The sequence below is a fragment of the Bombilactobacillus bombi genome (genome assembly GCF_003522965.1).
Lineage (GTDB): Bacteria > Bacillota > Bacilli > Lactobacillales > Lactobacillaceae > Bombilactobacillus > Bombilactobacillus bombi.
In genome coordinates, this window is record NZ_CP031513.1 from 692,057 (window position 1) to 807,399 (window position 115,343).

120 protein-coding genes, 2 tRNA genes and 1 other annotated feature (2 of these 123 running past the window's edge) are annotated in these 115,343 nt (G+C 34.8%); of the genes, 28 read left to right on the forward strand and 94 right to left on the reverse strand.

Annotation, left to right across the window (positions count from 1 at the left end):
- From DS830_RS03580 to DS830_RS03590, 3 genes are all read left to right on the forward strand, one after another.
- A protein-coding gene (locus tag DS830_RS03580) for a PTS fructose transporter subunit IIABC (RefSeq protein ID WP_118908279.1) crosses the window boundary here: on the forward strand, nt 1–81 show its 3' end. The gene continues 1,854 nt to the left of window position 1, outside the view; 81 of the gene's 1,935 nt are visible here — the last part of the coding sequence; its start codon lies beyond the left edge, outside the window; it ends in the stop codon at nt 79–81.
- 121 nt (nt 82–202) lie between these two features.
- Nucleotides 203–817 carry a copper homeostasis protein CutC gene (locus DS830_RS03585; RefSeq protein WP_118908280.1) on the forward strand — a complete coding sequence of 205 codons (615 nt, stop codon included), beginning with the start codon at nt 203–205 and terminating at the stop codon, nt 815–817.
- A gap of 68 nt (nt 818–885) precedes the next feature.
- Nucleotides 886–2,040, forward strand: a complete 1,155-nt coding sequence (locus DS830_RS03590; protein ID WP_118908281.1) for a glycosyltransferase family protein — start codon at nt 886–888, stop codon at nt 2,038–2,040.
- Nucleotides 2,041–2,103: 63 nt separating this feature from the next.
- Here the strand turns inward: DS830_RS03590 and uvrC are convergent, their stop codons facing one another.
- Nucleotides 2,104–3,915 carry an excinuclease ABC subunit UvrC gene (gene uvrC / locus DS830_RS03595; protein ID WP_118908282.1) on the reverse strand — a complete coding sequence of 604 codons (1,812 nt, stop codon included), beginning with the start codon at nt 3,913–3,915 and terminating at the stop codon, nt 2,104–2,106.
- Nucleotides 3,916–4,027: 112 nt separating this feature from the next.
- Between uvrC and DS830_RS08855 the strand changes: the two genes are divergently transcribed.
- Nucleotides 4,028–4,180, forward strand: a complete 153-nt coding sequence (locus DS830_RS08855; protein WP_162887500.1) for an SPJ_0845 family protein — start codon at nt 4,028–4,030, stop codon at nt 4,178–4,180.
- Between the two features lie 43 nt (nt 4,181–4,223).
- Here DS830_RS08855 and dhaM read toward each other — a convergent pair whose 3' ends face one another.
- The 5 genes from dhaM to clpX form a co-directional block, all read right to left on the reverse strand.
- Nucleotides 4,224–4,595, reverse strand: a complete 372-nt coding sequence (gene dhaM / locus DS830_RS03600; RefSeq protein ID WP_118901968.1) for a dihydroxyacetone kinase phosphoryl donor subunit DhaM — start codon at nt 4,593–4,595, stop codon at nt 4,224–4,226.
- An 8-nt stretch (nt 4,596–4,603) separates the two neighbouring features.
- Entirely contained in the window at nt 4,604–5,191 is a 588-nt protein-coding gene (gene dhaL, locus DS830_RS03605; protein WP_118908283.1) for a dihydroxyacetone kinase subunit DhaL, read from the reverse strand.
- A gap of 3 nt (nt 5,192–5,194) precedes the next feature.
- The gene (gene dhaK / locus DS830_RS03610) at nt 5,195–6,184 is read right to left on the reverse strand and encodes a dihydroxyacetone kinase subunit DhaK (protein WP_118901974.1); all 990 of its coding nucleotides are present in this window, start codon (nt 6,182–6,184) and stop codon (nt 5,195–5,197) included.
- Nucleotides 6,185–6,374: 190 nt separating this feature from the next.
- On the reverse strand, nt 6,375–6,956 hold the full coding sequence (gene yihA, locus DS830_RS03615; protein ID WP_118908284.1) for a ribosome biogenesis GTP-binding protein YihA/YsxC: 582 nt from the start codon (nt 6,954–6,956) through the stop codon (nt 6,375–6,377).
- 4 nt (nt 6,957–6,960) lie between these two features.
- Nucleotides 6,961–8,220: an ATP-dependent Clp protease ATP-binding subunit ClpX gene (gene clpX, locus DS830_RS03620; RefSeq protein WP_118908285.1), complete on the reverse strand. Its 1,260-nt coding sequence runs from the start codon at nt 8,218–8,220 to the stop codon at nt 6,961–6,963.
- Between the two features lie 121 nt (nt 8,221–8,341).
- On the opposite strand from clpX, the gene DS830_RS03625 reads away from it, so the two are divergent.
- Nucleotides 8,342–9,262: a lactate/malate family dehydrogenase gene (locus tag DS830_RS03625; RefSeq protein ID WP_118908286.1), complete on the forward strand. Its 921-nt coding sequence runs from the start codon at nt 8,342–8,344 to the stop codon at nt 9,260–9,262.
- A gap of 71 nt (nt 9,263–9,333) precedes the next feature.
- Here DS830_RS03625 and tig read toward each other — a convergent pair whose 3' ends face one another.
- The 5 genes from tig to rpsO form a co-directional block, all read right to left on the reverse strand.
- The gene (gene tig / locus DS830_RS03630; RefSeq protein ID WP_118908287.1) at nt 9,334–10,623 is read right to left on the reverse strand and encodes a trigger factor; all 1,290 of its coding nucleotides are present in this window, start codon (nt 10,621–10,623) and stop codon (nt 9,334–9,336) included.
- A 154-nt stretch (nt 10,624–10,777) separates the two neighbouring features.
- Nucleotides 10,778–11,968: an elongation factor Tu gene (tuf, locus tag DS830_RS03635; protein WP_118901988.1), complete on the reverse strand. Its 1,191-nt coding sequence runs from the start codon at nt 11,966–11,968 to the stop codon at nt 10,778–10,780.
- A gap of 202 nt (nt 11,969–12,170) precedes the next feature.
- Nucleotides 12,171–13,097 carry a hypothetical protein gene (locus tag DS830_RS03640; protein ID WP_118908288.1) on the reverse strand — a complete coding sequence of 309 codons (927 nt, stop codon included), beginning with the start codon at nt 13,095–13,097 and terminating at the stop codon, nt 12,171–12,173.
- Between the two features lie 75 nt (nt 13,098–13,172).
- Nucleotides 13,173–14,861 (reverse strand): ribonuclease J, encoded by a 1,689-nt coding sequence (locus tag DS830_RS03645; protein WP_162887501.1) that lies wholly within the window; start codon nt 14,859–14,861, stop codon nt 13,173–13,175.
- A 173-nt stretch (nt 14,862–15,034) separates the two neighbouring features.
- Nucleotides 15,035–15,304: a 30S ribosomal protein S15 gene (gene rpsO / locus DS830_RS03650; RefSeq protein WP_118901994.1), complete on the reverse strand. Its 270-nt coding sequence runs from the start codon at nt 15,302–15,304 to the stop codon at nt 15,035–15,037.
- A 189-nt stretch (nt 15,305–15,493) separates the two neighbouring features.
- Between rpsO and rpsT the strand changes: the two genes are divergently transcribed.
- Complete coding sequence (rpsT, locus tag DS830_RS03655) at nt 15,494–15,748, forward strand: 30S ribosomal protein S20 (RefSeq protein ID WP_118901997.1); 255 nt, start codon at nt 15,494–15,496, stop codon at nt 15,746–15,748.
- Nucleotides 15,749–15,798: 50 nt separating this feature from the next.
- Here the strand turns inward: rpsT and holA are convergent, their stop codons facing one another.
- From holA to DS830_RS03725, 14 genes are all read right to left on the reverse strand, one after another.
- Nucleotides 15,799–16,821, reverse strand: coding sequence for a DNA polymerase III subunit delta (gene holA / locus DS830_RS03660; RefSeq protein WP_118908289.1), 1,023 nt, complete (start codon nt 16,819–16,821; stop codon nt 15,799–15,801).
- A complete protein-coding gene (locus tag DS830_RS03665) occupies nt 16,818–19,046 on the reverse strand; it encodes a DNA internalization-related competence protein ComEC/Rec2 (protein ID WP_118908290.1) in 2,229 nt (742 codons plus the stop codon). Before DS830_RS03665 ends, holA begins: the two co-directional genes overlap by 4 nt.
- Nucleotides 19,015–19,641 (reverse strand): helix-hairpin-helix domain-containing protein, encoded by a 627-nt coding sequence (locus DS830_RS03670; RefSeq protein WP_162887502.1) that lies wholly within the window; start codon nt 19,639–19,641, stop codon nt 19,015–19,017. Before DS830_RS03670 ends, DS830_RS03665 begins: the two co-directional genes overlap by 32 nt.
- 40 nt (nt 19,642–19,681) lie before the next feature.
- Nucleotides 19,682–20,716 carry a SepM family pheromone-processing serine protease gene (locus tag DS830_RS03675; protein ID WP_118908292.1) on the reverse strand — a complete coding sequence of 345 codons (1,035 nt, stop codon included), beginning with the start codon at nt 20,714–20,716 and terminating at the stop codon, nt 19,682–19,684.
- Complete coding sequence (gene coaD / locus DS830_RS03680; protein ID WP_118908293.1) at nt 20,713–21,210, reverse strand: pantetheine-phosphate adenylyltransferase; 498 nt, start codon at nt 21,208–21,210, stop codon at nt 20,713–20,715. The genes DS830_RS03675 and coaD overlap by 4 nt, the downstream gene beginning before the upstream one ends.
- On the reverse strand, nt 21,211–21,768 hold the full coding sequence (gene rsmD, locus DS830_RS03685) for a 16S rRNA (guanine(966)-N(2))-methyltransferase RsmD (protein WP_118908294.1): 558 nt from the start codon (nt 21,766–21,768) through the stop codon (nt 21,211–21,213).
- Nucleotides 21,768–22,046, reverse strand: coding sequence for a YlbG family protein (locus DS830_RS03690; protein WP_118902018.1), 279 nt, complete (start codon nt 22,044–22,046; stop codon nt 21,768–21,770). Before DS830_RS03690 ends, rsmD begins: the two co-directional genes overlap by 1 nt.
- Before the next feature lie 19 nt (nt 22,047–22,065).
- Complete coding sequence (locus DS830_RS03695; protein ID WP_118908295.1) at nt 22,066–23,244, reverse strand: FtsW/RodA/SpoVE family cell cycle protein; 1,179 nt, start codon at nt 23,242–23,244, stop codon at nt 22,066–22,068.
- 120 nt (nt 23,245–23,364) lie between these two features.
- Nucleotides 23,365–25,209 (reverse strand): translational GTPase TypA, encoded by a 1,845-nt coding sequence (gene typA / locus DS830_RS03700; protein WP_118902023.1) that lies wholly within the window; start codon nt 25,207–25,209, stop codon nt 23,365–23,367.
- Between the two features lie 75 nt (nt 25,210–25,284).
- Nucleotides 25,285–26,058, reverse strand: coding sequence for an inositol monophosphatase family protein (locus DS830_RS03705; protein ID WP_118908296.1), 774 nt, complete (start codon nt 26,056–26,058; stop codon nt 25,285–25,287).
- Nucleotides 26,059–26,157: 99 nt separating this feature from the next.
- Nucleotides 26,158–27,582, reverse strand: a complete 1,425-nt coding sequence (gene lpdA, locus DS830_RS03710) for a dihydrolipoyl dehydrogenase (RefSeq protein WP_118909097.1) — start codon at nt 27,580–27,582, stop codon at nt 26,158–26,160.
- 6 nt (nt 27,583–27,588) lie between these two features.
- Complete coding sequence (locus DS830_RS03715) at nt 27,589–28,869, reverse strand: 2-oxo acid dehydrogenase subunit E2 (protein WP_118908297.1); 1,281 nt, start codon at nt 28,867–28,869, stop codon at nt 27,589–27,591.
- Between the two features lie 22 nt (nt 28,870–28,891).
- Entirely contained in the window at nt 28,892–29,869 is a 978-nt protein-coding gene (locus DS830_RS03720; RefSeq protein WP_118902032.1) for an alpha-ketoacid dehydrogenase subunit beta, read from the reverse strand.
- 1 nt (nt 29,870) lies between these two features.
- Nucleotides 29,871–30,971: a thiamine pyrophosphate-dependent dehydrogenase E1 component subunit alpha gene (locus DS830_RS03725; RefSeq protein ID WP_118908298.1), complete on the reverse strand. Its 1,101-nt coding sequence runs from the start codon at nt 30,969–30,971 to the stop codon at nt 29,871–29,873.
- Nucleotides 30,972–31,210: 239 nt separating this feature from the next.
- On the opposite strand from DS830_RS03725, the gene def reads away from it, so the two are divergent.
- The 4 genes from def to DS830_RS03745 all read left to right on the forward strand — a co-directional run bounded on the left by def (nt 31,211) and on the right by DS830_RS03745 (nt 34,958).
- Complete coding sequence (gene def, locus DS830_RS03730) at nt 31,211–31,783, forward strand: peptide deformylase (protein WP_118908299.1); 573 nt, start codon at nt 31,211–31,213, stop codon at nt 31,781–31,783.
- A 116-nt stretch (nt 31,784–31,899) separates the two neighbouring features.
- Nucleotides 31,900–32,121, forward strand: a complete 222-nt coding sequence (locus tag DS830_RS03735; protein WP_118902041.1) for a DNA-directed RNA polymerase subunit epsilon — start codon at nt 31,900–31,902, stop codon at nt 32,119–32,121.
- Between the two features lie 3 nt (nt 32,122–32,124).
- Entirely contained in the window at nt 32,125–33,828 is a 1,704-nt protein-coding gene (gene rnjA, locus DS830_RS03740) for a ribonuclease J1 (RefSeq protein ID WP_118902043.1), read from the forward strand.
- 194 nt (nt 33,829–34,022) lie between these two features.
- On the forward strand, nt 34,023–34,958 hold the full coding sequence (locus DS830_RS03745; RefSeq protein WP_162887503.1) for a diacylglycerol/lipid kinase family protein: 936 nt from the start codon (nt 34,023–34,025) through the stop codon (nt 34,956–34,958).
- Here the strand turns inward: DS830_RS03745 and recD2 are convergent.
- The 9 genes from recD2 to DS830_RS03785 all read right to left on the reverse strand — a co-directional run bounded on the left by recD2 (nt 34,955) and on the right by DS830_RS03785 (nt 42,884).
- The gene (gene recD2, locus DS830_RS03750; protein WP_118908301.1) at nt 34,955–37,351 is read right to left on the reverse strand and encodes an SF1B family DNA helicase RecD2; all 2,397 of its coding nucleotides are present in this window, start codon (nt 37,349–37,351) and stop codon (nt 34,955–34,957) included. The genes DS830_RS03745 and recD2 overlap by 4 nt on opposite strands.
- On the reverse strand, nt 37,352–38,017 hold the full coding sequence (locus DS830_RS03755; protein ID WP_118908302.1) for a tetratricopeptide repeat protein: 666 nt from the start codon (nt 38,015–38,017) through the stop codon (nt 37,352–37,354).
- 13 nt (nt 38,018–38,030) lie between these two features.
- The gene (locus DS830_RS03760) at nt 38,031–38,693 is read right to left on the reverse strand and encodes a histidine phosphatase family protein (RefSeq protein WP_118902054.1); all 663 of its coding nucleotides are present in this window, start codon (nt 38,691–38,693) and stop codon (nt 38,031–38,033) included.
- Nucleotides 38,694–38,822: 129 nt separating this feature from the next.
- A complete protein-coding gene (mnmA, locus tag DS830_RS03765; RefSeq protein ID WP_338024778.1) occupies nt 38,823–39,947 on the reverse strand; it encodes a tRNA 2-thiouridine(34) synthase MnmA in 1,125 nt (374 codons plus the stop codon).
- 7 nt (nt 39,948–39,954) lie between these two features.
- A complete protein-coding gene (locus DS830_RS03770; RefSeq protein ID WP_118908303.1) occupies nt 39,955–40,290 on the reverse strand; it encodes a cysteine desulfurase in 336 nt (111 codons plus the stop codon).
- A gap of 16 nt (nt 40,291–40,306) precedes the next feature.
- On the reverse strand, nt 40,307–41,446 hold the full coding sequence (locus DS830_RS03775) for a cysteine desulfurase family protein (RefSeq protein ID WP_118908304.1): 1,140 nt from the start codon (nt 41,444–41,446) through the stop codon (nt 40,307–40,309).
- Nucleotides 41,447–41,470: 24 nt separating this feature from the next.
- Nucleotides 41,471–42,160 (reverse strand): 5'-methylthioadenosine/adenosylhomocysteine nucleosidase, encoded by a 690-nt coding sequence (locus DS830_RS03780; RefSeq protein ID WP_118908305.1) that lies wholly within the window; start codon nt 42,158–42,160, stop codon nt 41,471–41,473.
- A gap of 12 nt (nt 42,161–42,172) precedes the next feature.
- Complete coding sequence (locus DS830_RS08860) at nt 42,173–42,334, reverse strand: hypothetical protein (RefSeq protein WP_162887504.1); 162 nt, start codon at nt 42,332–42,334, stop codon at nt 42,173–42,175.
- Nucleotides 42,327–42,884 carry an NUDIX hydrolase gene (locus DS830_RS03785; RefSeq protein ID WP_118908306.1) on the reverse strand — a complete coding sequence of 186 codons (558 nt, stop codon included), beginning with the start codon at nt 42,882–42,884 and terminating at the stop codon, nt 42,327–42,329. Before DS830_RS03785 ends, DS830_RS08860 begins: the two co-directional genes overlap by 8 nt.
- A gap of 84 nt (nt 42,885–42,968) precedes the next feature.
- On the opposite strand from DS830_RS03785, the gene DS830_RS03790 reads away from it, so the two are divergent.
- Together DS830_RS03790 and DS830_RS03795 are read left to right on the forward strand one after the other, a co-directional pair.
- On the forward strand, nt 42,969–43,415 hold the full coding sequence (locus tag DS830_RS03790) for a DUF3290 domain-containing protein (protein ID WP_118908307.1): 447 nt from the start codon (nt 42,969–42,971) through the stop codon (nt 43,413–43,415).
- Between the two features lie 9 nt (nt 43,416–43,424).
- Nucleotides 43,425–44,063 (forward strand): DUF421 domain-containing protein, encoded by a 639-nt coding sequence (locus tag DS830_RS03795; RefSeq protein WP_118902072.1) that lies wholly within the window; start codon nt 43,425–43,427, stop codon nt 44,061–44,063.
- Nucleotides 44,064–44,122: 59 nt separating this feature from the next.
- Here the strand turns inward: DS830_RS03795 and DS830_RS03800 are convergent, their stop codons facing one another.
- The 16 genes from DS830_RS03800 to mraZ form a co-directional block, all read right to left on the reverse strand.
- Nucleotides 44,123–44,329: a cold-shock protein gene (locus tag DS830_RS03800; RefSeq protein WP_118908308.1), complete on the reverse strand. Its 207-nt coding sequence runs from the start codon at nt 44,327–44,329 to the stop codon at nt 44,123–44,125.
- Nucleotides 44,330–44,338: 9 nt separating this feature from the next.
- Entirely contained in the window at nt 44,339–47,116 is a 2,778-nt protein-coding gene (ileS, locus tag DS830_RS03805; protein ID WP_118908309.1) for an isoleucine--tRNA ligase, read from the reverse strand.
- A 175-nt stretch (nt 47,117–47,291) separates the two neighbouring features.
- On the reverse strand, nt 47,292–47,975 hold the full coding sequence (locus tag DS830_RS03810; protein ID WP_162887505.1) for a DivIVA domain-containing protein: 684 nt from the start codon (nt 47,973–47,975) through the stop codon (nt 47,292–47,294).
- A gap of 14 nt (nt 47,976–47,989) precedes the next feature.
- Nucleotides 47,990–48,757: a YlmH family RNA-binding protein gene (locus tag DS830_RS03815; RefSeq protein ID WP_118902084.1), complete on the reverse strand. Its 768-nt coding sequence runs from the start codon at nt 48,755–48,757 to the stop codon at nt 47,990–47,992.
- A gap of 14 nt (nt 48,758–48,771) precedes the next feature.
- Nucleotides 48,772–49,035, reverse strand: coding sequence for a YggT family protein (locus tag DS830_RS03820; protein ID WP_240366833.1), 264 nt, complete (start codon nt 49,033–49,035; stop codon nt 48,772–48,774).
- 16 nt (nt 49,036–49,051) lie between these two features.
- Entirely contained in the window at nt 49,052–49,435 is a 384-nt protein-coding gene (locus DS830_RS03825; protein ID WP_118902087.1) for a cell division protein SepF, read from the reverse strand.
- 12 nt (nt 49,436–49,447) lie between these two features.
- Entirely contained in the window at nt 49,448–50,632 is a 1,185-nt protein-coding gene (gene ftsZ / locus DS830_RS03830) for a cell division protein FtsZ (RefSeq protein WP_118908310.1), read from the reverse strand.
- Nucleotides 50,633–50,670: 38 nt separating this feature from the next.
- Nucleotides 50,671–51,978, reverse strand: coding sequence for a cell division protein FtsA (gene ftsA / locus DS830_RS03835; protein WP_118908311.1), 1,308 nt, complete (start codon nt 51,976–51,978; stop codon nt 50,671–50,673).
- A 91-nt stretch (nt 51,979–52,069) separates the two neighbouring features.
- Complete coding sequence (locus DS830_RS03840) at nt 52,070–52,855, reverse strand: cell division protein FtsQ/DivIB (RefSeq protein ID WP_118908312.1); 786 nt, start codon at nt 52,853–52,855, stop codon at nt 52,070–52,072.
- Nucleotides 52,856–52,860: 5 nt separating this feature from the next.
- The gene (murG, locus tag DS830_RS03845; protein ID WP_118902097.1) at nt 52,861–53,964 is read right to left on the reverse strand and encodes an undecaprenyldiphospho-muramoylpentapeptide beta-N-acetylglucosaminyltransferase; all 1,104 of its coding nucleotides are present in this window, start codon (nt 53,962–53,964) and stop codon (nt 52,861–52,863) included.
- Between the two features lie 2 nt (nt 53,965–53,966).
- Nucleotides 53,967–55,331 (reverse strand): UDP-N-acetylmuramoyl-L-alanine--D-glutamate ligase, encoded by a 1,365-nt coding sequence (gene murD / locus DS830_RS03850; protein WP_118908313.1) that lies wholly within the window; start codon nt 55,329–55,331, stop codon nt 53,967–53,969.
- Nucleotides 55,332–55,345: 14 nt separating this feature from the next.
- Nucleotides 55,346–56,314 (reverse strand): phospho-N-acetylmuramoyl-pentapeptide-transferase, encoded by a 969-nt coding sequence (gene mraY, locus DS830_RS03855; RefSeq protein WP_118902103.1) that lies wholly within the window; start codon nt 56,312–56,314, stop codon nt 55,346–55,348.
- A 20-nt stretch (nt 56,315–56,334) separates the two neighbouring features.
- Nucleotides 56,335–58,485, reverse strand: a complete 2,151-nt coding sequence (locus DS830_RS03860; protein ID WP_118908314.1) for a penicillin-binding protein — start codon at nt 58,483–58,485, stop codon at nt 56,335–56,337.
- A complete protein-coding gene (gene ftsL / locus DS830_RS03865) occupies nt 58,482–58,865 on the reverse strand; it encodes a cell division protein FtsL (RefSeq protein ID WP_118902109.1) in 384 nt (127 codons plus the stop codon). The genes DS830_RS03860 and ftsL overlap by 4 nt, the downstream gene beginning before the upstream one ends.
- An 18-nt stretch (nt 58,866–58,883) precedes the next feature.
- Nucleotides 58,884–59,828 carry a 16S rRNA (cytosine(1402)-N(4))-methyltransferase RsmH gene (gene rsmH / locus DS830_RS03870; RefSeq protein ID WP_420836986.1) on the reverse strand — a complete coding sequence of 315 codons (945 nt, stop codon included), beginning with the start codon at nt 59,826–59,828 and terminating at the stop codon, nt 58,884–58,886.
- Between the two features lie 18 nt (nt 59,829–59,846).
- Nucleotides 59,847–60,287 (reverse strand): division/cell wall cluster transcriptional repressor MraZ, encoded by a 441-nt coding sequence (mraZ, locus tag DS830_RS03875; protein ID WP_118908316.1) that lies wholly within the window; start codon nt 60,285–60,287, stop codon nt 59,847–59,849.
- Nucleotides 60,288–60,517: 230 nt separating this feature from the next.
- Between mraZ and DS830_RS03880 the strand changes: the two genes are divergently transcribed.
- Nucleotides 60,518–60,628 (forward strand): DUF4044 domain-containing protein, encoded by a 111-nt coding sequence (locus tag DS830_RS03880; protein WP_162887506.1) that lies wholly within the window; start codon nt 60,518–60,520, stop codon nt 60,626–60,628.
- A gap of 46 nt (nt 60,629–60,674) precedes the next feature.
- On the opposite strand, the gene DS830_RS03885 is transcribed toward DS830_RS03880, so the two are convergent.
- The 14 genes from DS830_RS03885 to DS830_RS03950 all read right to left on the reverse strand — a co-directional run bounded on the left by DS830_RS03885 (nt 60,675) and on the right by DS830_RS03950 (nt 76,244).
- Nucleotides 60,675–61,466, reverse strand: a complete 792-nt coding sequence (locus DS830_RS03885) for an amino acid ABC transporter substrate-binding protein (RefSeq protein ID WP_118908317.1) — start codon at nt 61,464–61,466, stop codon at nt 60,675–60,677.
- Nucleotides 61,463–62,092, reverse strand: coding sequence for an amino acid ABC transporter ATP-binding protein (locus DS830_RS03890; RefSeq protein ID WP_118909098.1), 630 nt, complete (start codon nt 62,090–62,092; stop codon nt 61,463–61,465). Before DS830_RS03890 ends, DS830_RS03885 begins: the two co-directional genes overlap by 4 nt.
- Nucleotides 62,093–62,102: 10 nt before the next feature.
- Nucleotides 62,103–62,744 (reverse strand): amino acid ABC transporter permease, encoded by a 642-nt coding sequence (locus tag DS830_RS03895; RefSeq protein WP_118902124.1) that lies wholly within the window; start codon nt 62,742–62,744, stop codon nt 62,103–62,105.
- Between the two features lie 51 nt (nt 62,745–62,795).
- Nucleotides 62,796–63,010, reverse strand: a binding site (T-box leader).
- A gap of 6 nt (nt 63,011–63,016) precedes the next feature.
- Nucleotides 63,017–63,826: a septum site-determining protein MinD gene (gene minD, locus DS830_RS03900; RefSeq protein WP_118908318.1), complete on the reverse strand. Its 810-nt coding sequence runs from the start codon at nt 63,824–63,826 to the stop codon at nt 63,017–63,019.
- A gap of 10 nt (nt 63,827–63,836) precedes the next feature.
- The gene (locus tag DS830_RS03905) at nt 63,837–64,502 is read right to left on the reverse strand and encodes a septum site-determining protein MinC (RefSeq protein WP_162887508.1); all 666 of its coding nucleotides are present in this window, start codon (nt 64,500–64,502) and stop codon (nt 63,837–63,839) included.
- Nucleotides 64,503–64,518: 16 nt separating this feature from the next.
- Entirely contained in the window at nt 64,519–65,049 is a 531-nt protein-coding gene (gene mreD / locus DS830_RS03910) for a rod shape-determining protein MreD (protein WP_162887509.1), read from the reverse strand.
- On the reverse strand, nt 65,042–65,902 hold the full coding sequence (gene mreC / locus DS830_RS03915; RefSeq protein ID WP_118902135.1) for a rod shape-determining protein MreC: 861 nt from the start codon (nt 65,900–65,902) through the stop codon (nt 65,042–65,044). The genes mreD and mreC overlap by 8 nt, the downstream gene beginning before the upstream one ends.
- Nucleotides 65,903–65,946: 44 nt before the next feature.
- Nucleotides 65,947–66,951, reverse strand: coding sequence for a rod shape-determining protein (locus tag DS830_RS03920; RefSeq protein WP_118902137.1), 1,005 nt, complete (start codon nt 66,949–66,951; stop codon nt 65,947–65,949).
- Nucleotides 66,952–67,031: 80 nt separating this feature from the next.
- Nucleotides 67,032–67,682: a RadC family protein gene (gene radC, locus DS830_RS03925; RefSeq protein ID WP_118908320.1), complete on the reverse strand. Its 651-nt coding sequence runs from the start codon at nt 67,680–67,682 to the stop codon at nt 67,032–67,034.
- Nucleotides 67,683–67,732: 50 nt separating this feature from the next.
- The gene (locus DS830_RS03930) at nt 67,733–69,037 is read right to left on the reverse strand and encodes a bifunctional folylpolyglutamate synthase/dihydrofolate synthase (RefSeq protein WP_118908321.1); all 1,305 of its coding nucleotides are present in this window, start codon (nt 69,035–69,037) and stop codon (nt 67,733–67,735) included.
- An 86-nt stretch (nt 69,038–69,123) separates the two neighbouring features.
- Nucleotides 69,124–71,769, reverse strand: a complete 2,646-nt coding sequence (locus tag DS830_RS03935; RefSeq protein WP_118908322.1) for a valine--tRNA ligase — start codon at nt 71,767–71,769, stop codon at nt 69,124–69,126.
- A gap of 298 nt (nt 71,770–72,067) precedes the next feature.
- The gene (gene thiI / locus DS830_RS03940) at nt 72,068–73,285 is read right to left on the reverse strand and encodes a tRNA uracil 4-sulfurtransferase ThiI (RefSeq protein ID WP_118908323.1); all 1,218 of its coding nucleotides are present in this window, start codon (nt 73,283–73,285) and stop codon (nt 72,068–72,070) included.
- Between the two features lie 14 nt (nt 73,286–73,299).
- Nucleotides 73,300–74,445 (reverse strand): cysteine desulfurase family protein, encoded by a 1,146-nt coding sequence (locus tag DS830_RS03945; RefSeq protein WP_118908324.1) that lies wholly within the window; start codon nt 74,443–74,445, stop codon nt 73,300–73,302.
- A gap of 86 nt (nt 74,446–74,531) precedes the next feature.
- On the reverse strand, nt 74,532–76,244 hold the full coding sequence (locus DS830_RS03950) for a septation ring formation regulator EzrA (RefSeq protein WP_162887510.1): 1,713 nt from the start codon (nt 76,242–76,244) through the stop codon (nt 74,532–74,534).
- A gap of 308 nt (nt 76,245–76,552) precedes the next feature.
- Here DS830_RS03950 and rpsD point away from each other — a divergent pair, with 308 nt between their 5' ends.
- The 4 genes from rpsD (at nt 76,553) to DS830_RS03970 (ending at nt 79,368) form a co-directional block, all read left to right on the forward strand.
- Nucleotides 76,553–77,164, forward strand: coding sequence for a 30S ribosomal protein S4 (rpsD, locus tag DS830_RS03955; protein WP_118902157.1), 612 nt, complete (start codon nt 76,553–76,555; stop codon nt 77,162–77,164).
- Nucleotides 77,165–77,260: 96 nt separating this feature from the next.
- Nucleotides 77,261–78,556 (forward strand): replication-associated recombination protein A, encoded by a 1,296-nt coding sequence (locus DS830_RS03960; RefSeq protein WP_118908326.1) that lies wholly within the window; start codon nt 77,261–77,263, stop codon nt 78,554–78,556.
- Nucleotides 78,546–78,824 (forward strand): hypothetical protein, encoded by a 279-nt coding sequence (locus DS830_RS03965; protein WP_147369736.1) that lies wholly within the window; start codon nt 78,546–78,548, stop codon nt 78,822–78,824. The genes DS830_RS03960 and DS830_RS03965 overlap by 11 nt, the downstream gene beginning before the upstream one ends.
- A gap of 70 nt (nt 78,825–78,894) precedes the next feature.
- Nucleotides 78,895–79,368 carry a universal stress protein gene (locus tag DS830_RS03970; RefSeq protein WP_118908328.1) on the forward strand — a complete coding sequence of 158 codons (474 nt, stop codon included), beginning with the start codon at nt 78,895–78,897 and terminating at the stop codon, nt 79,366–79,368.
- 160 nt (nt 79,369–79,528) lie between these two features.
- Here DS830_RS03970 and DS830_RS03975 read toward each other — a convergent pair whose 3' ends face one another.
- From DS830_RS03975 to DS830_RS04065, 19 genes are all read right to left on the reverse strand, one after another.
- The gene (locus DS830_RS03975; protein WP_118908329.1) at nt 79,529–80,737 is read right to left on the reverse strand and encodes an FtsW/RodA/SpoVE family cell cycle protein; all 1,209 of its coding nucleotides are present in this window, start codon (nt 80,735–80,737) and stop codon (nt 79,529–79,531) included.
- An 8-nt stretch (nt 80,738–80,745) separates the two neighbouring features.
- Nucleotides 80,746–80,982, reverse strand: a complete 237-nt coding sequence (locus DS830_RS03980) for a DUF2969 family protein (protein WP_162887511.1) — start codon at nt 80,980–80,982, stop codon at nt 80,746–80,748.
- Entirely contained in the window at nt 80,975–81,286 is a 312-nt protein-coding gene (yidD, locus tag DS830_RS03985; RefSeq protein WP_118902174.1) for a membrane protein insertion efficiency factor YidD, read from the reverse strand. Before yidD ends, DS830_RS03980 begins: the two co-directional genes overlap by 8 nt.
- 5 nt (nt 81,287–81,291) lie before the next feature.
- A complete protein-coding gene (locus tag DS830_RS03990) occupies nt 81,292–81,462 on the reverse strand; it encodes a DNA-directed RNA polymerase subunit beta (protein ID WP_118902177.1) in 171 nt (56 codons plus the stop codon).
- A gap of 11 nt (nt 81,463–81,473) precedes the next feature.
- Nucleotides 81,474–82,463, reverse strand: coding sequence for a rod shape-determining protein (gene mreB / locus DS830_RS03995; RefSeq protein WP_118908330.1), 990 nt, complete (start codon nt 82,461–82,463; stop codon nt 81,474–81,476).
- A 69-nt stretch (nt 82,464–82,532) separates the two neighbouring features.
- Nucleotides 82,533–82,766: a DUF1146 family protein gene (locus DS830_RS04000; protein WP_118902183.1), complete on the reverse strand. Its 234-nt coding sequence runs from the start codon at nt 82,764–82,766 to the stop codon at nt 82,533–82,535.
- A gap of 144 nt (nt 82,767–82,910) precedes the next feature.
- Nucleotides 82,911–83,339, reverse strand: a complete 429-nt coding sequence (locus DS830_RS04005) for a F0F1 ATP synthase subunit epsilon (protein WP_118908331.1) — start codon at nt 83,337–83,339, stop codon at nt 82,911–82,913.
- Nucleotides 83,340–83,353: 14 nt separating this feature from the next.
- Nucleotides 83,354–84,811, reverse strand: a complete 1,458-nt coding sequence (gene atpD, locus DS830_RS04010) for a F0F1 ATP synthase subunit beta (protein WP_118902188.1) — start codon at nt 84,809–84,811, stop codon at nt 83,354–83,356.
- A 16-nt stretch (nt 84,812–84,827) separates the two neighbouring features.
- Nucleotides 84,828–85,757, reverse strand: coding sequence for a F0F1 ATP synthase subunit gamma (locus DS830_RS04015; protein WP_118908332.1), 930 nt, complete (start codon nt 85,755–85,757; stop codon nt 84,828–84,830).
- 16 nt (nt 85,758–85,773) lie between these two features.
- The gene (gene atpA, locus DS830_RS04020; RefSeq protein WP_118908333.1) at nt 85,774–87,306 is read right to left on the reverse strand and encodes a F0F1 ATP synthase subunit alpha; all 1,533 of its coding nucleotides are present in this window, start codon (nt 87,304–87,306) and stop codon (nt 85,774–85,776) included.
- A 23-nt stretch (nt 87,307–87,329) separates the two neighbouring features.
- Entirely contained in the window at nt 87,330–87,884 is a 555-nt protein-coding gene (atpH, locus tag DS830_RS04025) for an ATP synthase F1 subunit delta (RefSeq protein ID WP_118908334.1), read from the reverse strand.
- Complete coding sequence (atpF, locus tag DS830_RS04030) at nt 87,862–88,383, reverse strand: F0F1 ATP synthase subunit B (protein ID WP_118908335.1); 522 nt, start codon at nt 88,381–88,383, stop codon at nt 87,862–87,864. Before atpF ends, atpH begins: the two co-directional genes overlap by 23 nt.
- A 42-nt stretch (nt 88,384–88,425) precedes the next feature.
- Complete coding sequence (atpE, locus tag DS830_RS04035; RefSeq protein ID WP_118902201.1) at nt 88,426–88,635, reverse strand: F0F1 ATP synthase subunit C; 210 nt, start codon at nt 88,633–88,635, stop codon at nt 88,426–88,428.
- A gap of 18 nt (nt 88,636–88,653) precedes the next feature.
- Nucleotides 88,654–89,367 (reverse strand): F0F1 ATP synthase subunit A, encoded by a 714-nt coding sequence (gene atpB, locus DS830_RS04040; protein ID WP_118902204.1) that lies wholly within the window; start codon nt 89,365–89,367, stop codon nt 88,654–88,656.
- A gap of 118 nt (nt 89,368–89,485) precedes the next feature.
- A complete protein-coding gene (gene upp / locus DS830_RS04045; RefSeq protein WP_118908336.1) occupies nt 89,486–90,115 on the reverse strand; it encodes a uracil phosphoribosyltransferase in 630 nt (209 codons plus the stop codon).
- 2 nt (nt 90,116–90,117) lie between these two features.
- On the reverse strand, nt 90,118–91,146 hold the full coding sequence (locus DS830_RS04050; protein WP_118908337.1) for an L-threonylcarbamoyladenylate synthase: 1,029 nt from the start codon (nt 91,144–91,146) through the stop codon (nt 90,118–90,120).
- Nucleotides 91,147–91,995, reverse strand: coding sequence for a peptide chain release factor N(5)-glutamine methyltransferase (gene prmC, locus DS830_RS04055; RefSeq protein ID WP_162887513.1), 849 nt, complete (start codon nt 91,993–91,995; stop codon nt 91,147–91,149). It abuts the gene before it with no gap.
- Entirely contained in the window at nt 91,973–93,070 is a 1,098-nt protein-coding gene (gene prfA / locus DS830_RS04060; RefSeq protein WP_118908339.1) for a peptide chain release factor 1, read from the reverse strand. Before prfA ends, prmC begins: the two co-directional genes overlap by 23 nt.
- A 15-nt stretch (nt 93,071–93,085) precedes the next feature.
- A complete protein-coding gene (locus DS830_RS04065; protein WP_118908340.1) occupies nt 93,086–93,664 on the reverse strand; it encodes a thymidine kinase in 579 nt (192 codons plus the stop codon).
- Between the two features lie 139 nt (nt 93,665–93,803).
- Between DS830_RS04065 and DS830_RS04070 the strand changes: the two genes are divergently transcribed.
- Nucleotides 93,804–95,153: a Mur ligase family protein gene (locus DS830_RS04070; RefSeq protein WP_118908341.1), complete on the forward strand. Its 1,350-nt coding sequence runs from the start codon at nt 93,804–93,806 to the stop codon at nt 95,151–95,153.
- A gap of 49 nt (nt 95,154–95,202) precedes the next feature.
- Here DS830_RS04070 and DS830_RS04075 read toward each other — a convergent pair whose 3' ends face one another.
- The 3 genes from DS830_RS04075 to DS830_RS04085 are packed head-to-tail and all read right to left on the reverse strand — an operon-like array spanning nt 95,203 to nt 98,445.
- Complete coding sequence (locus DS830_RS04075) at nt 95,203–96,366, reverse strand: ABC transporter permease (protein ID WP_118908342.1); 1,164 nt, start codon at nt 96,364–96,366, stop codon at nt 95,203–95,205.
- Nucleotides 96,353–97,498 (reverse strand): ABC transporter permease, encoded by a 1,146-nt coding sequence (locus DS830_RS04080; RefSeq protein ID WP_118908343.1) that lies wholly within the window; start codon nt 97,496–97,498, stop codon nt 96,353–96,355. The genes DS830_RS04075 and DS830_RS04080 overlap by 14 nt, the downstream gene beginning before the upstream one ends.
- Nucleotides 97,499–97,512: 14 nt before the next feature.
- A complete protein-coding gene (locus tag DS830_RS04085; RefSeq protein WP_118908344.1) occupies nt 97,513–98,445 on the reverse strand; it encodes an ABC transporter ATP-binding protein in 933 nt (310 codons plus the stop codon).
- A 116-nt stretch (nt 98,446–98,561) separates the two neighbouring features.
- Between DS830_RS04085 and DS830_RS04090 the strand changes: the two genes are divergently transcribed.
- Both DS830_RS04090 and DS830_RS04095 read left to right on the forward strand, forming a co-directional pair.
- The gene (locus tag DS830_RS04090) at nt 98,562–99,638 is read left to right on the forward strand and encodes a sensor histidine kinase (RefSeq protein WP_118908345.1); all 1,077 of its coding nucleotides are present in this window, start codon (nt 98,562–98,564) and stop codon (nt 99,636–99,638) included.
- A complete protein-coding gene (locus DS830_RS04095; RefSeq protein ID WP_118902237.1) occupies nt 99,631–100,254 on the forward strand; it encodes a response regulator transcription factor in 624 nt (207 codons plus the stop codon). Before DS830_RS04090 ends, DS830_RS04095 begins: the two co-directional genes overlap by 8 nt.
- Nucleotides 100,255–100,311: 57 nt before the next feature.
- Here DS830_RS04095 and DS830_RS04100 read toward each other — a convergent pair whose 3' ends face one another.
- Genes DS830_RS04100 through DS830_RS04110 form a run of 3 tightly spaced genes read right to left on the reverse strand, consistent with a single transcriptional unit; the run spans nt 100,312 to nt 104,874 of the window.
- Nucleotides 100,312–101,298 (reverse strand): serine hydrolase domain-containing protein, encoded by a 987-nt coding sequence (locus DS830_RS04100; protein WP_118908346.1) that lies wholly within the window; start codon nt 101,296–101,298, stop codon nt 100,312–100,314.
- 8 nt (nt 101,299–101,306) lie between these two features.
- Nucleotides 101,307–103,151, reverse strand: a complete 1,845-nt coding sequence (locus DS830_RS04105) for an ABC transporter ATP-binding protein (RefSeq protein ID WP_118908347.1) — start codon at nt 103,149–103,151, stop codon at nt 101,307–101,309.
- On the reverse strand, nt 103,144–104,874 hold the full coding sequence (locus DS830_RS04110; protein WP_118908348.1) for an ABC transporter ATP-binding protein: 1,731 nt from the start codon (nt 104,872–104,874) through the stop codon (nt 103,144–103,146). Before DS830_RS04110 ends, DS830_RS04105 begins: the two co-directional genes overlap by 8 nt.
- Before the next feature lie 32 nt (nt 104,875–104,906).
- Here DS830_RS04110 and DS830_RS04115 point away from each other — a divergent pair, with 32 nt between their 5' ends.
- Together DS830_RS04115 and DS830_RS04120 are read left to right on the forward strand one after the other, a co-directional pair.
- Entirely contained in the window at nt 104,907–105,554 is a 648-nt protein-coding gene (locus DS830_RS04115) for a CPBP family intramembrane glutamic endopeptidase (protein ID WP_118908349.1), read from the forward strand.
- Nucleotides 105,555–105,710: 156 nt separating this feature from the next.
- A tRNA-Glu gene (locus DS830_RS04120) sits at nt 105,711–105,782 on the forward strand.
- Between the two features lie 130 nt (nt 105,783–105,912).
- On the opposite strand, the gene DS830_RS04125 is transcribed toward DS830_RS04120, so the two are convergent.
- Complete coding sequence (locus tag DS830_RS04125) at nt 105,913–106,206, reverse strand: hypothetical protein (RefSeq protein WP_118908350.1); 294 nt, start codon at nt 106,204–106,206, stop codon at nt 105,913–105,915.
- Between the two features lie 233 nt (nt 106,207–106,439).
- Here DS830_RS04125 and DS830_RS04130 point away from each other — a divergent pair, with 233 nt between their 5' ends.
- Nucleotides 106,440–107,081, forward strand: coding sequence for a helix-turn-helix domain-containing protein (locus tag DS830_RS04130; RefSeq protein WP_118908351.1), 642 nt, complete (start codon nt 106,440–106,442; stop codon nt 107,079–107,081).
- Nucleotides 107,082–107,144: 63 nt separating this feature from the next.
- Here DS830_RS04130 and yjeM read toward each other — a convergent pair whose 3' ends face one another.
- On the reverse strand, nt 107,145–108,647 hold the full coding sequence (gene yjeM, locus DS830_RS04135; protein ID WP_118908352.1) for a glutamate/gamma-aminobutyrate family transporter YjeM: 1,503 nt from the start codon (nt 108,645–108,647) through the stop codon (nt 107,145–107,147).
- A gap of 18 nt (nt 108,648–108,665) precedes the next feature.
- The gene (locus tag DS830_RS04140; protein WP_118908353.1) at nt 108,666–110,087 is read right to left on the reverse strand and encodes a C69 family dipeptidase; all 1,422 of its coding nucleotides are present in this window, start codon (nt 110,085–110,087) and stop codon (nt 108,666–108,668) included.
- A gap of 155 nt (nt 110,088–110,242) precedes the next feature.
- Here DS830_RS04140 and DS830_RS04145 point away from each other — a divergent pair.
- Nucleotides 110,243–110,315, forward strand: a tRNA-Gln gene (locus DS830_RS04145).
- A 452-nt stretch (nt 110,316–110,767) separates the two neighbouring features.
- Here the strand turns inward: DS830_RS04145 and DS830_RS04150 are convergent.
- Complete coding sequence (locus DS830_RS04150) at nt 110,768–110,965, reverse strand: PspC domain-containing protein (RefSeq protein ID WP_118902270.1); 198 nt, start codon at nt 110,963–110,965, stop codon at nt 110,768–110,770.
- Nucleotides 110,966–111,140: 175 nt separating this feature from the next.
- Here DS830_RS04150 and DS830_RS04155 point away from each other — a divergent pair, with 175 nt between their 5' ends.
- From DS830_RS04155 to DS830_RS04170, 4 genes are all read left to right on the forward strand, one after another.
- Nucleotides 111,141–111,863 carry an MgtC/SapB family protein gene (locus DS830_RS04155; RefSeq protein WP_118908354.1) on the forward strand — a complete coding sequence of 241 codons (723 nt, stop codon included), beginning with the start codon at nt 111,141–111,143 and terminating at the stop codon, nt 111,861–111,863.
- 299 nt (nt 111,864–112,162) lie between these two features.
- Nucleotides 112,163–113,206 carry a PTS sugar transporter subunit IIC gene (locus DS830_RS04160; protein ID WP_118908355.1) on the forward strand — a complete coding sequence of 348 codons (1,044 nt, stop codon included), beginning with the start codon at nt 112,163–112,165 and terminating at the stop codon, nt 113,204–113,206.
- 78 nt (nt 113,207–113,284) lie between these two features.
- Nucleotides 113,285–113,842 carry a TetR/AcrR family transcriptional regulator gene (locus tag DS830_RS04165; protein ID WP_118908356.1) on the forward strand — a complete coding sequence of 186 codons (558 nt, stop codon included), beginning with the start codon at nt 113,285–113,287 and terminating at the stop codon, nt 113,840–113,842.
- A 2-nt stretch (nt 113,843–113,844) separates the two neighbouring features.
- Entirely contained in the window at nt 113,845–114,441 is a 597-nt protein-coding gene (locus DS830_RS04170; RefSeq protein WP_118908357.1) for an NAD(P)H-dependent oxidoreductase, read from the forward strand.
- Nucleotides 114,442–114,483: 42 nt separating this feature from the next.
- Here the strand turns inward: DS830_RS04170 and DS830_RS04175 are convergent, their stop codons facing one another.
- A protein-coding gene (locus DS830_RS04175) for an aspartate-semialdehyde dehydrogenase (protein WP_118908358.1) crosses the window boundary here: on the reverse strand, nt 114,484–115,343 show its 3' portion. The gene runs 199 nt beyond the window's last position; 860 of the gene's 1,059 nt are visible here — the last part of the coding sequence; its start codon lies off the right edge, out of view; the stop codon is at nt 114,484–114,486.

Sequence of the window (115,343 nt, forward strand, 5' to 3'; positions counted from 1 at the left end):
TTATCAGTTATTTTAGGTGCTATTATTGCCGGTGTCATTTATGGTATTTGGAAGCCAGCTCCTAAAACTGAAGCAAAATAATTGAATTTAAAAACTGTAAACTTCAATTGGGAGTTTACAGTTTTTTTGGTGGACAAAAATTAAAATTATCTTGGTTTAACTTAATTATTTCAGTTATATTAATATGAGGAGGTGTAACTATATGATTAAAGAAGTTTGTGTTGGCGATTATCGATCAGCGCTACGAGCTTTAAAGCATGGAGCTAATCGTCTAGAATTAAATGCAGATTTAGCTCAAGGTGGGATTACTCCCAGTATAGGTGTAATTCAGCAAACAACCCAATTAGCTCATCAATATAATGTCCCCGTAATAGTGATGGTCAGACCACGTGGTGGTAATTTTATTTATTCAAACGATGAAATAGAAATCATGCGCTTAGATGCTCAAAAAATTGCCCAAGTTGGTGCAGATGGAATAGCAATTGGAATTTTAACATCTCATCGGCAAATTCAAACTGAGCAATTGTTATATGTCATTAAAGATTTAAATATAGAACTAGTCTTCCATATGGCTTTTGATGAAATTAGTAATCAAAAATTGGCATTACAATGGCTTATCGAGCATAATTTTCAAAGAATACTAACTCATGGCGGTCCCTTAGAGCAGCCACTCAATATTAAACACTTGCAAGAATTAATTGAGCAAGCAAATAATCAAATTCAAATTCTACCTGGTGGTGGTGTTACAAAGAAAAATGTGGCTGATATTATCCGTGTTTTAGATGTTAATCAAGCTCATGGAACTAAAATAGTATAAATTCCCTTTTTACTTACAGGAGTGTTAGTCTAAAACTAGATATATTAAGTTTGTAGGAGGCAAATAATTTGGTAAAACCATTAAAAACTAAAGTTGCGTCCGTACAAGAAGGCAGTATCCATGATTATGATGATATTCTGAGATATTTTAATAATAAGAAAGCTCAGCAAGATTTAAAAAGTCGTTATCATTCTCTAACCTTTGTCACGACTGGTATTGAAGCTTATAATGGCGGTCAAACAACCATGTTGCATTTGGGAACTTTATTAGCTCATTCAGGATATGACGTCTATTATCAAAGTTATGTTCCACAAAGCCAAGCTAGCCTTCAAAATAACGCTAAGTTTAATTATCCTAATTATCAAGGTACTTGTTTAGCAATGGATCAATTATCTCAGCACCAATCTGATATTTGGATTGCCACTTTATGGGAATCTGCTTATATTATCAAAAACCTTCCTGGATACAAATTATACTTTATTCAAGACTATGAGCCTTACTTTTACCCGTTTGGTGATCGTTCTCAATTAGCTCAAAAAACTTATGAACTGGGATTGCACATGATTTCTTTAGGGCCCTGGTGTCAAAAGATGATTCAAGCAAATTGTCAAATAAATAGTCCCCTCGAACAAATTAACTTTCCAGTAGATTTAGATCGATATCCATATTCACAACGTGAATTTAATAGTTATTCTCATAAAAAATGTTTCACATTAGCTGTATATACAAAATTTAATAGCCCGAGACGAGCTCCCATTAATCTAGAGTTACTTCTAAATAACTGTACTAAAATTCTTAATAACAAAGGTTATCAGTTAGAAATCAACTACTTTGGTACAGATAAATCGAAAACTTTCATCAATGGGCATAATCTAGGTAAATTAACACAGCCTCAAATGGTGAGTTTATATCAACAGAGTGATTTTGGGATTGCGCCATCAATGACCAATTTTTCTTTAGTTCCTTTTGAAATGATGAGTACTGGTTTGCCATTTATTGATTTTCAAGAAGGTACGGGCAAATATTTCATTCCTAATAAATGTTGTTTTTACACTCATTTTGATGAAAATGAGTTAGCCGATTTGCTGATAAAACTCAGCAAAAATACTAATAGCCTGCAGCAAGCAACCAATAATGCACGCCAACATTTATATTCAATTACCTGGGAACACACTCTTCGAGATATTTTAAATATTTTAACTAATTTACCCAGAAAAAATTAATTTAGCTTATGTGTTCAACAATAAAAGAGGCTAGAACAATTATGTTCTAACCTCTTTTTATTTCTACGAACCTATTTTTCGAATTGGGGTTGTAGATAGGGATAATTTAATAGTTTGGGCTACTGTTTGTGAAATTCCTAATTTCATAATATCTTCTAATGGAGCTTCTTTAATCTTTTTGACAGAGCCATAATTTTTTAATAATTTAATTCGAGTTTTCGGACCAACCCCTTTGATACTTTCCAATTGTGAAGATAAAGCATTTTTACTGTGAGTTTTGCGATGGTAACTAATGACAAAGCGGTGAACCTCATCTTGAATTCTCTGTAATAAATAAAAACCCTCACTTTTTGGATCTAACGGCACGGCAACCCCTTTTTCACCAGTTATTAAGTGCGCTGTATTATGATGATTATCCTTAACCATCCCTGCAACTGGAATATGAATTCCTAATTCATTATGCAAAACATCCAGCACTACGCGTAATTCAATAATTCCACCATCCATCAAGATTAAATCAGGAAGCGGCTTTTTTTCTTTTAATAACCTTGAATAACGTCGATAAATAACTTCCCGTGTATTTGCTGATTCATCTGCACCACTATGCTCTTCTAACTCATTTTTAATTTTATATTTACGATAATTTGCTTTTTGCGGTTTGCCATCCACAAAACTAACCATGGCAGAAACAGCATCCATACCTTGAATATGAGAATGATCAAACGATTCAATCACATGTCCATAAGGCAAACCTAAAGCAGTAAAAATTTGTTCCTGCGCTTCAACAGTTTGTCGATTATCTAATTCCATAAGGCGAAATTTCTCTAGTAAAACCAATTTAGCATTATCATGGGCCATTTCTAATAAATCACGTTTTTGACCACGTTGTGGTGTTCGGAATGGCACTTGCAAAATTTGTTCTAAAGTTGCAGAGTCTATTGTTGAAGGTACTAAAATTTCTCGAGGCAAGACATTGTTTTTGCGATTATAAAACTGCAAGATGAAAGTTGCTAATTCTTCTTCAGGTGTATTAATACAAGGAAAAATACGTTTTTCTCGTTTCATTAAACGTGCTTGTCTAATAAAGAATACCTGAATAGAAATCCAGCCTTTATCAACGTAACAATTAAATAAGTCTCGTGGAGTATGGTCGTTAGAAATAATTTTCTGTTTTTCAACGGTTTGTTCGATATAGCGAATTTGATCTCGTAACTCAGCTGCACGTTCAAATTTTAAATTCTTGGCGGCTGTTTCCATTTTTTGTTGTAAAGTTTTTTTGATAGTACTGACATTACCATTCAAAAAACTTTTAATTTTGGTAATTTGTTGTTGATATTTTTCTATGGGAACTTCTTTAAAGCAAGCTCCTAAACATTGCCCCATATGATAATATAAACAAGGGCGTCCTAAATGTCCTGTGCAACGTCGTAAAGGATAAACTTTCTGTAAAAAATGCAGCGTTTCTTCAGCTGCATAAACATTGGGATAAGGTCCAAAATAATAGCCGCCATCATTTTTGACTTGTCCAGTAATTATCATTTGGGGATTACGCTCTTTGGTGATTTTAATGTATGGATACCCAGTCCCTTTTTTCAACTTAATATTAAAATATGGTTGATGCTTTTGAATTAATGTAATTTCTAGTAAAAAGGCTTCTTTATCAGTAGATGTGACAATTGTTTCAAAATCTCTAATCTCACTAACTAATTTGGCTGTTTTGCCTTCATGTGAACTCTTGAAATAAGAGCGAACTCGATTTTTTAAGTTTTTAGCTTTGCCGACATAGATAATCTTAGAATTAATATCTTTCATTAAGTAGCATCCAGGACGATCCGGCAATAAAGCTAACTTATGTTCCAAATATTCTGTAGCCATCGGCAGTCTCCTTTATTTATCGGAGAATATTTTACTATTTTTTGATAAAAATACCAACATTTTTGCAATCGTTGTAGTAATTATATATAATTACCCTAAAGGAGCGGTGATAATGGGATTAACTGTTAAACGTGAAAATGATTTTGGAAGTTTGTTCGATAAATTTGCCTCTTTACCAGACGATATCAAACAGGATATTGATACTCTTGATAAGACTGCTAAAAAAAATAAAGATACTGATGCTAAGAAAAAAGAAAGCAAATAAAAATAACGACACAAGACGGAATTATCTTGTGTCGTTATTTTTATTATTTTTCTAAATGTAATTTATCCAAATTGCTAACAATTGTTGTAAAATCAACATTAACTTGTGCCAAAGTTGCTGCCGTATAAGCACCTTCAACTAGGGCAACATCAAATTGGTGAATAGGTTTAGTACTCATTTCACGAGCCATTTCTAAATTCATTTTTGCACTGCCTAAATCATAAAAGGCTAAAATTTCATCGCCTTGATTATCACTAATCGCCTTTTGAATCATATTTAAGGAAGAACCAATTTGGCCTTCATCGGTGCCGCCAGCAAAAGTTATGGAAACATCCGGTGCTGCTTGAAGTGCTAACTTGGCTACTCCCTGAGCAATTTCTGGTACATGAGATACTACTAAAATTCCATATTTCATAATTTTCCTCATTTATTTAGCACTTGCAATAAGCAATCAAATAATAATTCACTACTTTTTGCTCCGGGATCTAAATGACCAACAGAACGTTCTCCTAAATAACTAGCACGTCCTTTTTTAGCTTCTAAATCTGCAGTTGCTTGCAAGTGCTGATCTAAATTACTTGAACTAAATTGATTATTTGCTAAATCATCAGCTACAGGCTGCCAAACATCTAACATTGTTTTGTCACCTACTTGTGATTGTCCACGCCGTTTAATACCAGCTGCACCACTAGCAATTAGATTTGAAAGTTGAGAATCATGCTCTTGAACATACTTAGACATATCTAATAAAGCGGTACCATATAATGGTCCAGAAGCCCCACCTACTTTACTAATTAACGCAAATGCTACTTGTTTGAGTAAATCACTTAAATTCGCAGTTGCTTGTTGTTGTAAAACCGTTTGCACTTGTTCTACGCCTCGTAGCATATTAGTTCCATGATCACCGTCACCAATTGCAGTGTCTAATTCATTTAATTGATCTTTGTGCTCTTGAATACTTTGAACATAAAGTTCAAACCACTTAGTTGCTAATTCTGTTGTTAATTCCATTTTCTACCATCCTAAAGTTGTAACATTTTGTGTTAAGTAATCTTGCCAGCCATTATCTAATTTTACTAAAGTTAAAGATAAACCACTCATATCAATGGAGGTCACTAGATTACCTACTTTAGTAAAAGTTACTTTAATGCCTTGTTTTTGTAATTCTTCTAAGACGTTATTTAGAAAAATATATTGTTCCATTAGGGGAGTTGCTCCCATACCATTAACTAAAACCGCAAATTCATCATTCTTGTTAGCATCAAACTCTGCCAAGATTTTGGTAAGTAATTCTTGTGCTAATTTTTGAGCTGATTGTAATTTTTCTGTAGAATAACCACGTTCATTATGAATTCCTACACCATATTCAATTTCATCGTTAGCTAATTCAAATCCTGGATGGCCAACAGCTGGTACCGTTGCTGCTTGTAAGGCAATACCCAGAGTTTTAGTATTGTCAATCACTTGCTGACCTAATTGCTGTAATTGCTCTAAAGTGCACCCTTGACGAGCTGCTGCACCTAATATTTTTTCAACTAAAACTGTTCCTGCAACACCACGCCGACCTTGTTGACTATCAGGAATTGAAATATCATCGTCCACAATAATGCTCTCAACTTTTATATTGTCAGCTTGAGCCATTTCTTTTGCCATATCAAAATTCATGACATCCCCAGAGTAATTCTTGACGATTAATAGTACTCCTTGTCCCTGATCAGCTTCTTTGATGGCAGCCAAAATTTGATCAGGTGTGGGAGAAGTGAAAATCTCGCCACAAACTGCTGCAGTCAACATGCCTTCACCTACAAAGCCTGCATGTAAGGGTTCATGACCACTGCCGCCACCTGAAACCAAACCAACTTGGATTTTTGTTTGAAACTGTTCATCATTTCTAATAACCACTTGTGTATCTGGTAACTGTCGTAATAGCCCATTACTAGCTTGAACTATGCCTTGCACCATCTCTGGTACAATTTCACTAACCTGATTGATGATTTTTTTCAATTACTATTCCCCCTTTAGATTCTTTCTAAACTGATAATAATTTTATTATATGCTAGTACATCTATTTAAAATAGTAAAACAACTTAATTATAATTTTAATAATAAACTTTATATTTACTCTAATATAAAAAATAACCCCCCATATTGGAGTTCATCCAATATTAGGAGGTTATTGTAAAAGCTTTTTTAATTAAATTTGGCTTTCAATCCACTGCCAAACTTCTGCTTGGCCTGACTTAGTTTGTGAACTAAACAGTTGCAACTGATCGGTTTGATTAAGATTCAAAGTCTTATTGACAGCACTGATAGTTTTATTCCATTGGTTACCCTTGACTTTATCCATTTTGGTAGCGACCACCAAAGTGGGTAAATGATAATAACTAACAAATTGATACATTGAAATATCGTCTGCAGTTGGTGCTCGACGCCCATCAACTAAAATAATAACTCCTTTAAGTGGTTGGCGTGTAGTTAAATATTCTTCTATCATTACCCCAAATTCTGCGCGTTGCTTTTTAGATACTTTGGCGTAACCATAACCTGGAACATCCACTAAATAAAAAGCTTCATTTATCTGATAAAAATTTAATGTGCGTGTTTTTCCGGGTGTACTTGAAGTTCGCGCAAATTTTTTGCGTTGTACTAAGGTATTAATTAATGAAGATTTACCTACATTAGATCTTCCTAAAAGGGCAATTTCTGGATAACCTTCCGTAGGATACTGCGTAGCACTAACAGCACTTAAATCCATTTTTAAAGTTTTAATTTGCATACTATTAAGCAACCTTACCATCATCAGAATATAGGGTTGGTTGTTGCTGCCCTTCTACAGACTTTTTAGTCACCACTACTCTTTTGATATCATCACGACTAGGCACTTCATACATCACATCCATTAAAGTCGCCTCAATAATTGAGCGTAATCCTCGTGCTCCTGTGTTACGTTTAATGGCTAAGTCAGCCATTGCTTCTAAGGCATTTTTATTAAATTCTAGTTTAACCTTGTTCAAAGCAAATAATTGCTGATATTGTTTCACTAAAGCATTTTTAGGCTGTGTCAAAATCGCAACTAAATCTTCTTGAGTTAGTTGATTAAGCGTAGTAATGACTGGAATTCTACCAATAAATTCAGGAATAATCCCAAATTGCATCAAATCTTCGGGTATGACTTGTTGCATAAGAGCATCATGATTATTAAATTCAACCGCGTCAGAATCATCAGTTCCAAAGCCAATTGTCTTCTCACCTAAACGAGTTTTAATGATTTCTTCAAGTCCATCAAAAGCTCCTCCAACAATAAACAAAATATTAGTTGTATCTAATTGAATCATTTCTTGTTGAGGGTGCTTGCGACCTCCTTGTGGTGGAATGTTAGCAATCGTACCTTCCAGAATTTTCAATAATGCTTGTTGAACACCTTCGCCCGAAACATCACGTGTAATAGAAACATTTTCACTTTTTTTAGAAATTTTATCAATTTCATCAATGTAAATAATTCCGTGTTGCGCTTTCTCAACATCAAAATCGGCATTTTGTAATAATTTTAATAAAATATTTTCAACATCTTCACCAACATAACCTGCTTCAGTAAGTGTAGTGGCGTCCGCAATTGCAAAAGGCACTTTTAAAATTTTTGCTAATGTCTGGGCTAAATAAGTTTTACCTGATCCAGTCGGGCCGATTAGAGCAATGTTACTCTTTTGCATTTCGACTTTCTGATTGTCTTTATCATTAAGTTGATTATTAATTCTTAAATAATGATTATAAACTGCCACTGATAAATTCTTTTTGGCTTGTTTTTGGCCAATGACATATTGATCTAAAGTTTTCATAATTTCAGCCGGTGCTGGCAGTTTATTAATAGCAAAATTTTCTGCCTGTTTTTTACCTGCGTCAGAAATAATCTGTTGACATAAATCGACACACTCATTACAGATGTATACTCCAGGACCAGCAACTATTTGTTTTACTTGATCTTGAGATTTACCACAAAAGGAACATACAATTGCTCCACTATCATTTGTATTATCGAACATATTTTTTCCTCCAAAATTGGATCTTTGCTACCAATTTAGCACTAAAAAGGTTAGCATATAGTTATAGAAAAGTAAAATTTTTTAACTTTTCTTAATAGTATACGAAAGGATGGATATATTAATGAATAAAGTTGGAATTATTGGATTAGGACACGTCGGTGCAACCACTGCTTTAATCATGGCACAACGTGGCAAAGTAGGTAAAATTGTCCTTGTTGACAAAAATTTTGACAAGGCACGTGCTGAACAAGTTGATTTGCAAGATCAAATTTCCTTGTTAGACACGGATACTGAAGTAGTTTTACAAGATTACACTGCTCAAAATTGGGAAGAACTAAAAGACTTAGATGTCCTTGTTTTCTGTGCTGGGAAAATCGCTCTACTCAAAGAGCATGGTGGGCAACGTGATTTTGAATTGCAAATGACCAGCAAAATTGTTGCTGAAGTAGCTCCAAAAATTAAAGCATCTGGATTTAATGGCGTAATCATTAATATAACTAATCCTTGTGACGTCATCGCACGTCTACTACAAGAACAAACAGGTTTGCCCAAACAACAAGTATTGGGAACTGGAACTGGTCTGGAAACGGCTCGTATGCATCATGCAGTGGGTGAAGCAACAGGTCACAATTATCATGATGTCACTGGATATGTCTTTGGTGAACACGGTGATACAATGTTTCCAGTTTGGTCTACAGTTCGGGTTGCCGGAAAACCAATTAGTGAATGGAAATTAGACTTAAAACAGTTAACACAACAAATTGTCACTGGTGGTTATACTATCTTTTCAGGTAAAGAATATACTAACAATGGTATCGCTACTTGGGTTAATCTTATCACAGAAGCAGTTTTAAGTAATGCCAAGCGCGCATTGCCAGTAACAGTCTATGATAGCCAGTTAAACTTGTATATTGGCCAACTAGCTGTTATAGGAGAAAATGGAGTTCAAAAAGTTGTAGATTTGCCATTAACAAGTGAAGAACAAAAACAATATCAAGCTTCAGCACAAGCAATATTGCAAAATTATCAAAAAGTTAAATAACAAAAAAATAAGCCTGCTTTGCCAAAACTACATGACTTCAATCGTGTGGCTTTAGCCTCAGCAAGGCTTATTTATTTTTGAACTACACTATCAGTAATCATTTCTACAGCTTTTTTAACAGCAATATCGTGATCTAACATCTCATCAGTTAACGCGCCTCGAACAGCATCTTCTTCCATGCCATATTCAGAAGCCAAATCTTTAACTTCTTGATCACGCTCTTCTTTGGTAGCCTTGATATTTTCTTGTTTAACAATTGCTTCGAGCAATAAATTAGTTTTAACACGTTGCTCAGAATCTTTAGCAAAACGTTGTTTAACGTCTTCTTCAGTTGTACCGGTCATTTGATAGTACATTTGTGGATTGATACCTTGACGTTGCATTGTACCCAAGAATTGATCTACTTGATTTTGAACATCTTGGTCAATCATCGCTTGCGGAATTTTTTCAAAAGTTGCATTTTCAATAGCTTTATTGACTGCTTCTTCTTCAATCTTATCTTCAGCTTGTTGCTTGCGTTGTTTTTCTAAACGTTCACGGATTTTTGTCTTCAACTCATCTAAAGTATCGACATTTTCATCAATATCTTTAGCGAAATCATCATCCAATTTTGGTAATTCTTTAGTTTTGATTTCATGGATAGTTGTTTGGAAATGAGCTTCCTTACCAGCTAAATCTTTGCTTTGATAATCTTTAGGGAAAGTAACTTTTACATCTACTTCATCCCCACTTTCATGATCAATTAATTGATCTTCAAAGCCTGGAATAAAGGAATTGGAACCTAATTCTAGTGAGTAATTGTCGGCACTACCGCCATCAAAAGCTTCACCATCAATAGTTCCTTTATAATCAATAACAACGGTGTCACCTTTTTCAGATTTGCCGGCTTCTTTTAAGACTAATTCTGCTTGTTGCTTTTGTAATCTTTCCAACTCAGCTGTAACGTCATCATCACTTACAGTAGTATCTTGTTTTTCAACTTCTAGTTTTTGGAATTGGCCTAACGTAACTTCAGGCTCTACTGCTACTGTTGCTTTGATTTTCCATGGTTGATCTTGATCCATGCTTTCAACACTAATTTGTGGTTGACCCACTGGTTTGATATCTGCTTGTTCAACAGCTGCAGAATATGATTCTGGTAAAACATCATTCAAAGCATCTTGATATAAGGCTGTTTCACCATACATTTGGTCAAACACCACGCGTGGCACTTTGCCCTTCCGAAATCCTGGTACATTTATGCTTTTTCTAACACGCCGAAAAGCAGAGTCTAAACCTTTTTTAATAGTTTCTTGATCAATTTCAAAAGTCAATTCACCATCTTGATCTTTTTTCTTCGTCCATTTAGCTTTCGAAGCCATATTATCCCTCCGGTACTCTTTATCTACATACTCATTAATATTACCTTAAATAAAATTGCTTGTAAATGTTATAGAGCCTATTATACCATTTTTTCTCTCATATTTTCCCAAAAAAAAAGCCTGACCAAAGTCAGGCATCATGAAATCACTAAAATTAATCCAAAATTTCAGTAACAACACCGGCACCAACAGTACGTCCGCCTTCACGAACAGTAAACTTGGTTCCTTTTTCAATCGCAACTGGTGAGATTAAGTCTACTTCAAATGTAACATTATCACCAGGCATAACCATTTCAACACCATCTGGCAATTCAATAACACCAGTAACATCTGTTGTATGGAAGTAGAATTGTGGGCGATAGTTAGAGAAGAATGGAGTATGACGTCCACCTTCTTCTTTATTCAAGATATAAACTTCACCTTTGAACTTGTTGTGAGTTTGAATAGAACCTGGCTTAGCCAAAACTTGTCCACGTTCGATTTGATCACGGTTAACACCACGAAGAAGTACACCAACGTTATCGCCGGCTTCACCTAAATCAAGTGTCTTGTGGAACATTTCCAAACCAGTAACTGTTGAATGTTCAACATCATCTTTCAAACCAACAATATCAACTTCGTCGCCGACTTTAACTTGTCCACGGTCAATACGTCCGGAAGCAACAGTACCACGACCAGTAATTGTGAAGACATCTTCAACAGGCATCAAGAAAGGCTTGTCAGTATCACGTACTGGTGTTGGAATATATTCATCAACAGTATCCATTAATTTTTCGATAACTTTGGTTTGTTCTGGATCGCCTTCCAAAGCCTTCAAAGCGGAACCGCGGATAACTGGAATATCATCCCCAGGATAACCGTATTCTGTTAATAAGTCACGAACTTCCATTTCAACTAAGTCAATTAATTCATCATCATCAACTAAGTCTGTCTTGTTCAAGAAGACTACGATGTAATCAACACCAACTTGCTTAGCTAACAAAATATGTTCACGAGTTTGTGGCATTGGACCATCAGTAGCAGCAACAACCAAAATAGCACCATCCATTTGGGCAGCACCAGTGATCATGTTCTTAATGTAGTCAGCATGTCCTGGAGCATCCATATGAGCATAATGACGCTTTTCAGTTTCGTATTCAACGTGAGCTGTGTTGATAGTAATCCCACGTTCCTTTTCTTCTGGTGCCTTATCAATATCAGCATAGTCTTCAGCTTTAGCTAAACCTTTGTCTGCTAAAACCTTAGTAATTGCTGCTGTCAATGTGGTTTTACCATGATCAACGTGACCAATAGTACCAATATTTACATGGGGCTTAGTTCTTTCATAATGTTCTTTTTCTGCCATTAAAAGAAACCTCCTAGTTGTCATTGTGAATGAGACGCAAATGCAAAAAAATATAAAGAGCTTTGCAAAAACGACTCTTTATGCAGAAATTATACTACTTTTGGGGACAAAAAACAAAGTTATACTCACCAAAAATATCTACCTTGGTAGTATATAAATCCTTTTGGAAAATGTAAATAGATTTTCCAGAATTGATTTAAATTTAATTGAATAAACTTAATAATTCTCCAAGCTTACTCAACCACATATCTACTTTACCAGCTTTTGCGTCTTTTTCAAGAGTTTGAACTGTTTTTTCAAAGCCAAAATGTTGTAAAGTTAAATCTACCCATAATTGTGGCTCTAAAATGATGTCATCAGTATAAGGATACAGCATTGCTGCATATAAATTTAACTCGCCGCTAATTGCTTGTTTGTTATCTTCAGAAAGATGCTGATAATTTGTTAAAAGAGCTTGCATATTTTTTACTGCATTTAAATCTGCAATTAATGGGTAACGCTGTGGTTCAAAATGGCTTATCTTACCATAAAAATTAATTTCCATCTTAGTAGAAATTTTTAATTTCACTAAATCTTCTGTCACCCCTGCTTTAATCAAAGGATGCAAATACGGATTAGTGAGTAGTAATTTGCTCATACGCAAAAATTCTTGCAAAGACAGCTGATGCAATTGAGCAATCAAATCAACTTGTTCGTCTAAAGATAATGTCAAAACGCTTAAAACTTGGTTTTGTAACTCGTGTTGGTACTTTACATTAGTTCGAGCAAAGGCTAATTGTCTTGTATTAATTAATTGACGAAATTTAACTTTTTGAGGTGGGTTGTGCCAATTAATCTGTAATAAAACTTGATAAGCAGCTATAAAATCATGTTTAGCTATTAAACCTTCCAATAAGAGCTTCGTATCGGCAGGTTTATTTAAATATTGTGGCCATGAGTTTTTTAAGACAGTTAAAATTTTTTGATTATGATGTGCCAAATGTAGTGCTTGGACCCACTGTCGCTCCATTTCAAAAGTTGGTTCTTGTAAATATATTTGTTCATAAAGATCTGCAGCTGCTAGGTATTGCTTTTTTGCAAGTAGCTGTTGTGCTTGCTTTAGTAATTTTTGAATGTGTGTGTTTGCCATATTTTACCTAAAATAATAAAAAGGCTGGTAGAAAAACACTTAATTAGTTTTCTTCCAGACTTTTAAATTTTAATATTATTTGTGACTATTACGATGCCGATTTTGGTTAACTTCCATAACTACTGGTAAAATCATTGGATGTCTTTTAGTTTTATTCCAAAGAAAATGATTGAGATCCTCACGAATATCTTGCTTCAGATGCGTCCAATCAAATTCTTTATTATCGAGATTATTCTGCACAGCTTTTACTACTACTTCTGAACTTTCTGTGAGTAACTGTCGATTTTCACGTAAATAAACAAATCCACGAGCTGTAACTTTAGGTGGAGCAACGATTTTTTTCTTTTTGCGATCAATAGTAACTACTGCTACAAATACACCATCGTCAGACAATAATTTTCGATCACGCAGCACAATCGTCCCAATATCACCGATACCAATACCATCAATCATGGTATCACCTGCCGTAACTGCTGGTGCTAAATGAAATTTATTTTGTTCATAACTTAAAACATCACCGTTTTGTAATAGAAAAATATTATTTTTATCTAATCCGGTTTCTGCTGCAATTTTAGAATGGGCGTTTAATAAGCGATATTCACCTTGCACAGGAATAACATTTTGCGGATGTAATAAATTAATCATTAATTGTAAGTCACTCTTAGATGCATGCCCTGAAGTATATAATCCAGAATCTGATAAGGATTTAATCTCAGCACCTGCACGGAAAATTAAATCACGTGTCTTGGCCACATTAGTTTCCATTGCATGAGATGGGGTTGTGGCAATAAAAACAAAATCGCCTGGCTCAATATGATAAAAGTGATGGCGACTAGTTGCCATTTTTTGTAAAATTTTAATCGGCTCGCCCATTCTACCAGTTTCAATTATTAAGATTTTATCTTTTGGCATTTTTTCAGCTTCACGCGCGCTCACTAATAAATCGTCATCCACATTCAGATAACCCAGTTTAATTACTGTGCGAACAATTTTAGAAGCATCTTGTCCTGTTAAAACCACTTTTCGATTTAATTTTTGGGCAGCATCAAAAATTTGCTGCATACGTAAAATATTAGATGCAACTGAAGCGACAACAATTCTTCCCTGCTGATATTCAAATGTTTCCCAAATATAAGTATAAATATCACGTTCATCTGCAGCAGGGTAAGGAGACTCCGCATTAGCTGAATCACTGAGGAGCGCTACAACTTTATTTTTACCGATATCTGCCAACCGTTGATAATCTGTTTTATACATAGCTATGGCTGATTGATCAAACTTGAAATCACCTGTATAAACAACCTGGCCTACCGGTGTCTTAATAACAATCCCTAATGAATCAGGAATTGAATGTGTTGTTTTAAAGAACGAGACACTAATATTCTCAAAATCAATTGCAGTTTGGGCATCAATAATTTGAAAATTACGAAAATGGCGGCTATGTTTATCATTACCGACATTAATTTTGGTAAGCTCAATGGTTAATTTAGAACCAAAAACAGGAATATCATGGTCTCCTACTAAATAAGGTACAGCCCCAATGGCATCAGCATGTCCATGTGTTAAAAATATTCCCACTATTTTATCAATATTTTCTTCTATATATGTTAAATCAGGAATTACTACATCAATTCCAAATAATTCATTTTCAGGATATTGCAATCCGCAATCTAAAATTACAATTTCTTCACCATACTCAACAGCATACATATTTTTGCCGTTTTCGCGTAACCCACCCAAGGGCACAATATTTAAATTTGCCAACAAATTCACCTTTCTCAAATTAAAATTCATCATTAATAATAACAATTCAGAAAAACTTTACTGTCATCAATGACAACTAGAAGATATTTGTTTTATTGTAGCACATTTAAAATAAATTTCCTATGAGCAAGATAAAAGCAAATAAAAAATCCCTCAAAATGAGGGATTTAAAATTAACGACGCAAACCTAAACTCTTAATCAATTCACGATAACGATTAATATCACTATTACGAAGATACGCTAACAAATTACGACGATGACCAATTTTCTTTAAAAGTCCAACATAAGAATGATGGTCCTTTTTATTAGTCTTTAAATGATCGTTCAAATTATTAATTTCGTTAGTTAAAATTGCAATTTGAACCTCAGGAGAACCAGTATCTCCTGGTTTACGTCCATACTTACTAATTAATTCTTGTTTTTGTTCCTTAGTAATTGCCATTATTTCCACCTTTTCTCTATTTATTCAGCAAGACAAGGCAGGCGCTGGTGATGCAACCAACTTTGCCAAGCTACGAACAACCTCTAATATACCGAATTTTAATCAATAAATCAAGCATGAGTATGTTGCAAATCATGTAATCTTCGAGTATAATTTTGAAGTATTGAGTAAAGGTACGGAGGTGATAAGATGCCACAAATTAAATCTGCTATGAAGCGCGTACGTCAATCTGAAAAAATTAACGAACGTAAATCTGCACAAAGAAGTGCAATGCGATCCGCAATTAAAAAGTTTGAAAAAGCAGCTGCAAACAATGACCCACAAACTCAAGATTTATACAAACAAGCTACTCGCGCAATTGATATGGGTAAGACCAAGGGTTTAATCAAGCAAAATAAGGCTGCTCGTGATAAATCACGTTTAGCTTCTAAAATTAGCAAATAATTAAATTATTAAAGGCGTTGAAACAATTGTTTCAACGCCTTTTGTCATTCTCATTTGTAAGTTTGGGTGAAATTAATCATAAATAGTTCAAACAAATACTCTTTATTACCCTGACCTGTTTTCATATAGTAATCCATCTCAATTAAATCATACAGGGCCTTTTTTAATTTAAATAAAGAATATCGCGATTCTTGTTGTAAAGCCAACTTAATCCGATAAGGATGTATTTGAAGATAATTAGCTAACTTACCAGATGACATTCCCCGCTTATTTAAAATTTTTACTTGTAATAATAAGCGAATCTGACTTATGGCCAACGCCACCAAGGCAATCGGATCATTTTTTAACAATAATAATTGCTGATAGCACAATTTGGCTTGTGCTAAATTATTGTGTAATAAAGCATCTAGTAAATCAAAAACATTATTATCTAAAGTTTGTGGAACTAATGCTTTGACAGCGTTAATAGTAATTTTATGGGTCTTAGCTGCATAAGTATATAACTTAATTAATTCGGAATTAGCTAATGAATAATCACTATTACTTCTTTGAATTAACTGCGTTAAAGCTTCATCTTCAATTTGAAAACCAGCAGTAACTATTTGTTGTTTTAAAACAGTTGTTAATTCATTAGAATTAAGCTTACCAGCATCTACTAACTCTGAGTTTTTTTGTAATAATTTAGTTAATTTTTTGCGTTTATCAATTTTTTCATAAGGGGCAAAAATTACTAAAGTTGTAGTTGGCTGAGGATGTTTTAAATACTCTGAAAATAATGTTAAATCCTGTTCAACAACAGTAGTGTTTTTGCCACCTTGCAAAAATTCAGGATTAATTACAAAAATTAAGCGACGCTCACCTAAAAAGGGCATTGAATTGGCTTCACCCACCACCTCTTCAAGGTTTTCTTCTTCTAAATCAAATTCAGCAAAATTTATTTCTAATTCCTCAGGGGGTAATAATTGTAAGAAAATTTGCCGTGCTTGATCTTGTAGTTGTGATTCTGATCCCAACACTAAATAAATGGGAGCAATTTGTTTTTTGAAGGAATTACTTAACTCTTTAACTTTCATTTGATGTTTTCCTTTGAAAATACTTTCCAAGTTTGTTGGTGCCAATAACTATAATTCCAAATAATCATTCCGTGGTCCGCAGTATTTAAAGCTGGAATTTTTAATTTTTTTAAATTAGCCATGGTTTCAGGATGAGGATGACCATAGCGATTATGTCTCCCCGCTGAAATAAGCACTAGTTGAGGATTAATCTTTTTTAAAAATTGCGGATCACTCGCAGTTTTACTACCATGGTGACCTGCCTTTAAATAATCAATATGGTAGTTGGATTTAAATAATTTCAACTCATTGGCACGATTTAAATCACCTGTAAACAACCAGCGTTTATTTTGAATTGCAGCTATTAAACTTAAAGAATCTTCATTAATTCCCTTGGATAAGTGATTAGGCCAAACGACTTTTAAATGTAATTCTGGTGCTACTGCAACTGTATCACCTAAATGCATTTTTATAAACTGTACTTGCTGCTGGAATGGTCTTAATTGTCTTGCTACAGCTCGGTTATTTTGCATTCCATCTGCAAAACAAACGCGTCTTACTGGAAATTTTTGTAATAAAACATGTAAATCTCCGATATGATCAGCATCTTGATGTGATAAGAAAACATAATCTAAATGTGTAATACCTTGATATTTTAAATATGGAATAGTTATTTGTTCAACGCGATTATTAGTATTTTTATGGTGACCAAATGCTAATTTTCCTCCAGTATCAATTAAACAAGTTTTGCGAAAGATAGGAGTTGTTAACAAAATACTGTCTCCTTGTCCAATATCAATAATTGTTACTTGTCCGCTTAAAGGAAAATGATTATATAAAATACAACCACAATAGACTACTATCAATATTTTTACCCAATGGCTATGAAATTCAGATAACCATATCAAAGTAAGGCCTAATAAAATAACAGTCACAATGATGTCTAAATGTCCTATTGTAATTTGCGTCCAATTAGCATTGGCTAAAGCTGTCACAGGTGTATAAATCAGTGCAAATAGTCTTTCTAGTATCTCCAATAATAACTTAAATTTTTGAATAAATAAACTAAAAATAGTTATGGGAATAATTAAACTTTCAAAAACTGGAGTTAAAAGGATGTTGGCCAAAAAAGTTAACCAACTAAAACTATAACTATGAAAAATAATTAGCGGCAAACTTAAAAAGTTAATCAAAATCGAACGTTGCCAAGTTTTAGGAGCTTGAATAACAATTAGTCCATATGACAATAAATAACTTAACTGTCCTGCTAATGAAAACAATACATAAGGCGTAAAGACTGTTTGACCTAATAATACGATAGCAAAACAATCATGCTTGGATATTTTCCAATTTAGATGTTTTTGAATTATTTGAATAATTTGTAATCCACTAGCACGCCAAACCCCGACTCCTGACCCTGCTATTACTGCAAAAATTGGCAATATAAATAATAAAGCAATTTCTACACGTTCACGCGGAATCCGAAGAATTGAAGTTATCTTAATTAAAATGTCAATCAATAAATAAACATGTAATCCAGAAATACTAAAAATATGAATGATTCCTAGATTAGTTAGACCTTGCCGCAAAGAAGTCTCATTAGAATCAAAATCACCTAATAATAAACTTCTAGCGTTAACATTCAGCCAATGAGGTAGCTTTTTTAAAGACTGCAAACAAAAAAATCGAAAAGAATGAATTCTTGATAGGAAATTATTATTTGGAGATACTTTTATAATTTTAATATGTGTAGCTACGCCACGATAATAAATTTTTTGATACTGATAATATTTTTGAAAATCAAATTCACCTTTATTAGTCGCTGGTGCAATAGTTTGCCATTGAAAGTCTCCCTGAAGACATAATGTTGAGTTTGGTAAACGTGTATTGGCTTTAATTTTACTGCCAAAACTTACTTTTTGTCCATCAGCTAATTGACCAACTCCTGACAACCAATCATTTTTCAACTTTAGTTGATCCGGATTAACGATTATTTGATTAATATGAGGTGCTTTTAAATTTGGATGTTGAGTTAAACAGACACCTAATCCAATCATAAAAAATATTTCCAGTAATAATCCATAACGTTGATTCCTAAATACTGTATAACTTAACATTAATAATAATAATATCCATAAAATTATAGTTTTAGTAGTTACAATTGCAATTGTTAATTCTAAAGCCAAAACTGGGAAGATATACCAGCCACGATTATCAAATTGTAATTTGAGATTTAATTTTTTCAAGTGTTTTTTCTCCGATTCCTTGAATGTTAGTTAAATCTTCAATCTTACTAAAATTTCCCTTTTCTTGACGATATTTGATAATTAGTTCAGCCTTTTTAGGACCAATACCATCTAAACTTTGTAATTGCTCTATAGTTGCAGTATTTAGATTCACTTGTTTTTCTATTCCAGCATTACTATTAGCTGAATTGACGTCCCCACTACTGGCAACTCTAGCTGCATTATTATTTTTATCTGGTACAAAAATTTGACTTTGATCATGTATTTTTTGAGCTTGATTAATTGCCTGCAAATCTGCTTGCTCAGTCACTCCACCAGCATGCTGAATGGCATCATAAACTCGAGCAGTTGGTAACAGGTGGTATACTCCAGGTTTATTAACTGCGCCTTCAACGTCAACAATGATCCATTTGCTAGTTTTGGTTGTTGCCTCCTTATTTGCCAGTTTTTTAGTAGCTTTTGGTTGATCAAAATTAACATCATTATTATTAACTTTAACTGTTGGCCAAAATTGCCAAATTAAAATTATTAAGGTCAACACTAACATACCTACTAATTTTAAATGGTTTTTCACCCATATTACGTATTTATCCAATCTCATCACCCAATTTATAATTACAAAAAAACACATCGTTTTACCGATGTGTTTTTAAATAATTGTAAGCATCATCTAAATTTTTTACAGGAACTATCTTCATTTTTGTTTTTAATCTAGCGGCTGCTTTTTTCGCAATTGTATAATTATTTTGATAATGAGGATCGATTTTTAAGATTTTTTTAGTCACGGGATCATTCGGGGCAAAAAATATTTGTGCGTGTTCACGATTAGCGGCGTAAACTTTTTTATCAATTCCACCAATCGCACCTACTTTGCCTTTGGCATCAATAGTACCAGTACCTGCTATAATACGATTTTTAGTTAAATTTTGTTGAGTTAATTGCGAATAAACCTGCAAACTAAACATTAATCCTGCTGAAGGACCACCAACGTCGCCAGCATTAATCTTCACTTTAGGTTGTGTATGAATTTTAACATGATCAACTAAACTAATTCCTAAGCCAGGACGTTGCTTTTTATTCATAGATATTAATCTTTGACGAGTATGATATGTCTTACCGTGACGTTGATATTGAACTGTCACGCGTTGATTAACTTTTTGCGATTTGACATATTTAATAAATGCTTTTGAACTTAAAAATCGATGACCATCAATTTTAGAGACAATATCTCCTACTTGAAGATGATTTTTAAAGTTTGACTTGGGCAATAGTGACATGACATAAATACCCTTATAATCCTTCTGGTATTTGCGATGGGCTTTTTTAAATGCAGCTTCTACCGCATTGTTACTGGCATTTTCCATAAAATAACTTTGCATCTGCAAATATTCTTTGGTGTTGTCACCTGCCATTATTTCTTGACGTGACTCAACTTCTCGAAATGGATCAAAAGCTGCTATAACCATTGATAATGGTGTTGCACTTGTCAATTCCACTGTTGTAAATAAAAACTTGCCACTATGACGATCATGGCGCTGATTTACAGAGATAACATCTGCAGTAGGCTGAGCTGACCCTGGAGACTCAACAAAAAAAGGCAGTGGCAAAAACACCAAAAGTAGAAGTAAAACAACACTAGTAATAACAATTAATTTACGATGTTTTTTCATGATTGTGTTCCTAACTTTTGGTGTAATGCCAGAGCTACTGGTTCAGGCACCCAATCTGTAACACGACCACCATAGCTAGCTACCTCTTTAATCATGCTGGAAGCTACATACATATATTGCGGCTGTGATACTAAATACATTGTTTCTAGTTTATTATTTTGAAGATGATTAATTTGCTGCATCGAAATTTCATAGTTCAAATCCGCTGCAGTGCGTAATCCACGAACTAAAAATTGTGCCCCAAGTTCATGAGCTACTTGTGCTACTAATTGATTAGCCGCAGTTTTAACCTCCACATTGGAGCAATTTAAAGGTAGCAATGATTTTTTTAATAATTCCTGCTTCTCAGCAAAAGTAAATGTGTATTTCTTACTTGTATTATTCATAATAACAACGTACAGTTGATCAAAAAGTTTACTAGCACGTTGGATAATATCCAAATGTCCGTTTGTCACAGGATCAAAACTACCTGCATAAACACCAATTTTTGCCATTTATTTCCCCTTATATTGCCAAATTTCAACAAAAGTCTGTCCATACTGTTTAGCAGCAATTACAGAACAATCACTTCTATGCCGATCTTGTAAATCATAATCTGTTTCTAATAAAATTATTGCTTGTGCATTTAATAATTTATTCTCAATAAAAGTTGCAACAATGTCTGGATTAACATGTTGAACATAAGGTGGATCTAAGATTAAAAGGTCAAATTTCAATTGCTTTTGAATAAACTGTTGCGTGGCTTGCTGAGCTGATATTGGTAAAATTTTAAACCTGTCATCTAAATGTGTTTTAGATACATTGGCTTTAATTGCTTTAATTGCAGCATGACTCTTATCAACTAAATACATCTGGGCGATACCATGGGAAATTGCTTCAATTCCTAATGCTCCACTTCCAGCAAATAAGTCTACTCCGATAGTTTTCGAAGTTAAATAAGGATTTAAAATATTAAACATTGCTTCTTTAACTTTAGCCCCCGTAGGACGTGTACTACGGCCGCTAACTGTTGTTAAGGATAATCCTCCTAGTTCTCCAGCAATTACCCGCATTAATTTTCCTCCATTTGCTTAATATCAGTTGGTTCATAAGCATTATCTTCATGATAATCAGTTTTTAAATCCTGACGTGGTGAAATCTCTACTTTTTTCACAAAAGAAAGTTTGGAAATCTGGGTAATTTTTTCTGTCAACTGATCACTATTTACATACATAATCAGATACTTCATCTTAAAGGAAACATAAATTACTGTACCAAAGCGCCGTAGTTTTTTACTTAAATGACCATTCGATAACCAAACTATAATTTCTTGGCGTGATGTGATGTCCATATAAATCGCTCTTTCATAGTTAATTTAAATTTTTTTGCTGACGCAAATTAATAGAAACATTTAACATAATCCCCATACAACATGATAAAACTAACATACTGGATCCACCATAACTAATAAATGGCAAGGTTACACCAGTAATCGGCAAAACACCCAGCAAACCACCAACATTAAATACCGTTTGAACAAAGAGAATTGTTGCAATTCCATAACTCAATAATGACAAATAAACCTCATCAGCACGCAAGCCTAAATAAACAATGCGCGCAATTAAAATAAATAATAGGCCTAAAATTATAATTACACCTACAACACCTAATTCTTCGCTGGTAATAGATAAAATAAAATCCGTATAAGGCTCTGGCAAATATCCTAATTTTTGTATACTATTACCCAATCCACGTCCCCATAGACCGCCGTTATTAATTGCATAATAAGAATTTACTAATTGCGAGCCACCAGCTTTTTCTAACTGAAAAGGATGATAAAAAGACAATAAACGCTGTATTTGATATGAAGAAGCGGAACTGCCATTTAAAACTTGTTGTTTTAGCCAAAAATAACCAAACCCAAACGCAGTAGTCAAAACTACAACAATTCCCAGTACATATTTTAAATCCATTCCAGAGGCAAATGACATCAACAACATAATGGCTGCTAATGCAGCGGCACCACCTAAATCTGGTTGTTTCAGAGTTAAATAAATAATAATACTTGTTAAGAATAACGGCGGTAAAATTTCTTTCATCATTTTTTGAAATGGTAGTTGTCTGATACGCAACATGCGCGAACTATAAATTTTTGCTAAATAAAGCACTAGAGACAACTTTGCTAATTCCAAAGGTTGAACATTAATAGGACCCAAATGGATCCAAGCGGCAGCACCATTGACTGCAACTGATGGTTTAAAATGCTTCAAGATTAGTAAAAATATTAATAAACCCACAACAAATAGAAAAAAATCTGGAACGAAGAATTTAGAACGCAACATATTAATTTTTAATAAATAAAAAAAAGCACATAAAAATAAACCAATTATGACAAATATAATTTGTCGTTTAAGATAAGTAGTGCTTTGTAACCCTTGCAAAGTGGCTGCACTAGAACTAGCAGAATAGACCATAACAATCCCAATTGCAGCTAACAATAAAAATGGAATTAAAATCCAATAATCAATATTTTTAAATTTGATTTTCAATACTAATTCCCCAATCGTTCTAATGAAGTTTATTATAACATTGAATTATTGAGTTAACTTAAAAACAGATATAATACTATTAAAAAAACTTGAACAGACTGTAATGTCCGCTCAAGTTTTCTATTCTTGCTTACCCATTTTACGTTTTTTATCAGCTTTTCGCCGTTCATTTGTATTTAAAATCTTTTTACGCAAACGGACACTTTTTGGTGTAACTTCACAATATTCAGTTTCATTCAAAAACTCAATTGATTGTTCTAGTGACATAGTCTTTGGAGTTCTAATTGCTGCCGCATGATCTTTACCAGAAGCACGTGTGTTAGTTAAATTCTTACCTTTGGTAACATTTACAGCAATATCTTGGTCACGGCTGCTTTCGCCAACAATCATTCCTTCGTAAACATCAACACCAGCACCAATAAATAGCTGTCCACGGTCTTCTACTGATTGCAGACTATAAGTAGTCGAAGCTCCTTGATTAATTGATACAAGCGCTCCAGAACGTCTTCCTGGTTCCCAATTCTTAATTACAGGTAAATATTGCTCAAAAGTATGGTTCATAATGCCATAACCACCAGTTTGGGACATAAATTCAGATGAATAACCAATTAAACCACGTGAAGGTGTTAAAAATACCAAACGAGTTTGTCCGTTACCGGTACTTTCCATGTTTTTCATTTCACCCTTACGTTGTGCCATAGAGTCAATAATTGATCCAACGTATTCATCAGGAGTATCAATTTGAACTGATTCAAAAGGTTCGCAAACCTTACCATCAATTTCTTGATAGATAACCTCTGGGCGTGATAATTGGAGTTCAAATCCTTCACGGCGCATTTCTTCAACTAAAATTGATAAATGCAACTCGCCACGGCCAGAAACGATCCACGCACCAGCCATCCCGGCATCTTCAACTCGTAAAGAAACATCAGTTTGTAATTGTTGCTCTAGCCGATCTTGAATTTTGCGAGCTGTAACTTTATCGCCTTCTCTACCAGCAAAAGGAGAATCATTTTGTAAGAAAGTCATTCTTAAGGTTGGTGGATCAATACGCAAGATTGGTAATGCTTCTGGATGATCTACAGGTGCTACAGTTTCTCCGACAAATATATCTTCCATGCCAGAAAGCCCAATTAGGTCCCCAGCTTTAGCTTCTTGAATTTCTACTCGCTTCAAACCGAAGAAACCAAACATTTTAGTAACCCGAAAGTTTTGCTTAGAACCATCCAATTTTAAAACGGAAACTTGATCGCCAATTTTAATTTTGCCACGAAAAATACGGCCAATTCCAACACGACCAACATAATCATTGTAATCTAGCATCGCTACTTGAAATTGTAAAGGTTCATCACTATTATCAATTGGTGCAGGAATAGTTTTTACAATTGTATCAAAAATGGGATCCATTGTATGCTCTTGAGTAGCAGGATCTGCATCATAGCTGGAAGTTCCATTCACAGCAGAAGCAAAAACAACTGGAAAATCTAGTTGATCTTCATCTGCACCTAAATCAATAAATAGATTTAAGACTTCATCTACTACTTCTGCAGGACGTGCCCCATCTCGGTCAATTTTATTAATTACGACAATTGGTGTTAAATGTTGATCTAAAGCCTTCTTTAATACAAAACGAGTCTGTGGCATAGTACCTTCATAGGCGTCAACAACTAACAAAACGCCATCAACCATCTTCATGATTCTTTCTACTTCGCCACCAAAATCGGCATGTCCTGGTGTGTCTAAAATATTAATTTTAGTTCCTTTATAATCCACAGCAGTATTCTTAGATAAAATAGTAATACCACGTTCTTTTTCAATCGCATTTGAATCAAGCGCACGATCACCAATTTCCATATGTTCAGGAAGAGTATCAGACTGTTTTAAAAGTTCATTGACTAAGGTTGTTTTACCATGGTCAACGTGGGCTATGATAGCGATGTTACGAATATCTTCTCTTATTTTCAATATTTTGCTTCCTTCCGTGCAATCTTTCTCGGATTTGTGTATAAAAAAGCTGTGATTGGTTGCAATCACAGCCTATTAAACTCTGGAAATCACATCCAGTGCTTGTTGTGTAGCGCACCTAGTTCCGACAATTACAAGTTGTGATTTTATCATATTTATAGGCTTTTCGTCAATAGTAGTTGCATTAATTCCTATGGCTTGACCAATTGCTAAACCAGCCGCCAAATCCCATGGCTTAAATTTCCCTATATAAAGGTATTCTTTGCCCAATAATAAACGTGTAAAAACTATTCCTGCACTGCCAAAAATTCTTAATCCACTACTCTTGGCTACTAACTTTTGATATTTGGGCATTTCACTTTGTAATAAATGGTTACTAACCGTAATCAAAACCTCGTTTAGTGGCGGATCTGCTAAAATAGGAATTTTTTGATTATTAACGAATGCACCAATGCTAGGGCCACCATAATAAATTTGATCTTGTATTACGTCAAGAATGGCTCCAAACAATGGTTGCCCATTATTATAAACTCCAATCATTGAAGCAAATTGATCATGTGATTTCACAAAATTCATAGTTCCATCAATAGGGTCAACAAAAAAGACTAATCCAGATAAATCTAATGGATGGTTACCAAATCCTTCTTCACTAATTATTTTAGCATTTGGAAATTTTTCATTTAAATATGCCACAATTTCTTTTTCAATTTGAATATCTCGATTAGTGACAAGATCATTTTGATTAGATTTAGTTTTAACACTATCAAAATGTGGATTAGTCCTTAATTGCATCTTCACTTTTTCTAGTATGGTAAGCACGTTATTTTGAATTGTTATAATATCTGTCATTGTTAAACCTTCACTCTTTAATAATTCTCATTATAACGTGTCCACTTCTGATAATACAAAAAAATCGGCGGTTTTCCGCCGATTTTTCAAGATGTTTCTTTAAATATTCGTTGGATAACCAATCAAAATGTCTGCTGCTTCTTGAATTGGTTCACCTAAAGTTGGATGTGGATGAATTGTCAATGCAAGATCTTCTTCATTAAGTTGGCAATTTACAGCCACACTCAATTCAGAAATTAAATCGCTGGCATTAGGACCAACCACTTGTCCTCCTAAAATAGTACCTGTCTTCTTATCAGAAATTAATTTCACAAAACCATCTGTACTATCAACAGAAACTGCCCGCGCATTACCAGCAAATGGGAACTTGCCAACCTTAATATCCAATTTTTTCTCTTTAGCTTCGGCTTCGGTCAAGCCAACACTAGCCATTTCAGGATCGTTAAAACATACTGATGGTACACCAATATAATCATTAGCAGTTTTTTTACCAGAAATTGCACCAGCTGCAGTTTTTGCTTGGAAGAAAGCTTTATGAGCTAAAGCTGGACCAGAGGTAATATCACCAACAGCAAAGATATTATCAACTGAAGTACGTCCTTGTTCATCTGTTTCAACTAATCCACGATCAGTTAACTTAACATCTGTCATTTCTAGACCAAAATTATCTGTATTAGGTTTACGACCAACAGACACCATTACATAATCAGTCTTAATAACTTCAGCCTTACCATCTACCTCATAAGTTACTTCAACATTATCGCCATTGTCTTTGGCATTTTTGGCCATTGCATTTGTAACAATCTTGATGCCCTTTTCTTTTAAATGCTTTTCAACTATAGAAACCATACTGCGTTCAAAATTAGGGATGATTTGAGATGTTCCTTCTAAGATAGTGACATTAGAACCCAAATCAGCAAAAGCACCAGCCAACTCAGTTCCAATATAGCCGCCACCAACAATAACTAAGTCTTTTGGTAATTCTTTAATATTTAAAAGACCTGTAGAATCAATAATTCGACCACCAAATTTAAAGCCCTTGATTTCGATTGGACGACTTCCAGTAGCTAAGATTAAATTATTAAATTTAATCGTGTGTCCACCACCATTATCCATAAATTGACGTGGGCCAGGATCCATTACACGTAGTTGATTATTATTATCTAAGAAAGCTTCACCATAAATAACTTCAACTTTGTGCTTTTTTAAAAGCATTTTGACCCCACTAGTCATTCTCTGAATAACACTAGAATCTTTCCATGCTTGTAACTTAGTAAAGTCTAAAGAAATATTACCTGTAGTAATTCCGTAAAGTTCTGAATGTTCAGCATGACGTAATCGATGTCCTGCCTGAATTAAAGCTTTAGAAGGAACACAACCAACATTTAAGCAAACGCCACCTAAACTATCACTTTTTTCAATAACTGTTACTTTTTGACCTAATTCAGCAGCACGAATAGCAGCAACATAGCCACCAGGTCCAGCACCAATAACTACAGTATCTTTTTCTTCAACATCAACCATCTTCAATTAACCCTCCATCAACAACATATCTGGATCATGTAATAATTCGCTCAATTTATTTAGAGCTTGTTGTGCTAAAGCACCATCAATCAAACGATGGTCATAGCTCATTGAAAGCTTAAGCATATTACCAACTTTAATTGAACCATCTTCAGCTACATAAGGTTCTTTAGCAATCTTACCCATACCTAAAATAGCAACTTCTGGTTGATTAATAACTGGTGTAAACCAGCCACCACCAATAGAACCAACATTACTAATTGTAATTGAACCACCACGCATAGCAGCTGCACTTAATTTATTATCATAAGCAGCTTGTGTGTTTTCAGTGATTTCTTTAGCAATTTCAAATAAACCTTTAGAATCAGCATTCTTAATATTTGGCACATACAAGCCATGATCAGTATTAGTAGCAATACCAATATTATAATAATGTTTATACACAATCTCATTAGTGGTTGAGTCAATTGAAGCATTAAATTCTGGGAATTCCTTTAGCACAGCAACAATTGCTTTTACCAAGTAAGGTAAGAAGGTCAACTTAATACCGCGATCAGCAGCTAATTGTTTGTATTTCTTGCGATTAGCCATTAAAGCAGAAACTTCAACACTTTCAAAACTAGTAACATGTGGTGTAATCCGTTTACTATCTGTCATTGCTTTTGCAATAACTTTTCTAGTCATGCTCATCTTTTCCCGAGTTTCTAATTCTGGAGCATCGGACTTGTAAGGAGCAATTGGTGTTGCTGCTGGCTCACTTGTAGGAGCAGGAGCCGCTGCTGCAGGAGTAGCTTCTTGAACACTTGAACCATTAAAGTTATCGATATCTGCTTTAGTAATTTGACCATGTTTTCCTGATGGAGTAACTTTTGCTAAGTCAATACCCTTATCACGAGCATATTGACGCACTGATGGCATTGCTAAGTAGTTAGCATTAGCACTTCCTGTAGCTTCTGCCGCCGGTGCTGGCTTTTCATCAGCATCATTAGCTGCAGCCTTATCATCTGAACTTGCATTAGCAGTTTCTTCATCGTCACCTGTATCAGCTGAACCATCATCAATAATAATTAAGGTATCACCAATCTCTACAGTATCGCCTTCTTGTGCAACGATCTTTTGTACTTTACCCGAAACAGGTGATGGTAACTCGGAAACTGACTTGTCATTTTGAATTTCTACTAAAGAATCATCTTCTTTAACTTCGTCGCCTTCTTTAACTAACCAGTTGGCAACTTCGCCTTCAGCCATGCCTTCGCCTAGCTCAGGTAATTTAAATTTAAATGCCATATTTATTTCTTCCCTTCAAATATTAATAGTTAATAATTTCTTTGACTTTTTCAATAATTTCTGCTTTTCTTGGAATCCAGACTTCCTCAGCTTGTGCAAATGGATATACACTGTCTGGGGCAGCTACACGTCCAACAGGAGCATCTAAGGAAAGAATTGCATCTTCAGCAATTGCAGAAGCTACTTGAGCACCAATGCCAGCCATTTTTTGAGCTTCTTGTACAATAACCACTTTATGAGTCTTTTCAATTGACTTAAAAATAGTTTCTGTATCAATTGGAGAAACAGTCCGTAAATCAATTACCTCACAAGAAATATTGTCTTTAGCTAATTCTTCAGCAGCCTTTTGTGCTTCTTGAACTTGAGCGCCATAGGCAACAACAGTAATATCATTACCTTCTTGAACTACATTGGCTTTGTCTAAAGGAACAGTATATTTACCATCAGGAATATCATCTTTAACTGAACGATATAATTTTAAATTCTCTAAGAACAATACAGGATCGTTGTTTTCAATAGAAGAAATTAAAAGTCCTTTAGCATCATAAGGATTGCTTGGCATTACTACTCGTAAACCTGGAATGCCAGTAAAGAAATTTTCTAAGTTATCAGAGTGCATTTCTGCAGTATGAGTACCGCCACCATAAGGAGTTCTAATTGTAACTGGACTATTTTTCTTTCCGTTAAACCGAAAACGCATTCTAGCCATTTGTCCAGCAATTGAATCCACTGCTTCAAAAGTAAAACCCATAAATTGAATTTCTGGAATTGGACGCCAACCGGTCAAACCTAAGCCTACGGCTAAGCCCATAATGCCTGATTCGGCTAATGGAGTATCAAAAACACGATCTTCTCCATATTTTTCTTGCAATCCTTGTGTAGTTCTAAAGACACCACCATTTTTACCAACATCTTCACCAAAAATCAAAGTTTTCGGATCTTCTTTTAACATGATGTCTAAAGCATCAGTAATTGCTTGAATATAACTTCTCTTTGTCATGTTATTTAGACTCCTTTTCTTCAAATTTTGCAATTTCAGCCTTTAGTGCTGGGGTTGGAACTTCAAAAGTACGCTTCAACATATCGGATACCTTTTCAGGTTCTACTGCATCAGCTTCTTTAATAGCTTCTTTGAAGGAGGCTTTGTATTCTTCAACTAATTTATCTTCTTGTTCTTCTGACCAAAGTTTTTTATCAGTCAAAATCTTCCGCATTCTAATCAACGGATCACGATCTAACCAAGGTTGTTGTTCTTCTTTTGTCCGATAACGACTAGGATCATCACCAGCAGAAGAATGAGCGCCATAACGGTCTGTTAAAGTTTCAATCATAACTGGACCATTACCTGCGAGAATAAACTCGCGAGCTGCTTTTGCTACTGAATAACAAGCTAAAATATCCATACCATCAACTTGTACGCTTGGAATGCCAGCAGCTACAGCCTTTTGTGTTAAAGCAACAGCAGCTGTTTGTTTCTTACGTGGAGTAGAAATAGCATAACCATTATTTTGCACAATAAACAATGCAGGAACTTGATAAGCACCAGCAAAATTCATACCTTCATAGGAGTCACCTTGAGAAGTACCACCATCGCCAGTATAAGTGAATGCAATGGCATCTTCACCATTCTTCTTAAGACCCATAGCTACACCAGCTGTTTCTAGGTAAGCAGCTCCAATAATAATTTGTGGCATTAATGCTCGAGCAGAAAATTCATTCCCTTTAACATGTCCACGTGACCACCAATATGCTTCAGTCACAGTTGCACCATGTTGGATTAATTGGGGAATATCACGATATGCTGGCAATAAATAATCTTGCTTCTCCATTGCCATTACAGTTCCCATTTCTGTAGCTTCCTCACCAGCTGTCGGTGCATAAAAACCCATCCGGCCTTGGCGAGAAAAATTCATTGTTTGTTCATGTAAAGCACGTTCCCAAACCATTTTTTTCATAAATTCTACTAATTGATCATCTGTAAAATTCTTAAAAGTATCTTGATCAACGATTTTTGCATCCTCATCAACTACTTGAATTGGCTTTGGTGTTTCTGCCAAGTTCTCTTTGATTTTTGCAAAATCAACTATTGACTTTTTTGCCATTTTATTCATTCCTTTCACAATGTTCCTTTGCTTATCTGTAAAGGTTTCCAGTACTTAGTTTATCATGTTTTAAATTTAACACAAGAAAAAAAATAATATTTCTTTGTGAAACAAATATCAATCGCTCTAAATCAACCACATAAAATATTTTTAGCTACATAAATTCTAGTTTATTCAACAGCAATTTATCGTTATAATAAGATAGTGGAAAATTTATATGAAGAAGGAATTATTTAAAAATGTATATGATGAGAGATATAGTTCGCGATGGCAATCCTGTATTAAGAAAAATTGCTCAACCTGTTCAGTTTCCTCTTAGTGATGCCGATAAAAAATTAGCTTCTGATATGATGGAATATTTAATCAAAAGTCAAGATCCTGACTTTGCCCAAAAGCATCATTTACGTGCTGGCGTCGGTCTAGCAGCTCCTCAAGTAGGTGTTTCAGAACAAATGGCTTGCGTTTTAGTGCCCGCCGAAGATGCTGATGATGCCGATAAAACAAAAAAATATGCTTTGAAATTGACATTAATTAATCCTGTTATTATTTCTAATTCTATTCAAAAAGCTCAACTCTTTGAAGGTGAAGGCTGTTTATCAGTCGACAAAGACATTCCTGGTTATGTACCTCGTAGCGCCCGTATTACTGTTCGTTATCAAGATTTTGATGGAAATAAACAAACTATTCGTGTTAAAAACTATCCAGCTATTGTTTGTCAGCATGAAATTGATCATCTTCATGGACATCTTTTTTATGATCATATAAACAAAAATGATCCATTTGAAAAAGAACCTGACGTTATCATCGTTTAATTAAGTGCTAATCAGTGTTTATATACTTTAAACAACAGTTGTGGTAACATTTATGTAATTGTTAGGCGGTTGCTAAATGAAATTCACTACTCAGAAAATTTAAGGAGGAATATTTTTTGATTTATAAAGTTTTATATCAAGATAACAAAATTAAAAATCCACGCAGAGAAACAACTGAAACATTGTATACTCAATCAGATTCAGCTATTAAGGTCCGTGAGGCAATTGAATCTCAAACTGACTTTAACGTAGAATCCATTGAAGAACTATCTGGTAATTATTTAGAATATGAAAAAAAGAGTCCGAATTATAAATTGACGGACTTAGCGGAGTTATAGTTAATGACTATCAACATTAAAAAAGATGAAGTTGCTGTTTTTGCAATTGGTGGTCTCGGTGAAATCGGCAAAAATATGTATGTCATCCAATATCAAGATGAATTAATCATTGTGGATGCAGGAATAAAATTTCCTGAAGATGAATTGTTAGGTATTGATTATGTGATTTCTGATTATCAATATTTAATTCAAAATCAAGAACGTATTAAGGGATTATTCATTACTCATGGTCATGAAGATCATATTGGCGGTATCCCCTTTTTACTTCAAAAATTACCTAATATTCCCATTTATGCTGGACCACTAGCAACGGCACTGATTAAAGGAAAATTGGAAGAACGTGGATTACTCAATTCCACAGAACTACATGTTCTCAACGAAAGTGATGTTGTGAAGTTCAAATATTTGAGCGTTGAATTTTTTAGAACCACCCATTCAATACCTGACACTTTAGGAATTGCAGTGCATACACCACAAGGTGTGATTGTCCAAACAGGTGATTATAAATTTGATTTTACTCCTGTAGGTAATCAACCTGCTCCCAATCTGCAAAAAATGGCTAAACTGGGGTCGCAAGGGGTATTATTATTATTATCAGATAGTACAAATGCAGAAATACCAACATTTTCAAAATCAGAAAGATTTGTTGGTAATACAATCCATCAAATTGTGGAGCGAATTGATGGCCGTATAATATTTGCAACTTTTGCATCTAATCTATATCGTGTATCACAAGCCATAGATGCCGCTATGCAAAGCGGACGTAAAGTAGCTGTTTTTGGCCGCAGTATGGAGCAAACAATCACCAATGGTCGCGAGTTAGGTTATTTAGATATTCCAGATAGTGAAATTGTTGATGCTGCTGAAATCAATAAGTTGCCAGCAAATAAAGTTTTATTATTATGCACAGGATCCCAAGGTGAACCAATGGCTGCCTTAAGTCGCATAGCGAATGGAACCCACCGTCAAATAGCTATTCAGCCAGGTGATACAGTTATTTTTTCTTCTAACCCAATTCCAGGTAACACCATTAGCGTTAATCATTTAATTAATGATTTAGAAGAAGCGGGTGCAAATGTTATTCACGGCAAAATTAATAATATTCATGCATCTGGACATGGTGGCCAAGAAGAACAAAAATTGATGCTAAGATTAATCCAGCCAAAATATTTTATGCCTATTCATGGTGAGTATCGGATGTTAAAAATTCACACTGGATTAGCGCAACTTTGTGGCGTACCTAAAGAAAATACTTTTATTTTCAATAACGGTGATGTCTTGGCTCTAACTGCCAACAGTGCTCGTAAAGCTGGCCATGTGCCTGCCGGTGATGTGTATATTGATAGTAATGGAATTGATGATATCAGTAATGTTGTTATTCATGATCGGCAAATACTTTCTGAAGAGGGATTGGTAATTGTTGTAGCTACAATCGATTATCACAAAGGACTAGTTTTATCTGGTCCCGATATTTTGTCTCGAGGTTTTGTTTATATGCGTGAATCAAGTGATTTAATTAATCAAGCACAAAAGCGTGCTTTTCATGTAATTAAAAGCTATCTTGATCAAGAATCTAATAAAAAACCTGATAAAAATTCTGAAAATACACTTAAACGTAGTATTATTGACGATTTACAAGAATTTTTATATCGAAAAACTGAGCGCCATCCAGTTATTTTACCGATATTTATTTCTGCTAAAGTTTAATGCATAACAATGTCCCCCACCATTCATAAATGGTGGGGGTTTTATTTATCAAATATTGACCGCTCCTCATAAAATATCAGTAAGAGTTAATATTCTAGATAATTTTAAACAAATTATTATTTGGAAATAATTAATTTTGTTATATACTAATACAGATAAGCTTTTCCTTTAATCAATCTTACATGGAGAAAAACATGAATAAATATCCATCTTTTACTATTATTATTAATCAACATGCCGCTAGCGGTCGTTCACGCCATAGTTTAAAAGTTGTAACTAAATATCTCAACAAGCATAATATCAATTATCGTATTTGTACAACTCCTGGTAATGGTGCTCAAGATTTAGTCTGCGAATTACTTAATAACCAGGAACTTAATGATAGCATTCCCTTAGTTATGGGTGGTGATGGCACTTTAAACCAAGCTATCAATGGTGTTAAATACTCTAACTATCCACAAACTGCCTTAGCTTATATTCCCGCTGGTTCCGGTAATGATTTTGCAAATGGCTTAAAATTACCTCAGCATCATGAAATTGAAATTTTACAACGTATCATAACTGCAGTGATTCCTAAAAATGTTAACTTAGGTAAAGCCAATCTCAACGGCAAAACTTACTTTTTTATTAATAATATTGGAATTGGTCTAGATGCTAAAATGGTCCATTTTGCTAATCAATCAACTTTGAAGACAGTTTTTAATCACCTTCATCTCAGTAAATTAATCTATTTATCGCAAATCAATAAGGGCTTAAAACAAAAGCCTTTTAACGTGGATATCACAATTGGACAACAACATCTGGTGTTTGACCAAATTATTGCTTGTATAGTAACTAATCATCCCTTTATTGGCAGTGGTGTTCCAATCTTGCCAACAGCCAATCCTTACGAAAATAATCTTGATATTATTATGTCTAAGCAATTATCTCCATTGCAAGTTGCTAACCTAGCTTATAAAATTTTTACCAATGGTGAGCATTTACAAAGTCCTCTAATTCATCATTATCAATTGCATCGCTTTGATCTTCAGACTAGTCCACAACAATATGGTCAAATGGATGGTGAAGATTTGGGTAAAAAAAATTTCAATTTACATTTTTCTACAACAAATCAGCAATTTTGGCTCTAAAATTCATCGCCAGTTTTCATAAAATCTTGTGGAGTAACATTGTCCATACCAATCAAAGGATCAATAGTATTTTGACGAATATCTTCTAATGTTAAAATACAATCATCCTTTTTTAGAGCAGTCTGGCTAACAGATGGCTCTTTTTTTATATCAAAAATATTTTGTATTCTAGCTTGTAACATTGTATTGCGCAAACCAGAATTATCATTTATGGCATTTTCATAGGCTTGACGATTTCCCAGCATAATCAACTTTGATTTAGCGCGCGTAATTGCTGTATACAGCAAGTTTCTTTTCAGCATTCGCGAATGCTGATTAACTAAAACCACAATAACTAAATCAAATTCACTACCTTGAGCTTTGTGAATTGAGGTACAATATGCCAAAGCAATATTTCCTAAATCTGATTTATGATAGTCAACTTGTTGCCCATCAAAATCTAAATGAATTAAATCTCCCTGCCCCTTTTCAGAAACAGGTAAATCTTTGGCTAAAGTGATACCGACAATTTTACCGATTTCACCATTAAAAACATTGGCTTCCACATTATTAACTAGATGTACAATTTTGTCACTAATCCGATATTCCGTATCTCCTAAAGTTACTGTTTTTGTCCGTTCATTTTTAGGATTCAATGTATTTTGCAGGATTTGATTTAATTTATCAATTCCTGCTGGGCCACGATACATAGGCGCTAGTACTTGTAATTTATTCCAACTAAAGCCCTTGGCCTGGCTTTTAACTACAATTTGTTGTAAGACATTACCTACTTGCTGTGCATTACATTCAATAAAACTCCGATCCGGAAAATTATTAAAGAGATTCTCCTTAATTGTGCCATCATTGACTTCATGAGCTAAAGTAATAATTGTTGAATCTTCACTTTGACGATAAATTTTGTCTAGCTTAACAGTATTAAAGGCTTGACTAGCTATCAAATCTGAAAAAACTTGTCCTGGACCTACAGAAGGTAATTGGTCTTGGTCACCCACTAAAATAATCTGCATACCTGAAGGAATAACTGACACTAATAACTTAAATAATTCCGTATCAACCATAGAAGTTTCATCAATAATTAATAATTTACCTGGAATATAATCTAATTCCACTTTAGACAAATCTTCTTGACCAGTTAATCCTAATAAGCGATGAATTGTACTGGCCGCCAAGCCAGTACTTTCAAATAAATGTTTAGCTGCTCTTCCTGTAGGTGCGGCTAAGCGGATAGGAAACGGCTCATCTTGATAATCATCGATATCTAATGAATAATCATGCAATTTTGCAAATGCTGCCACCAAGCCGTTAATAATTGTCGTTTTCCCTGTACCTGGTCCACCAGTCAGCAATAAAATTGAGCTGTTTAGTCCTTGAAAAATAGCTTCTAATTGATTTTGATCATAAGTAATATGCAATTTTTTTTCAATTTTTTGTAAAACTGCTTGTACTTGTGTCAACGAAAAATTAGGTGCTTCAAAGCTTTTATCAATAACTTTTAATTGCTGTGCAATAAGCCATTCATCATCATATAAGTATCTTGGAAAATAACATTCATTATCATACTTAATCTGACCCTTATCAATTAAGCTAGTTAAACCAACTAATAGCTGATCTTGATTAATATTTTCTGGGCGGCTTTCATTAAGCATTCGCAAGGTTTCTTGCTGTAACTCTGTTTTTTCAACATAAGTATTTCCAGTAGCATTAATCAATAGATTTAAAGTTTGTAGAAGTCCTGCTTCAATTCTTTGCGGATAATCAAAAGGTAAATTAAAGCGAGCTGCCAAATTATCAGCACGCTTAAATCCAATACCTCGAATATCATGAATTAATTGATAGGGATTTTGCTGTAATGTAGATAGTGTTTCACCACCATATTCATGATAAATTTTAAATGCTAGTTTATTCCCGAATCCTAATCGATTTAACTGTAAAATCACCTCTTCTGATTGATAAGTTGCTGTAATTTGCTCAATTAAAATTTGTTTTTTGGCGGCATTCAATGGTAATTGATCTACGGCCTTAGGATCAGTCAAGATAACTTCTATTGCATTATCACCTAACAGATCAACAATTTTTTTAGCAGTTTTAATACCTATACCCGGGAAACTGGTACTAGAAAAATAAGCAATTAAACTTTTACGATCAGTTGGATTGTTTTTTTGATAATGATCACATTTAAATTGCTGACCATATTTCGGATGTTTAACTTTTTGACCCCAGAATTTATATTGTTGTTCTTCATCTAACTCATCAAAGTTACCCGTAACAACAATTTCATGATCTTTCCAATCAAAAGAAGTTTCTTGGACATCAATCATCATAATTTTGAAATAATCTTCTGGTTTTTCAAAGAAAACAGCTTTCAATTTTCCAACTACATAATCATTCGTCAATTACTTATCTTCCTTTGTTTGTAATTTGAGATAACGTTCAATGTCAGCTAATTGTTGCTGATGTTGCTGAAAATATTGAGGATCTATCCGCTGGGATTCGGCAAAATGCTGTTGAAATGACTTTTTCCCCAGAACCATCTCTGTTAAGGCTAGCTTAAATAACACCATTGCTGATGGTTTTATTTTTACGGCTTTTTGATAATATTCTTGAGCCCTCTTAAATTCCTTTAATTGCAAGCAAATATCGCCTACTAACAGGCTATTATCTTCTAACTGAGGATTTTTATCATAAGCTGTTAGAGCATACATTAATGCTTGTGGCAATTGTTTTTGCTGTAATGATTGTTGTGCCATTAAATAATAAACATCCGATACTAATGTGGAATCGGTAATATTTTGCAACATCTTTTGAGATTCTGCTAACTTACCTGCTTCAAAATAAATTACCGCTAAATTGTAATCTATTTCTTGAGTTTCCGGAAAAAGTTGCTTGGCTTTTACCAATAATTCTTCTGCTTGTTCAAAATCACCACCAGCTGTTAAGTATCCTGATAATTGCAAAAACCAATCCGCATGTGACATATCTTGCTGGAGTTTTTGTGCAAGCAGCTTAACTGCCGCTTGCTTATCTCCTTGTTGATATAGTTTTTCTGCTTGTTTTTCCATTTATTAATCACCACTATATTGTATCTGTTTTATCAGTTTTCCGTTTTAAAAAACTAGTATCATTCCATTTAATGAGTTCAAAAGTTTGACCATGATCATGGGTGTCAACTGTTGTTAAACTAGTATTAGCTAAACCTCCATTTTGACGTACTTTAGCTAAAGGTACATTTAGTAAACTTTGAATCATAGCTACTGATGCCGCACCATGACTTACGATAATAAAAGTCTTTGAACTAGCAGTTTGTGCTTGCGCTAATCCACGGATAAAACTAGTTGTACGTTTAATTACAGCTGCAAAGCTCTCACCTTTAATAACTGTTGCATCATATTTACTAGGATCATTTCTAAAAGCCCAGACTTCTTGCGGGTATTTTTTTTCCATGTCGGTAAACTTTTGACCTTCCATAATACCTAAATCAAATTCTTTTAAATTTGAACTAGTTGAAAGTGGTATCTGGCCACCTAAAGCTTCATCAAGTGTTTTAGCTGTTAAATATGCCCGTTTAATTGGGCTAGAATATATGTGATCAATTTTTTTATCAACTAAAGCTTGCGCTAAAAGCTTGATATCCCGGTAGCTTTCAGGTAATAGTGGTGAATCCCCACTGGCTCCTTGATAACGTCCTTCTAAATTCCAAAATGTTTTACCATGGCGCACAAAATAAAATCTTGTCATTATATTTTACTCCTACTTAGATGTTCTTATTATCGTTGATTTGTAATAATTATTCAAGAAGTGCCACTATTTGTTTTATACACAAAAAAACTGTGATCAATAATTGATTCACAGTCAAAAATTTGAATTTTAAACATATTGTAACTGCCGCTCATTACTATAAGCTGCATCAATGGTAGCACCGCCTAAACACTCATCACCATCATAAAATACCACCTCTTGGCCAGGAGTAATTGCCCGAACAGGCTCATCAAAGTGTACATGAACTTGACCATTATCTAGCAAAGTAACTGTTACACCAGTATCTTTTTGGCGATAGCGAAATTTTGCTGTGCAATGAAAAGTTGAACCATAATCATCCATCGGAACAGCAAAAGTTGCATCTGTAGCATCCAAATCCGTAGCATACAACAATGGATTATCAAATCCTTGATCAACATACAATATATTATGTTCCATATCCTTGCCTACTACAAACCAAGGATCATTAGAATGGCTATTGCCACCCAATCCTAGACCAGAACGCTGACCTATCGTATAATACATTAATCCAGCATGTGTTCCCATCTCTGTGCCATCAGGAGTTAGCATTTTACCAGGTTGAGCTGGTAAAAACTCGCTTAAAAATTTGCGGAAATTACGCTCACCAATAAAGCAAACGCCCGTAGAATCCTTCTTTTTAGCAGTTGCTAAACCAGCTTGTTCTGCAATTTGACGCACTTGTGACTTTTGTAAATTACCAATTGGAAAAATTGCCTTTTGCAGTTGTTCTTGACTAACAGTGCTCAAAAAGTAAGTTTGATCTTTATTAGGATCAGCGCCCCGCAATAAATGAACTAAACCAGAATCATCACGACGAATTTGAGCATAATGACCCATTGCAATATAGTCAGCATCGAGTTTTAAAGCATAATCCAAAAAAGCTTTAAACTTAATTTCTTTATTACACATAACATCAGGGTTAGGTGTACGACCCTTTTTATATTCATCCAAGAAGTATTCAAAAACTCGATTCCAATATTCTTTTTCAAAATTGACTGAATAATAGGGAATTCCTATTTGTTGGGCTACTTTAGCAACATCTTCATAATCTTCTGTAGCTGTACAAACTCCAGAATCATCAGTATCATCCCAATTTTTCATAAAAAGACCAATAACATCATAACCCTGCTGCTTTAATAATAAGGCCGAAACTGATGAATCAACGCCACCACTCATACCGACCACTACGCGCTTTTTTACCACAAAACTCACCTTTTCTTTAGACTATTGTTAATATCTCTCTATCAAGTAAATTCTTAATTGCATAGTTATATTGTTCAATTACTTCTTGGTTATCTTTTAATTTAAAAATGTTAATCACATGCATGCCGCTATTATCTGTTGTATCTATTCGCAAATCTTTTAAATTTTGCATAATTTTAATTTTCAATTTATAACTTTCAACATAAGGGGAATTGCCGCTAATTGGCTGTTCTAAGTGAAAATTGCCCAATTTTGTTTGTTGAAAACCTACATCTGTTAACGAATACACCTTAATTTTAGGATTAATTTGATAACGATGGTTATCGCCCAGAACTGTTGCCGTTGTTGCCATATTTTCACCTCCCAAATTAGTTTTTGGTTATTTGTGTTAATGCTTGCGCAAAATTGAGTATATCATCTTCTTGATTTAATTTGTTGAAACTTATCCTGATAGACTCATGAACCCGTTGGCAATCAGAGCCAAACATTGCCTGTAAAACATGCGAAGGTTCCAGACTACCGGCTGTACAAGCAGATCCTCCTGATATAATAAAACCAGCTAGATCTAATTTTATCTGTAGAATTGAAGTTTCAAATCCTGGCAGCCATAAGTTTATAATATTAGGTGCACTATGGCTAATTTCAGGACCATTAACTTTAAAATTAACATTATTATTCTTTAAAGTGGTGAGTAATAACTCTTTATATGATTGCAGACGTGCGTTGTTTTGCGATTTAGCAACTTGATTATTTAATCTTACTGCCTCAGCAAAGCCAGCAATTGCTGGGATGTTTTCGGTACCAGCACGTCGCTTGGTTTCTTGATCTCCCCCTCGAATAAAAGGTGGTAAATTCAAACCATCGCGTTCGTATAAAAAGCCCATCATTTTAGGACCATTTAATTTGTGGGCTGATGTTGTTAATAAATCAACTTGTAAGTCTTGAACATCAATTTCTTGACTACCGTAAGCTTGAACAGCATCTGTATGGAAAATAGCCTGATGATTTTTCAATAAACTGCCAATTGCCTTAATTGGGTTGATAGTTCCGACTTCATTATTCACCATCATAATAGAAACTAAAATGGTGTCTGCACGAAGTGCTGCTTTAATATCGGCTAAATTAATCATTCCGTGTTCATTAACCGGTAAATAAGTTATTTCAAAACCTAAAGTTTCTAAATATTGCATAGATTTCAAAACAGCTTCATGTTCAATTGCTGTTGTAATAATGTGCTTCCCTAAGTTACAACGAGCTAAGGCAGTGGAAATAATCGCTGTATTATCGCCTTCGGTGCCGCCACTAGTAAAAATAATTTCTGCTGGTTTCGCATTAATGCTACGCGCAATTTCTAACCGTGACTGATCTAAAACACTACGGGCTTGACGTCCAAAATAATTGGGTGTAGATGCATTGCCAAAAGTATCTTGCATTGTGGCTGTCATTTTTGCGATTACTTCCGCAGTCATTGGTGTCGTAGCAGCATTATCTAAATATACATGTTTCAAAAATAATCGCTCCTTGAAAACTTATTAATTATTATCCATAAAGTTTAATAACATTTGAACTGAACGTTCACCAGCATCGCGTACAAATTCATCAAATGAAACACTAGCTTCTTCATTGCCCACATCACTCATTGCACGAATAACTACAAAAGGAACTTTAAATTGTGTTGCTACTTGACCAACTGCGGCTCCTTCCATTTCTACTGACAAAGCTTCCGGAAAATGCTGTAAAATTTGAGCAACTTGTTCTTCTCCATTAATAAATTGATCACCTGAAACAATTAACCCCACATGGCTTTGTTGATTAACAATATCACCGGCTTCCACAATTTGAGCAATTAATTTTTTGTCACTTTCAAAATAAAGTGGACGTTGCGGTAATTGGCCCCACTCATATCCTGAAGAAGTAACATCTACATCGTGATATGCAACTTTTGAAGAAATGACAACATCGCCAATACTTAAGTCAGCTCCAATACCTGCTGCCGAACCTGTATTAATTAAGACATCGGGCAAGTAATGATCACACAAAATGGTAGATACCATCCCAGCCTGCACTTTACCAATTTCACTTTGGGCTACAAATAACTGGTGTCCTTGATAAGTTCCGGTATTAATATTAATCCCTGCTACCTTATCTACTGCAGCATTAGACATTGATTTTTTCAATAAGCCTATTTCTTCTTCCATCGCAACAATTACAGCAATTCTCATTAATAAAATCTCCTAAACAAAAAATAAAATTAAATACGTAATAATAATTAAAACCACAACTATTAAAATAGCTTTATCTAAACGATGTTGCAAGTGCTTTGATTTATCTTCTGGCTGATTTACCAAATTATTGGATCGACGATAAGTAGTTTCACTTTGATTATCGTTATCCATGACATTGCTCCTGCAGACGTAAATTTTGCCAAATTAAAATAGCCATTAATGTTTTGGCATCACAAATTAAGCCAGCAGCAATTTGCTCTTGTGCTTTTTCCCAAGTCAAAAGTTGAAGATTTAAAAATTCATCATCATCTAAAGGCCGCTTATGAGTTGCTTTTTCTAACTGTGGTGCGTAAAACAAAGTTAAATATTCATCTGTAAAACCAGGTGAAGAATAAAAGCCACCTAATTTTTTTAAAGAATCACACTGATATCCAGTTTCTTCATTCAATTCTCGTAAAGCTTCAGCTTCCAGATTTTGTTGTCCTGGTTCAATTTTACCTGCTGGTATTTCTAACGTTAATCTTTGCATGGGTTCACGCCATTGCTTAACTAATAATAGTTGATTATCAATTAATGCCATAATTCCCACGGCACCATGATGGTGAACTATTTCTCTTTGGGCATGCTGTCCATTGGGTAAGCAAACCTCTTCTAAATCCAAATTAATGATTTTTCCAGTAAATAAACGTTTTTTTGTTAACAATTTTTCGCTTAATTCCATACTTTTCTCCATAAAATATGCTGCTGTCAGTATTTTTTTAATGATATAATACATAGTGTAATTATAGTATATTGGAGGCTACAAATGACTAATTTTTATACTTATCAGTTTTTAACTCGTCAGCCCAGTCGAGTCAATGCCATTATTTGGTCAATTGTCTTTGTACTGGTCGTTGTTACTATCATAACTTTATTTTTATTTTTGCGCCACCGTGATGATGGAAAATATCGCGAATTGACAATTATTACTATATTATGCTTACTATTAACCATGACTATTCAATATGATCAATGGACGCAAAACAAAAACAGTCGTGCTAATAATGGCCAAGTAGCCAATTTAATTAAACAAATGGCTGCTGAACACCACGTTAGTGTTAATAGTATCTATTCTAACTCGACAGATCTCAAAGACGGAATGTTAATTAAAATGAAGAATTCTGTTTATGAAGTAGAATTGAATTCTGACAATTCCAGTTATCAATTGCACCCTGCACATTTAACTAATCATAAAATAAATTTAATTAAATAGGAGTAACATATGACATTTTATTGGCAAACTTTTTTGAAATTTTTAATGGGCTTTTTTGCAATGGTCATTCAAATTAACTTACTTGGTAAATCTAATCTGGCTCCCAGTAATGTCATTGATCAAATGCAAAACTTTGTCTTAGGTGGCATTATTGGAGGGGTTATTTACAATACGTCCATTACCCTTTTGCAATTTTTTATCGTACTTCTCATTTGGACTTTAGTAGTATTTACAACCAAATTTTTAACTAATCATAATAGTTGGATAAAAAAATTTATTGATGGTAAACCTTCAATTATTATTTCTAACGGAAAAGTCCTTTCGAATAAAGCAACGCAAAATGGGCTTTCAGCGCATGATTTAGCGTTTAAATTGCGACAAGCTGGAATTAATGACTTAGATGATATCGATAAAGCTGTTTGGGAAGAAAATGGGCAAATTACTTTTACTAGCAAAAAAGATTTAAAAGCTCAATTTCCGATCATTATGGATGGAGAAATTGATACCTTAGCTTTAAATTATACTCATCACGATGAAGATTGGGTCATGGAACAACTTAAAAAGCAAGGTTACAAAACTCAAGATATTTATTTAGCCTTTTTAAGTTCTGATGGATTAAAAATTTTCCCTTATGGCATTGAAGAATAATTATTATTAATCGAAAAAAGAGCTGGAAATTTTCCAGCTCTTTTAAATTACTAAACACCTTATGATTCTTGTACTTGAACATTAATTGCTTGAGGTCCTTTAAAACCATTAGCAATTTCAAATTCAACTGGCTGTCCGGCTTTGAGAGAACGAAATCCGTTGCCTTGAATAGCCGAAAAATGAACAAAGATTGGTTCTTGAATTTCACTTACAATTTCACCAACGCCTTTGTGTTCATCAAATCGTGAAACTGTACCTTTAAGCATAAATTACACCTACTTCTCTAATCCTTCACTTAAAGCTTGTGGATAATTGTCCCGAATAATTTGCGCACATCGTGCACAAAGCATTGGTAACTCTGCATCTGTACCAACATCTTCTTTAGTCATCCAACACCGTTGACAAACTTCGCCTTGTGCATGTGCCACTTTGACTTGGACATTATCATATTGATCAGCATCATCTAGTTCATGATTACTAATACTAAATTGTGAAACAATTAATAATTGACCGATATTAGTGTCTAAAGCTTCTAGTAATTGTTTTAATTCTGGTTTAGGATAAATAGTTACTGCTGCTTCTAGTGATTTACCAATTAGTTTTGCATCACGAGCTTCTTCTAATGATTTTAGAATATTGTCCCGTAAATCCATAAATTCTTGCCATTGATTCATAATTTGGTCAGCTTGTGGATAATTTTGCACTTTAGGCATTGATGTTAATTGGACATAATCTTCTGGCTCTTTTAATTGTTGCCAAACTTGTTCCATTGTATGCGGTAGAATTGGTGTTAACAATTTTGTCAGTGCCACTGTTACAGCATACATGACCGTTTGCATTTGCCGCCGGCTTAAAGCATCAGCAGCATCGATATAAACAACATCTTTAGCAAAATCTAAATAAAAAGCCGACATATCATTACTCAAAAAGCTAATGATTTTTTTATAAATACTTGCAAAATCAAAATTATCATAAGCTTGTTCAATTTGAGCAATTAGAAGGTCTAATTTGACCATCATAAATTGATCTACCGAACGCAAATTTTGAAAATCAACTTGGTCTTTTTCAGGATCAAAATCAGCGGTATTAGCTAACATAAATCTGAGAGTATTTCGGATTTTACGATAAGCATCAGAGACTTGTTTAAACGCATCGACTGATACTGGGACATCAGAGCTAGTATCGACAGAAGAAACCCATAAACGAATGATTTCAGCTCCAAATTGACGTTCAATATCACTAGGCACAATCACATTTCCTAAAGATTTACTCATTTTATGACCTTTAGCATCTAAAGTAAAACCTTGTGATAAAATTTGGCGGTATGGTGCTACCCCATTAACTGCTACTGATGTAATGAGACTAGAATTAAACCAGCCACGATACTGATCCGAACCTTCCAAATACATATCTGATGGAAAACTCAAATCACTGCGGGCTTGAAGAGCTCCTTGATGTGAAGAACCTGAATCAAACCAAACATCTAAAATATCTGTTTCTTTAGTAAATTTACCATTTGGACTACCAAGATGAGAGAAACCAGCCGGTAATAATTCCTTAGCATCTTTTTCAAACCAAACATTAGAACCATATTCTGCAAATAAATCTGCAACATGCAGAATAGTTTCTTGAGTCATGATAGGAGTACCATCTTCTGCATAGAAGATTGGCATTGGTACTCCCCAAACACGTTGCCGAGAAATGACCCAATCACCACGATCTTTAATCATATTATAAAGTCGAGTTTTACCCCAAGCAGGTTTAAAGGTTAGTTGTTCAATTTGGTCTAAAATTTCCTGACGAATTGGATCAATTGAAGCAAACCATTGTGGTGTTGAGCGGAAAATAACTGGTTTTTTGGTTCGCCAATCATGAGGATAACTATGAGTAAAGAAGTCTAATTTTAGCATTAAACCCTTATTCTTTAAAGTTTCTGTAACTTTTTTGTTAGCATCTTCATAAAATAAACCTGCAAATCCCGGTGCTTCATCAGTTAAACAGCCTTGATCATCAACTGGAGATAAAACTTCCAAGTTATATTTTTGTCCAACATTAAAGTCATCATTACCTAAACCAGGTGCCGTATGGACTAAGCCAGTACCATCATCTAACGTAACATGATTACCTAAAATAACCAATGAATCACGATCGTAAAATGGATGCTGTCCTACCATGTATTCCATATCTTTACCTTTAAAGGTTTTTATAACTTGATATTGGGACCAATTGAAGGTTTGAGCTAAGAACTCTAAACGCTCACTTGCAATGACATATTTTTTACCATCAGCTTCAATTAAGGAATAATCAAACCGTGGATTAACACAAATAGCCTCATTAGCAGGTAACGTCCAAGGCGTAGTAGTCCAAATAATAAAGGAAGCATCCTCACCCACAAGTCCTTTTCCATCTTTAATTGGAAAAGCTACATATAAGGAAGGTGATTTGATATCTTTATATTCGACTTCTGCTTCAGCTAAAGTAGATTCTGAAGAAGGAGACCAATAAACAGGCTTTTTGCCACGATAAATTAAGCCCCGATTAACCATTTTAGCGAAAACTTTAATTTCTTCTGCTTCGTATTGCGGTAATAACGTAATATATGGATTTTCCCAATCAGCCGCTACACCTAGGCGTTTAAAATCAGTCCTTTGTTTATCAATTTCATGCATTGCATAATCATAGCATAATTTACGATATTCAACGGTGTTCATTTCTTTACGTTTAATACCTTGCTTAGCTAATTGCTGTTCAATTGGCAATCCATGAGTATCCCATCCAGGGACAAAGGGAGCTCGATAACCCATCATTGATTTTGAACGAGTAATAATATCTTTACTAATTTTATTTAAAGCGTGGCCCATATGAATATTACCATTTGCGAATGGAGGGCCGTCATGAAGAATAAAAGTTGGTAAATCTTTATTCAAAGCTTGACGTCGTTGATATAATTGCTTATCTTCCCATTCTTGTTGCCATTCAGGTTCTTTTTTAGGCAAATTGCCTCGCATTGGAAAGTCCGTTTTTCCAACATTTAAAGTTTCTTTAATCCTCACAAGCATATACCTCCTAAAATAAAAAAAACGCCCCTATTAGGACGAATTACTCGTTATACCACCCAAAAAAACAGTAGACTACCACTATTAAAATTATTAGAAAGCGATAAACACTTTTTAGAGCCTTATTGGACTTTCACCACTCTCCAACTCGCTAAAAGGATTAAAAGTGTTCTTATTTTTCTAATTTAGTGTGATTACTTTGATTATCACTATTTTCGGGTGTATTGTCAATCTTTTTTTCAGATGAATTTTTAATAACCAAATCATCATCTTCTAATTTTACTTTATCGGCAAATTGATTTAACCGTGTCAAATAACTTTGGCATTCAGCTTGAATTTTTTGCATAATTTTCTCTTCGCCACCATTAATTAACTCTTTCCATGGAACTGAGTTAACCAATTCTTGTTGAGATTTAATTACTTTTTGCAGATTTTGGTAGTCACGATGCACACCTTGATTGATTTGATTTCTCTGTTCAATAATCGATTGAGCTTCTTGTTCTGCTTCCTGCACGATTTGGCGTGCTTTTTTAATTGCTTCATTGACCATCCGCTCAGTATTCAATCGCGTCTGCGTCATTAAAGAATTAGCTTGAACATCAGCTTGATTTTTAACTTGATCAGCTGCATTTTGGGCCACAATAATTGCTTCATTCACAGTATTTTGTAATTCATTAAAATATGAAATCTGGGTTTGTGCCTCTTTTAAGTCATGGGTTAATTGCTGATTTTTACTAATTTCAGCATTATAATCTTTAATAATTTGATTTAAAAATTGATCTACCTCTTCTTTATCATAACCACGCAATTGTGAGCCAAAACTTTTTTCCTGAATTTCTTTTGGTGTCAAAACCATCCTCATAACCTCCATTAATGGCGAAATATCTTTAAATATAATTTATATTTATTAGTGGGAGTTTGTCCCAAAAAATCTAATATTGTCAAACGTCCCCAGCCACGACAACTAACTGAATCCCCTACTGTCAGAAGATAATCACTGCGCCGTTCGTGTTCCCAGTTTAAAAATACATGACCAGAATTTATTAAATCCTTAGCATTTTTTCGTGACTGGTGAAAGGCCGCTGCTATGACTGCATCTAATCGCAATGAACCGCAAGCAATTGTTTCATTAGTAAAATCATTTTTAATTGTTAAAAGTTGATCTAGCGGTTGCAATTTTATAGTGACTTTACTATTACCAATTTGTGTGACTTCTTGCCTAATGAGATCCTGAAATTGGTATTCTGCTATAAATTGCCATCTTTGGCCATCCGTAATAATATCTCCAAAAAGATTGCGATCTAGTCCTAAATGCGCTAATTTGCCCAATATTTGATAATGTTGTAATCGGACAAACTTTTGATTAAAAATAATTTCAAATAACTGTAAGTCAAAATCTTGATAATCAGTTACTAAATAATCAGGTGCTAGTAATAAGCGTTGTCTTTCAGCATGAAGATACCCACCAAAATGAGAAACGTTTAACCCAAAAGCTTCAGGCTGTTGCGCAATTACATTTTGAGCAATTGCCAATTCATAAGGATTCAAAAATGGACTTAACTTAAAAGAATAGTATTTACTGACATAGCGCACCATTGCCACAACCTGCTGAGTTATATGAGTTGCTGTTACTTGCAATTGCAGCCTCCAAACTAAAATATCATGCCAATAAAGCGAGCAAGTAAGTCTAACACGATAAAAGCAAAAATTGGCGAAAAACTAATACCCAAAATTGGTGGGATAAATCGATCAAAAATTCCTAAAAATGGATCAACCATTCTTCCAATGAACACTCCTAACTTGGAAGTGGCTGCTCCTGGCAACCAACTCATAAAACAATAAATAATAATTATCCATTTATAAAGATCAATCAAATCTATTAAAATAATTGGAAGCCCATTAATTACATTTGCCACTTAGTTAATTCTCCATTTATTCTGTGAAATTATCCGTATCATTATCAATCTGAAAATTTGTTGGTGTATACAAAAAAACATTTTGATCGACCCGTCTAATATCACCATTAATTGCAAACACAGTTCCTGTTAAAAAATCAGTAATGCGCCGCATTTGCTCTTCATTAACATTTTTCAGATTCACCAATACTGCCCGATTATTCAGCAAATCTTTAGCAATTTCCTTAGCATCTGAATATCTTCTAGGTTCAACTACTCGAATTTCACTACGTTCATGATTATTTGGCTGCAAAGATACAACGTTGTTTCTTCGCACTTCATTATCAGAAACGTCTTCTTCTTCACCAACATATTCATCATCATTCATACCAAAGAAATTAGCTAACTTATCAAAAGCCATAATCTCTTCCTCCTATCTTTTAGGATGATGTTTCAAGAATGGCGGCATTGAATCTTCATCATCATTATCACTATTAAGAGCTTCAGACTGATTAAAAATATCAAAGCTGCTAGAAGAGTTACTGCCTAATGAACTGTTGCTTTTGGAATTACTGCCAACTCCCCAAGGATTATCATCAGTTTTACTTTGAGATTTACCTTTTTCATCAGCTACTGGTTTAGCAGGAGCCACTTTGCCAGAAATTGGTTGATCTTCATCAATTCCCGTTGCAATTACAGTTACCCGCACTTCATCACCTAAATTGTCATCCATTGATGTACCAAAGATAATATTAACATCTTCACTAGTAGCTTGAGAAACAACGTTAGCAGCTTCATTGGCCTCAAACAAAGACAAATCTGGCCCACCAGTAATATTCAACAATACTTGTTTAGCACCATCAATCGAAACTTCTAATAATGGCGAAGAAATGGCTTTTTTAGTAGCTTCTACAATGCGATTTTCACCGTTAGCAGCCCCAATTCCCATCAAAGCTGAGCCTTGATCAGACATTACTGTTTTAATATCTGCAAAATCCAAGTTAACAAATCCCGGTGAAGTAATTAAATCAGAAATACCTTGTACACCTTGGCGCAGAACATCATCTGCCACATGTAATGCTTCTTTCATAGGTGTCTTTTTATCAACAATCTCCAGTAAGCGATTGTTAGCAATTACTACCAAGGTATCAACATGTTGTTTTAACTCTTCAATACCCTTATCAGCAAATTTAGCTCGTTTAGGGCCTTCAAACATAAAGGGACGTGTAACCACACCAACTGTTAGGGCACCGGAATCCTTAGCAACTCGGGCAATAACTGGAGCGGCACCAGTACCAGTACCACCACCCATACCTGCAGTAATAAAAATCATATCTGATTCTTTTAACAAATCAGATATAACATCTTCGCTTTCTTCAGCTGCTTTTTGACCAACATCAGGATTAGAACCAGCGCCTAAACCACGGGTTAACTTGGGTCCTAATTGTAAACGAGTATCTGCTTGGGATAAATCCAATGCTTGCATATCAGTATTAGCAGCAATAAATTCAACGCCCTTAATATTTTCCTCAACCATTCGATTTACAGCATTACCGCCAGCACCGCCAACGCCAATTACTTTGATTTTTGCTTTTGTATTTTCTGTTGCGTTATCCATTAATTAAATCCTCCTGCTTTAACTGCTCATTCATCAATTTAATCAAAGAATTTTTTCCAAAAATTCTTAAATTTTTCTCCCATTGGCGTCGACGTTGTCTTCGAACTACTATCATAACTTTTAGATGTTTGGTTTTCATTTTGTGATATAAAATGAGTATCATCGCTATAATTAGTTGATTTTCGTTGACGAATAACCTCATGAGCCAAAATGTCCAATTCATTTAAGCTTTGAGCATATGATACTAAGCCTAAACTTTCAGTAAATGCAGGATGACGTAGTCCCATTTGTTTAGGAACAAAAACTTTCACCTTTACTCCGAAAATTTTTTGAGCTAACCTATCAACCCCGTCCATTTCCGCCAAACCACCAGTAATAATTACTCCTCCTGGCAATTCAAAAGCTTTGACGCTATCTAATTTTTTTTGTAAACGACTAAAAATTTGTTGCATACGTGCTGCAATAATTTCCGACAAATATTCACTAGTTACCGCTTGTGGTTCATCTTGTCCCACCACTTCAACGGGAAATTCTTCTACGTTAGAAGCAGACTTAGTATCCACTGTGCCATAATAACGTTGTAATTTAGCTGCATTATTTAAAGTAGTATTTAAAACCACTGAAATATCATGAACAACGAGATTGCCACCTTCGGTATCAACCGTCGAGAATTTAAGCTTTCGATCATGAATCACTGAAGCTGTACTTTGACCTCCTCCTAAATCAATAATTATTGCACCAAAGTTTTTCTCACCATCATTGAGGGCAACTTGACTTAAGGCTGCAGGTGCTAGAACTTCGTGAACAACATGTAATCCTGCACGTTCAACTGCTTTAAACACATTATGCACTATTGACTTAGGTAATGAGTACAAAATTCCATTAAATTCTAAACGCGAACCAATCATTCCCCGCGGATCTTTAATATTTTTAAAACCATCTACACTAAAATCATTAGGAATTAAAGCTACGTATTCTTGTTCTGCGGGCAAAGTCTGTACTAAAGCTGCTGACATAACTTGCTGCACATCGTCGTTATCAATTTCTTTGGTCTGATCGTTTATCGCAATGGCACCCTGGCATGGAAAAATTTGTACACCATTAGCTGGTAAACTAACAACAACATCATGAACTTCAGTATTAGACTGTGAGGCCGCTTTTTTGACAGCTTCTCTTATTGCCTCGGAAGCCTTATCAATATCGACAATAACTCCCCGATTCATGCCTTGCGCATGTGAACTGCCAATACCTATTACACTTATTTGCCCTTTAGATACACTGGCAACAACAACTTTCATAGCAGTTGTACCAATATCTAAACTTACTATTATCATTGAATCATCCATCAAGCGATCCCCCTGAAATGCTTTGGTACAGTAAATTCAATCTTACCATTTAAATGATACCACAAAAACTATAGTTAAAAAATTACTCATCTTAATTTTTCTTCGGAAAAGGTCGAGAATATGCTCCTACTTCTAAATTCACAATTCCTTTAGTCTGCATTTGATGTGCAATTTCTGGATAATAACGTAATTTGCTTTTTAATGTACGAATATCACCGATAATAATATTTCCATCATTCATATAAAGCATTACCCGATAAGGATGTTTTGTCTGGTTCTTAGATTCACCGTGAATTTCAGAAATATCATTACGCAATTTGAGTGACAAATGCAAATACAATTGTACAAATCTTTGCAGTGATGTTTTTGACCCAAAATCTTGATAAATCGGAAAATTTCCGATGGGCTGTTGCAACTTCGAATGTAATATTTGACTATTTTCTAAAATACGGTAATAGCCATCCTTTTTTAAAAGAAAACCGACGGTTTGATATTCTTGAACCGTAATTTTTAAATGATTTAAATTATCATAATGATAATCCACTTTTTTGACTAACGGTACTTGTCGTTTTATTTGTCGACAAATAGTTCTTTTTTGAAACAACGTCTGCACCACTAAAGAATCATTGCTGATTTTTGAAGCATCAATAATTTGCTGAGCTCCAATATAATTGGTGCCTTTAACAGAGATTTGACTTACATGACCCAAAGGAGAAAATACATAACCTATACTGACAATCAAAACGAGTAATAAAAGCATAAAATAACTTTTGAAAGAAATTTTCTGAAAAATATTCCGTCGATGACGTCGTTTTTTAACAGGATGTTTATACCCATTATCGATAAAAATCAAATTATTTCGTTTTTTACGGGCCATAAGTCTCACTTCATTGTTTTAATTAGGTTTTCTAAAACTGTAATTAAGCGGTCACTGGCATCAGGTACACCTAGTTTGCGTGAATTCGTAGCCAATTTTGTCTGTAATTTACTGTCTGATAAAATTTGATCGACTGTCTGCAACAATTTTGCACTTGTTAATTTTTCTTCAGGAATCATCAAAGCAGCCTGATTTTTAACTAATGACTGTGCATTTTTAGTTTGATGATCATGAGTAACATAAGGACTTGGAATAAATACACTGGGGACACCTAAAGCTGTAAGCTCTGCAATTGATGTAGCACCACTTCGGCCGACCACCAAAGCCATATCCGGTAAAATTGTTGGCATATCATCAATATATGGAACAATTTTAACATTATTTCCTAATTGAATCGTCTTAATTTGCTTTTGAACATTTTCATAATGCACTCGGCCGGTAACAAATAATACTTGATACGACCTGCGAGAAAATTCTGTCAAAGAGGCAATTGTCGTCTTATTAATAGGAGCAGCACCACGACTGCCGCCGAAGATCATAACGGTTGGGACTTGGGGTTGTAAACCAAAGTCAGCTAGACGCAAATTGGGTTTTAAATCTGCCACTTCTTGTGCACGTGGATTACCAGTGAAAACCAATTTCTTTTTTTCACTAAATTGATCTTTTACATCAGTAAATGCATAAGCAATTTTATCTACAAAATGTCCTAAAAATTTATTAGTTAAACCAGCTACAGAATTTTGTTCATGAATTACAGTTGGTACTTTTAACAAATGAGCCGCAAAAACTACGGAACTCGAAACATAACCACCAGTACCTACTACCACATCCGGTTGAAAATCACGAATTATTTGTTTGGATTTTTTGATACTATTTATAAACAAATACAGTGTTTGTACAGTATTCCAGCTTAATTTTCGTTTAAATCCCTGAATTTTAATAGCCTGAAAAGCAATGTGTTCACGCTCTATAATCCGTTCTTCTAACCCAGATTTAGTGCCCACGTATAAAACATCATCTAATAACTCTCGTTGTTGTAGACGTTTAATTAAGGCAAGAGCTGGATAAATATGGCCCCCAGTGCCACCACCTGATACAATAATTTTCATTCTCATTCACCTAATTTTTCAATGTCGCTTAAGAATCGATCTCCACGTTCTTCAAAGGTCTTGAACTGATCCCAACTAGCTGCTGCTGGTGATAATAATAAGATATCACCTGGGCTAGTTAATGACCAAGCTAAAGGCACAGCTTCATCTAAGTTGTCAACTAACTTAATTGTTGAAATATGAGCTTTTTGTGCGGTTGCTGCCATTAACTTTTTGGTCTCTCCATAAAGAACAATTGCTTTCACATTTTTCATAGGACCAATTAGTTCATCAAAAGTAAAACCACGATCTAATCCACCTGCAATTAAAACCACTGGTTGAGTAAAAGATTGCAAAGCGACCGTTGTGGCTTCTATATTTGTAGCCTTAGAATCATTATAAATACTTCGTCCTGCTAATTTTTTAACAAATTGCATGCGGTGTTTGACACCCTTAAAAGTAGTTAATATCTGACAGATATCAGCAGTCGACTTACCATAAATTTTAGCCACTGCAATGGCAGCCAAATAATTTTCAATATTATGTTGTCCTGGTAAAGCCAAGTCGGCCACAGAAATAATTTTTTCATTTTTAAAATATAAATAATTACCTTTTTGATAAGCACCAGCTTGAGTCTTATTAAGACGTGAAAAAGGCACAACCTGCGCGTTGGTTTGTTTTGCTAATTCTTGCCACTCCTGCTGATCAAAATTGACCACAAAATAATCTGCAGGTGTTTGGTTTTTAGTGATATTCATTTTGGCTTTAATGTAGTTAGCTCGTGTTTTATGGTAATCGAGATGAGCCTCATAAATATTCGTCAATACTGCAATTTGGGGACGTAATTGAGTAATGCCCATTAATTGAAAACTAGACATTTCTACGACAATATCATCATTATTAGTTGCTTGTTGAGCTACCTTAATTGCTGGAATCCCAATGTTACCTGCCTTATAAGCATGCCCAATCGACCGATTGCAATCCAAAATTAGTTGAATCAACGTCGTTGTGGTGGTCTTACCATTGGTTCCCGTGACACAAATAAAAGGAGCCTCCGAAATTTCATAAGCTAACTCTGGTTCTGTGATGATTGGAATGTGCTTAATTTGCGCTTGTTTAATTAATGGATTATCATATGAAATCCCCGGATTTTTAACAATCAAATCAATATTGTCGTCCAACAAAGATAACGGGTGTGAGCCAGTAATCACTTTAATATTAAGACTATTTAATTCTTGCACTTGTGGATTATCAGCAGTTAGTTTCTTATAATCATTAACAATTACTTGAGCTCCAAGTTGATGTAATAACTTAGCTGCATAAAAGCCACTTTTAGCTAAACCAACAATCAAAATTTTTTTATTTTGATAATTTGGAATTAAGTTCATTTTTTAATTACTTCCTATCCCACAAAAATTAATAAATAACTAATACTTGCTAATAATCCTACAATCCAAAAAACTGCCACGACTTTCCATTCTGACCAACCGGACATTTCAAAATGATGATGAATCGGAGACATTTTAAAAACTCGTTTGCCAGTTATTTTAAAAACGGCTACTTGAATAATAACACTGGCAGTTTCAAGAACAAATACGATACCAATCCAAATCAATGACCATGGATTACCCAATAAAATGGAGATGGCAGCTAAAGTTGCACCTAATGCCAAGGAACCGACGTCTCCCATGAAAATTTTGGCTGGCTTATGATTAAAGAGCAAAAAGGCAATCATAGCGCCAATCACACTCACACATACTAAAAGAATGTCCATATTTTGTTGCTTATAAGCAATATAAGCATACGTAGCAAAAGCAATAATACTTAAGCCTGCAACTAACCCATCTAAGCCGTCAGTTAGATTAACCGCATTAGAAAATCCAACTATCCAAAAAATTAAAAACAAAATAAAAATAATGGCTGAATGTAAAATAAACGGTCCAATTTGTAAATCAATCGGTAACTGATAATGAAAATATATCGCTACAAAAACTATTGCAAAAAGTAATTGAAGAGTCGATTTCTGCCAAGCATATAATCCTAAATTTCTTTTTTTCTTTAATTTAATAAAATCATCTAAAAAACCAATTAAACCAAATAATAGCAACATCAAACTAATTAAGAATAAGGACGTAGTATAAAGTTGCTCCAAAGAACTAGTCCAAATATTAGTCGCTAAAATGGCAATTAAAAAAATCAAGCCACCCATCGTAGGGGTTCCGGCCTTTGCCTTTTGTTGCCATGAAGGCCCCTCTTCTCTAATTTGCTGTCCTTCCTTATTGATGACCATCATTTTAATAAAAAGTGGCATTAAGATGATAACTATTGCAAAGCTACTTATTAAGGGCCATAAAAATTTTAGATTCTCCATTATTCAATACCTCACCTATCCTACTTAAGTTCAATTGTAATTTGTTTAACTGTATTTAAAACTGCTCCTGGGGCAATATTTTGCTTAACAGCGTAGCCGCGACCATTTAAAACAATCTTTTTACCAGTAATCTCAGATAGCTTCAACAAATCATTTTTAGACCACCCGGTGACATCGGGCATTGTCATCGCACCATTAGTCAATAATACTACCCTTTGGCCTCGTAAAATATTGGAATTGGCACTTGGTAACTGTTGAACCACAGTACTTCCAGTTCCGGCTATTCCAATGTTGAGTTGTTGCTTTTGTAATGATTTTTGAGCTTGTGCTAAAGTACTCCCCGTGACATCTGGCAAAGTTATCGCAGAAGTATTAGGTTTAACATTTTCTATTGTACCGGTTCCGAGCAATCGTTGCATCATTGGATTGAAAATTTCAGCTAAAATCTGTTCAGCAGATTTATCCATATTTTGTGGTTGCTGCATTGTAATATAAACCAAATATTTAGGATTACTTGCTGGAGCTAATCCAGCCACAGAATAAATATAATTATTGCCACCTGCTAAGTATCCCCCACTGGAACTTGCAATTTGAGCAGTCCCTGTTTTCACTGCAATATCTTGGCCTTCAATTTTATAAACAGTACCTGTACCATATTTTTGCTGCACAACATCGCGCATCGCATTTAATACTTTTTGGGCAGTAGCTGCAGACACTGGTTGACCGACTTTTTGAGTTTTAATTTTTTTGACAGAGTCAGTATTGGGATCTTCAATCTGTGATACAATCCGAGGCTTCATCATTACACCTTGATTACCAATGGCCCCTAAAGCCTGTATCATTTGTACACCAGTGACATCAACGCTTTGTCCAAATGACGTGATTGCTTGATCAGACAAATGCTGAAAATTAATATTACCCGCCACTTCTCCAGGTAAAGTAATTTCAGTTTTTTGTCCAATATGGAATTTTTTTAAATACTCTAACCAGGTATTGGCTCCCATCTGTTGCTCTAAAAAGACCATTCCTACATTACTAGAACGTACAAAAGCCTGTTCTAATGGGATATCACCCCATCCTGATAGATTCCAGTCTTTTACCACACATCCACCGATATTAATTGAGCCTGAATGATAATATTGATTGGGATTATAATGATGAGATTCAATCGCAGCTGCTAAAGTCATTACTTTCATAACTGAGCCTGGTTCATATTGATCTTGTACATTAATATTCCGCCAAGAATTGTTTAATCCTACTTTAGTAATTGGATCAAACGTTGGCCGCTGAGTCATTGCAATAATATCTCCAGTTTTGGGATTAGTAACAAAAGCTTGCATAGACCGAGGATGATATTTATTAGCAACTTGGCTTACCAACTGCTCCAAATAATATTGGTAATTAGGATCTAAAGTAGTATAAATGTTTTTTCCTTGACGAGGCTTTTTGATTTTTTCATGAGTTTGGGGCAAATTGTAGCCTTGCGGATCAATCCATCTTACAGCATAACCATTACTGCCTTGTAACTGCTGATCGTAATATTGTTCTAAACCCATAGTTCCCTTTAAAAGATGATGTTTGCCTACGGTTTGTGATTGAGCTAAGCCAATAGTATTTGCAGCTAAGCTGCCATTAGGATAAGAGCGAGAAGGTGTCGAATAAAAATAAATTCCTGTGAGATGATGTTGTTCAATAGCTTTTTTAACATTTAAGCTCAAATTAGTTCCCGGACTACCAAATTCAACTTGGAATTTATTTTTTAAACTTAAAGTACGATAAATTTGCTCTTCACTTAATGAAATATATTGACTTAAAACCTTTGCCGCCCGTTTTTTATCGGTTACATATAAGGGCTTTTTGTTGTTATCAACATATTTTTTATCAAGTACAGCAAAAACTAGATAAGTCTTATCACTATAGGCTAATTTAGAACCATCATAAGCATAAATTGTTCCCCGTTGTGCCCACAAAGTTTTTTGATGTCGATATTTACGTGTCGTTCTTTGAGTTAAATTAACGTTATCTACTCGACCACTAACAGCAATATAAGCAAATCGTCCCATAAAATAAACAAAAAATAAGGCAATTACGCCAAGAAAGAATAATCCAATTATTCTTCGATCACGTCTTGCCTTTTTTAGTATGTAACGTTGTTTTTTTGAATCCTTCATTTTGAAATATTCCTTATATTATTAGCTTGTAAGGTCAAATGGTGATCTTTAGCAATTTGCAGTAGCCGACTGGAGCTACTAAGTTCACTGATTTCTTGTCGTAAAGTGACATTTTTCGATATAACAACTTGTGTTTGTGCAGCAACATCTTGAATTTGCCGCTGTTGCTGTGCATTCACTGTGCGCAAATTAACTAAAAAAATCATCATTACAAGAGTAGCAATACCAATGCAGACTAATAATACTTTTTCCAATTTCGAAAAAGGGACCGCTTGATTATTGACTCGAATAGCTTGATGAACATTATTATCTACTTGTTGTTTTTTTTGTGGTACTTCCACAGCAGTTTGATTAGAATTTCTCGCAGTATTATCCAACATAATTTAATCCCCAATAAATTATTGATGTAATTTTTGTGCCACTCGTAAATGGGCACTATGAGCCCGATGATTATGCTCTAATTCTTCTGCAGATGGCAAAATAGGCTTTTTAGTAATAACTTTTAATTTTGGCTCTAAATTGTCCGGAACAACTGGCATATCCCCCGGAACATTAAGTTGTGCATTCTCTCGAAATATCTGTTTTACAATTCGATCTTCTAATGATTGAAAGGTAATAACACTAATATACCCACCTGGCAAGAGTAGGTTAATTGCAGCAGTTAAAGATTGCTCTAATGCCCCTAACTCATCATTAACTGCAATTCTTAATGCTTGAAAAACCTTTTTTGCCGGATGGCCACCTTGGCGCCTAGCAGCTGCCGGAATAGCTTCTTTAATAACTTCTACTAGTTGTAAAGTGCTTGTAATTGGTGTTTTTTGTCGATGATTAATAATCGAACGAGCAATTCTCTTGGAAAATTTTTCATCCCCATAGCGAAAAAAAATCCGCACTAATTGCTGATATTCCCAATGATTAACAATATATTCTGCATCTAAATCTTGAGATTGATCCATGCGCATATCAAGTCGTGCATCATAGCGATAACTGAATCCACGTGTAGGATCATCAAATTGTGGTGAAGAAACACCTAAATCATAAACAATTCCATCAAGATTAAATATTTGACGCTGCTTTAATTGCTCTTGTAGATCTTCAAAATTAGCTTTAATTAATTCCAAATGATTACTAGTTTGATTATTAGTTGTGGTTACTAATTCTTTTCCAGCATCTATTGCTTGTTGGTCACGATCAAAAGCTAAAACTGTCAGATTTGTTCCTTTATTTAATAAATATTGTGTATGCCCACCTCTTCCAAAGGTAGCATCAACATATGTCCCGCCATCATGCACACACAATGCATCAATTGCTGGTGTTAATAAAACTGTTTTATGCCGGAACATTATTACAATTCCCTTCATTTATAAATTTAAATCAAATAAATCCCGTAACTCTTCAGAAGTTTGTGCAAAATTCTGTGCAGTTTCTGCACTAGTTTGTTGCCAAGCGTCTTCATCCCAAATTTCTATTCGATCTAAAACTCCAGCAATAACACAATTTTTAGATAAATTTGCATATTCAATCAAGGTACTAGAGATATTGATCCGCCCTTGCTTATCGAATTCGCATTCAGCTGCAGCAGCATAAAAAAATCGAATGAATGAACGTGCACTCTGTTTAGTTAGCGGTAATTTTTGTAATTGCTGCTCTAGTTGGTGCCACTTAGAAAGCGAGTAGCCAAACAGACAACCATCCATACCTCGAGTTAACACAAAACAGCTATCTAATTGCTGCCGAAATTTTGTTGGAATGATTAAACGACCTTTAGTGTCAATGTTATGGTGATACTCTCCCATAAACATACAATCACCCCTACCATATAACTGAATATTACCACAATCTTCCACCTATCACCACTGTTTACCCCAAATCCATATTAACTTTTTAAAAAAATTTCAATTACTTAGCTTATAGGTATAATAATCACTGCCATATAGTTATGAGCGATTTGTTATAGAGATTAGTTGCATTTTAAGGTTATTTCACGTAACATGATTGCAAAGATATTGTATAGTAAATCAAGGTGAAAAATTTGAAGAAAAAGAAAAGTATTACTACCAGAATTATTCAAGCTGTTATTTGGCTAATGGTTATTGTGACATTAGTCGGAGTTGTAGCGAGTGCATTCATTTCATTTATGTAAACTATTAGGGGTTGGAATAAAATTTTGTTCCAACCCCTAATAATTGTTATTGACTAATATCTTTGCCAAACCAATAGTAGCTTAATTTTTGTAACTGACCAGTTTTTTTCAGTTGTTGTAATGCTTGATTAATTTGCTTTTGCAACCGATAATCATCTTTACGCAAGCCAACGGCAAAACTTTCACTGTGATACGGCGTAACTAAAATTTTGAATCGATCTTGGGAGCGATCATGTTTCAAATAATATTCTGCAAATACGCGATCGATTAGAAATCCTTGAATACGACCAGCTTTTAAATCCATCATCCCATTTTGAATATTATCGTATTGTATGGGGGTTTGATTACGAATAAATTGTTTTAAAATATGGGGTTGTTGCATTAAATCATCATATCCTGTTGAACTAGATTGAACCCCCACATTCTTATCACGTAATTGACTTAATTGTGTGATTTTATCTGTTTGTTTGACTACAACTACTTGTTGATTACGTAAATAAGGTTGTGAAAAATATACTTTTGCTGCTCTTTCTGGTGTTTTAGTATAGCCATTCCAAATCAAATCAATAGTCCGATTGCGTAATTCAGTTTCTTTCATTGACCAGTCAATTGTCTGAAAAACCATTTTACGATGAATTTTTTTACCCACAGCTTTAGCTAAATCAATATCAAAACCGGTTAATCTACCGCTGTCAGATTGAAATCCCATTGGCACAAAAGAATCATCCACACCAACAATCAAGGTAGCTTGATCTGTACCAACACGTTGCTTTTGGCCACAAGCACATAAACTAATTAAAAGACAAATACTTTCTAAGAAAACTATTATTTTTTTCATGTTGGTCGCTCCAATTTAAATATTTTATCTGATATTTTTTGAGCAAATTCCAAATCATGGGTCACAACTAACTGTGTCATTTTTAATGTTCGAAATTGTTCTAATAGGTCAGCAACTTGCCACTTACTATCTGCATCTAATGCACTAGTTGGTTCATCATAGCAAAGAATTTTAGGTTGCAATATCAAAGCCCGAGCGATAGCAACACGTTGTTTTTGTCCACCAGATAATTGATAAGGATATAAATCTTTTTTATCAACTAGCCCTAAAGATGTTAGCAATTTATCCGCTGCTTCAGTAGCTTTTGTCCGTGAATTCTTTTGAACTTGTACCGGAGCCAAAATAATATTCTCCAAAACCGACAAATTTGGAAATAAGCGATAATCTTGAAAAACAACGCCAATATTATTTTGTTGATGATTTTGTGGATTGAAGCTTTTTCCGTTTAATAAAAATTTCCCACTGTCAATTTTTTCTAATCCCAAAATAGTTCGTAGTAAAGTTGTCTTGCCGATTCCGCTGGGACCAACTATGGATAATATTGTATTTGGTTGAATTTCCAGATTAATATCTTGAAAAATTATTTGACCGTTGAATGATTTGGTGACATTATCTAATTCTAGAATTGGTTGCAGTTTATTCATAATAAGAAAACCTCCGTTCAATTTTTGATTGAATGTAAGTTAAAACGGCCGTCATAATTAGATAGATAATTCCGACCATTAGTAACGGTAAAAGCGTTACATCTCTAGCAGTAGCAACGTTACCTGCCCGTAATAGATCTCCAATACCTAATACATAGACTAAAGATGAATCTTTTACCAGATTAATTACCTCGTTGCCAATTGAGGGCAAAACAATTTTTAAAACTTGAGGCCAAACAATAAAACGAAATGATTGTAATTTATTCAGCCCTAAAACAACCGCTGCTTCTCGTTGAGATTGGCTAACAGCTTGTAACCCTCCGCGAAAAATTTCAGCAAAATAAGCTGCATAATTAAGAGTAAAAGCCACAATTGCTGCTGTAAAACGTTCAAAAACAACACCAATAGTTGGCAAACCATAGAAAATAAAAATTAACTGTAATAATAATGGTGTCCCGCGCATTAACCACACATATCCGCTCAAAAGCCAGCGTAAAAGTTTAAAATGACTTCTTAATCCCCAACTTAAAATGATTCCTAAAGGAATTGACAACACTAATGTAATTACAAATAGTAGTAATGTTATTTTGGCTCCTCCAATTAATGATGGAAAAATCCTTCCTAGATATGTCATATTCATTTCCCCCTTTTCCAAAATAAAAAAGTCCCCTTGAGTAAATTTACTCAAGAGGACGAATGAACTCGCGGTTCCACCTCAATTTTTGATTGACTCACATCAACCAACTCAGGTAGTTAAAAACTACTGCTTAATAACGACTGCTGCCGTATGGTAATTAACCATCAACTTACAAGTGTGTTCTATGATTGCAATAGCTATTTGCACCACCCATAGCCTCTCTAAAATTGCTTTTTCATATCTATCTTGGTCATTGTCATTTTTAATTTTTAATGGTGAAACATACGATACCAAAAACCATTCTTTTTGTCAACAGGTTTGTCAATTTCAATTTCATTAAGCGGAATATTTTCACCTAAAATTCGGTGTGCTAAATTGTAGTAACCAACAGCAGCAGGATTATCAGATTGACTGGCAACAACGGATTCTCCGTTATTAGAAGTAGCAATAACTTCATCATCATCGACAATCACACCAATTAAAGGCACTGATAATCGATCGACGATGCTTTGAATATCCATTGATTTACCATTTTGTAACATTTGTAAACGCACGCGGTTGATTACTAAATGTAAACCATATTGTAAATTGGCATCTTCCAAAAGGCCAACAACACGATCTGCATCACTAACAGCCGCGATTTCCGGTGTTGTTATAACTAGTGCACTATCAGCTACCGACACTGCCGCATTAAATCCTGCTTCAATTCCCGCAGGACAATCCAAAATCACAAAATCAAAACTACTTTTTAAATCATTCACAATATCTTGCATGCGATCCACTTCAAGATTACGTTGGGTTGCACTTTGGGAAGCTGCTAAAAGATATAGTTGATCATTATAGTCAGGATGTGGAACTAAAGCCTGAAAAACATCAACTCTATTTTCAATCACATCAATCAGGTCATAAATGACACGATCACTTAAACCTAAAATAGTATCCAAGTTACGCAAACCGACATCTAAATCTACTACGCAAATTCGCTTTCCAGCTTTAACCAAAGCCAAACTTAAATTGGCTACCGTGGTAGATTTTCCAACGCCACCTTTACCAGATGTCACCACAATTGATGTTCCCATGATTTTCTCCTTAACCTAAAATAATTTCACGACGAGGCTTGATTTCATGTAAATTACTAATATTATCTTGGGTTAGTACATGCAAATCATTAATATAAAACAAAGAATTATTATTAAATGTTTGTTCTTCCATATCGGAAACTATTTGAATCAAATCACTAATTCTAATTTGACTGGCATGACTTATATCACCAGTAAGAATGGCTCCGCTATAATTAGGAAAACCTGCATGAACAATACCTTCTACATGACTACCTATATAAATATCACCCGTGGCACGTACAATTGCTCCTTTATGAACATTACCTAAAAGCAATAAATTACCTTGATAATCTACAACCTTACCTGAACGAATAATCTTTGTTTCAATATTTAAGAAATTTTTATCTAATAGTTGCTCAACTTTTTGACGGCTAAATACATTCGATACTACGTGTTGCAATTCAAAAATAGCAAATTCCGAAATAATAGTCTTAATTTGTGTGAGTTGATCACTAGTTAAAAGTCGATTTTGAGAATCAATCACAATTGGTATTTTCTGAGAATGTTGTGAAGTGGAATCTACTAATTGTTGTAATAAATTTTTTATCTCAATTAGTGATTCAGAGAAGTTTGCATCAGAATTAAGTTCTAAAAAATATTTATTGCCTTTACCCTTTAATATAACACTTTTCACTTGAAACCTCCCCAAATCACTTACACAACCAACCAATTACTTTTTTTAAAATAAAATACACTATTAAAAATATTACAGAATTTACTAGTAAGGTCGGCCCTAACCAATCAGTAATAAACCTAGTTCCATCGACCATTACCAAATTCAAAAATGAACCAATCAAGTAAAGATAAATCAGTGATACTGTTAACACAATAAAATAAGTACTCCACTCAAAAAGGATCGATTCTGGAACGTAGTCTTGAATTTTTTGCACAATAAACACCGTTAATGGAAATATTACTGTGTATAAGCCAAAAATACGAGAATAATATGAATCATATAAAATGCCCAATATCAGACTATAAAAAAACAAATGGTTATTTTCATGAGGATCACGGAGAATCATCATTACAAGAATTATCAGCATTATTTGTACTGATACTTGAAAAGTTGACCTATTTAAAATTGGGAACACACTTTTGATTACTCCGTCCAAAAAAAATCCCAACAACAGCAAACAAAATTGCTCAATATATTTAGCTGTTTTACTTTTTAATTCAACCATGTTCAACATCCCGACTAATAACAGTTACAATTGTGAAGTTATTTAAATCAGTAGCTGGTTTAACAAAAACCGATGATACTAATCCATAATCATCTTTTTTCACTTTTACTACTTTGCCAACATATAAGCCCCTCGGCGTTAAACCGCCTAGACCAGAGGTAATAACTTGCTGTCCAGCTTTGATTTTTTCTGGTGAATCAACATTGGTCATCACTAATAAATTATCATCTTTGTCATAACGCCCAATAATTCCACTAGTATCCGTGCCGTCATCTTTAGTAATCTCGACTGCAAACTTATTACTTAAAGACTTATCTGTCGAAATCAAACTGACCTTGGAATTAGTTTGATTAACCTCAACAATTCGACCAATCAGACCCGAACCAGACATTACAGGCATATCTTTTTTAATGCCCGAAAGAGCTCCTTTATTAATTAATAAATAATTTTGCCAATTATTAGGAGAGCGAGAAATAACTGAAGCAGTCATCTGATGATAATCAGTTAAAGTTTTATTTAGTTTAACTTGTTGCTTTAAATCTTTGTTTTCTTTTTTAAGAGCACTAATTTGAGCTTTAGTTTGAGCCAAATCATCCAAGTGTGACTTTAATTGTCGATTCTCTTGATAGGTATTAAATAAACTTTGAACGTTATCACCTATGTTGCGTATTCCATTAATTGGCATCGATACAACATTACCAATCACACCCAAACCATCATTACCTGCCTGATGAATAATAGTTGGCCGTGCTCTTTTTTGTCCAAATGTTAAAGATGCTGTAATCATTGAAACTACAACAATTACAAGAACCATAATAATGATTAACTTTTTGTTAGAAAAAAAGTTCCGCATGAAACCCTCCATTAAAATAAAAAAGCGGGGCCTCCCCCACCTTTTTAGCGGTGTTGTTGTCGTATAACATCAAGATTTTTCAAAGATTCTCCAGTACCAATTGCTACACAATCAAGTGGATCCTGTGCTACAAATACTGGCACTTTAGTAGAATCTGAAATAACTTCAGACAAATTACTGAGTAAAGCACCTCCACCAGTCAGCACAATCCCATGATCTATCACATCCGCAGAAATTTCCGGTGACGTTTCTTCTAAAGTTTCTTTAATAGCATTTACTATTTCTTCAATATCTTCATGAATAGCCTTAGCAACATCGACGGCAGCTAAATCTACTGTCTTAGGCAATCCAGTAACCAAATCGCGACCGCGAATACTCATATTTGGAAGCTCTGATGCTTTTTCAACCGAAGCCGAACCAATTTCCATCTTTAATTGTTCAGCCGTGCGTTCACCAATTAAAAGATTAAATTCCTGACGAATATAAGCAATAATGGATTCATCAAACTTATCTCCGGCCATTCTAATTGAACGACTAGAAACAATCCCGCCAAGAGAAATGGTGGCTACATCAGTAGTTCCACCACCTATATCTGCTACCATGCTACCTGTAGGATCCATTACTGGCAAACCGGCACCAATAGCAGCAGCAAAAGGTTCTTCTATCAAATAAGCATCGCGCGCACCGGCATGCTGAGTTGCTTCAATAACGGCACGCTTTTCGACTTCCGTAACACCACTAGGTACACAAACCATTACAGAAGGCTTAGCATTGCCAACTGCTTTTTTCAAAAAATACTGCATCATTGCTGCTGTAGTATCATAATCAGCAATAACACCATCTTTCATCGGGCGAATAGCTTTTATACTGCCAGGAGTTCGACCAATCATTGCTCTTGCTTGCTCGCCAACAGCAACGACTTCTCCACTAGCAACTTTTTTAGCTACGACAGAAGGTTCCCTTAAAACAATACCTTTCCCGTCAACATAAACAATTGTATTTGCTGTACCTAAATCTATTCCAACATTTCGTGATCGCATTCCAAACAAGACACTATCTCCTTAAACTAAAAGCGTACTTAAACTATCTTCTAAATTATATCATAGAAAAAATTAATTAAAAATAATAATTACATTAATCCGCGTTCTTGTAAACTCAAATATTCTCCGTTACCAATAATTAAATGATCAATTAAATTAATACTAAAAAGTTCACAGCAAGATTGCAACCTTTGGGTAAAGGCCAAATCGGCCTTAGATGGACGTAAATTTCCACTAGGATGATTATGAGCTATCACCAGATTAGCACAAGGAACTAACAATGCCGTTTGAATAACTTCACGTGGATGCACTGTTGCAGCAGTTAAAGTTCCACGAAAAAGATTTTTTTCTATTAGCGCGCAGTGGTTTATATCAAGATAGATACCTATCAATTCTTCTTGCTGATAATTACTATATTTCTTAATCAAATGCTGTGCTAATAATGGAATTGTTATTTGTTGGTGATTGCGCAGCCGCTGTTGATGATTCAATCGCCGACATAATTCGATAATAGCCAAAATTTGTCCCTGCTTTGCTGGGCCGATACCATTAATCTTTAATAAATTATGTGCGGTTAAAATAGATACATCACTAAAATTATTTGACAACAATGCTAACTGTTGAACAATTTGTTCCACATGATTATTTTTAGTACCCGAACCAATAATTAGAGCAAACAATTCTTCTGTAGTTAGACTAACTATACCAAAGCGTTGAACTTGTTCTCGTATTTCCATCATATCACCTCAATTATTCTGAGGTAAATTACCAAAAACAAACTCTATTTTATTTAATTTTCCGGCTTTAGCAAGTCTAAAATAGCACTAGCAAAATGTAACGAACCACAAATAACTAACATACTTTCACTGTCTAGACTAGTTACAGCTTGTGCAAAAGCAACGGGCCAAGGTTGAATAAAATGTTCTTGAGGTTTTAAATCTTGGTAATCTGAACTTTTAGCTGCCCGTGCTTCATCTAATGTGGTAATTATAATTTCGTCAGCAAATGCTTCTAATTGTTCTAAAATATTTTGCCGTTGTTTATCAACCATAGCAGCATATAATACTACTACACGTCGTTGCTGTCTGATAGCACCTAAATTAGTGATTAACGCCCGTATTGCAGGTTCATTGTGCGCTCCGTCCAAAATAATTAATGGATCACGACTAATGATTTGGGTTCTTCCAGGCAAATTGTCAACTGCTAAGCTTTTCTGAATAATTACATTAGACACCGTTGCTTGAGGACATAAAATTAAATAAGCTTGGACTGCTAATGCCGCATCAATTACTTGTGTTGGTGCAAAAGAAGCTATTTGTAAATCTTTAAAGCTCAAAGTTTGATTATTCCAAGTAAAACTCGTCCGGCTGACATCATGCAGCTGAATTTGCTCAATTTTAAAGTGCTTGCCTAATTGATAGACAGGTGCTTGTTGTTGCTTAGCGCGCGTATCAATAATGGATTGCACTTTCGAAGGAATTTCACCCAGAATAACTGGTTTTTGAAATTTGATTATTCCGGCTTTTTCTTGAGCAATATCTGACAAAGTTGGACCAATCAATTGTGCATGATCCATTCCAATATTAGTAATAATAGCTAATTCTGGTGTGATGACATTAGTTTTATCATGCTCACCACCAATTCCAACTTCCACAATTCCAAAATCGACCTTTTCATGGGCAAAATACTCAAACATCATCACAGTCAAAAATTCAAATTCCACCAAATAAAAATCAGGATTTTCTTTTTGAATTTGAGTTACCAAGTTCATAATTTTTTGAGTTAACAATAATAATTTAGCATCATCAATGGGTTTTCCATTTATTTGAATCCGCTCATTAAATGTTTTAACGTAAGGAGATGCAAAGGTTCCGACTTTAAAACCACTATTAACTAATAAATTAGTTAAATAATAACAAACTGAACCTTTCCCATTAGTTCCTGTAACATGGACCGTCTTAATTTTTTGTTGCGGATTTTTTAGTGCTGTTAAAGCCCGTTGAACATATTGCAAACTCTTATCAGGGTGTAATCGCGGCAAACTATGAATATAAGCAATAGCTTGCGCGGTAGTATTTATTTCACTGCTTTTCATTGAACTAACCTTCTTCAAGTAAGATAGTAAAAAGGCTGAAATTAGTTATTATTCCAGCCCTTTTTAATTATTAACAATAAAAATAACTATCCTTGCTTCAATTCTGTAATTCGCTCTTCAATTTGAGCTTGTTGATTTTGATAAGAATTCAATTTATCCTTTTGTTCTGCTACCACTTTTTCAGGAGCATTTTTAACAAAGCCAGGATTAGAAAGCTTCTTATTAAGAAAATCAATATCTTTTTGTAACTTAGCTAATTCTTTTTCTTGCCGCTTAATTTCATCATCAATATTGACTAATTCTGCTAAAGGCACAAAGATTTGAGCTCCTTCAATGACCGCTGTTAAAGCTAACTTCGGAGCAGTTATGTCCGAAGCAATTTGAAGTTTTTTAGGATGGGCCAATTTTTCCAAATATTCCTGATTAGCAGTCAAAATAGTTTTGACATCAGGATTTTGTACCTTAATCAAAATGTCAATTGGACTAGATAAAGGTGCATTAGCATCTGCGCGCATTTGGCGAATCGCTTTAATTGCAGCAATTAAAATATTCATCTGTTGAACAGCTTGGAAATTAGCTAATTGTTTATGAACTGTTGGATATTGAGCCACCACTAAAGATTTGCCTTGATGTGGCATTGTTAACCAAATTTTTTCCGTAACAAATGGCATAATTGGATGCAACAGGCGCAAAATTTGATCCAGTACATAAGCTAAAACTGTCCGTTTATTCGCCTTTTTAACGGAATCATCACCGGTCAAGACTGCTTTGCTTAATTCAATATACCAATCACAAAAATCATTCCAAATAAAGTTATATAGTGCACGTCCCACTTCACCTAATTCATACTTATCCGACAAGCGCAAAACAGCAGCAACTGTTTCATTAAGCTGAGCTAAGATCCATTGATCTGCCAAATCTAATTTGGCCACATCTGGAACTTGAGTCGGTGCGGGAGTATCTGCCAAATTCATAATAACAAAACGGCTAGCATTCCAAATTTTATTAATAAAGTTCCATGCTGCACCAACTTTTTCATAACTAAAACGAGTATCTTGTCCTGGAGCTGAGCCTGTAATTAAGAACCAACGTAAAGCATCAACACCATATTTGTCAATGACATCCATAGGGTCAATCCCGTTGCCTAAGGATTTACTCATTTTACGTCCCTGCTCATCACGCATTAGGCCATGTAAAATCACATCATTAAATGGTCGCTTTTGTGTAAATTCAATACTTTGAAACATCATCCGTGCAACCCAGAAAAAGATGATATCATAACCTGTCACTAAAGCATTAGTTGGGAAGTAGCGTTTAAAATCAGCAGCATCAGCGTCGGGCCAACCTAAGGTAGAAAAGGGCCATAAAGCACTAGAAAACCAAGTATCTAAAACATCAGGATCTTGTTCCCAATTATCAATATCTTGTGGTGCTTCTTCACCAACATACATTTCGCCTGTTTGCTTGTTATACCAAGCTGGAATCCGATGTCCCCACCAAAGTTGTCGGGAAATAACCCAATCATGGATGTCATCCATCCATTGTTCAAATGTGTGTTCAAAACGCTCTGGTACAAAATGAACTTTTTGATCAGTCTTTTGATTTTTTAAAGCCATTTCTGCTAAAGGCTTCATTTTTACAAACCATTGAGTAGATAAACGAGGTTCAACTTGGACGCCAGACCGTTCTGAATGTCCAACACTATGCACAATTGGTTCTTCCTTAAGCAAGTAGCCTTGGTCTTTTAAATCTTTGACGATGGCTTTGCGGGCAACAAAACGATCCATACCTTGATACTTGCCCGCCTGCTCATTCATTGTGCCATCAGCGTTCATCACGTTAATTCTTTCTAAATTATGTCGGTTACCGACATTAAAGTCATTAGGATCATGTGCTGGTGTAATCTTTACCAATCCAGTCCCAAATTCAGGATCAACATAATGATCTTCAATGATCGGCAGTTTTCGTCCAAACAACGGCAAAATGGCTTCCTTGCCAATAATATCTTGATAACGTTCATCACCAGGATAAACAGCAATTGCCACATCCCCTGGCATTGTTTCTGGACGCGTGGTCGCTATTTCAATAAATCCTGAACCATCAGCCAGTGGATATTTAACATGGTAAAAAGCACCTTGATCATCTTTGTGTTCAACTTCAATGTCTGATAGTGCTGTTTGTAATTCTGGATCCCAATTAATAATATATTCACCACGATAAATTAAGCCCTTATTGTACAAATCAACAAAAACTTTACGCACTGCTTTAGATAAACCTTCATCTAAGGTAAAACGTTCGCGTGAATAATCCAGAGATAATCCCATTTTGGCCCATTGTTGATGAATAATCTTGGCATATTCGTCTTTCCACTTCCAGACTTCTTTAACAAACTCTTCACGACCTAAATCAAAGCGCGTTTTGCCTTCTTGGCGCAATTTGGCTTCAACCTTAGCTTGAGTCGCAATCCCGGCATGATCCATCCCAGGCAAATATAAAGTATCAAAACCCTGCATCCGTTTTTGACGAATTAAAATATCTTGAATAGTTGTATCCCACGCGTGACCCAAGTGCAGTTTGCCCGTGACATTAGGCGGCGGAATTACAATCGAATACGGCTTGGCCTTTTGATCACCACTGGGCTTAAACAAATCATCATCGACCCACTTTTGATAACGTCCCTGTTCAACTGCTTTATGATCATATTTGGTTGACATTTCTATTTTAGCAGCCATTTAATCAACTCCTTAATTTTAAATAAAAAAAACGCCCTAAATAAATTAGGACGAATGTGGACAACCGCGGTACCACCTAAATTAAAAGTGCTTGCAGCAAACACTTTTATCTCAAATGATAACGGTCATCCCGGTCACCAAAGTGACAGCTCACAAGCTACAAACTACCACATTAATTAAACTAGCTCTCAACCACGTAGTTTTCTCTGTGAATTAATGTCAATAGTTCCTCTTGCTCAACACTATATTAAATATTAATTAAATAATAAGAAAAAAAGTATTAAACGTCAACCTCTATTTATAATAAAGCCTCAATTTCACTATTTTTCTGCTCTAAATAATGATCAAATGGAGTGATATTAATAATTTTGATACCAGCCAACGCACGATTAATTAAACCCTCTACATCTAATTGTTCTTCATATTCACGCGCCTTGGTAATTGTAGGTTTAGTTTTAGGACGTGTCGGAGCAAAAATCGTACAGCAATCTTCAAAAGGTTGAATAGATAAATCAAAAGTGTCGATTTTCTCAGCAATTTTGATAATTTCAGTCTTATCCATTGTTGCCACTGGTCGAATAATGGGGGTGGTTGTTACATCATTAATAGCAGCCATACTTTCCAAAGTTTGTGAAGCTACTTGACCAACAGATTCGCCATTAAAAATGGCTAATCCATGGCGTTTTTTGGTAATTAAATCGGTCAAGCGCAACATAAAACGTCGTTGAACAGTCATCAAATACCCTTCAGGAACTTGTTTTTTAATAGTTTCTTGTATTTCAGTAAAAGGAACTTGAATAAATTGAATATGCCCTGCGTACTTAGTTAATTTGACTGTTAAATCTTGCGCTTTTTGTAGAGCATGTTCGCTAGTATACGGTGGACTATAAAAATGAATCATTTCCACCTCAACCCCACGCTTCATTGCCAAATATCCGGCTACGGGTGAATCAATACCACCAGACAGCATCAATGCAGCTTTGCCGGCCGTTCCAACCGGTAAACCACCCGCACCTGGAAACGTCTGACTGGATAAATAAGCACCATCAAAGCGGATTTCAATTCGAATCTTAATATCTGGGCGACGCATTTCTGCCTGCAATTCAGGTATATGATCACTGACATAATCCCCTACTGCCAAATTAATTTGATTGGTGTCATACTCAAACTCATGATCCGCTCTTTTAGTAGTAATTTTGAAAGTTTTCCCCGGTTGATATTGCTCTTGAACCATTTGTAAAGCAGTCTGTTTGATTAATTCCAGATCTTTATCAATACGAATACTAGGTGAATAATTTTGAATGCCAAACACAACTTGCAATCGTTTCATTACAGCTTGCGCATCCGTACCATTCAAATTAATATGCATACGATCGCGTTTAGGATGAATTCGTAATTCAGGAAAATCTTGCAGTACTTTAGCGACATTACCATGTAGCCGATCAATAAAACTTCGGCGATTTTTGCCTTTGGTTGATAATTCACCATAACGAATCATTATCTCGGTATAATTCATGAACTTTAATCCTCTCAATTTAAAACTTGAAAATGCTGATAAATTTTATCTAAAGCAATAACGAATTGTTGCATTTCTGCCATGGTACTATTCTCATCTAAGCTGACACGAACTGCGCTAGTTGCAATCTTATCAGGTACGTGCATCGCAGACAAAGTGATTGGTTGCTCGCCTTTACGCGATGAACATGCACTAGTTGTAGAAATGTAGATGCCTTCTTTTTCAAAAGCATGTACAATCGTTTCTCCACGAACACCTTTTAGGGCAAAACACAAAATATGTGGTGCAAAACTAGCATCCATTTGCGAAAAAACAACTATGTTATCGAGGGTCTGTAAATGATCATATAAAATTTTTCTTAATTGATTTTGCCGTTGGGCTTGTTGCTCTTCATTTTCCGTAGTTAATCTCAGCGCTCGAGCCATGGCTACAACGGCAGGCGTATTTTCTGTACCACTGCGCCAATTATCTTCTTGACCACCACCATTAATTAAGGGGGCAATGCGACGACCGTTCTTCACATAAATAAATCCCACACCTCGCGGTGCATGAAATTTATGACCCGAAAAAGTCATAAAATCAATTCGTTCATCTTTTAATTGCTTATATAAAGCTTTACCTACTGACTGGACAGCATCAACATGAAAATGAATATTAGGATAATTTTTTAGTATTTGAGCAACAGCCTTGATGGGCTGAATGGCACCTACTTCATTATTAACTGCCATTATCGTCACGAGAATTGTTTCCGGACGAATTGCTTTACGGACATCTTCAGGATCAAGATGTCCTGTTTTATCTACGGGTAAATAAGTGACGTCAAAGCCTAATTTTTCTAATTGATGCAAGGTGTTAGTAACTGCAGGATGTTCAATGTTGGTCGTTATAATATGATTACCAAATTGATGCTTTTCTAGCGCAGTACCTTTAATTACCCAATTGTCACCTTCAGAACCACCGCTAGTAAAATAAATTTCTCCTGCTTGGCAATGCAAAATATCGGCAATTTGTTGACGAGCAGAATTTAAAATTTGCTGTGCTTGGTCACCCAAACGATGTAAACTAGATGGATTACCAAAAAAGTCTGTGCTAACTTTTTCGTATGTCTTCAAAACTGATGGTTCAATTAAAGTTGTAGCACTATTATCAAAATAAATCATGATTTCACTCTCCAAATTAACATGATACCTTGAGACTACAAAAATGAAAACAAAAAAGCCCTTTCGGCTTAAATTGTCTCAAAAACTCACTTTTGCGATTCACTTTCAGCATAATACAATTCACTAATTCGTTTAACAGCTCCTGGTTCTACTTGCTCTAAGGCCTGCGAGATAACTTCACGAGCTTGCTGATAATTAAACTTTTGATCATACAAGTTTTGCGACTTATTAGCAGCTTGTTTAACTGCGGGATATTCTTCTACATAGCGATTAGAGTATTGTAACAGACGACTTGCAATTTGAACATCATCCCACAACTTTTTTGTTTGTTGTTTCAGATTATTTAAATCTTCTTGTGTAACAAACATTTGCTTCGTTACTTCTTCCACATTAACCGGTTTATCAGCTAGTAATTCTGCCAACTTGTCAACTTCATCATGAACCATTTGATAATTATCCTGATATTTAGGAGGCAAGCCTGGTAGCCGCATTACTTCAATTTGATGCTTTAATTGGCGTAATTGTTGGGAAATTTGCTGCAAATTATCTTGACCAACATTTTCTCCTTGTCTTAATCCATCAAAACTAGCGGCAATTTTTTGCTGTTGGTGTTCAATTTCCGTTAATTGTTGTGAGGCCTGTTGAAATTCCTGCCAAACCTTGGAATAAATGGCCTGCCGTTGTTTAATGCTTTTAACTAAGTTTTGATAATTTTGCGAAATTTGCTGAATTTTTTGTTGACAAGATATGGCCACATCTTGATCTTCTTGCTTAATAATATAATGTTGACCTAAACGGTTGATATTTTGGAGCAATAAGCGATTTTGCCGTTGCGCATGCTGGATAAAATCTGCAAGTACCAATTGTGCATTCTGCACCTTTTTTTGGGCCCGCCATTCTTGAGCAATTCGTTCATATAAATAATCTATTCTTTCATTAATTGTCACTTTTAGTTGATCAAATTGGTTAATTTGTAAAAGAGCTAACAAGTCTTTTAACTGCTTAATTTGTTGCTTGATTTCAGTCAATTCCACATCAATTTGCGGATCTTCCATATTGATACCTGCAACATTAAGCTTTTGTTCCGCGCTTACCAGCTCTTTTAACTCAGCTTTAAAATCTGTTTCTAAACCGGTACTCCGCTGTAAAACTTGCTCTGACTCAGTTTGAAATTTACTCAATTGTACTTGAGTTTCTTCTAATAGTTTATGAGCTTTTAAAGCATCACCAGTCGCCACTAATTCTTTAATGGTTGGTAAACGTTTGGTAATTTCATCTAATTGATTTTGTAAAGGGGCATAAGCTTCTTGATAATGAACCATGTTAGTTTGCAGTTTGTTTTGTAGTTTCTGAGATTTGGCTTCAATATGCTCCAACGCAGTTTGATTTTTTTGAATATGATCAAATAGATTACTAAATGTATTGCGTAAATGCTCAAGGACTTCTTGTTGATTTAGTGACTGTTGTGCTAATTGTTTTAAAGCATGATGAGCTGACCAAACTTGAAAATTAAGATTCTTTTCAGAATAATCAATCAATTGGGATTCCATTTTTGGCAATTGTTCTTTAGTAATAGCGACATATTTTTCCTTATCTTGCGTAAAATCAGCCAAAGTTTCACCCGATAATTTAGTATCTGAAATTTGATCAATCATTTCATCGACATTATTTTGTCTAAATTGGTCTAAACGTGCAGTGATTTGGTCAATTAAATCGTTATTCTGCTTTCTAAAATAAAATAATCCAAACACAATGGCTAAAATAACTAACACGATTAAGATACTTACTATAATAATCACAACCAGCACTCCTTAATATAAATCACTTCTAAAATTAGTATAACAAAGAATAGGATGCTTAACTTTTAAGAAAGAGTTAAAACTGTTAAAATGTTAAGATTGACTTTTTGAGTTAAAAGAAGTAATGTGATATCTGTGTAAAATAATTGCAGCAGTGAGCGACAAGCTCGTCAACAATCAATGGCTATTTAGTTCAATTGTGTAACCTGCGGCTGCAAAAGGCGAAGATTGTAAACATTGATTGCACGAATGTTGAACTCGCATAGTTAATTATTTTACTCCAACAACTTATTTATTGGAGGAATTTTATGTCTCGTTATACAGGACCAACATGGAAAAAATCACGGCGTTTAGGTATTTCATTATCCGGTACTGGTAAAGAATTAGCTCGTCGCCCTTATGCACCTGGCCAACATGGTCAAAATAACCGTAATAAGTTATCAGAATATGGTAGTCAATTACGGGAAAAGCAAAAATTACGTTTGATGTATGGTTTAAACGAACGTCAATTTAGAAATACTTTCTTGCGTGCTGGTAAGATTCGCCAAGGTAAACATGGTGAAAACTTTATGGCTTTGCTGGAATCACGTTTGGATAGTGTTGTTTATCGTTTAGGTTTAGCTGTCACTCGTGCACAAGCTCGTCAATTAGTTAACCATGGTCATATTACCGTCGATGGCAAACGGGTTGATATTCCTTCTTACGAAGTTAAACCTGGTCAGGAAATTTCTTTGCGTCAACGCTCCAAAGACTTGCAAGCTGTTAAAGATGCTTTAGAAGCAAGTGTTGGTCGACCACCATTTGTTGAATTTGATGAAAACACAATGACTGGTAAGTTGATTCGCAAACCTCAACGTGATGAACTTGAACCAGAAATTGATGAATCACTTGTTGTTGAATTCTACAACCAAATTCTTTAATTTCCAGTTCCATATTTATTCAAAGCAACCCCTTGGGTTGCTTTTCTTATATTATCAATTAATTTCCAATATTATTTTATGAAAGAAGAATGGCAGATGCAACATCCCCTTGCTTATCGTATGCGTCCCCGTAATCTTGAAGAAGTCGTTGGCCAACAACATCTAGTCGGTCCAGGAAAAATTATTAAGCGGATGGTCCAAGCCCGCTTATTGTCATCAATGATTTTATATGGTCCTCCTGGGACAGGTAAAACCAGTATTGCTAGTGCTATCGCGGGCAGTACTAAGTACGCTTTTCGCCAACTCAATGCAGCAACTGATTCCAAAAAGGAACTGCAAATAGTAGCCGAAGAGGCTAAGATGAGTGGTACTGTGGTTTTATTACTCGACGAAATTCATCGGCTTGATAAAATCAAGCAAGACTTTTTACTGCCTCTATTAGAAAGTGGTGAAATCATTCTAATTGGCGCGACCACAGAAAATCCTTATATTACCATTAATCCTGCTATTAGAAGTCGGACACAGATATTTGAAGTCTACCCCCTTACTCCACACGATATCCAAACAGCCTTACTTCGGGCCTTAAAAGATAAAGAACGTGGCTTAGGTAACTATCAAGTGCACCTTACTAGTGAGGCCTTAGAATTATTCACTACAGCGACTGCTGGTGATCTGCGCAGTTCTTTGAATGGATTAGAATTAGCTGTCAAATCAACTCCCAGCGATGAAAATCAGACAATAAATATTGACTTAAAAACAGCTGAAGAATCTATCCAAAAAAAGACCCTTTCTGCTGATAAAAATGGTGATGGGCACTATGATGTGATTTCTGCGTTTCAAAAGTCTATTCGTGGTAGTGATACAGATGCAGCTTTACATTATTTAGCTCGTTTGCTGGAAGCTGGAGACTTAAAATCCATAATTAGACGCTTGTTAGTAACTGCCTATGAAGACATAGGCTTAGCTAATCCTTCAGTTTGTCAGCGTACTGTTGCTGCTTGTCAAGTAGCTGATAGTGTGGGATTACCAGAAGCTCGTATTCCGCTAGCAGATGTTATTATTGAACTTTGTTTGAGTCCTAAATCTAATTCTGGGATTAATGCAATTGATGCTGCTTTAAATGATATTCGTTCTGGTAAAAGTGGCCAAATTCCTAACAGTCTTAAAGACACTCATTATAAAGGTGCTCAAAAATTGCAGCGTGGCCAAAATTATCACTACCCACATAACTACCCTAATGATTGGATTGCTCAACAGTATTTACCTAACCAACTCCAAGGCACGCAATATTATCAACCTAAAACTAACGGTAAGTATGAACAAGCCTTGAAAAAAACTTATGATCGATTATATCAACTTCAAAATAAAGAACGAGGTCATCATGATGATTAAATTGTTAATTATTCTCTTCATAATTTTATTAGCGCTTTTAGGAGTTTTTATGCTCACCCATTTAGAAAAACCCTTTTTTCTTTTTGACCAGCAACATTTAATAAGTGTGCAAAAAATAATGAAAATTACCGGCTATCTTTTATTAATTACGAGCATCATTGGAGTCTTTATTTTATTATTAGCTCCTTTGAGCTTTAATTTAGTCACCTTAGTTTTAGGAAGTGTAATTACAGGAGGCTTCGCTGTTATTATTTCTCGCTTTAGCTAGTAGAAAAAGATGATTTTTTAGTCAAAAAAGGTTAAACTAAAGTAAGAAAGTTAACATTGGAGGCGTAATGATGTTACAACAATATAACAACATTCTTGTAGCAATAGATGGTTCTTATGAGGCAGAAATTGCTTTTCATAAAGCTATTGAAGTTGCCAAAAGAAACCATGCTACTTTGCATATTTTACATGTAATTGATACACGGGCTTTTCAAGATGTTTCTAGTTTTGATTCCTCAATGGTAGAACAAGTAACTGAAACAGCAAAAAAAACCATTGATGAATATCAAACTACAGCTAAGGACCAAGGAGTCGCTCAAGTTGTTAGCAAAATCGAATATGGAGCACCTAAAACCACAATTGCACGTAACTATCCCAAAGATCATAAGATTGATTTAATTATGATTGGTGCTACTGGGCTAAATGCTGTGGAACGCTTATTAATTGGCTCAGTAACCGAATTTGTAACACGTAATGCTCCTTGTGACGTATTAGTTGTACGAACAGATATTGACGGAAAACCTATGAAAGCTTCTAAAAAATAGGTACTAGATAATTAATTATTTTCTTATACTAAAAATCTGATTTCAATAAAATGAAATCAGATTTTTTATTGGTTTTTAGGATTCATACAAATATTTGTAACTTTTTATAATAAAAAAGCACTATAACTTGTTAAACAAGCCATAAATGCTGTTTAAATCGTCAATCAAAATGATCACTGCTGAACATATAACTCTTGTAATGATATCTCATTGACATAATGACGCCTACACCAATCATATTGGCAATCAGAGCAGAACCCCCTTGGGAAATGAATGGCAGAGGGATTCCCGTCATTGGCAATAATCCAATACTCATACCGATATTTTCAAATACATGGAATAAAATCATTACTACAATTCCAGTTGATACATAAGCATAAAATTCATTTTTGGTATCAAAAGTTACTTTAACCATTTGTGAAATTAACAAAAAATACATCATAATTAATAAACATGAACCAATAAAGCCAAAGTTTTCTGCAATAACTGAAAAAATCATATCTGATTCACGTACTGGAACATAAACATTAGAATGGTTAAAGCCCTTACCTGTAAGCTTACCCGAGCCAACAGCTTTCAGATTTTGCCAGAGCTGATAACTATTATTAGACGTGTCATGCGCTGGATTGAGCCATGAGTCAATGCGCTCAAATTGATAAGCATGAAAGCCAATGTGACTTAATAATTCACGTCCCGAAGTTGTCGCCACCAACGAAATTGCCGTAAAACCTAAAATGGAAGCAAAAATTACTAAGCCGGTAATAATTCGCCAATCGATACCAGAAACTAACATTGTTCCTGCAATTATCGCTAAAAATACTAGCATAGTACCAAAATCTTTTTGGAGTAACATTAATACAATAACAGGCAGTGACCATAAAATCATTTTCCCAATTAGGATTTGATCACTATGCAGTGTATGTTCATGATAAGTATGATTGTGTTCTGTAACAACTCGACCTAACATCAAGATAAAGGCCGGTTTCATTAATTCCGAAGGCTGAAACGAAAATGGTCCTAGTGCAAACCAACTTTTAGCACCTGTTTGTGCAGCGTATTCGCGACTATATAAAAATAAAACTGCAACCAAGAGAAAAATTCCAATCCCATATGCATAAGGCGCAATCATCCATAATTGTTGTGCATCAAAATGCATAATAATTAAAACTCCAACTGCTCCTAAAATGTACCATGCTAGCTGGGAAACAACCATTTTGACTGGACTGCCAACAGTTCCATTATCATGGTTTGCCGCAACATAAATTGACATTAAACCAATTAACGCTAAAACCATTACTGAAAAAATTATTCCATAATCAATTCGTGAATTTTCATCATCATTTTTATCTTGTTTGTTTTTTAAGTTCATAATAGCTCCTAATGTAAATGCAGATTAAATTGCATTAAAGCACTGTTTAAAGCCTCATCTAAACTATTAACAACAACTTTAGGTGCCACACTTGTCGATACTTGCTCAACTTCATAGTGATGTTCATCTAATTTGGAAATATGAGCCACTGTTTGAGAACGTTTCTTCGAAGACACGATAACGCTCCAGTTAATATCAGATATTTCTTGTAGTTCAACATTAAAACTTCGTTCTTTTTTACTCATGAGGTTCCTTTCGTCTTTTGGGATGAAATTTTCGAGAAATAATCTCATCTTCATATTGTTCTGGATGAGGATTTTTCAATATTGTGAATTTGTCAGGTACAGGATCAAAACCACCACGATTAAAGGGATTGCAACGGATAATCCTTGCTAATCCCATAATTATTCCTAACAATAATCCATGCTTACTAATAGCTTCAATCATATAGGTTGAACAAGTAGGATAATAGCGGCATGAAGCTGGCAGACCAGGTGAAATATATCTTTGATAAATCTTTACTAACTTAATAATTATTTGACTAAACACATTGTTTACCTTGAAAACTGTAAAATATGCGACCAGGTACTAGGCATTAATGGCGTTAAAATATTGCCACCACCAATTACCGCTCCAATCATCGCACCAAGTACAAACAAAATTAAAACTGCTAAGATAATTAAAGCAATGGTTTTTAAAAGCTTATTGCCATGTGACTTATTCATAAAATCTTCCTTTAATATTGCTCATGATTCTCAATATGATCTAACAAAATACCAGTTCCTAAGGCAACAGTATCTAGCGGACTTTCGGCAATAATCACAGGTACTTGTAGTTCACGGGCAAATAGTTTATCAACTCCCGTAACTAATGAACCCCCACCAGTCAACATAACACCATGGTCAATAATATCTGCAGATAATTCTGGTTGTGCTTGCTCTAAAACAGTTTTAGCGCCATCAATAATTGTATAAAAAATATCATTTAACGCATGTTGCACGTCCACTTCTGAAATAGTCACACTCACAGGCAAACCAGTTTGCACATCACGTCCTCTAATAGTCATTGTGTTGTCTGGATTTGGTTCAAATACCGTCCCAATCTGTTTTTTAACATCTTCTGCAGTACGCTCACCAATTATAATATTACGATGTAATTTAACGTAATTTTGAATAGCAACGTTCATTTTATCGCCTGCTAAACGAATTGATTTGCTAGCAGCAATATCGCCCATTGACAAAATCGCAATATCACTAGTACCACCACCAATATCAATGACCATATTACCTTGCGGTTTGAAGATATCCATACCGGCTCCTACTGCAGCAACCTTAGGTTCTAATTCTAAATAAACATCTTTACTACCAGTTTGCTCAGCAGCTTCAATAATTGACTTTTGCTCTATGGAAGTGATGTTAGTTGGACAACAAATCATAATTCGTGGCCGAGAAAAAACAGTTTTCACGTTGGTTTTTTCAATAAAGTACTTTAGCATTTTTTCAGTAATATTAAAATCCGCAATCACACCATCTTTTAAGGGCCGAATTGCTTTGATATTGCCCGGTGTTCTACCGACCATTTTGTATGCTTCAGTGCCTACTGCTACCACTTGATCGGTTTGAGTATTAACAGCAACTACAGAAGGCTCATTAACAACAATTCCCTCTCCTTTGACATTAATCAAAATATTAGCTGTTCCCAAATCAATTCCAATAGATTTTGCCATCTTTTAGCCTCCAAACAAACTTTACCTGCACAAAATTATATCATAAATTATTATTAGTATACTTGCTATTTAGAACATAAATATCAAATTTTGGAAAGCCTGAACTAAACTAATAAAAAAAGAACTAACCGAATAACCAAGAGTAATGGCCACAAATATTAATAATAGTTTACCTAAATTACTATTTAATTGTGGTCGCAAAAATTTATCCCAATCTAATGTTTGAACAGCCATAAAAGCAATCCAAATAAAAAAAAGGTGACTAAAAATTATCAATAGATTTTGAATTCCAATTTGTTTCAATATATATCTCCTTTAAATATCATACCCTTTAATTTTAACAGAAAATCAGCAAAATTGGGTTAAAACAGTGCTTTCTGTACTAAAAAAGCGTCCTTAGCTATTGAATTTCATTCAACAACTTAAGAACGCTTTTGAACAACATAACTAGCGATGCTGAGAAACATTAATTCGATTAATCGCACGTGCTAAAGCTACTTGAGCTCGTTGGCGATCATCAATGTCATGAGTTTGTTCAGCTTTTTTAATACGCTTTTCAGCTCGTTCTTTAGCATAACGGGCCCGACGTAAGTCTATATCACGTGCACGCTCAGCGCTATCAGCAATAATAGTAGCAACATTATCTTTAAATTCTAAATAGCCACCATTCACTGCAATTTCATCTTCACGATTATCATTATCAGCTCGTAATGAACGTACTTCAGCAATTTGCAAAGTCGCAATAAGCGGCAAATGATTAGCTAAAATACCAAGATCGCCATCAGTTGCCCGAGCAATTAAGCGCCGAGAATGATGTGAATAAACTTGGCCGTCAGGAGTAACAATATTGACCTTAAAAATACCACTTTCGTCCATATTAACTCCTCCCACTAATTAGCTGCAGCTGCCTTGGTATTATCATCATTACTACTTTGAGCATCAGCTGGTTGATATCCCATTTTTTTAGCTTTTTCTAACACATCCTCAATGGTACCCACACTTCTAAAAGCATCTTCAGGGACATCGTCATATTTACCAGCTAGGATATCTTTAAACCCTTTGACAGTATCTTTAATAGACACATACGAACCTGGTTGACCAGTAAATTGTTCAGCAACATGGAAGTTTTGTGATAAGAAGAATTGCATCCGCCGTGCACGAGCAACGATTTCTTTTTCTTCGTCGGATAATTCATCCATACCCAAAATAGAAATAATATCTTGCAACTCATGATATCTCTGCAAAACATGTTGCACTTCAGTTGCAACTTGATAGTGTTCTTCCCCAACAATATTGGGATCCAATGCACTAGAAGTTGAAGCTAACGGATCAACAGCAGGATAAATACCTTGTTGAGTCAAACTCCGCTCTAAGTTGGTAGTAGCATCCAAATGGGCAAATTCAGTAGCTGGAGCCGGGTCAGTATAATCATCAGCCGGAACATAGACAGCCTGAATAGAAGTAATAGATCCCTTCTTTGTAGAAGTAATTCGTTCTTGCAATTGTCCCATTTCTGTAGCTAAAGTTGGCTGATAACCAACGGCAGAAGGCATCCGTCCTAATAAAGCAGAAACTTCAGAACCTGCTTGAGTAAAGCGGAAAATGTTGTCAATAAACAGCAAAACATCTTGGCCTTCCACATCACGGAAATATTCTGCCATTGTAACACCAGTTAAAGCTACTCGCATCCGCACACCAGGTGATTCATTCATTTGACCGAAAACCATCGCTGTTTTGGCTAAAACACCAGAAGCTTTCATTTCAAAATATAAGTCATTACCTTCACGTGTACGTTCACCAACACCAGTAAAAACAGAGATACCATTGTGTTCTTGGGCAATGTTATGAATTAATTCTTGAATTAAAACTGTTTTACCAACACCAGCACCACCGAAGAGACCAACTTTTCCACCACGCAGATACGGTTCCAACAAATCAATAACTTTAATTCCTGTTTCTAAGACTTCAGAAGTAGTATTTAAGTCATCATATTTAGGTGCATCTTTATGAATACCATCGCGTTGGACATCTTCGGCAATTGGATCGCCACCATCAATAGTTTCGCCTAAAACATTAAAAACACGACCTAAAGTTACGTCACCAACAGGAACACTGATAGGTTTACCTGTGTCAGTAACAACAGTTCCACGTTGCAAACCATCGGTACCAGACATGGCAATTGTCCGCATAACGCCATCACCTAATTCCAATGAAACTTCAAGCGTAATAGTACTACCTTGGCTAGTTTTAACAGTTAAAGCATTATTAATATCAGGTAAAGAACCATCAAGTGGAAATTCGACGTCAACAACGGGGCCAATAACTTGAACTACTTTTCCTTGACTCATTTAAACAACCCCTTTCTTATTCTAACGCTGATGCACCACCGATAATTTCGGTGATTTCAGTAGTAATTTGTTCTTGACGAGCACGATTATATTTCAATGACAAACTGGCAATCAAATCATCAGCGTTATCAGTTGCCGTTCTCATTGCAGACATTGATGCAGCATGTTCAGCAGTTTTAGCATCCATTATTGAACCGAAAACAATACTTTCAATATATTGTGGCACTAACTTTTGCAATACAACTTCGACAGATGGATCAATAATGTAATTAGGGTTATCTTCAATATTATCAAAATTAATATCATCAGCAATATCACGAGAAATTGGTAGTAACTCATTAACCTTAAAAGTTGAAGTTAACGAATTAACATGATGATTATGACAAATATACAATTGATCAAAAACCCCAGCATCAAACATTTCTACACATGTTTTGACCAATTTTTGAATAGTTAAAAACTTCGGAACATCTTCTACGCCACGATATTCATAAGCAACATTGTAACCGCGCTTTTTGAAGAAATCAGCACCAGTGCCGCCCACTGCAATTATCGTAAATTTAGACTTGTCGCCCTGATGATTTTTTTCTAACAAATCCATAGTTGCTTTAATGATTGTCGAATTATAACTGCCAACCAGACCACGATCAGAAGTAACAACAATATAACCGGTTTTTTTAATTGGTCGATTCTTCAAAAGGTGGTCTAAAGACATTACATCCTGCGACTGTTCGTCATCTGTGCTTTTGTATTGACTGATAATCTTACTTGCAACTAAATGACCCATAGTATCTTGCAGCTTTTGTTCATACAATTGATAGGCGTTAGATTTCTTTTCAATTTGTGTTAACTTGGCTCCAGAAACCATCTGCATAGCATTAGTGATTTGACCTGTCTTCTTAGTTGAAGCAATGCGGCGTTTAATATCCATTAAGGACTCAGCCATTAGTCATACCCCCTTACTATTGCTCTGTTTGATCGGTAGATTTTGCCGAATCATCAAAGCCATCGGCGAAATCTTTCACTGCTTGGGTCATTTTGTCTTCATCAGGCAAATTACCAGTTTCTTTAATTTCTTTTAACAAATCTGCATGATTACTATCAAAGAAATCAAAAAGTCCCTGTTGAAAATCTTGAGCTTTTTCAGCATCCAATTTATCTAAGAATCCATGTGTTAAAGCGTAAAAGATTACAACTTGCTTTTCCACTGGAATTGGAGCGTGCAGTGGTTGTTTTAAGATTTCCATGGTTATTCGACCACGATTCAATTTTGCTTGAGTCGCGTCATCCAAGTCTGAACCAAATTGAGCAAATGACTCAAGTTCATTATATGATGCAATATCCAATCTTAAAGTACCAACGACTTTTTTCATAGCTTTAATTTGGGCATCCCCACCAACACGAGAAACGGAGGTACCCGCATCAACAGCTGGCCGATTACCAGCATAAAACATATCACTTTGTAAGAAAATCTGTCCATCAGTAATCGAAATTACATTAGTTGGAATATAGGCAGAAATATCACCAGCTTGAGTTTCAATGATTGGTAATGCGGTCATAGAACCACCACCAAGCTTGTCACTCAATTTAGCTGCACGTTCCAATAAACGTGAATGCAAATAGAAAACATCCCCAGGATAAGCTTCACGCCCTGGTGGCCGCCGTAATAGCAAGGATATTTCCCGATAAGCAGCAGCTTGCTTACTCAAATCATCATAAACAATTAAAACGTGCTTACCGTTATACATAAATTCCTCGCCCATAGCAGCACCAGCATAAGGAGCAATGTACAACAATGGTGCGGGTTCACTAGGACCAGCTTCAACAACAATTGTATAATCCATTGCACCCATTTTCCGAAGAGTTTCTACTTGGGCTCTAATTGTTGATTCCTTTTGACCAATTGCAACATAAATACAAATCATGTTTTGATCTTTTTGATTTAATATTGTGTCAATCGCAATTGATGTCTTACCAGTCTTACGATCACCGATAATTAACTCACGCTGACCGCGACCAATTGGTACTAAGGAATCAATAGCTTTTAAACCTGTTTGTAAAGGTTCTGAAACTGACTGCCGTTCCATAACACCAGGAGCAACATTTTCAATTGGGCGGGTTTTATCTGTCTTAATAGCTCCTAAACCATCAACAGGTTGGCCTAAAGGGCTAACAACACGACCAATCAAGGCTTCCCCAACAGGTACTTCCATAATTCGTTTAGTTCTTTTAACACGATCGCCTTCACGAATATCATCGTATTTACCCAGAATAATAATACCAACATCATTAGTCTCTAAGTTTTGGGCAATACCAAATGAGCCATTGGTAAATTCCAACAACTCATTGGACATTACATTATCCAATCCATGAGCACGGGCAATACCATCACCGACGTAAGTCACAGTTCCTACTTCTTCAACTGCCAAATCGTCATGATAATTTTTCAGTTGCTCTTTAATCAACGAACTGATTTCTTCAGCTTTGATGCTCATTCGTTTCACCTCTATATTTATTACTAATCATTCAGTAATACGCGATTAATACCTCTGATTCTTGTAGCAATACTACCATCAATAATTTGACTGCCAACTTGAACAATCACGCCTCCAATAATTGAAGGATCAATTTTCATTGTAATATTAATCGTTTTTGCTGAAATTCTTTTTGTTAATGCTTTTTTTAAATTTTCGACTTGTTGTGAGTTCAACTTAACGGCTGAAGTAATAGTAGCATCATAAGTTCCAGTAGATTCATCATACAATTTTTCATAAGCGGCAGTGATTTCAGGAATTGCATTGAGACGCCGATATTCAAATGCCAACTTTAAAAAATTCTGCATTATTTTACTAGCTGAATTTGTTAATGTTGTTAAAATTTTTTGTTTCTCAATAGTCGATAGACGCGCATCAGTTAGAACAGCTCCCAAATCCGGAACTTGACGATATATTTCGGTTAAAGCTTGCAATTCTTCAAGAATTGCTTGCTTTTGGTTTTGTTCTTGCGCAAATTCAAATAAGGCCTTGCCATATCGCCGACCAATTTCATCACTACTTAGTTTCATGGCTGGCATTCAACTCCTTAATATACGAGTCGATCAGATTTGCTTGATCACTAACAGATAATTCGCGACCAATTATCTTTGTGGCAATGTCAACTGAAAGCTGGGCAACATCATTTTGAACTGACTTCATCGCATCTTCTTTTGCTTGCTGAGCATTAGCCTGAGCTCGAGATTGAATTTCTTGAGCCTCCGAATGGGCTTGATCAACAATACTTTGTCGCTGATCTTCACCTGATTTTTTAGCATCAGTAACAATTTGTACTGCTTCTACCTTAGAATCCTTTAAAGCTGCTTCGCGCTGCTGTTTTAATGCTTCCGCGTCATGGCGTTCTTGATCGGCATAATCAAGATCACCAGTAATCTTTTGATTACGTTTTTCCATCATATTAGTGATTGGTTCCCACGCATAGTGTTTCACCAATAGCGCCAATAAGATAAAAGCAATTAAAACAAACAACGTATCACCAAGTGATGAAGATTCTGCTGCTAATAATAATTTAGTTTGCAATGATACGTCATCCCTTTCTTATTAAGTTCCAACACTCGCTTATTAAAGAACCAGAAGAAAGGCAACAACAATCGCCAAAATTGGCACAGCTTCAATCAAACCAACACCGATAAACATTGTTGAACGTAATTGTCCAGCCATTTCAGGTTGACGAGCCATATTCTTAATAGTTTCAGAGATAACCTTTCCGTTACCATATGAAGCGGCCAATGCGGCCAAACCTGCTGCGATACCTGCACCTAAAAATTTCATTTAAATAATACCTCCAAATTATTCCGCTACAATCTTGTGTGATATATAGACAGTTGATAGTGTAACAAATACATACGCTTGGATTGCTCCAATAAATACTGAGAATCCCTGCCAAATCATTGATACTAACAATGATGGAATCCAAGTTAATATTCCATGTGAGCCAGCCATTTTGACAATTAAATCTAATAAAACTTCACCAGCAAAAATATTACCGTAAAGACGAAGTGATAATGTCAAAAAGTTAGTAAACTCTTCCAAAATATTAATTGGAGTTAAAAACCAGATAGGCTCGGCATAGTGATGGATATAGCCTTTAAAGCCTAATTGCTGAACACAGTAAAAATGGGATAAAACCATAGAAATAGTTCCTAAAGCCATTGTAACAATTGGACTTGAAGTTGGTGATTTCACAAACGTTTGCCCACCAACTGCAATTTCTAAAATTAAACCCAACTGGTTAGAAACAAAGATAAAGGCAAACATCACAAACACATAAAACATGATTGGTTGTGCTTGACCTTTGTCAGGAATCATTTGCTTGACAATACCATTGGTAAAATCAACAATCCATTCTAAAAGATTTTGAGCCTTTCCAGGTCGCATTTCTATTTTTCTTGATAAAGCAAAAAACAAAATGAAGACCAAGATTGCTGCAATCAAGGTTGACAAGCAATTTGCAATATTAAAAGTTAACCCACCAATTGTGATTAGTGGAGAAGATCCATTCAATCGATATCACTTCCTCCCCTTTATTATTTCATTGTACCTGAATTCACTCAAGCATAAGACCAGATTACCACCAAAAAACAACAAATTCAAAGCAAAAATAAATATTTTCTATATAAAATTATTTAGTTCCAAATAAACGATCTCCAGCGTCACCCAAACCAGGAAAAATATAACCATTTTCATTAATTTTTTCATCTAAAGCTGCAGCATAGATATCAACGTCAGGATGAGCAGCTTGAACTTTACGAACACCTTCTGGTGCTGCTACTAATACTACTAAGCGCATATGTTTAGCGCCCCGTTTTTTCAAGGCATCAATGGCCATATTCGCAGATCCCCCCGTTGCTAACATTGGATCAACAATAAATAATTCACGCTGATCAATATCCGAAGGCAACTTCACAAAATATTCGTGTGGTTTTAAAGTTTTTTCATCCCGGTACATCCCAATATGACCAACTTTAGCAGCTGGAATCAAACGTAAAACACCATCAACCATTCCCAATCCAGCCCGCAAAATGGGAATTACCGCCAATTTTTTTCCAGCTAATTCTTTTTGAACAGTTTCACCCATTGGGGTTTGTACCTTTGTATCTTTTAAAGGTAAGTCACGCGTCATTTCATAAACCATTAATTCTGCAATTTCATTCACAATTCCTCTAAATTCTTGCGTACCTGTTTCCTTGTCACGAATCAGAGTTAACTTATGCTGAATTAAGGGATGATTTAAAACTGTAAATTTGGACATTATTAATCCTCCTGTGTTTTAAAATGGGTATTACCAGCTGATTTATTCAAACGATTCATATAAGCAGCGCCTAAACCTGATGCTGAAAATCCTTGCGCTAGAATATATTTAATTTGTGGATTTAAATCAAATTGACGTAGAGCGGCAAACAATAAATGACTCGCAGAAGCCAGAGATTCTCCCAAAGAGAAAGTTTCTTGCGCTGGCGTTAAATCCAGTTGGTCTAAAACTTTCTGTTCAGCCATCACAGCAAAAGGAACCTTCTTGTGCTCAATTCGAGTTATGGCTGGAGCAAAATCGGAAATTGAATCAATTATTATGACTTGTGCTTGAGGGGCATAGTGCTTATATTTCATGCCTGGTGCTTTAGGAATTTCACCAGCTTGAACTTGATGGTGATCGCTTTGTACGGTTCCAATTACTTCTCTTAACTGCTCTAATGAAATTGCTCCCGGACGTAAAATTGTTGGCACCTCACTAGTCAAGTCCAATACTGTTGATTCCAAACCAACCCGAGTAGGACCATCATCTAAAATGGCAGTTATTTTACCATTTAAATCATGATAGACATGTTCTGCTAAAGTGGGACTAGGCTTTCCAGAAGTATTCGCAGATGGACCTACAATTGGTTTGTCTAAGAGACTGATTAATTGTAAAGTTGTTTCATTATCAGGCATTCTAAACGCAACTGTATCTAAACCACCAGTAACTGTTTTGGATAACTTGCCAGCTTTAACAGGTAAAATAATGGTTAAAGGCCCTGGCCAAAAAGCATCCATCAATTTCATGGCTGTATCTTTTTGTTGAATATCAGCATATTGCCAAACCATTTTGGGACCATTAACATGGACAATCAAAGGATTGTCACTAGGCCGCCCCTTAGCAAGATACACAGATTGAGCCGCCTGAGAATTAGTCGCATCTGCGCCTAAACCGTAGACCGTTTCGGTTGGAAAAGCAACTAGTTTACCTTCATTTAACCATTTTGCAGCTTGTTGGACATTATTTGGCAATAGAATTGCAGTTTTCATTTATTTCACCTCTTTTCGCTGAATTCGCAAAAAACGCGGATGATTAGCTAAATCGTTAAAAAATTCAATTTGCCAATCGGGTAATTGCTCTTGAAACATTTTACTAATTTTTCCTCGTTGTTGAAAGCCAAATTCTAAATAAATTTTTCCTTTTGGCGTTAAAAAATCTGGCGCTTGCTGAAATATCTGCCGATAAAATGCTAATCCATTTTCACTCGCAAATAATGCCTGGTGCGGCTCAAAATCCAAAACGGATTGATCCATTAAATCAATTTCATTATCAGCAATATAAGGAGGATTAAAGACAATAATATCAAATTGTTGATTTGCAACGGGTTCAAACAAATCACCCAATAAAAAATTTATTGCGACATGATGGCGATGACTGTTTTCTTGAGCTATCTGCAAAGCTGCTGCAGAAATATCTGTTGCCGTTAATTTTGAATATTTACCTTTTAAGCCCAACGTTATTATCAATGCTCCCGAGCCAGTTCCCAATTCTAATAAACTATTAGCAGCTGGACTGTCTTGTAAAATTTGGGTAATCATTGCTTCACTATCTTGTCGCGGTATTAAAGTATCTGATGTCACTTTAAATTGTCGACCATAAAACCAAGCATTGCCTAAAATATACTGTGGTGGTACGCCAGTTGCCGCTAATTGAATAGCTTTTTGATATTGTTGCTGCAAATCAGCTTGCATTAACTCTTGTTGATGTAAGGTTAGTTTGGTTAAATTCCATCCTGTTAGCTCCAATAACAAATATTGGGCAATTTCAGGATCTTGCTGTTGCTTTTTTAATATTAAAAAAGCCCAATTCAGGGCATTAATATAGCTTTGTTTCTCCATTTTGAATCTGCTCCAACTTATTAGTTTGATCAGATAGAATGAGGGCATCGATAATTTCATCCAATTGCCCATTCATAATTTTATCTAATTTATTCAACGACAAACCAATCCGATGATCAGTTACTCGATTTTGCGGATAATTGTAGGTACGAATGCGTTCAGAACGATCACCAGTACCAACAGCTGACTTGCGTTCTGCATCATATTCACTTTGATTTTGAGATTCATAATAGTCATAAACGCGCGAACGCAAAATTTGCATCGCTTTTTCTCTATTTTGTTGTTGTGAACGTTGATCTTGCATTGCTACCACAATCCCAGTAGGAAGATGCGTCATTCGTACTGCCGAAGAAGTCTTATTAATATGTTGTCCACCAGCACCCGAAGAACGATAAACGTCGACACGAATATCTTTGGGATCAATTTCTAAATCCACTTCATCATATTCAGGCATCACTGCAACTGTGGCTGTAGAAGTATGCACCCGGCCAGCAGATTCTGTCGAAGGAATCCGCTGAACCCGATGAGCGCCGTTTTCAAACTTTAATTTGGAAAAAACATTTTTTCCAGTAATCATAATCGCAACTTCTTTATAACCGCCAACTTCTGTCTTATTCTCATCAACAATTTCAAATTGCCAATTTTGCCGTTCTGCATATCGTTCATACATATTCAACAAATCGCCAGCAAATAAGCTGGCTTCATCGCCACCGGCAGCTCCGCGAATTTCCATAATAATATTTTTATCATCATTAGGGTCTTGGGGAATCATTAAAATTTTAATTTGATTTTCGGTCTCTGCCAAATCATTTTCTTGTTCTGCTAATTCTTCTTTAGCTAGTTCTTCTAATTCCGGATCTTTGCTGTCTTCTAAAACTTCTTTGCTTTGGGAAATATCCGCTTTTAAACGTTGATATTTTTTGAATTCAGTAACAACTTTAGCCATTTCGGCGGCTTCTTTGGAAATTTTCAAATAACGCGGAGTATCATTAATCACTTCAGGGTCACTCATTAATTCTTGTAATTCATCATAGCGTTCAACTAGACCCTCTAATTGATCAAAAATTTTATCCACTTTAAAACCTTCTTTCTATATTTGATTTATTGGTGGATTAAAATAATGTTTACGGCAAACTGGATAATAACTTTCATTACCGCCAATCTGAATTTGTTCACCACCGTAATCAGGTTGCCCATTGGTAATACGAAGATTCATCGTTGCTTTTTTGCGACAGAACCAACAAATAGTCTTCATTTCTTCAATTTTGTCAGCATAAATTAATAAAGCTTTTGTTCCGGCAAAGAGACGATTTTGGGAATCGTTTTTCAAACCAAAGGCCATGACCGGAATATTTAATTCATCTACAACTCGTGCAATTTGCTGCACTTGCTCAATTGTTAAAAACTGTGCTTCATCAATTAAGACACAAGCAGCTGCAGGACATTTTTCTTGGACAACTGCAAACAAATTGGTATCATTTTGAATAGCAAAAGCTTCACGTCTTAAACCAATTCGACTAACAATTTGGCCTTCACCATCACGTGTATCTAAGCTACTAGTCATTAATAATACTTGTTTGCCTTGCTCCTCATAATTATGAGCAACTTTTAAAACTTCAATTGACTTACCAGCATTCATTGCTCCATATCGAAAAAATAGTTGTGCCACTTTTTTGGCCCCTTTCAAATAATTCACCGCTTTTAATTATACCTAATTTTAAGTAAAGTTCCACAATTCTTCTCTAGAAAACTATAAAGTATTTATAGAAATTATGGTATTATTTTTCTATACAGAAAAGGATGTTTTTATGAGTATAAAATCAAAATTAGCAGCCGGACTAGGCCGCATAACCTATCAAGTACTACATAATGTCTTTCATCGTGGTAGTTCTTTACCAGGTAAATTAGCCTATCAGTTTGACCCTAAAGTCTTACGCGAATTAAGTCAAGACTACGAAGTAATTATTGTTACTGGCACCAACGGTAAAACTTTGACGACTTCCCTAATTACCAAAATCTTACAGCAAAAGTATACAGATGTTTTAACGAACCCTACTGGTTCTAATATGACTCAAGGCATTACTTCAGCTTTTTTAGCACACTCTGCTCATCAAACAACTGATAAAAAAATTGCAGTTTTAGAAGTTGATGAAGCTAATGTGGCTCCAATTTGTGAAGCTATGACACCTAGTGCTTTTGTTTTAACTAACATCTTCCGTGATCAAATGGACCGGTACGGAGAAATTTATACCACCTTTGAAAAAATTGTGGCTGGCATCAAAAAAGCACCGCAAGCCAAATTGATTATTAATGCTGATGCTGCAATTTTTAATTCAATTGATCTTCCTAATCCCAAAATTTACTATGGTTTTAGCGATCAAAACCATGAAAAAGATGATATCAGGGCTAAATTTAATGTAGATGGAGTTTTGTGTCCTAAATGTCAGCATATTATGCATTATCATCTGATTACTTATGCCAATTTAGGCAGCTACTTTTGCTTGAATTGCGGATTTCAGCGGCCACAATTAGATTACCAAGTTACAGCCATTAATCAATTGTTACCTGATCAATCTGACTTTGATTTAGATGGAGAAGAATTTTCAATCAATATTGGTGGTATGTATAATATTTATAATGCATTGGCCGCATATGCTACTGGCAGTGAATTTGGCGTAACTGTTGATCAAATTGAGCAAGCCTTTAATGGTAATGAACAAGTTTTTGGCCGTCAAGAAGTAATTCAACTAGATAATAAACAGCTGACTATTATTCTCGTTAAAAATCCCGTTGGCCTTAATCAAGTAATTGCTACTTTACAAACTGATACTGACGATTATTGTTTAGGATTTGCTCTAAACGCTAACTATGCTGATGGAATTGATACTAGCTGGATTTGGGATGGCGACTTTGAAGAATTACCTTTTGATAAAATTCAACCAATTGTGACTGGCGGTGAACGGTGGCAAGACATTGACCTCCGCTTTAAAATTGCAGGTGCCCCAGCAGATAAATTGCAACATGAAGCTAACTTAGATAGTTTTATTGCTGCTTTAAAAAGCCAACCTAACGATAAAATTTATGTTTTAGCAACTTATACTGCAATGTTACAACTGCGGCAAAAGCTCATTGCTAGTGGCGATATCAAACAAAAATAAGATTAAAAATAGAGTTGGATAATATTCCAACTCTATTTTTGAATTTAAATTAAATTTGAAATTTTTTAGTATTACCAAGTTGCTGTCCTAATAACTGTAAAGTTCCAAAAGCAGCCGTAAAGGCCAAAATAATTAAAGCAGATTTACCAAAATTTTGGTAAAAATTGCTATTGAAGTTAACAGTTGCTCCAACCAAATTATTGTTATGAACAAACCAATAAGTGGGGGTAAAACATGCAATCTTATTAATAAAATTAGGAAGGACGCTAGTAGGTATAAATGCTCCTCCTAAAAAGCATGTTCCTAAACTATAGATACTAATGATAACAGATAGAGCTTCTGATTTTTTTACTAGACTTGTTAACCAACTAGCTAGCGCCACTGTTGACAAAACAAATAATAAAGTATTGCCAATAAATAAACTCGTCTGCCAATCCCAGCTATCTTGCGTATAGCCTAATGCCAGCAATAAAAAGATGACTGTAATTACAATTATATAAGCTGCTATACCACTATTAATTTGGCGGGTGATTTTTTGGGGTGATAAGGGTGAACATTGATTACGTTCACGAATTTTACGCCGATTAAATGTCAAATTAATTATTCCATAGGCATTCATAATTACAAGAATTAAACCATACGCTAAGGAGTTATAAACTACTGCAAGTTTCTCATGCTTTTTTATTTGGTAATAGTGATGGTTAAATTGAACTTTTCCTTGTTGATTAAGAGTTTGATTAGTTGCATTTAACACATGCTTCCAATTAGCATGTGGCAAAGCCCGTTGATAATTAGTTAAGGTGTTAAAATACTGATCTATATTGCCATCAACTAATTCTTTAGAAAAGGTACCTGGCCGTACTTGTGTAGTAAATTTCACTTTTTTTCCAGTTTGAACTTTAGCCTGTGCATTAGCCGGTAAATACAAAACATAATCAACTTTTTCAAAAAAGAGAGCATCATCAATACTTCTTTGGCTGGTATTTTTTAGAGGTACAATTTTTTGCTGTTTACTCAGATATTGAGTTAGAGAACGAGTTAAAGCATTTTTTTGAGATGTAATAATGGCTACTTTAGTATTCACAAGTGTTTGCTTGTGATTAGTAGAATTGATGGCCAATAACAAAAACATAATAATTGTTACTACCAGCCCTACTACGAGATGACCAATATTTTTGCGTAAAATTTTCGTAACACTTTTATAAACTGACATATTGTGACCGCCTTTCCAAAAGGTAATCAATAATAATTAAGATGATTGATAAGCCCATGAGCCAGTAAAGATTTTGATAAAAAGGCTGCAATGACTGGTAAAAAAATAGTTGATACAAACTATCACTAATCAAGTTTACCGTGTTTAATTTCCCTAATAGCGGAAGATGGATGTCAATCCAATATTTTATATCTTGTGTACCCATCATTCCTGCAAGCATCGATAAAATAATAATAATAAAATAACCAAAGCCTAATTTTTGTGAATAATTTTTTTGCGCTAATATATTGCCTAAAAATTTACCCAGACAAATTTGCAAAGCACTCCCAATAAAACAAACTCCTAGAATTGCTCCCCAGCGGTGGCCAAAATCAATTTGATATCCAAAATGAAAAACAGCTAAAACTAGTAAAATAATACTATACAAAACTATTAAAGCAGCTATTAAATTACTTGTAATCATCATCAATTTAGAAGTTGGAGTCAAATTGATTCTGATTCCATTAGCAGATTGATTTGCTTGCTCATCGTTAGCATTCTTAATTCCAAAACTGAAGCCAAAACCAATCGTCATTGCGACCAATGTAAAAAAATAAAAACTCATACTATCAAATTTACGTCCTTGGGCGATATTTTGAGTGTAATGGCGTTGAGGTTGCTTGTGCATTTCACTTGCTAAGTGCGCAGCAGATATCTGGCCTGACTTTAATAAGTTCATAGTTAAAGTCCGATTTTGCTCATATTGACTCAAAATAGAGCGAAGAATTGCTTGTTGTTCACTATTATTAACTACTATTAATTTAACGGGGTTAGTGCGCGTATCATAATAACCAACAATTTTGTCATTATTTAAACTTTGATTTGCTTGCATAGAAGTTAAATGATGTACGAGATAAAGATGATGTTGTTGTGATTTTGCTTGCGTAAGAATTTGCGTCAAATATTGGCTGTCTTGGTTATTACCTACAACAGCAATTGGAGTTTTTGTAGTTAACATTGCTGCTTGATCCAAATTATTGAAGACTAATTTAAAGAAAAGGCCTAGCACAATGGGAAAAATTAAAGTCCAAAATATCAAAGACCTATTTCGCAATAACACTTTCAGACGACAACTTATTAAACGTCCCAACATTTTCTTTCTCCTTTCTAGTCGCGCAATTGACGCCCGGTAATTGTTAAAAAGACATCATTCAAAGATACTTGTTGAGTATGAATATTAGCGTAAACAATCTTTTCTTGCTGTAAATACTCTAATAGCGGCAACATTGTTTGTTCTAAGTCAGCACTTGTAATTTCTAATTGTTGATTTTGATAACTCACTTGCTGAATAGCTGGTAATTGCTGAATTGTCTGTACTTGAACTGAAGTTAAAAGTGGTATATTTAATAGTATTTTTTCATGATTCTTGACCATGGCTTTAAGTTCTTCTGTTGTCCCTTGAGCAATGATTTGTCCTTGATCCAAAATTACAATATGATCGCATAAAAGCTCTACTTCTTCCATATAGTGCGTAGTATAGACAATAGTCGCCCCTTGCTCATTTAAATATTTGATACTTTCCAAAATATGATTCCGACTTTGTGGATCTACTGCTACTGTTGGTTCATCTAAAAAGATTAATTCTGGTTGATGGGCTATTCCGCAAGCAATGTTCAATCTTCTAGCTAAACCACCACTAAGCTGTTTAGGATAAAACTTCACGAAATCCTTAAGCCCTACTAATTCAATAGCTTGTTGAACTTTAGTAGTTAATTCTTGATGATCATGAATATATAAGCCGCAATAGTAACTAATATTTTCTTGCACAGTTAATTCTGTAAAAACGGCAATTTCTTGCGGAACAATACCAATACGACTTTTCACAGCATAATTATTAGGTGTCATTGGTTGATCAAAAATTTTAATTTCACCACGATCATATTTCAAAAGTGCCAAAATACAATTAATCAGTGTGGATTTGCCACTACCATTGGGGCCGATCAATCCTAATATTTCTCCAGGTTGAACTTGTAAATTCACATGATTGAGCGCTGTTAACTCTTTATAACGTTTAACCAAATTTTGTACATCAATAATCATTTTCCCCACCCCGTTTCTTAATTCTTTAATTTCTACTATAATTAAGATAAAAGTTTCTGACCAGTGACTTTTGACCAAGACTAGATGACAAATGTCATAATTATTAGGAGTTAATAGTGAAATTAGCACATAATATTATTGGTGAATTAATTTTTTTCTTAATTTTAGGAGTAGCCTTACTCATACATCAACAGTTCCAACCATATATGATTATTTATTTATTATTAAGTATTGTCAGCCTTAATTTACAAATTTTATTGCCGCATCCTTGGGGTGATTATTTCTTGATATGCATCTTAGGCATTTTTGCTTGTTGGTATCCTCGATTAAGCTATTTCTTTCCCATGATAAGCCGTTGGATATTGTTGTCAGCATCTCCCAATACATTAATTTTTTTGATGATACCTTTAATTTGGCAGCATAATTGGACTAGTTTACTCATTAGTGGAGCAGTAATATTAGCAATTTACTTTGATTTTCAAAATCATCGTTGGCAACAATTAAATCAAAGTCGTCTACAATTGCTAGATGATAGCTTTGAAAAACAAGCGCAACTGCAAGCACAAAATCTAGCTTTAAAAGCTAATGAACAAACAAAGATTCAATTACAGCTAGCTCAAGAACGTAATCACATTGCCCGCGATATACATGACAATGTTGGTCATCTATTATCCAGTAGTATTATTCAATTAGGAGCTATTCAAACTATTAATCAAGATCACCAGTTAAAACCTGTTTTAACTCAATTAAATTTGACTCTCAATCAAGCGATGACTAGTATTCGCGTTAGTGTTCATGACATTCAGCAACATTCCTTAACCTTGTCCCAAGCGCTAAAACCAATAATTGCAGATTTTTCTTTTTGCCCACTGCAAATCCAAGGATCTATCTTTAAAGACTTGTCCAACACTTTCAATAATGTCATTATCATGACTATCAAAGAAGCCTTAACGAATATTATGAAGCATTCACAAGCTCATCAAGTCCTACTAAAATTCCAAATACTACCAGCCTTTTATCAAGTTCAAATTCTCAATGATGGTCCTCAAAACACGGAGTTTAATCGAGGTATGGGTTTAATCAGCATGCAGCAACGGGCCGAAGAAGTTGGCGGACAATTGCATATATATCAAGGAAAAAACAAATTTTTAATTACTTTAATTTTGCCAAAGAAGGATTTCAAATATGCTTAAAATAGTTGTAGTTGATGACGATCGACTAGTTACTCAAGCTTTAACAACAATTATCAATGCTAATTCTAATTTACAAGTAGTTGCTTGTGGTCACGATGGAAAACAAGCAATCCAAGCCTATGAACAATATCAGCCGGATGTTTTATTATTAGATATTCGCATGCCAGAGCAAAGTGGATTAGTTGCTACACAGACAATTATGCAAGCACATCCGCAGGCTAAAATTTTACTTTTAACAACCTTTGTTGATGATGAATATATTCAACAAGCTTTACAATTAGGTGTTAAGGGCTATCTTGTTAAGCAAAATCTTGATGCTATTATTCCTGCCATTAAAGCAGTAGCTAACAATCAATCTGTTTTTGGCAATGAAATTATGAATAAAATTCAACCTGTTGCTCATACCCATATTGATGTCTTTAGTCAAGATTTAACCACTAGAGAGCAAGAAATTTTAACTCAAGTTGCTGCTGGTAAAAACAATAAAGAAATTGCACAAAGCATCTATTTAAGTGAAGGCACCGTGCGCAATTACATCAGTCAATTATTAGATAAATTACAAGTTCGAGACCGAACTCAGTTAGCCATCTATTACTATCAAAATTGTCAAAATTAATAATTAAAAAAGCCCGTTGATGATTAACTTCTTGCTAATCATTAACGGGCATTTATTCTAATTTTGTAAAAATAACTCCATAATAGCTTGGCGTGCTGCCAAAAAGCGCTGATTATCATTGTAAGGGTGCACCCGATTACTCAGGACAATCAAACCTCGCTGTTGTTGCCAATCCAATGCAATAAAATTTCCTGTGTAACCTGTATGATATAATACCGGTTCTTGGTTTTGGTTCCATTTTAAATCCCAGCCGAACGAACGTCCTGGCTCTATTTTAGTAAAACTTTGATACAAATTTTTAATCGTATTTCTTTTTAGGGGTGCTGCAGGTATAGTTAACTGACCTAACATAAATTGACTAAAACGAATTAAATCATCTAAACTTGCAAATAATCCTGCCGATCCACAGTGCTTGCCTAATTGTTGAGCTTTGGGATCTTGCACGATACCTTGAAGATGGCGACCGCGACGTGTTGTCGTTACTACACAGTTATCTTTTATAGGCGAAAATGTGGCGGATTTTAAATCTAAGGGGTGTAAGACTACTTGTTCAATCACTGTTTGTACAGGTAATTCGTAAATTTTTTCAATAATCAATCCGGCTAAGATAAGTCCCGTATCTGTATATTTAATTACTTTTTCAAAATCGCTTGTCACTGGTAATTGCAACAGGGCTTGTACTAATTCAGAAGCATTTAGGTGATCACGATGCGGAATATAACCTTGAATCCCCGAAGTGTGCGTCATTAAATGACGTAAAGTCACGCGTGAATCACAAAATGTTGGCAGCCACTGCTGAATAGGAGTATCATACGAGAGTTTTTCTTGCTCAATTAAGTGCAGCAAAACAGTCGTTGTCCCGATTACTTTAGTTAAAGAAGCCAAATCATACAAAGGATTACTAGGTAATGCCGTTATCTGTGGTTGCCAAGTATTAACTCCCTTAGTTCCTTTAGTTATTTGTTGGTGATTGAGATACGCATAACTAACTCCTGGAACGATTTGTGATGTAACTAAATTTTGAATTTTATCTAGTAAATACATAATTTGTCCTAAATAGTAACATTACCACTAAATTGTGAGTTATATAAATCAGCATAAAAGCCTTTTTTGGCTAATAATTGTTCATGATTCCCAGTTTCTACAATAGAACCATGATTCATTACAATAATCTTATCGGCATCTTGAATTGTTGACAAGCGATGTGCAACAACAAAGCTAGTTCGATCTTTCAATAAACTTTCCATCGCATGCTGGATTTGAGATTCAGTTCTTGTATCGACTGAAGAAGTTGCTTCATCTAAAATCAAAATTTCAGGATTGGCAACAAAAGCGCGTGCTATCGTTAGTAGTTGCCGTTGACCTTGAGAAATATTGGAAGCTTCCTCATTCAAGATGGTCTTATAGCCTTGTGGCAATTGGCGAACAAATTCATCTACGTGAGCAGCCTTAGCCGCAGCAATGATTTCATCTTCAGTAGCATCTTCGCGACCATATTTTAAATTATCATAAATTGTGCCCGTAAATAGCCAAGTATCCTGTAACACCATCGCAAAGTGCGAGCGTAATTGTTCGCGAGTTAAATTACGTGTATCTTGCCCATTCAGTCGAATAGAGCCACCCTTAATATCATAAAAACGTTCTAATAGGTTAATAATTGTAGTTTTACCCGCACCAGTTGGACCAACAATGGCAATCATTTCTCCTGGATTAACATCCAAGGAATAATCAGTCATCAACAAATCTTGTCCGTCATATCCAAATTGGACATGATCTAATTGAATGAGCTTATCAGTTGAAATATCTGGAACATCAACTGGTGTTTGTGCCATTTGCTGCTCATCCAAAACTTCAAAGATTCGTTCTGCTGACGCAACAGTAGCCTGAATAGTATTAGCTAAGTTTGCCAACTGTGTAATAGGTTGAGAAAATTGCTGGGTGTATTGCAAAAATGCTTGAATGTCACCAATTGGTAACCTACCATGTGAAACCTGGATACCACCATAAATTGCTACTGCAACATAACCTAAATTATTCGCAAAGGTCATTAACGGCATCATAATTCCCGCTAAAAACTGTGCTTTCCAAGCAGATTTATAAAATTTATCATTTTCAGATTCAAATTCAGACAAAGATTGTTCTTCATGGTTAAAAGTCTTCACTTCCAAGTGTCCTGAATAATTCTCTTCTACTTGATTATTCAATAAACCTAAAGATTTTTGTTGAGCTGCAAAAGCCTTTTGCGAACGAGGAGCAATGATACCAATAATAACTAAACTCAATGGTACTGTTGCCAAAGCAATTAATGTTAATTGCCAACTAATAGTAAACATCATCCACAATGTACCCACTAACATTACAATACTAGTAATCAGTTGTGTAATACTTTGTTGAAGCGTCCCGGCAATATTATCCATATCGTTAATAGCTCGTGACATAATATCACCATTATTATGCGTATCATAGTAACTGATAGGCAATAATTTCATTTGGCGTTTTAAATCTTTACGCAGCTTATAAACTGTTTGCTGTGAAGCACGCGTCATCAATAATTGCTGAAAAAAGTTAAATAATGCCGACAAAACATACATTCCTGCAACAATTAACAATATATGTTCAATCTTGCCAAAATTAATCGGGAATTTACTAAGATTAAAGCCCGCTTTTTGCTGGGCAATCCCCGCCATTACACCCTTATATATTTCAGTAGTGGCTTCACCTAAAACCTTAGGAGTTTTTATTTGGAAAATAGTGGAAGTGATAGCCAAAATAATTACTAAAATCAAGGAAAAAACATATCCAGACATATAATGAAATAAACGTGCCAAAGTTCCCCAAAAATTCTTGGGTTTGCGCTTATTCATCATCATTGCTCCATGTGGACCATGACTAGCCATTAACAGTTTCCCCCTTAATCTGTGATTTAATAATTTCTTGATAAGTACGGTTGTTTTGCTTGAGCTCTTGGTGAGTTCCGCGGCCAACCATCTTACCATGATCTAAGACAATAATGACATCTGCGTCTGCAATTGTTGAAATTCTTTGACCGACAATAACCATAACTTTGCTCTGCATTCTTGAATCATTATGCAATGCTTGTCTTAATAGCGAGTCCGTCTTGAAATCCAATGCAGAAAAAGAATCATCGAAAACATAAATTGACGCTTCTTTGACCAAAGCACGAGCAATGGCTAAGCGTTGCTTTTGACCACCTGAAAAATTATCTCCACCTTGTTCTACAAGAGTATCTAATCCTTGTTCTTCTTTAATAAAATCTGCTGCTTGGGCAATTTCTAAAGCATGCCATAATTGCTCATCATTAGCCTTGGAATTGCCATATTTGAGATTATCTCTTACAGTTCCTTTAAAGAGAACCGCCTTTTGTGGTGCCAAAGAAACCTGGTCATTAATTTCACGCAAGGACAAAGAACGAATATCATGATTATCTAGTTTGATTAATCCTGTTTGGGCATCATACATTCGTGCAATCAAACTAACTAAAGTTGTTTTACCCGAACCAGTTCCCCCAATAATACCTAATGTTTGACCAGCCTTAACATGAAAATCGACAGCTTTGATTGCACATTCTTGTGCACCCTGATAGCCAAAATCCACTTGTTCAAATTGCAAATCTGCAGGTTCATTATGCAAAACATCAGCTTGGGTATCTTCTTTAATATCACTTTTCATCTTCAAAACTTCATTAATTCGAGTAGCTGAAGCTTGGGCTCGAGGAACAAAAACAAAAATCATCGAAAGCATCATACAACTCATCAAAATTTGCATTGCGTAAGTCATAAAAGCAATTAAATTACCAACTTCCATACTTTGATTAGCAATATATTTAGCACCAAACCAAGTAATACTAATATTAGTACCACTCATAATCAAAGTCATTAAGGGATACATAACAGCCATAATGGAAAAAACTTTCTGAGCGTTATGTGTGTAATCCTTATTAGCGACATCGAATCGTTCTTGTTCCCAATCATCTTGCCGAAATGCACGAATAACCCGCACACCAGTTAAGCCTTCGCGAAAAACTAAATTCAGACGATCTATCTTTTTTTGCATCGCTTTAAATAAAGGAACTGCAAAATACATCGTAATTCCAATAACGATAACTAAAATAGGTAAAACAAAAACAAAAATTTTTGTTAATTGTTGATTTTTTTGATAGGCCATAAAGCTGGCACCAATCATCATAATCGGTGCCATAATCATCATTCGCAACATCATTAAAGTTACGTTTTGAATTTGAACGACATCATTAGTAGTTCGTGTAATTAATGATGAAGTTCCGACCTGATCAAATTCATCATTGGACATATACAACACTTTACGATAAATATCATTACGTAAATTTTGTCCTAGTTTTTGTGAAGCTTGGGATGCCAATAAGACATTCATAAAAGAGGCAATCACAACAAACAAAGATACTACTAGCATTCTTATACCAGCAACTATGATATAATGTGTGTCGCCCCTTGTAATACCATTATTGACAATGTCAGAGGTAATATTAGGAATGTACAAAGTTCCTAAAACTTGCAGGGACATAAAAACAATCGCACCGAAAACGCTCATCAGCGAAATTCGGTTCTTCATAACATGAAACATTATTCCACTTCCATTCCAAACAAGGTGTAAATATGAATTTAAAACCACAAAATAACAACTATCTTAACATAATTGGCAAAATATTGGCACTATTATTTTTATATCTGCTACAGCAGCTGCCACCAAGTATTTTAACAATAACCAAACCCTCCAGTAATAATAAATTATTTATTGATCTAACTTTTTTAAGTACAGCAGTAATTTTGCTTTTTGTTATGATTTATATCCTCAAAAGAACACAAAATTTTGCGACTAAGTCTCTTTCTTCTAAAAGCTATATTTGGATTATTATCGCTGCTGTTTTTAATTATAGTATTAATTTGATTTTACTTCCTTTAATGAAAACGACTGGCAATAGTAATGTTAATGCACAAACGGAACTTGTAAAACATTTCCCCGTTTTATTTGTTATTTATGCCACAATTATTGCTCCGATTACAGAAGAAATCTTTTTTCGAGGATATTTAATTAATTGGTTCTTTCCCGATAATTTATATTTTGGTGCAGCAATCAGTGCTATTATCTTTGGTTTAATGCATATTTCTAGTGATCCTATTTATTTCTTATCAAAAGCTATTTTAGGATTTGTTCTGGGTCTGATTTATGTGAAAACTAAAAACATCAAAGCTAATATTATTTTACATTTTATCAATAATCTTTCTGCCTTATTTATGGGTTAATGTATCATCTTAATCCATTAACAAAGTAATTAGTTAGCCTTTTACTGAAAAAACTAATTATATTTGATAATACTCCCTCAGATTTAATTTTTCAACAATATTTTTATTAGCTATTGACTAATTATTTAATCTTGGGTATTATATTTGTTGTTGTATTGCCCGTTGGTCAAATGGTTAAGACGCCACCCTCTCAAGGTGGAGTTACGGGTTCAATTCCCGTACGGGCGATAAATAAAGTTTTTAAATAAGCCACAATCGTAATGATTGATGGCTTATTTTGTGTCTCAAATTATCAATTTTTGTATCTTTCCAATTCTCAATATGTAAAATACTATTTCAAAAATACTTTTGAATATTATCATCCCATCATATTAGCCTGAAACAAGGTTGCCATATTTTTATTTAATTTAATCGCTTCAGCAAAAGCTAAATCTGCTGTTAATTCAATTTTATCGTTAATGTCAGGCAACTCATGATTTAGTGAAGAAATGTCGTTTTTCAGATTAGTATAGTATATTTTTTCATAATAATCTAAAAGAATATTTAGTGCAGTGACAATCTTTGCTGCAGGTGTAATAAAATCTTCGTCTGGATCTAGCCCATCTTGTTCACAAATTTCAAACAATAATTTTCGTGTATTATCTAATTGCATACTCTGCTGGCTCCTCTTTTTAATACTCAGCAAAACAATGTTAAAATATTCTAAAACCTTTAAAAATCGTTTTTCTAAACGAGTTTACTATAACTGAAAAGCTAACTTTTGTAAACTCAAGATTACATTTAACAAAATAACTGTAATTTATAAAATACATTATATAACTTTTTAACGATTTTTCAATCAGTTTATTAATCGTATTATCTATAAATTATGTAAGGGTGAGAAGATTGGTTAATTTATTAGGTGAATATATCAAACAAAATAATATTAATATTACAGAAATGGCCCAAAATATTGGCATTTCTAGACCCGCTTTGTCTAAGTTGGCTCACCAAAAGATTGTTCCACCCAAAACCAGTATTAGTACTTTAGTAGCCATTGCACTTTATTTAAATGTTAATTTCAACGAGCTTTTCCCTTTGGCGCTAACCGATTTTGATATTAAATTCTATTTTTTATCCCCTTTTAAAAATTCTTCTACTAAAAATTGGCAAACGGCCACAGGATTTATTAGCGCTACTTTTAAATTGGAAAATATTATTCGCAACTTGCCAATTAGTCTAGAATTAGATATTGATAATAATTACAATGTTTTTTTGCAATTTTGGCCAACACAAAAAAACACCGATGATTCTATCCAACAATTTTTGCGATATCTCGATAACCCAACTAATCTCAACCCCAATGTAATTAAAGAAAATATTTATATTGCCAAATATCTGGTCAAGGAAATTTTAAATTTTTTAAAAATTCAATTAACGCAAATTTTTTCTGAGTATCAAACTAAATTTGTCATTATTAATTTTTATAGCAATATTGATAAAGCAAATGTTCTAGTCACTGACAATTTTGAAATCAAGCAAACCTAATAAAAATAGAGTCGAAACAATTAATTGTCTCGCCCCTATAACAACTAAACCAAAAAAATTTACCTAATCCTTGATTTTACGCTGTTCATAACGCCGATATAAGAAATAAGCCACAATAGTAAAGAAAATCGGTCCTGCCACTGTCCAAAAAGCATCAAAGTATTGATGCTGCACAATTGGTTCAATAAAAGTAAATAAAATCGCTAGTGCTACTACCATAAAGCCAATGATACTGGCAATATTAGCACTAGTTTGTGTCTTATAAAAAACATAAGGACGTTCCAAGTTTTGTTTAGCTTTAAAAAAGGGAAAAGCGGCAATCAAATATAGATAAGGAACTGAAGTTGAAACATTCCCCATTAAAGTTAAAATATTATAAAACTGCTTAGCACTAGAACCACCAAAAGACACTCCGACAATAATAACTGCAACCACAATTGCTTGAATCCACATAGCATACGCAGGCATATGCTGGCGATTCAGTTGTGTGAGTTTAGTGGGCCAAAAATCACGGGGCGTACCTAAAATAAATGATTTTAATGGTGAATAAATCAGCACAAAATATGAACCCAAATACATGATAAAATTATCAAAACCAACAAAGCGTGCGAACCATTGACCAATTGTTAAAGATATACTTGTACTTAAATGTAGAGACTGGCCTAATGTATAACCTAAATTATCCATTAACACATAGCCGACATTACCTAGATTAACTTTTGAGTTATTCAAGACATGCTGCCAGTTAGCACTAATTCCCCAAAATAAAATCGAAATAGCATATAATAAAGAAATTGCGATTGTGGCAATTAAAATTCCTTGCGGAAAGGTCTTTTTGGGATTTTTTAAAGAATCAGTAACTCCACCTAATGACTCTAAACCACCATAAGCAAAAATTGCATATACCACAAAAGAAAGCATTCCCATCGTGGTAGCAAAACTAGCATTAGGTGAATGAATAAACGTTTGTACACCAGTAATTGGTTGTTGCAACTTAAAATGATTTAAAACCAAAATAAGTAAACTCACGATAAAGAACAATCCATTCAGGATTACCATAATAATTCCGCCGAATGAGGAAATTTTACTAATCCATTTCATCCCGTAACCCGCCAGAAAAGTAACAACAATAATGAATAATACTCCTAATAAGCCAATCACTTGTGTGGAAGCTAAACCTGCAAAATGCCAAGTCTGGGTTTGATCACTACCCTGAAATAAAACTGAAATAGGAATCCATACTCTAGAAGCTGTAGAAACTAACCATAGCTCCCAAGAAGTCAGCCAAATAAAAGTTCCATAAAAGGCAAATTTAGGACCGACAGAACCCTCGAGCCACGAATAAATTCCTCCTTCCGCATTATTAAAAGTTGAGCCATATTCCGCAAACATTAATCCTGAAGGCAAAAAGAAAAATATAGCCGCAAAAACATACCAAATAATGCTGGCATATCCCATTTGTAAATACGCAATAGTACCATTATTAAAACCATAAATCGTGGTAAAAATCATCATTACCAAACTTAAAACGCCAATTGTCGCCTTATTACTTTTTTGACTATCCACAACAACAACTACTCCTTACTACAAATTTAAATCAGTTTGAAAATTTAATGGGGAAAAATCCGTGGACTCAGTGATTATTTTTGCTATCATTTTTCGATACTCATTTGCAGCATATTCAGCGTTGGCAAGCGAGCGTTGCGTCAAAAAATCGTCCAGTTTATCGCTAGCTGAATATTCACGAGCAGTATTATCTATTTCTTGCACTTGATTAGCCAAATAAGCAGTAATCTTTTTTTGGGTGTCACGCAATAATTGGCCAAATTCATGATAATGACCATCAATTAATATCCCGGCTAATTTATACAGCCAATAAGCCGATTCACTATCATAAGGTAACTTTCCTTTTTGATAGAACAAAGGGGTTTGATTAATTCCTAAATAAAATGGCACATAAACACTTTGAGCTGTTACTCCCATGGCTAACCAATGAATGCAAGCGACATCGACTGGTAAATTAGGCCGAATTTGTAATAAATGTGATTCTTGGGTTTTAGCTAGACTAATCGGACGAAAATCATGCGCATGCGGACTATTAGATAGTGGATCATAAGGTGTTTTTTCGAAGTGAGAAGCTAAATATTCTTTAGCATCTTCAATACTTAATAGATGTTGGGGCTTTTTGACAAAATCTAATTCCTCACTAGTTGCTGATTCGGTTGTTACACCAGAAAAACGCTGTTGGCCCCACCACACTCGTGGCGTATTATAGTGTTCATCTGCTTCACTATGCGTTCCAAAAATTAACCGAAAATTAAAATGATCTGGTTCAGGATTTAAATGATGCTCCAAAACAAATTCTTTTAAGTCATCTTTAAACATAAAGTTATAATTATCTTCAAAATCTACTTCTTGAATAGCGACTTGGTTAGCAACAACGGCATAACAATCATCCGGGATTCTTTGGGCAACCCATTGATGACCACACACTATTTCCATATACCAAGCTTCTTTTTGATCAGCAAATAAAATACCATTAGACTCATATGTACCATATTTTTCAACTAAACCGCCTAAATATTCCACTCCGTGGCGTGCTGTTTTAATATATGGCAAAACACAAGTAATCATCGCTTCTTCGCCTATGCCATCAGGAACTAAAGGATCAGCACCTAAAGCTAACGAGTTAGTATAAACACTCTCAGTAGCACTCATAGCTACACCTAATTCGTTAAAACCATCTTCAGCAAAGACCCCTTCCTTATCTGTCCATTCTGGAGTTGCGGTATATTTATACCGTGTGTTGGGTAGTTTCATTTGAAAATTATTTACCTTCGATTTAAAGTAGGGATTTTCTAAATTTTCTTGATGAGGATAAACCACAAAATGCTTTGGCACAGACGGACCAGCATCTTCATTGCGGCCAATAATAATAGAACCATCAATGGTTGCTTTACTTCCAATTAAAATACTAGTACAAGAACTTCTCTTTACAGGATGCACTGTTTTCACCTCAATATATTTTTAATCAACTCTATTATTGTAGTAATAAACAGAGCTGTCTGCAAGCGCTAAAAGGATGCTTATTTCAAAATTTTCTAAATATTAGGGTTGACAGTATTTAACTTTTTGAGTAAAATTTTCTATGTTCTGATAAATGGGTATTCGCCAAATCGGTAAGGCAACGGACTCTGAATCCGTAATTTGTAGGTTCGAGCCCTACATACCCAATAAAGCTGTTAAACGCGATAAATACCGACCTTTGAGGGTCGGTATTTTATTTTTCATTGTGAAAATTAGTAATATGAATTTATAGTTAAGATTTTTCTTGCATTTTATCTATAGTCTTGTTGTAACAATACTATGGCAATAATTAGTTAACCATTTTTTAAATTATGAAAGGAAAATATACAATGAAAAAGTATCTCGATTACTCCAATAAAATTGTTGATGATACAAGAAAAATTAAAATTAATATCACCATTCCTCATTGGATTTCCATACCTGCACTTATAATAATATTTTTATTCTGGACACGTGCTCACGGCTAAGACACAATCAAACTCAATAAGACTTATCATATAAATATATAGTTTCCATTTCTTAGTTATTCAAACAGATTCAATTAACAATTTTTGTGGAGACACTTACAATAAAAGGACCACTCGTTTAGAGTGGTCTTTTTATCGTACGTATTGATCTGGTTTTTCCATCAACAGCCATAAAATTAAATATACTATTAATCCAGGAAAAGGTGAAATTGTTAATAAAACCCATAATACACGTAACACATTCGCATTCCAGTCCAATTGCTCTGCAATACCACCCAAAACACCTGCCAATACATAATTGGTTCCTGAACGTTTCCAAGGAATATGCATTTAATTTGCCCCCTATATTAATAGATGTACTTTAATACTCTGATTATAGTTAGATTATAACATATTCAAGGAATCTTACTTGTTATCTTTTTGCCAATTTATTTTCATATTAATTGCTAAATTATCAGCAGTTAGGCATAATGAGGTTTTACAAAACTGGTAGGAGAATTTACTAATGTTTTATCAATTATCATTATCGCAAATTATTGTTCGACTAATTTTAACAATTATCTGTTCAGGTGCCATTGGTTATAACCGCGCCCAAAAAAATCAGCCTGCAGGATTTCGGACCCATATTCTCGTGGGCTTAGGTGCTTGCATTATTGCTCTGATGCAAATAAATATTGGCTATCATACTTTACATCATGCTTTGGAATATCATCAATACATGCGCATCTTTCAAATCGATAGTTCGCGATTAGTAGCACAAGTTGTAAGCGGAATTGGTTTTTTAGGAGCGGGGGCTATTTTGGTTCGGAACGATTCTGTTCACGGATTAAATACTGCTGCCAGTGTTTGGATAGTCTCTGGAGTAGGTTTAAATATTGGTATGGGTTTTTATGAAATTGGAATTTGTGGCACAATTGCAGTGTTAGTAGTATTAACCCTTTTTCAACACTTATTTGCTTTTCCTTCTAGTAAAACTCTCCAACTAACTTATCAACAAAAAGATACTACTCGAACATTTATTGAACATTACTTCAATAATCAACAAATTGCAATTAAAGATATTGATTATAATCTTGATAACAACGCTAATGCTGCCCAAGTTTGTAGTAGTACTTATATCTTAGAAATTCCTGAACAATTAAGCGTTATTCAAATTATTGACGATTTAGCTGCTAATCCCAATATACTTTCTATTAAGACGATTAATCAAAAAAACATCGCTCATTAAATTTTTAGTTGCATTTTTAGATTAAATCATTTATGATAAATTCTAAGATATTTATAAGGAGTTTTTAATAATGACAATTTTGATAAACTCACATTTAAATATTGATAATTATTACTTTGGGTATTTTCAGAAAAGCAATCTGAAACGCCCGAAGATTTCAGCATGAAATTCAAAGGCCGCACAGGTTGCTTTAACAACTACTGTGCGGTGCAATTATCCTGAGTAATTCCTCTTCTGCCCTCACAGTTTGTTATTCTGTGAGGGATTTTTGTTTAATTAAAATTAATGAGGTGGAATATATGCAAAAAAATGGCAAAGAAATACTGATGAACACTTTAAACGGTCTATCAACTGGAATTATCGTTGCTTTAGTTCCAGGTGCTTTACTTAATAACTTAATCAAGGCTTTATTGCCCAAATTTCCTAATCTAGCAATCATTTTAACAATGACTAGCTTAGCGGCTATGATGTTACCTGTGGCTAGTGCTGCTTGTGTCGGAATGATTGGCAAATTATCACCTATTCAAACAGCTTCATTAGCCTTGGCTGCTGTATGTGGTGCTGGTAATTTTCATTTTACTAAACAAGGCTTTAATGCAGCTGGTTCTGGTGATGTAATTAATATCGCTGTTACAATTATGATTGGCTACTTATTAATTGAATTGTTGGGCACTAAATTCAAAGCTTATACCGTCTTATTATTGCCTACTTTAGTTTTAATTGTGGCTGGTGGTCTAGGCATTTTGACTCTCAAGCCTGTCCAGCAAATTACTACCTTTATTGGTATGATTATTGCGCACTTAACTAATTTACAACCTATTTTAACTGGTGCTTTGATGGGAATTGCTTTTGCTTTATTAATTGTTTCTCCGATTTCTTCTGTTGGAATTGCCACAGCAGTAGGTATTCACGGTATTGCCGCAGGATCGGCCAACTTAGGGATTACCGCTGCTAGCTTTGCTTTAGCTATTTATGGCTGGAAAGCTAATTCTATCGGAACTTCACTTGCCCATTTTCTAGGTTCTCCCAAGATGCAAATGGCCAATCTTATGACTCGCCCACGTCTATTACTACCTATTATAATTAATGCGGCAATTATGGGAGGTGTCGGTGCTTTATTTAAGATAGGCGGCACTCCTACTAGTGCTGGTTTTGGATTTTCAGGATTAATTGGTCCTCTAGCTGCTCTTAATAGTTGGCAATCTAATTCCATCGGTCAAATAATCGAAGTTACTATTCTGTTCTGTGTGTTACCGATTCTGTTAGGATTCGCTAGTAATTATTTATTTAATAATAGATTAAATTATTTTTCAGTCCAAGATTTTGCTCTCAATTACGAATAAACATTTAAAGCAGTTAAATTAACTGCTTTTATTGTATTCTAAAGATAACAGCGTTATCCTTTGAATATAGGAGGTAATATGAATTCTAATAATACTAAAGAAAAAATAATTCACTTAACAATTACAGAAATAAGTAATAATTCATGGGAAAATTTTTCATTACGGCAAGTGTTGCGAAAATTAGGTTTAACTACCGGCGCTTTTTATAAGCATTTTGAAAGTAAAGATGATTTATTTAAAATAATTAGTATTGAAATTTCCCAAAATATTTATCAAACTATTTTGCCCACTGTTAGGCAACAAAATAGCCCACAAGAACAATTACTACAACTCGGAAAGCAATTATTATTTTATTTTGAAAAACAGCCCAATTTGATTAATTTTTTATTTTTCAATCCTAGCATTAATTCCCTTTATCAAGCGACAAATCCAGAACAGGAGCATTTTCAACTATACAATTTAACTGTTACTATTATTAACAATCTTTTGCCGCAAAAAACACCGGCACAACGTCAAGAATTTTTGATCAAGATTTGGTCTTTTATACAGGGTTATGGTTTTTTAATCAAGAATAAAGTGGTAGCTTTTAATCCAGAATTACTTAAACAGACTTTAAATCAACTCTTAGGAGAATAACTATGTCAGTCAATAATATCTTAATCATCTATTGTCATCCCTACACTGGGAGTTTTAATCATGCTGAATTAGAAGCTGTAATTCACAATTTGCAACAGCATCACCAAAATTTTACAGTGATAGATTTATATGCAGATGGATTTATACCATTTTACGACCAAGAAGAATTGCGGCTCTTTCATACTGGCCAAACTCATGATCCTTTAGTCACAAAATATCTTCATTTATTACAGGCAACCCAAGGAATTATATTTATCAGTCCGATTTGGTGGAATAGTATACCTGGCATGCTTAAAGGTTTTATTGACAAAGTAATGAAAGAAGGACCAGGATTGTCGCATACGGTTTCTCAAACTGGTATTCATGGAGAATTAACTAATATCAAAAAAGCCTATGTTTTGACTACTTCCACGTCACCAACTTTATATTTTCGCTGTTTAATGGGTAATGGAATTCAAAAAATATTTATTCGAAAGACATTAAGACAATTAGGTATTAAACATGGTCAGTGGCAAAATTTTGGCGGTATTTCTAGTTCAACTAACAGTAAGCGGCAAAATTATTTAGAGCACTTATCACAACAAAATTTTAATTTCTAATAAAAAAGATGGCTGCAATTTGCAGTCATCTTTTTGTTAATATTAAGGCACGCGTACAAGATCTCTTTTTACCAGACATTCAGCAATATCAACAGTATTACTAGCAGCACCTCTTAATAAATTATCAGCTACAACCCACATATGGAAAGCTCCAGGATTTTCATTATCTGCACGGACACGCCCTACAAAGGTATCTCTCTTTCCAGCAGCTAATAATGGTTGCGGATAAATCTGTTCTTGTGGCTTATCTTGTAACACTAAGCCGGGGGTTTGTTCAATTTCTGATTGTATTTCTGATGCTACGGCACTTTTATCTTCCACAGTGAAATAAACTGCTTCACCATGGCCAATTTCTACTGGCACACGAACACAAGTTGCAGTTACTTTAATCCGTGAAGAATCTTGATCATTAAATAAAATCTTTTTAGTTTCATGAATCATTTTCCATTCTTCATGGGTATATCCATCATCTTCAAAAACATCAATTTGTGGTAATAAATTGAAAGCTAATGGATAATGCTTTTTATCAGCTGCTGTTGGCAAAATATTAGCTACTAATTCTTCATTATCCAAACGTTCTTGCGCTTGTTGTAACATTTCATTCCAGGCTGATTGACCAGCGCCGGAAACAGCTTGATAAGTCGAAACAATAATCTGTTCTAATCCCCAACGTTGATAAATGGGGAATAAGGCAGCTACCATTTGAATAGTAGAACAATTAGGATTAGCAATAATTCCTTTATGCTGGTTTAATTGTTGCTCATTCACTCCTGGAATAATTAAAGGAACATTTTCATCCATTCGAAAGGCACTAGTATTATCGACACAAACTGCACCACGCTTCACTGCCTCAGGCAATAATTGTTTGGAAACTGTGCCTCCTGCGGAAGATAAAACCAAAT

What these genes read in the sequence shown, in the direction of transcription:
- DS830_RS03675 (WP_118908292.1), bottom strand. Translation starts at nt 20,716, where the DNA reads ATGAAAAAACATCGTAAATTAATTGTTATTACTAGTGTTGTTTTACTT.
- DS830_RS03760 (WP_118902054.1), bottom strand. Translation starts at nt 38,693, where the DNA reads ATGACAAGATTTTATTTTGTGCGCCATGGTAAAACATTTTGGAATTTA.
- def (WP_118908299.1), top strand. Translation starts at nt 31,211, where the DNA reads ATGTATATGATGAGAGATATAGTTCGCGATGGCAATCCTGTATTAAGA.
- DS830_RS03970 (WP_118908328.1), top strand. Translation starts at nt 78,895, where the DNA reads ATGTTACAACAATATAACAACATTCTTGTAGCAATAGATGGTTCTTAT.
- DS830_RS03770 (WP_118908303.1), bottom strand. Translation starts at nt 40,290, where the DNA reads ATGGCAACAACGGCAACAGTTCTGGGCGATAACCATCGTTATCAAATT.
- DS830_RS03585 (WP_118908280.1), top strand. Translation starts at nt 203, where the DNA reads ATGATTAAAGAAGTTTGTGTTGGCGATTATCGATCAGCGCTACGAGCT.
- DS830_RS03745 (WP_162887503.1), top strand. Translation starts at nt 34,023, where the DNA reads ATGAATAAATATCCATCTTTTACTATTATTATTAATCAACATGCCGCT.
- DS830_RS03690 (WP_118902018.1), bottom strand. Translation starts at nt 22,046, where the DNA reads ATGGACATCACATCACGCCAAGAAATTATAGTTTGGTTATCGAATGGT.
- DS830_RS04100 (WP_118908346.1), bottom strand. Translation starts at nt 101,298, where the DNA reads ATGTATTTACTAGATAAAATTCAAAATTTAGTTACATCACAAATCGTT.
- mraZ (WP_118908316.1), bottom strand. Translation starts at nt 60,287, where the DNA reads ATGTTTATGGGAGAGTATCACCATAACATTGACACTAAAGGTCGTTTA.
- atpA (WP_118908333.1), bottom strand. Translation starts at nt 87,306, where the DNA reads ATGAGCATCAAAGCTGAAGAAATCAGTTCGTTGATTAAAGAGCAACTG.
- DS830_RS03755 (WP_118908302.1), bottom strand. Translation starts at nt 38,017, where the DNA reads ATGGAAAAACAAGCAGAAAAACTATATCAACAAGGAGATAAGCAAGCG.
- ftsL (WP_118902109.1), bottom strand. Translation starts at nt 58,865, where the DNA reads ATGTTGGATAATACTGCGAGAAATTCTAATCAAACTGCTGTGGAAGTA.
- DS830_RS04170 (WP_118908357.1), top strand. Translation starts at nt 113,845, where the DNA reads ATGTCAGTCAATAATATCTTAATCATCTATTGTCATCCCTACACTGGG.
- DS830_RS03840 (WP_118908312.1), bottom strand. Translation starts at nt 52,855, where the DNA reads ATGGCCCGTAAAAAACGAAATAATTTGATTTTTATCGATAATGGGTAT.
- DS830_RS03785 (WP_118908306.1), bottom strand. Translation starts at nt 42,884, where the DNA reads ATGGAATTAAGCGAAAAATTGTTAACAAAAAAACGTTTATTTACTGGA.
- DS830_RS04150 (WP_118902270.1), bottom strand. Translation starts at nt 110,965, where the DNA reads ATGCATATTCCTTGGAAACGTTCAGGAACCAATTATGTATTGGCAGGT.
- DS830_RS03945 (WP_118908324.1), bottom strand. Translation starts at nt 74,445, where the DNA reads ATGATTTATTTTGATAATAGTGCTACAACTTTAATTGAACCATCAGTT.
- holA (WP_118908289.1), bottom strand. Translation starts at nt 16,821, where the DNA reads ATGAAAGTTAAAGAGTTAAGTAATTCCTTCAAAAAACAAATTGCTCCC.
- rnjA (WP_118902043.1), top strand. Translation starts at nt 32,125, where the DNA reads ATGACTATCAACATTAAAAAAGATGAAGTTGCTGTTTTTGCAATTGGT.
- DS830_RS04160 (WP_118908355.1), top strand. Translation starts at nt 112,163, where the DNA reads ATGCAAAAAAATGGCAAAGAAATACTGATGAACACTTTAAACGGTCTA.
- DS830_RS04115 (WP_118908349.1), top strand. Translation starts at nt 104,907, where the DNA reads ATGAATTTAAAACCACAAAATAACAACTATCTTAACATAATTGGCAAA.
- DS830_RS03935 (WP_118908322.1), bottom strand. Translation starts at nt 71,769, where the DNA reads ATGGCTGCTAAAATAGAAATGTCAACCAAATATGATCATAAAGCAGTT.
- DS830_RS08855 (WP_162887500.1), top strand. Translation starts at nt 4,028, where the DNA reads ATGGGATTAACTGTTAAACGTGAAAATGATTTTGGAAGTTTGTTCGAT.
- DS830_RS04125 (WP_118908350.1), bottom strand. Translation starts at nt 106,206, where the DNA reads ATGCAATTAGATAATACACGAAAATTATTGTTTGAAATTTGTGAACAA.
- DS830_RS03990 (WP_118902177.1), bottom strand. Translation starts at nt 81,462, where the DNA reads ATGAATAAGTCACATGGCAATAAGCTTTTAAAAACCATTGCTTTAATT.
- murD (WP_118908313.1), bottom strand. Translation starts at nt 55,331, where the DNA reads ATGAACTTAATTCCAAATTATCAAAATAAAAAAATTTTGATTGTTGGT.
- radC (WP_118908320.1), bottom strand. Translation starts at nt 67,682, where the DNA reads ATGATGGAAATACGAGAACAAGTTCAACGCTTTGGTATAGTTAGTCTA.
- DS830_RS03975 (WP_118908329.1), bottom strand. Translation starts at nt 80,737, where the DNA reads ATGAACTTAAAAAACAAACAAGATAAAAATGATGATGAAAATTCACGA.
- ftsA (WP_118908311.1), bottom strand. Translation starts at nt 51,978, where the DNA reads ATGGATGATTCAATGATAATAGTAAGTTTAGATATTGGTACAACTGCT.
- DS830_RS04165 (WP_118908356.1), top strand. Translation starts at nt 113,285, where the DNA reads ATGAATTCTAATAATACTAAAGAAAAAATAATTCACTTAACAATTACA.
- DS830_RS04095 (WP_118902237.1), top strand. Translation starts at nt 99,631, where the DNA reads ATGCTTAAAATAGTTGTAGTTGATGACGATCGACTAGTTACTCAAGCT.
- DS830_RS03625 (WP_118908286.1), top strand. Translation starts at nt 8,342, where the DNA reads ATGAATAAAGTTGGAATTATTGGATTAGGACACGTCGGTGCAACCACT.
- murG (WP_118902097.1), bottom strand. Translation starts at nt 53,964, where the DNA reads ATGAAAATTATTGTATCAGGTGGTGGCACTGGGGGCCATATTTATCCA.
- atpD (WP_118902188.1), bottom strand. Translation starts at nt 84,811, where the DNA reads ATGAGTCAAGGAAAAGTAGTTCAAGTTATTGGCCCCGTTGTTGACGTC.
- thiI (WP_118908323.1), bottom strand. Translation starts at nt 73,285, where the DNA reads ATGAATTATACCGAGATAATGATTCGTTATGGTGAATTATCAACCAAA.
- dhaL (WP_118908283.1), bottom strand. Translation starts at nt 5,191, where the DNA reads ATGGAATTAACAACAGAATTAGCAACTAAGTGGTTTGAACTTTATGTT.
- tuf (WP_118901988.1), bottom strand. Translation starts at nt 11,968, where the DNA reads ATGGCAGAAAAAGAACATTATGAAAGAACTAAGCCCCATGTAAATATT.
- DS830_RS03715 (WP_118908297.1), bottom strand. Translation starts at nt 28,869, where the DNA reads ATGGCATTTAAATTTAAATTACCTGAGCTAGGCGAAGGCATGGCTGAA.
- DS830_RS04080 (WP_118908343.1), bottom strand. Translation starts at nt 97,498, where the DNA reads ATGTTGGGACGTTTAATAAGTTGTCGTCTGAAAGTGTTATTGCGAAAT.
- DS830_RS04005 (WP_118908331.1), bottom strand. Translation starts at nt 83,339, where the DNA reads ATGGACGAAAGTGGTATTTTTAAGGTCAATATTGTTACTCCTGACGGC.
- DS830_RS04050 (WP_118908337.1), bottom strand. Translation starts at nt 91,146, where the DNA reads ATGAAAACTGCAATTCTATTGCCAAATAATGTCCAACAAGCTGCAAAA.
- prmC (WP_162887513.1), bottom strand. Translation starts at nt 91,995, where the DNA reads ATGGAGAAACAAAGCTATATTAATGCCCTGAATTGGGCTTTTTTAATA.
- DS830_RS04085 (WP_118908344.1), bottom strand. Translation starts at nt 98,445, where the DNA reads ATGATTATTGATGTACAAAATTTGGTTAAACGTTATAAAGAGTTAACA.
- DS830_RS03885 (WP_118908317.1), bottom strand. Translation starts at nt 61,466, where the DNA reads ATGAAAAAAATAATAGTTTTCTTAGAAAGTATTTGTCTTTTAATTAGT.
- DS830_RS04070 (WP_118908341.1), top strand. Translation starts at nt 93,804, where the DNA reads ATGAGTATAAAATCAAAATTAGCAGCCGGACTAGGCCGCATAACCTAT.
- minD (WP_118908318.1), bottom strand. Translation starts at nt 63,826, where the DNA reads ATGGGAACATCAATTGTGGTGACATCTGGTAAAGGTGGCGTTGGAAAA.
- mraY (WP_118902103.1), bottom strand. Translation starts at nt 56,314, where the DNA reads ATGGAGAATCTAAAATTTTTATGGCCCTTAATAAGTAGCTTTGCAATA.
- DS830_RS03780 (WP_118908305.1), bottom strand. Translation starts at nt 42,160, where the DNA reads ATGAGAATTGCTGTAATTGTTGCGATGGAAGAAGAAATAGGCTTATTG.
- DS830_RS03965 (WP_147369736.1), top strand. Translation starts at nt 78,546, where the DNA reads ATGATGATTAAATTGTTAATTATTCTCTTCATAATTTTATTAGCGCTT.
- uvrC (WP_118908282.1), bottom strand. Translation starts at nt 3,915, where the DNA reads ATGGCTACAGAATATTTGGAACATAAGTTAGCTTTATTGCCGGATCGT.
- DS830_RS04015 (WP_118908332.1), bottom strand. Translation starts at nt 85,757, where the DNA reads ATGGCTGAGTCCTTAATGGATATTAAACGCCGCATTGCTTCAACTAAG.
- mreB (WP_118908330.1), bottom strand. Translation starts at nt 82,463, where the DNA reads ATGGCAAAATCTATTGGAATTGATTTGGGAACAGCTAATATTTTGATT.
- DS830_RS03825 (WP_118902087.1), bottom strand. Translation starts at nt 49,435, where the DNA reads ATGGCTTTTGATAAGTTAGCTAATTTCTTTGGTATGAATGATGATGAA.
- ftsZ (WP_118908310.1), bottom strand. Translation starts at nt 50,632, where the DNA reads ATGGATAACGCAACAGAAAATACAAAAGCAAAAATCAAAGTAATTGGC.
- DS830_RS04075 (WP_118908342.1), bottom strand. Translation starts at nt 96,366, where the DNA reads ATGTCAGTTTATAAAAGTGTTACGAAAATTTTACGCAAAAATATTGGT.
- DS830_RS03795 (WP_118902072.1), top strand. Translation starts at nt 43,425, where the DNA reads ATGACATTTTATTGGCAAACTTTTTTGAAATTTTTAATGGGCTTTTTT.
- coaD (WP_118908293.1), bottom strand. Translation starts at nt 21,210, where the DNA reads ATGGCAAAAATTGGTGTTTATGCAGGTAGTTTTGATCCTGTGACAAAC.
- rpsD (WP_118902157.1), top strand. Translation starts at nt 76,553, where the DNA reads ATGTCTCGTTATACAGGACCAACATGGAAAAAATCACGGCGTTTAGGT.
- yihA (WP_118908284.1), bottom strand. Translation starts at nt 6,956, where the DNA reads ATGCAAATTAAAACTTTAAAAATGGATTTAAGTGCTGTTAGTGCTACG.
- rpsT (WP_118901997.1), top strand. Translation starts at nt 15,494, where the DNA reads ATGCCACAAATTAAATCTGCTATGAAGCGCGTACGTCAATCTGAAAAA.
- DS830_RS04105 (WP_118908347.1), bottom strand. Translation starts at nt 103,151, where the DNA reads ATGGCTAGTCATGGTCCACATGGAGCAATGATGATGAATAAGCGCAAA.
- DS830_RS03960 (WP_118908326.1), top strand. Translation starts at nt 77,261, where the DNA reads ATGCAACATCCCCTTGCTTATCGTATGCGTCCCCGTAATCTTGAAGAA.
- DS830_RS03980 (WP_162887511.1), bottom strand. Translation starts at nt 80,982, where the DNA reads ATGAGTAAAAAAGAACGAAGTTTTAATGTTGAACTACAAGAAATATCT.
- mreD (WP_162887509.1), bottom strand. Translation starts at nt 65,049, where the DNA reads ATGGTTGAATTAAAAAGTAAAACAGCTAAATATATTGAGCAATTTTGT.
- DS830_RS03800 (WP_118908308.1), bottom strand. Translation starts at nt 44,329, where the DNA reads ATGCTTAAAGGTACAGTTTCACGATTTGATGAACACAAAGGCGTTGGT.
- DS830_RS08860 (WP_162887504.1), bottom strand. Translation starts at nt 42,334, where the DNA reads ATGGATAACGATAATCAAAGTGAAACTACTTATCGTCGATCCAATAAT.
- DS830_RS03810 (WP_162887505.1), bottom strand. Translation starts at nt 47,975, where the DNA reads ATGGTTTTGACACCAAAAGAAATTCAGGAAAAAAGTTTTGGCTCACAA.
- rsmD (WP_118908294.1), bottom strand. Translation starts at nt 21,768, where the DNA reads ATGCGGGTAATTGCTGGAGAACTAGGAGGATTATCCTTAACAACAGTT.
- DS830_RS03895 (WP_118902124.1), bottom strand. Translation starts at nt 62,744, where the DNA reads ATGACATATCTAGGAAGGATTTTTCCATCATTAATTGGAGGAGCCAAA.
- atpE (WP_118902201.1), bottom strand. Translation starts at nt 88,635, where the DNA reads ATGAAATTTTTAGGTGCAGGTATCGCAGCAGGTTTGGCCGCATTGGCC.
- tig (WP_118908287.1), bottom strand. Translation starts at nt 10,623, where the DNA reads ATGGCTTCGAAAGCTAAATGGACGAAGAAAAAAGATCAAGATGGTGAA.
- mreC (WP_118902135.1), bottom strand. Translation starts at nt 65,902, where the DNA reads ATGCGGAACTTTTTTTCTAACAAAAAGTTAATCATTATTATGGTTCTT.
- dhaM (WP_118901968.1), bottom strand. Translation starts at nt 4,595, where the DNA reads ATGAAATATGGAATTTTAGTAGTATCTCATGTACCAGAAATTGCTCAG.
- DS830_RS03790 (WP_118908307.1), top strand. Translation starts at nt 42,969, where the DNA reads ATGACTAATTTTTATACTTATCAGTTTTTAACTCGTCAGCCCAGTCGA.
- DS830_RS03705 (WP_118908296.1), bottom strand. Translation starts at nt 26,058, where the DNA reads ATGACAGATATTATAACAATTCAAAATAACGTGCTTACCATACTAGAA.
- rsmH (WP_420836986.1), bottom strand. Translation starts at nt 59,828, where the DNA reads ATGTTCCGGCATAAAACAGTTTTATTAACACCAGCAATTGATGCATTG.
- atpH (WP_118908334.1), bottom strand. Translation starts at nt 87,884, where the DNA reads ATGCCAGCCATGAAACTAAGTAGTGATGAAATTGGTCGGCGATATGGC.
- DS830_RS03640 (WP_118908288.1), bottom strand. Translation starts at nt 13,097, where the DNA reads ATGGCAAACACACACATTCAAAAATTACTAAAGCAAGCACAACAGCTA.
- upp (WP_118908336.1), bottom strand. Translation starts at nt 90,115, where the DNA reads ATGTCCAAATTTACAGTTTTAAATCATCCCTTAATTCAGCATAAGTTA.
- rpsO (WP_118901994.1), bottom strand. Translation starts at nt 15,304, where the DNA reads ATGGCAATTACTAAGGAACAAAAACAAGAATTAATTAGTAAGTATGGA.
- DS830_RS03860 (WP_118908314.1), bottom strand. Translation starts at nt 58,485, where the DNA reads ATGAAGGATTCAAAAAAACAACGTTACATACTAAAAAAGGCAAGACGT.
- DS830_RS03930 (WP_118908321.1), bottom strand. Translation starts at nt 69,037, where the DNA reads ATGAAAAGCAGTGAAATAAATACTACCGCGCAAGCTATTGCTTATATT.
- DS830_RS04110 (WP_118908348.1), bottom strand. Translation starts at nt 104,874, where the DNA reads ATGTTTCATGTTATGAAGAACCGAATTTCGCTGATGAGCGTTTTCGGT.
- DS830_RS03725 (WP_118908298.1), bottom strand. Translation starts at nt 30,971, where the DNA reads ATGGCAAAAAAGTCAATAGTTGATTTTGCAAAAATCAAAGAGAACTTG.
- clpX (WP_118908285.1), bottom strand. Translation starts at nt 8,220, where the DNA reads ATGTTCGATAATACAAATGATAGTGGAGCAATTGTATGTTCCTTTTGT.
- DS830_RS04155 (WP_118908354.1), top strand. Translation starts at nt 111,141, where the DNA reads ATGTTTTATCAATTATCATTATCGCAAATTATTGTTCGACTAATTTTA.
- lpdA (WP_118909097.1), bottom strand. Translation starts at nt 27,582, where the DNA reads ATGGTTGATGTTGAAGAAAAAGATACTGTAGTTATTGGTGCTGGACCT.
- DS830_RS03720 (WP_118902032.1), bottom strand. Translation starts at nt 29,869, where the DNA reads ATGACAAAGAGAAGTTATATTCAAGCAATTACTGATGCTTTAGACATC.